The organism is Synergistaceae bacterium, assembly GCA_021372895.1.
Lineage (GTDB): Bacteria > Synergistota > Synergistia > Synergistales > Synergistaceae > JAJFTP01.
Genome location: JAJFTP010000081.1, coordinates 1 through 82826, shown reverse-complemented (window position 1 = coordinate 82826; position 82826 = coordinate 1). Strand labels below are relative to the sequence as shown.

The window sequence follows — 82826 nt, the reverse complement described above, 5'->3', positions numbered from 1 at the left end:
GCGACACGTTTAAACGGGGCGACCTGCTTTATTACAACGGAAATTACTATGTCTGCACGGTGGATGGAAACAGCGGAGTTTTTACTGTACAAAAGGGTCCGTGGTACAGCAGCACACCGGAAAATCGAGCGGATGCATGGTATAAATTAGTTTCGTAACATAAACTAAAAATACCTGGTAATATGATCTTTCAAGGCTTATAACGATTCTTTTGTCGGAAAAGCTGCGTTATAAACAATAAACCTTACTGGCAGCAGATAATTCCAAGCAGAGAAAAGGGAGGTTAAAATGGGAAAAGATAAGACGATCAACGTAGGAATTGGATTTGCAACAGGGCGCAAAAGTTTCCAAAAGGTTTTAAAAACTAATGTTTATACTTGGAAAGAAAGTGGTTTAACAGAAAAAGAGAATGTCCATTTAAATTTATTTGTTGCATATGATTTAGCATATTCGAACACTAAATCAACTGATTATTCAAACGTGAGCAAAGATGTACTGGACCTGATTGACGACACCTATTTTATCGGCAGCGCTGCAATCCGAAAAGAAGCTGACTATCTGATGGGGAATAATGTCATCAACGAGGCTGAATCTAAGTTGTTTTTCGGAAGCGGATACGCAGCACAACGCAATGCCGCGCTTTATACAGCCATGAAAAATAATATGGATTATCTTGTTTTTCTCGACGATGATGAATATCCTATGGCAGTTACCAAGACACACCCTACCGCTATATGGAGCGGACAGCATGTGCTGGCGACTCATCTGCAATATATCAAACAGGCTGATATCACTAATGGACATCACTGCGGGTACATTTCGCCGATTCCGTATATCAAGTTTAACGACACCATGCCAGAGCATGTTTTTCGTTTGTTTATTGAGGCGATAAGCAATGACATCAACAACTGGGACACGATACAGTCCGTTATGGAAAATGGCGGTATTACCTATGCAGACACAAAAATTTTAGTGAGCAACGACGCCGAAGAAGTGCATCAAATCAATCATACCAAATTTATATCAGGCTCTAACTTATGTATAAATCTAACTGATCCCCATAGAGTCAGCCCATTTTATAACCCACCCGGCGCGCGGGGCGAAGATACTTTTTTAAGTACCTGTCTGGGTGAGCGCAAAGTGCTGCGTGTGCCCTGCTATACATTCCATGACGGCTTTTCCACCTATCATCATCTGATGGATGGCGTGCTTCCCATCAAACTGAAATATATTCAGGCAGATTCCGAATTTATTGTAACACGCTTCTACCGCGCCTGCATCGGGTGGATACGATATAAACCGCTGCTGCTGTATATCACACAGCAAGAGTGTTATGAAGAAAAAATTAAAGAGATGCGGGAAGGGATTGCCGCCGCACTCCCCAATATTTGCGCTTATTTTGGGCGCAGTGATTTTATGAATATAGCAAAAGAACTGGAACACTACGATAAAAATGTCAAAAAACATTATCGGCAATTCATTGAAACACAGCGAATCTGGACTAAAATTTCAGGATTTCTCGCAGACCGACATCCAGGCAAGTTATGAACAGCAACCTTCTTCTGGCATCTGACCACATCAGCTGATTTTATTGTGTAACTATTATATTGCTGAATTCGGCAGTAGATTGATTCCACGTACGAAGACCCGCGCTGCCGGAAAGATATGTTGGATCAGAGAAATCCATGACAGGTGCACCATCGACCGTGATGATCTGATGGTCACTTTCAACGCTGATACTTATTGCGTGCAAGGCATTGACATCGAAACCAGCGGGGAAAGAGACTCTTTGTATGGGATTGGATTCTTTCCCGTTTGTGACGACTCTGACAACAAATGCGTTGTAACCTGTATCAAATTGAAAACAATAGCCTGATATCCCAGGCGTAAATCCTGATACCTGGTCGGCTCTGTAATACACGCCATAGCCGCTGTTGCCGGAAATATTACCGCTGAGAAAACGTCCGGTGAGTGAAAGTGTATAGTCCGTCCATGATGGATCGCCAAAAGCAAGCCGCCTTTCTCCGGTTGAAGAAGGAGACACCAGATGACCGTCCGATATCAGCCAATTTGCGCCATATAGAGTCTTAAACTGGCCGAGACTGCTTAGGTCGGCTGCAAAAAGCACGTTGCCGGCACCTCGCAAAACAGGATAGACAACATCCGCCTGTCCGGAATAGTAAGATGTGAGCGATATGTCCGAATAAAGATTATGAGAAGATGCCATCTTTTCCAGTTTTGCCTTTACCCCATCTGACAGATCCGCAAGATTGGCAGAAAAACCAATGAATTTGTCTGAGCTGTCAAGGGCTAGGCTATATTCTGCATGAGCTGCAGACGCTTCCTTAAGATTTATATAATCTCTGAGATCAATAATATCAGAAGGCCAGTCACCGGTAGAGGCTTTGCATATAAGAGCTGCGGACTTAAGACTGCGCAGTTCGGCAACAATACGGGCAGCCTCAGCCCTGTCGGCTCCGGATACCATGGAAATAAGTATCATGCCGGACAAAACACTGATAATAATAATTGCGATAAGGACCTCGATCATTGTAAAACCGCAGTTTTCTGATTTTTCCCTCATCAGTCCGCACCTCCTCAGAAATAAAATTCCATTCGCATATTTTACATCATTAAAAGATTAATAAAAACACAGTCAATTTCTCAATTACAAACCATGCTGTAGCGATAAATTGTGCAAAATACGATGGGGCGCCTCTACTCGTGCAAGCAGCTATGATTCTTTATGTCCTTCCGGGCCGGTGCCGATTATTATGTGTGCTGCTTTTTTTAATTGCCGCTCCATTATTATCCGATATATCACAAAATTGATTTTCGAATACATCTGTTCACGGAAACCATGGTGTTCTGGAGTATAATCTTACAAGATTTTTAAGCAAAGGACAAATAAAAATGGACACGATAAATATCGTCAACGCTTTTGAAAACAACCTGAAAAACGTATCCCTCAAAATACCAAAAAAGCAGATAACGGTCTTTACAGGAGTTTCCGGTTCAGGAAAATCATCGATCTGCCTCGACACTATAGCCGCCGAGTCGAGGCGCGAGCTCAACGAGACGTTCCCGTCGTTTGTGCAGCAATTCCTGCCGAAGTACGGAAGACCGAATGTCGAGCGCATCGAAAACCTTCCCGTTACCATTGTCATCGACCAGAAGAAACCGACGCCAAATACGCGCTCGACCGTCGGGACATACACAGACATCTACTCTCTGCTGAGGTTGCTTTTCTCCAGAGTCGGACATCCGTTCATCGGCTATTCGGATTCGTTCTCGTTTAACCATCCTTCGGGCAAATGTCCGCGCTGCGACGGGTTGGGCGAGGTACACGACCTCGACATACACAAGCTGGTGGACTTCAGCAAGAGCCTCAACGACGAGGATACGATCCGCTTCCCGACGTTCGGCAAGGGACTTTGGCGCTGGAAACGCTATGCTTGGAGCGGCCTCTTCGACCTGGACAAGAAGATAGAGGACTACTCAAAGGAGGAACTTGACCTCTTCCTCTACTCGCCTCAGATAAGACTCAAAAATCCCCCTTCGTACTGGCCAAAGTCAGCGAAGTACGAGGGGATGTTTCCACGCATGTATCGAAGCATAATCACTACAAAAGAAGGCAAGCGCTTCCAGCACATCCTCGACAAAATGGTCAGTACGTTCGAATGTCCTGAGTGCCACGGTTCACGCTTGAACGAGAAGGTGCGCAGTTGCCGCATAAACGGCAAAAATATAGCCGATGTCACTATGATGCCGATACCGTACGCAATAGAGTTCATAAAATCCATAACGGACCCGCTTGCGGTCGACATGAAGCGTGAGATCACAAAACGCCTCGGAGCGCTCGAGGAGATGGGCCTCGGTTACCTCTCGCTGAACCGCGGCACAAGCACTTTGTCCGGCGGAGAGGCTCAGAGGATAAAGATAGCCAAGTATATAAACTCGGCTCTTACTGACATGTCCTACGTTTTGGATGAGCCCAGCGTCGGCCTTCATCCGAAGGACATAAGCCTGCTCAAAAACTCGCTCATGCGGCTGCGCGACCACGGTAATACCGTGCTCATCGTCGAGCATCACAGAGAGGTCATAAAGCTCGCGGACCACATCGTAGATATGGGGCCCGGCGCTGGACGCAGGGGCGGCGAGATAGTCTTTGAGGGAACATATCCCGAGCTGCTTGCGGCTGACGGCAACCTCACGGGGCGGCTGCTCAAGGCAAAATCTCCGTTCAAGACAAACATCAGAAAACCGAAGGGATTTTTCCATATAAAGGGCACAAACCTCCACAACCTCAAGAACGTCTCGGCTGACCTGCCTCTCGGTGTCATGTGCGTCATAGCCGGCGTCGCCGGCTCCGGCAAATCATCGCTCATGGAGTCTTTCGCAAAGGTCTGTCCAAACGAGATAATAATGATAGGGCAGAAGAATATCGGTATAAACCTGCGCTCAACGCCCGCCACTTACCTCGACATAGCAGATGAGATACGCACCATATTCGCTGCTGATAACAAGGTCTCGAAGGCATACTTCAGCTTCAACTCGAAGGGCGCCTGCTCAGTCTGCGGAGGAAGCGGCGTCATAGTCTCAGGCATGGCCTTCATGGACGCAATAGAGACACTCTGCGACATGTGCCACGGCAAGAGGTTCAGCAATGAAGTGCTGGAATACAGGCACATGGGCAAGAACATAGCGGACGTCATGGACATGACTGTAGACGAGGCTGCGAAGTTTTTTGAGGGCGAAAAACTTGTCAAAAAGCTCATCTCTCTGCAGCGCGTCGGCCTTGGCTACCTGCATCTGAACCAGTCCATGACAACTTTGTCCGAAGGAGAACTTCAGCGCGTGAAGCTCGCATCTAACCTGGACCGCAGCGGCACTATATTCGTCCTCGACGAACCCACTGACGGCCTCCACCTCTACGACATAAGGACTCTCATGAAGCTCTGGCAGGAGATGACGGACGCCGGAAACACACTCTTCCTCGTCGAGCACAGCGTGGACGTGATGAAAGAAGCTGACTGGATAATCGAACTCGGCCCGGGTGGAGGAAGATCCGGCGGCGAAATACTCTACACGGGAGAACCGCGGGGGATACTCTTCTGCGAACGCTCCGTGACGAGGCCTTATCTAATGGACAGTCTGCCGAAATGAAGTATAAAACGGGGAGCACGTTCCCCGCCCCCTGTCTGGACAGCTGACGCGCCGCCTGATTCTGTAAAAAGAAAAAGATTTCTAAAACATGTATTTGTTTTGCAGCATTGCCATCATTACTATTCTGTTATAATCCGATATAACATTTAAATTTCATAATATCAAGTCTTTAACATAATAACTGGGGTATGTTTAAAAAACTGGAAAAGAAGGGACAAAATGTTTGAAATATACCCTATACGGCAGACAAAAGAAAGAGACCCCGGCAAAGTATCGGGGACTATTGATAATTTTTGGTGCCGGGAGGGGGGGTCGAACCCCCACGGGTGTTACCCCGGAGGATTTTGAGTCCTCTGCGTCTGCCATTCCGCCATCCCGGCAATTTCTGTTTACTCCGTAAGGCAGAGAACACTATAACATTATTGTGTTTTATCCGCAACATTTTATGGTATAAAATTTATCCCGCAATTGTCCGCTTTGGAATCAACGCGTGTAAGATATGTTTCCTCTGTGCTTTGAATGAGGTAATATATAGCGTGTGATAAAGAACTTTACAGGGGGAATTCGCGATGAAGGATATTATTCTTTCTCACTATACGGTAAAGGACATCGATCCTGCTCCATGGAAGGAAACCTGGGAGAATCTCGCCGGATTCGGGGATAGATTCGCATCGAAGCTGGCGCCGATGGGCATTAAGCTGAAACTCCGTAAGGTCATACTGGATGACATAACACAGGAAAACCTTATGATGGGCAACATGGTTACAATCGAGTCTCCGGAATTGAACGTCGAAGAGACTCCCATTGAGAACCTGCTGATGCTGGAGCTTGATTTTTCGGATTGTGACGACTGCATCACGCCTGGCGGTGCGAAATTCCCGTGCAGAACTTTTAAGGATTTCGACGGCAAGAAATGTCAGGCTCTGCCTGAGGAATTTTTCATAGAGGCTACGCTGCGAGTGACGTTCAAGTCACAGCACACTGTCGGCTGCAGCTGTTCAGATTGCTCTTCCTGCGCAAGCGGATGCGGTGACGAGGAACAGGGCATCAGCCATAACTATCACAAGGAGTGAGCAACATGGCAAATTTCAATGTAACCACTAAGGGCGGAGACAAGGGCATAACTTCTCTGGGCAACGGCATAAGGGTACCCAAGGACGACCGGCGCGTCGAGCTGTACGGAACGTTGGACGAATGCCAGGCAGCACTCGGCATGGCACGGGCGGCATGTAAATTCCCCTCTATCGCTGAGGATATTTTCTTCATAGAGGATTACCTCTTAAGCACAATGGCATACTTCGCCAAGTGCGACTTCCCCACTCCCGATCCCCGTATAATGGAGAATATCGCGGTTCGCGTCACAGAGAGCATAGTGGAGGCAAATATGTTTGTGCGCCCCGGAGATTCTGCATGCGGCGCCGCGCTGCACCTTGCAAGGACAATCGCAAGGCGCGCCGAGCGGGTCGCTACGCCGCTTTACAGAGAAGGCTCGATAGAAGAAAAAAGCTATATGTTCTTAAACAGATTATCAGATGTAATATACGTTATATCTTTGAAGGTGGACGAAGAAGAGCGCAACCTTGTAAATGAAAGTAAGGCATAACATGAAACCTTGATGAGCAGAAAAGAAATAGGTCATCCTTTATACGGCTGATCCCGTTTATAATGGACAGCATATGGGCGAACGGTCTCGCCCATTTTTTATTGTTCGTCATCTGCGTCTTCAGCGAATCTCTTCCAGAAATTTTTTAATCTCTCTTTGATACGGGCCTCGGCGCCAAGTTTCCCCGGATGGTAGAACCGCCTGACTTCCGGAAGATAGGCCTGAGGTACCCAGTGTGCGGGTTTATCATGCGGGTAGATATAGCCTTCCCCGTCGTTGCGGAGATGATACGGCACTTCCATCAGGTCTCCTGATTCAATGGCCTTTGTGGCCGCGTTTATGGCAAGGTATGAGCTGTTGCTTTTAGGCGCACAGGCAAGATATATCACAGCCTCGCTGAGTATCAGGTTCGCTTCAGGAAGGCCTACCCTATCAACTGCGGCAGCAGCGTTCTGCGCGATGACAAGCGCCATCGGATCTGCGAGGCCTATGTCCTCGGACGCAAATATGCACAGCCTGCGGCAGATGAAGCGCAGGTCATCCCCGCCGGAAAGCATTCTGGCAAGCCAGTAGACCGAGGCATCAGGATCGGAGCCCCTCATGCTCTTTATAAGAGCGGAGATGACCGCGTAGTGGTCATCCGATGCCCTGTCATATCGCTGGGTTGCCATACCGGTGCTCTCAGCGACGATTTTCTCCGTAAGCACCTTACCGCCGCCAAGCGCAACAGAGGACACTGACGCCTCAAGACGTGTCAGTGCCTGTCGCGCGTCGCCTCCGGCAAGTGCCGCTATCTTTTCCAGTATGCTCTTCTCCGCACTGACTTCAAGCATCCCGAGCCCCCGCTCTTTGTCTGTGAGCGCGCGTTCAAGCAGTTCAAAGAGGTCTTCGTCCGTAAGCGGCTTAAGCGTATATGTTATCATGCGCGAGAGCAGTGTCTTGTTTATCTCAAACCAGGGATTTTCCGTCGTAGTCCCGACAAGGATGATGTCTCCGGTCTCCACGGAGGGAAGCAGTACATTCTGCTGTTTGCTGTTAAAGTGGTATAACTCGTCAACGAACGCTATCGCAGATCTGCCTGAAAAACGCTTCTCATCCTTAGCTTTGTCAACAAGTGAGCGCAGAGTCTCCACCTTAGCACTGACGGCATTTATCTCAAGCAACTCACGTCCGGTCATTTTTGCCATAAGCCTGACCAGCGTTGTCTTGCCAACCCCGGGCGGACCATAGAGTATACAGCTGGGGACCTTTCCGCCTTCAAGCATCTGCCGAAGCGGTTTGCCCGGACCCAGGATATGCGACTGCCCGATATATTCGTCAATTGTGCACGGACGCATCCGCTCGGCAAGCGGTACTTCATAGCTTCTCGCTGCCGACTTTTCACCCAGATCGAATATGTTTTGTTCTTCCATTTGGATCAGAAAATTTTGCGTTCGATAAAACGCATGAGGTCCAGCGAATTCTTTGGAGCTTTAAGTCCTTCTTCCTCAGTGGTAATACGCACCATCGGGAAACGCGGAGCAAGGAAATCGCGCGCGACATCCGCAAGTCTGCGGCCCATGGATGAAGGGTCAAATGATGGGTTGTTCTTCCAGTCTGCCGGCGTGAATACTGCGTCAGAAGGTATAGCTATTGCTTGGATACCGAACGCTGCCGCTCGTGCCAGCCAACAGTCAAGAGTCGGAGATGTCGAATCAGGCATTGCAAGTACCAGGTTATGCGCACCATTGAGCCATTTTTCACCGCGTTTAGCAAAAATCTCTCGATACTCCCACGGCACCAGCGGCTGAGGATCATCCAGTGCAGAGAGAAGGTCGGACAGAGCAGGATAAGAAGCATCAGCCCACTCTTCCCACTCAGGCTCCGTCCTCTGAACAAGGACAGCACGGATCCCCGCCCTGCGCGCGGCCTGAAGGTCATAAAGGAAGTCTCCTATGAAAATACAGCCATGGATTTCTACCCCCATAAAGGCAGCAGCCGAGACAAGCGCACGCGGATCAGGCTTCAGCCATCTTGAATTGTCCCTGTTCCACGTCTGCGCGGGAAGCTTGACGCCGATGGCCTCGGCTGCAAGGCTTATAGAGTCCGCACAGTTGCGCGATACAATGCAATATGGGATATTTTTGGAATCAAGACGATCGAGAAGTTCCAGCGCACCGGGAACAGGCACTGCATTTTTGGCACATTCAATCTCAAGGTCACAAAGGTCTTTCATAAGAGAAGTTTTGTCCTCTTCCGACAGTGTCTCGGCATCTTCGATCAGCATGGCAGGCCTGCCGCCGTAATAACGTTCCCTTATGCCGGAAAAGTTCAGTTTTGTGTCTGCTATTACTCCGTCCCAGTCAAGAAGCACTCCTGACGCGACTGACGGATGCCAGAATGGTGGTTTTATTTCCATTTATGCGCTCCTGGTGAATCAGATTTGTGTGAAAATCAAAAAACCCCGCTGGAGCCGTGTACGGAAGGTCTTGACCCGCTCCTGAAACAGGATGGAACCCCATCCGCCCAACTTGGTCAACCAAAAGGTCTCCGCCGCCGACGGTAAAAGGTTCTGCCGGGATGATTTGTTGGCTCAAGACACAACCCGTATTCCACGAACTCCGCAGGGGTAATTATCAAGGTTCCTGCTAATTATTATACCCTTGAGCAGAAAAAACACAAGGGCAAATGGACCGTGGCGTTATTTTTAAATGCCGCCCCAACCTATTTCGTCCAGCTCTTCTTTTATATGGCTGCGAAGCCATAGCCCTACATCTGCAGAACGCAGCAATTCCCTATCCCCGCCAAGAGCCTCTATTATCTCGTCAGAGTCCAGCACATATTCACCTTTGTCCGTCCTATGCCTGTATGTCCAGTGTATTTCAGGATGACCCATTATAAGTGTCATCACGGTTGCGGGCATATCTCCGAGCGGCGGCCTGTCAATACTGCTGTACCGGAACGTAGCTGTTATCTTCGTGCCCTCCCCCGGTTTCGTTCGAATGGAAAGACCCCCTCCGCTAAGTTCAGCAGACTGCTTAAGGAAAGGAAGTCCCATGCCTACCCTGCGTGTGGTCCTTGTCGTAATGAACGGGTCTGTGACCTTAGAGACAAACTCTTCAGTCATGCCTCTTCCGTTATCCTCAACTGAGAAGATAAGGCGGTCTTCTGCGGGGTTCTCAGTTATTTCGATCGTCACATCTGTTCCGCCTGCCATTACACTGTTTTCTGCAATATCAAGCACATGTGCGGACAAATCCTCAAGCATCAGTGTCACTTCCCGATGTAATTTATGTTTCTTCTAGTATAATCAGATTGCTGTGGCAGTCCAGCCACAATTTACGGAGGTGAAGTCCCTTTGTTCAATATCGTCATCCATGGACACTTCTACCAGCCGCCCAGGGAAGATCCCTGGCTTGGCACAGTCCCAAAAGATCCTACCGCCGCGCCTGATCACGACTGGAACGAGCGGGTATACAGCGAGTGTTACAGACCAAACAGTGCGGCTCGCATACTCAGCTCCGACGGGCTTATCCTCTCCACTATGAACAACTATTCTCATCTGAGTTTCGACTTCGGCCCTACTCTGCACAGATGGATCGAACACGAGGACGCCAAGCTCAACAACTCCATCATACGATCAGGCGGAAAGGCGATCGCCCAATGCTATAACCACATGATAATGCCTCTTGCCTCCTCACGCGACAAGGTTACACAGGTCGTATGGGGGATCAGAGATTTCGAATACCGCTTCGGCAGGAAACCACACGGGATGTGGCTGCCTGAGACAGCAGTGGACCTTGAAACACTGGATATCCTGGCAAAAAAAGACATAAAATTTACGATCCTTGCCCCGCGGCAATGCCTCGCAGTTCAGAGACAGGGCACATGGCATGAGACACCCGGAGGAAATGGGCTCGACGTCACGCTCCCGTACATATGCAGACTCCCATCGGGACGCTCAATATTTATCATCTTCTATCACGGGAAGATATCACATGATATTGCATTCGGAGGACTTCTGGATAACGGTGACAGATTCAGCGAAGCGCTCGTCAGTTCGATAGAAGTACGGACAGAGGACAGGCTGCTCGTAGTCGCTACCGACGGCGAAACCTACGGACATCATCATAAGTTCGGAGAGATGGCGCTGGCACGCGCGTTTAAAAATCTTCTCTCAAATCCCGAAGTATCTCTGCCGGGCATAGAAGAGTTTCTTGAGAAACATCCTCCGACAGACGAGTGCAGAATAGTTGAAAATACCTCATGGTCGTGCATACACGGCATTGAACGCTGGCGCAGCAACTGCGGCTGCCACTCAGGCGGTGAAGCAGGATGGAACCAGGCATGGAGAGGGCCTCTGCGCGCGGCATTTGACAGACTCCGCGACAGGGTGGACGAGATATATGAGTCGTATATATCACGCTTTGGCGACGCATTTGCTCTGCGCGACCTGTCAATAGATCTTTTTAAATCGGGCATATATATTCCAAGGATGGAGAAAAGCGAGAGGGACAGAAAATTTCTAGGAGAATATCTAGGTGGGCTTGATGAAAAAACAGAGGATGAAATCCTTTCGCTGCTGGACGCCCAGAGGATGCGTATGTTCATGTACACATCATGCGGCTGGTTCTTTAACGATATTACAGGCGTAGAGACAAAACTGGTAATTTCGTACGCTATGCGTGCGGCGGAACTTACGCAGAACATATCCGGCAAAAACCTCATGGCAGATCTTATAGCCGACCTTGAAAATGTAAAGGGGAATGTTCCGGAGACCCCGAACGCAATGGTCATTGCGGAACGTGATATCATACCTCATATACCCACAACACAGCATACGGGATCAGACCCAGCCGAAAATGTATATGTAGCATCGGATGGCACAATGGTAAATAAGGAAGACATACCCTCTGGGGGAGGAACCGGAATGACAGAAATGAACTACGGAAGTAATCTCGCTCAGTCCCTGCTTTCGACACTCGAACGGGACCCGGCTTTCCGCAACATAGCATATTTTTCAATGGAAATAGGCATAACGCAGGAGATACCTACATATTCCGGCGGACTTGGGATCCTTGCCGGAGATATACTAAAAAGTGCTGCTGACCTTGGCGTTCCAATGGTAGGAATAACACTGCTCTATAAAAAGGGGTACTTTGTACAGAAGATAAACAAAGACGGGAGACAGACAGAACTCCCGGCAGAATGGGATCCTGCAGACAAGCTGACACTGCTTCCCAACCACGTTACAGTTGCCATGGAAGGCAGACAGGTAACAGTGGGAGTCTGGAGCTATGTTCTGTCCGGCCACTCGGGTCATCCGCTTCCTGTGCTCTTTCTGGACACGGACTTCCCCGAAAACACCCCGGAAGACAGGCTGATCACAGCGGAACTGTACGGCGGGGACAACAAGTACAGGCTATGCCAGGAACTGATACTCGGCATAGGCGGACTTCGCATGCTCCGCGATATGGGATTCAGAAATATAAACACTTTCCACCTTAACGAGGGGCATGCCGGGTTTATCTCACTGGAGCTCTTACGGGAACAGGGCTATAGTGACATCGAAAAGATCCGCAGCCAGGTCATATTCACGACCCACACGCCTGTTGCCGCAGGTCATGACTTTTTCTCCTACGATTTGATAAAACAGGTCATAGACGGAGGTTTCACAGAAATACTCCAGCACAGCATAGGAGGCAGCGGCCTTTCTATGACCGATCTGGCGCTTAAGTTCAGCCGTTATGTCAACGGCGTCTCGCGCAAACACGCAGAAGTCAGCCGAGAGATGTTTAAAGACCCTGCGATCGACTGGATAACAAACGGAGTTCACTCTACGACATGGACAGCACCTGAATTTGCAAAACTTTACGATAAACACATCCCAGGCTGGCGCAACTCCCCTGACAGGCTTATGCAGGCACTGCACATACCCGATCAGGAGATATGGAGGGCACATCAGGCTGCGAAGATGAAGCTTCTTGCGCTCATACTCGAAGAGACGGGGCAGGAACTTGACGCAGATATACTGACTATAGGATTTGCACGCCGCGCCGCTACTTATAAGCGTGCGGACCTCGTCTTTACCGATATAAAAAGGCTGCTTGAGATAGGTTCGGGGAAGCTGCAGTTCATATTCTCAGGCAAGGCCCATCCCCATGATGAACCCGGCAAGGACATGCTGCAGAAGATATATAACATCTCAAAGGAACTTGGGAAAGCAATGCCTGTCTTATTCATTGAAAATTACAACATCGGCTCTGCAAAGCTCATAACTTCAGGCGTCGATCTGTGGCTGAACACTCCTGAGCGCCCTCGCGAGGCGTCAGGCACAAGCGGGATGAAGTGTGTCCATAACGGGATAATGAACTTTTCGGTTCTTGACGGCTGGTGGATAGAGGGCTGCATTGAAGGACATACGGGCTGGGCGATAGGTCCGGAGCCGAGTGAAAACGACATGAACGGCTACGACGAATCAGAGGATGCCATGGACCTCTACAGCAAACTCGAAGGGAAGATAATCCCAACATACTATGGCAACCGGGAAAGGTGGATATTGATGATGAAGCTTGCGATATCAGTAAATGCAAGTTACTTCAACACGCACAGGGTCGTTGCGGAATACTGCGAAAAGGCTTACGGGACAATATTCCGCGGGCATTGATATGATGATGCCGAAGGAATTCTCACTGAAAATCCTGCATGTTGCGCCGGAATGCGCCCCACTCGCAAAAAAAGGAGGGCTGGGTGACGTTGTGGGCGCACTGCCGAAAGCGCTGCAGGAACTTGATATTGACGCACGCGTGCTGATCCCGGCGTGGCCGGGGGTCTTTGACAATGCAAAAAAATTCTGCACACAGGACAAAAAATTCATCGGCGATATCAGCATAGCCCTTAACTGGCGTGCGTGGACCGCGCACGTCTGGGAGGTAAAGCTCGACAGGCTGCACATCTATATGCTTGAACAGGATGAACTATTCTCAAATCCTGACATTTATCCGGAAAAGATGACAGTAGAAAGTTCTTTCCCCTTTCTGTTCTTATCTTTCGCTTCATTTGAACTTCCTTCTGTAACATGCTGGAAGCCGCAGTTCCTGCATGCCCACGACTGGACTGCGGCCCCTGTTCCGGCAGCGCTTCGCTGGCATAGGTACTACTCTTCGTTCAACGGCGATTATGACACCGTCTTCACTATTCACAACCTTGCTCATCAGGGGCTCTTCGACCCGTCGGCGCTCAGCGCATGGGGTTTTGACCCAAAAGCCTTCTCCCCGCTTGATCTAAACAGTATGGAGTTTTACGGACAGGTCAACCTCATGAAAGGGGCCATTATCACCTCTGAAGCAGTAACGACAGTCAGCCCGAGGTACTCGTGGGACATACAGACTCCGGGCGGAGGATTCGGACTTGATGGCGTCATAGTAGCCCACAAAAACAAACTTTGCGGCATAATCAACGGGATCGACTACGATGTGTGGAATCCGCTGACGGACAAGATGCTGCCCTGCAATTACAGCAGGTCAGACCTATCAGGTAAAACTAAATGCAGAGAAGCGCTTCTGGAAAAATGCGGCTTTAAGGATGACGGACGTCCCGTAGTGATATTCATCGGACGTCTCACAGAACAGAAGGGCATAGACATCATGCTGGATGCACTCGAAAAATTTCTGCCGGAAAATATTTACGCAGTAATCGTAGGGTCAGGTAACGAACTCTATAACCGAAAACTTTCAGAGTTTGCAGAAGATTATTCCGAATCTGTCCATCCTGTTGTCCGCTTTAGCGAAGAGATGGCCCATCTGGCTTACTCAGGCGGGGACATCCTCCTTATGCCATCGCTCTTTGAACCGTGCGGACTGTCTCAGCTTATTGCTTTCGCCTACGGGACCATACCGGTGGCACGTGCGACCGGCGGACTTGCAGATACAATCATAGATGCTGACGATTCAGCCGATGGCACTGGTTTCCTGTTCACAGAATACAGCATCGAAGAGCTCGTAAAAGCTTTGGATCGTGCCCTGGATGCAAAGCGCGACACAAAAAGGTGGAATAGGATAATCAACAATTCGATGCTGAGAGATTTTTCATGGGCCGCTTCGGCCAAAGCATATGCGGAACTTTACCGTAATATATTGACATCAGACTAATAGACACCTATATCGCAAAGAGCTATAATCGTACTATACCTATAATAAGTGATTTAATTCATTTATGCTCCATCTATTCATTACATAATCATCAAAAAACAATACAATGGAGAAACAGCAATGAGATCTGTCTATAATTTATCAACATTTTCTTAAGGGAGGCGGTTTCAATGATACACGGTAAATACGGCAGAGTTTTAGGTATCGTTCTTGCCGGCGGGAAGGGAGAACGCCTTATGCCTCTGACAAGGTACAGGGCTAAACCTGCAGTCCCCTTTGCTGCAAAATATCGCATCATCGACTTTGCACTCTCCAATATGGTCAACAGCGGTCTTTTTTCTATTTATTGCCTTATTCAGTTCAAGAGCCAGTCACTTCATGAGCACATCGGCAAAGGCTGGCAGTTCGGCAGCGCACTGCGAGGGCGCGACTTCTTTGTGAATGTAGTCCCTGCTCAGATGTGGGACGGCGAGCGCTGGTACGAAGGTACGGCAGATGCTGTATTTCAGAACATGCACCTGGTTACGCTATTCGATGCGGATAGGATATGCATATTCGCAGCGGATCATGTTTATAAAATGGACATAGAGCAGATGCTGCAGTTCCACATGGATACCAAGGCAGACATCACCGTTGCCGCATACGTAGTCCCGTCATGCGAGGCGCACCAGTTCGGGTGCATAGCAACAGACAAAACCGGCCGCATCATCGATTTCGTCGAAAAACCTGCAATCCCGCCCGAAATACCGGGCAGGCCCGGATTCAGTTTCGTATCCATGGGGAACTACATCTTCGAACGTGAGACGCTTGAAGAGTCGGTCCTTTCCGACAACGAGAGGAAGGACAGCACTCATGACTTCGGGCGCGATATACTGCCTATGCTCTATAAGAGCCACAGGTTAATGGCTTACGACTTCTCGACCAATGTCCTTCCGGGTGATGACAGGCCTTACTGGAAGGACGTAGGAAACATCAAAGCTTACTGGGAGGCCCACATGGACCTGCTGCACCATCCTTCAGCACTGAGCCTCTATAACTCACTCTGGCCGATTCGTACTGTATCATACTCAGACCCTCCGGGATTCACATATCCGGCGCATGACCACGAATGTTCAGTTGACGGATGCCTGCGCGCCGAGGCCAGCCGCGTGCTTGGCGCAGACATCCGCAGGAGTGTGCTCTCACGCAACTGTGTCATTAACTCAGGCGCCGTAATAGAAGAGTGCATAATAGGACAAGGCGTGGATATCGGTGAGAACTGCCGCCTGCGCAAGGTCATAGTTGATGCTCACAACAAAATTGCAGCCGGAACATCAATCGGATTTGATGCTGCGGCCGACGCTGAAAAATATTTCCGTGATCCGGACTCCGGCGTAACAGTAATTGGGATGCCGAAAATTCAGCTTCGAAAAAACCTTCAGATTCCCGGGGCTTACGAGAATATTTTCAGGTCTCCGGACGAGATGGGATTCTAGCTCAAATTTCACGGATAACAAATGTCGGCGTGGGAAGATCCTTTCCCACGCCGACATTTGTTATCAGAAACGTGCAGCCATTATTTCCCTTATACTTCGATTACGTATATTATGCATTGACAAATATTTCACCAAAGAGTAATCTACACTAGTTTGATAGGGATGGTGAAGATAATGGCAATAACACAAAAATGTCAATATGCGCTTAGAGCAATATACGAGCTCGCGTACCATCATAATGAAGGCCCCTGCAAGATAGGAACTATAGCAGAAGCTCAGGGGATCCCTGTCCGCTTTCTTGAAAACATACTCAACAGTCTTAAAAGCGCCGGATTAGTTGACTCGGCACGAGGTAAGGATGGTGGTTATTACCTGCTTCGCAACGCTGATTCGATCACGGTAGGAGAGGTGATACGTTTCGTTCAGGGATCGTTAGGACCTGTTGAATGCACTACCCGTATCGACGATGACTGCAGTTTCTATGAAGACTGCGTCTTTCGCCCACTCTGGGACAAGGCGCGTGAGGCGCTTGAAGCCGTCTACGATGGCACGACATTCCAGGATCTTGTGAACCAGTCAGAAAGCAACTGCCGCTCGGCGCTTTGCAACTGCGGCAGGAAGAAATAACACAATACATCAGAGGGGTGATTTGTAATGACACCGCGCAAAGTTTATCTGGACAACTCAGCAACAACTCAGGTCGATAAAAAAGTACTTGAGGCAATGATACCCTATTTTTCGGAAATATACGGCAATCCGAACAGCCTTCACGAATGGGGGCAAGAGGCAAGAAAAGGCGTTGACAAGGCACGCTCTCAAGTTTCAGAGCTGATAGGTGCACAGCCTAAAGACATAATCTTCACGGGCGGCGGAAGTGAAGCTGATAATCTGGCAATAAAGGGCACCGCATGGGCGATGAAGGACAAGGGCAAGCATATAATAACAAGCGCGATAGAGCACCACGCCCTTCTTGATACAGTTAAATGGCTAGGCAAAATGGGCTATGAATATACGATCCTACCTGTGGACAAATACGGACTAGTGGACCCGAAGGAACTTGAGGCTGCCATCAGACCAGATACTATACTTGCATCTGTTATGTTTGCAAACAATGAGATAGGCACGATCGAGCCGGTGGCAGAACTCGGTGAAGTATGCCACAAACACGGAGTCCTTTTTCATACAGACGGCGTTCAGGCAACAGGACACATCAAGATAGATGTCAAGGAACTGCCGATAGACATGATGACCATGGCAGCGCATAAAATGTACGGCCCTAAGGGTGTGGGAGCCCTTTACGCACGAAAGGGGCTAAAACTGACACCTGTAATACACGGAGGCGGCCAGGAGTTTGGATTGCGCTCAGGGACCGAAAACACTCCGGGGCTCATTGGTTTCGGAATGGCTGCGGAGCTCGCTGCGGAACGCCTTGCAAGCGGTGAGATCGAAAACGAAAGACGCCTTCGCGATAAACTTATCGACGGATTGCTTGAGAGGATACCGGAGACATTACTTACAGGACACAGAACACAGCGTCTTCCATACCACGTCAGTATCTGCGTCAAGTATATAGAAGGAGAAGGGATGCTTCTTCTTATGGATTCGGTCGGCATAGGAGTATCGAGCGGTTCTGCCTGTACTTCCGGCAGCCTTGAGCCAAGCTACGTTCTTCTCGCTCTGGGACTTGACCACTCCACGGCACACGGCTCGGTGCGCATGACACTAGGAAAGGACCTGGGCGACGAGGATATCGATTACGTTCTTGAACAGTTCCCGCCTATAGTCGAGAAACTTCGCGCCATGTCACCGTTCTACAACAAAAAGTAAATATAATCGATCTAAAAAGAGGAGAGGTTGCATTATGTACACTGAAAAAGTAGTTGATTATTTTATGCACCCACGCAACGCGGGAAAGATCGACGACGCCAATGCTATCGGAGAAGTAGGAAATCCGGTATGCGGCGACGTAATGAAGATATATCTCAAGATCAACGATAAAGAGATCATAGAAGATATAAAGTTCGAGACTTTCGGATGTGCGGCGGCTATCGCGACAAGCTCCATGGTCACGGAGATGGCAAAGGGCAAGACGATCAGCGAAGCCCTGAAAATAAACAATAAGGACGTAGCCGAAGCCCTGGGCGGGCTGCCGCCTGCAAAGCTCCATTGCTCAATGCTCGCCCAGGAGGGGATCGAGGCCGCCATTGCGGATTACTTCAGACGTAAGACAGGAAAGGTCCCTGAGGGCTTCAAAGCCCCGACGACATGCATAGAATGCGGCGGCTCATGCGGCGATGACACTTGCAGCGGATCGACTTCGCCTGCTGAAGAGGAAGAGCTTTTTGTAAGTGAGGATCACCGTGCCACAGAGTGAAGATATTAAGGGCAAAATAGTCGCGGTCTGCTCTGCCCCGCAAAAGGGCATGATAAAACACGACATTAAAGAGGGCGTGCTGATCAAGGAGATAGGGCTGGAGGGTGATGCTCATGCCGGTTTCATGCACAGGCAGGTCAGCCTCATCTCCATGGAAGATATACGCACTATGATGGCAAAGCTGCCCGACCTTATACCGGGCAGTTTTGCGGAGAACCTCACAACTGAAGGATTTGACCTCAGCCGGCTCAAAATCGGCGACAGACTCAGGGTAGGAGAGACGTTGCTCGAAGTTTCACAGATAGGCAAGGAATGTCATTCACACTGTGAGGTCTTCAAGAAAACAGGAGAATGTATAATGCCTAAAAAAGGCATCTTCACCCGTGTTATCGAGGGTGGTAAGGTTAAAGTCGGAGACACTATCCAGTTCGCAGAATAAAAATATCGGCAGAAATATACAGACAGCTATATTTTGCTTATCAGGCTGTCTGTATTTTTGTCTGCGAGCAAGGAACTTGGGGGATATCGTATGAAGGATACAAAAGATTCAGGGCATCATAACGTGAATGGACATGATGAAGGCTGTTCCTGCTGTTCCTGTTCAGCCGTTGACAATGTTTTTGAGGAATGCGAAGAGGAAGAAAAGACTGAGCGGGATGAATTCCGCAGAGAAATATTATTTCTTTCAATTATGGGGACCCTCTTTGCCTTATGTCTCATAGCAGAAGAATTCTTTGCCGAACATATCAATGGCTACGTGTTGAACACGGCGTTTCTTGCCCTTTATCTGTTCTGCGGGTTTCCTGTGCTGAAAGTCGCATTTCGGGCCCTGTTAAAGGGAGATGTTTTCAACGAATTCACTCTGATGGGCGGAGCGACACTTGCGGCGGTTGCCATAGGCGAGATGTCGGAAGCCGTTGGCGTAATGATATTCTACAGACTTGGAGAAGCGTTTCAGGAGAAAGCCTCTTCGCAATCACGCCGTTCAATAAAAGCGCTGTTAGCGCAAAAACCGCTATTTGCACGCCTTATAAGGGACGGAATACCCATAAATATTGATCCAAAGGAAATAGTTAAAGGGGACATAGTCCAGGTACTCCCCGGAGAAGTTATACCTATAGACGGGATAGTCAAAAACGGGACCTCTCTGGTCGATTGCTCTGCAATAACCGGAGAATCTATGCCTGTTGCCGTTGGATCCGGAGGGACAGTACACGGTGGAACGCTTGCGCTTGACGGTCTTCTTACTATAGAAGCCGCAGGTCCGTTCGAAGATTCAACAATATCACGCATGCTGGAGATGATCCAGAATGCGGTGACCCGTAAATCACCCACGGAGCGATTTATCACACGCTTCTCAAAGTGGTACACTCCGGCTGTCTTTACCCTTGCTGCAATGGTGGCCTTTATTCCGCCGCTCACCGGAAACGGGGACTTTCATGAATGGTTCTACCGGGGACTCATTTTGCTGGTCATATCCTGCCCGTGCGCACTTGTAATATCCATACCGCTCGGATACTTCGGCGGCATCGGAAGTGCTTCGAAAAAAGGCATCCTCGTCAAAGGCGCAAATGTCTTTGACGCAGTAAACAAAGTTACAATCGCTGTATTTGACAAGACAGGGACCCTTACATACGGACAGTTCAAGGTCGCAGAAATAGTCCCGTCAAATGGGATCAGCATTGATGAACTGCTTAAGATCGCAGCTTCGGCCGAGGCAGGGTCAAACCATCCGGTTGCAAAATCGATCTTGGCAGCGGCAGGGGATATTCCTCTCCGCCAGGACTTACAGGTGACTCAGATCGCTGGCAAGGGGATGCTGCTTGCTGACAAAGGAGATACTGTAGTCGTAGGAAACTCCGCTCTTATTGCAGACTATGGGATCAGAACGCCGGAAGTTTCTGAAACCGGCACAGTCGTCCACGTTATGAAAAACGGGATATACATAGGTTATATTATCGTCACAGACAGCATAAGGAAAGAATCCTACCAAGCGGTTAAGGAGCTTCGAGAGCTTGGTGTTAAGGGGATCTACATGCTCACCGGTGACAGAGAAGAAGTTGCAAAATATGTTGCGAATGAACTTGGACTTGACGGTTATCGTTCAGAGCTTCTGCCCGGCGATAAAGTAGAGGCACTTAGGGATATATGCGGCGGGGACACTGCAAAAACACTTTATGTCGGGGACGGCGTGAACGACGGCCCGGTATTGGTAACATCCGAGACCGGGATAGCAATGGGCGGGTTCGGATCGCAGGTCGCAGTGGAAATAGCCGATGCTGTTATCCTTGACGATTCTCCTCTGAAGGTTGCGGAACTTCTCCGCGTTGCGAAAAAAACACATGTAATAGTATGGGAAAATGTTATTATGGCTCTTGGAGTTAAGGGGATATTCCTCGTCTTCGGCGCAGTCGGGCTTGCAGGGCTTTGGGAAGCGGTTTTTGCCGATGTCGGGGTAGCACTGCTTGCCATATTGAATGCAACGAGAGCATCAAGGGGTTAGCCGGAATATAAGGCAAATATGCACAGTTGTATCTGCTTTAATCTGATACAATGATCACAAGAAACAAATAAACCTCACGGAGGTGTCATATATGTTAACAAGTTCAAGAAATCAGTTCAAAGGGATAGTTACATCAGTCAAAAAAGGCGCCGTAAACGATGAGATTGTCATTAAGCTGCCAAGCGGGACCGAGCTTACGGCAATCATCACAGAGACAAGCACAGAGGCTCTTGGACTTGCTGTTGACAAAGAGGCCGTTGCGCTGATAAAGGCGACATGGGTAATAATTGCCACAGACCTTCAGGGCATCAGATTATCCGCGCGCAATCAACTGAAAGGAACTGTCAGGGAAATCAAGGCAGGCGCAGTCAATAGTGAGATAGTCGTCAAGCTTGACGGAGGCGAGGATCTTGTCGCAGTCATAACCTGCGAAAGCACACAGAAACTTGGGCTATTGCCCGGCAAACCTGTTACCGCACTGATAAAGGCATCCCACATAATAGTCGGAGTCGCAGAATAAGTTTCCATAATACGTCCGTAACTCTCCCCGTACTCTGTGACGCCACCGACATTGAGAAATGCCGCGCCGCATAGTTTGATGCCGCTGCAGATAAACTCGAGACGATGTTGCCTTAGCCGAACACTAAGATGGCAGCCAAAACAGATTTAGCTTGACTAAACCCGCAAGGCGGAGGAAAATTATTCATCTTAAAGAATACATGGGAAATTGTATCCAGCGGGGGGGTATAAAAACATGGACAGCAAAAAAAGGGAACATATACTTGAGTTGCTTGAAAAAAACGGCCGGTATGAGCCAAAAGAGATAGCCGCCATGCTTGGGTTAGAAATTGAGGAAGTAAAAAAAGAAATAGAGTCCATGGAAAAAGAGCATATTATCTGCGGCTATCATGCTCTGGTCAACTGGGACAAGACTGACGACGATAAAATCTCGGCACTTATCGAGCTTAAGGTGATTCCTCAGAGAGGCAACGGCTTTGATAAAATAGCTGAAAAAATATACCAATATCCGGAGGTAGAATCGCTATACCTTATGTCCGGCGGATATGACTTTACAGTAATCCTAAAAAAAGCAACCATGAAAGAGATCGCCTTTTTCGTCTCTTCCAAACTCGCGGTCATAGAAGAGGTTCAGAGCACGGCGACACATATAGTGCTCGTGCGCTATAAAGATCATGGCATACCGCTTGTCAATATCAGGAAAGATATGCGGATGGTGGTAACTCCATGAGAGATATGATTTGCGACAAAATTAAAAACATAAAACCGTCAGGTATACGCAGGCTGTTCGACATCGCAAACGAGATCCCTGACGTCATATCGCTCGGTGTCGGAGAACCTGACTTCGACACGCCTTGGCATATACGCGAGGAAGGCATCTACGCACTCCAGAAGGGCCGCACATTTTACACTTCCAATTCTGGGCTGATTGAACTGCGCGACGAGATATGCGGCTATATAAAGCGCAAATACGGTCTTGAATATGACAGTTCTTCGGAAGTAATGCTGACCATCGGAGGCAGCGAAGCCATTGATGTCGCTTTAAGGACGATACTCAACTCCGGAGACGAGGTCGTCTATCCGGAGCCATGCTTTGTCTCTTATCAGCCATGCATCCTTCTCTCGGACGGAGTGCCGGTTCCTATAGAACTGAGCGCAGATACCGACTTCCGCCTCACACGCGGGCAGCTTGAGGCAGTTATAACCGACAAGACAAAGGCGCTGCTTATTTCATATCCCAACAACCCCACCGGCGCAATAATGGAGCGAAAGGATCTTGAAGACCTTGTTGATGTCATAATCAAGCATGACCTTATAGTAATCAGCGATGAGATATACAGCGAACTCTCATATAGGAACAGCCACGTCAGTATCGCCTCCCTGCCAGGCATGCAGGCGCGTACCATACTTATCAACGGTTTCTCCAAGGCCTATGCAATGACGGGATGGCGCCTCGGCTACGCACTTGCTCCGGCACATATCATGGAATACATGATAAAGATACATCAGTTCGGGATCATGTCGGCACCTACGATCAGCCAGTATGCAGCAATCGACGCACTCAGGAACGGAGACAAGGACGTTGAAATGATGAAAACGGCCTATGACCAGAGAAGGCGCTACCTTATGGAGGCGTTCCGCGAGATGGAGCTGCCCTGCTTTGAGCCTTTTGGGGCGTTCTACGTATTTCCGGACATCTCCGAGTTTGGGATGACCTCAGAGGAGTTCTGCACTGCACTGCTTAAAGCAGAGAACGTGGCTGTCGTACCTGGCTCGGCCTTTGGAGAATGTGGAGACAAATATGTGAGAATATCCTATGCTTACTCGGTAGAGGAACTCAAAGAGGCTATGAAACGTATCTCCAGATTCATAGATAAGCTGCGGGGCTGAGAAACACATAACCGCTGCAGGAAAGCTCAAACTATACAAGCGATCCATCTTAATGCTATGCAATATGTACAGTTTGAAATACCTGCAGCAGGCTATATAAAACTGTTTTGAGCCCTGTTCAGACTATAGGAACGGCGACCTTCCCTTCAAGCCAGAAGACGGTCGCCAGTTTTATTCCCTGCCTGCTCTTATTACACCTCTGCTGCTTATGGGAGAGTGAATTCTATCTCCTTCGATCCCATTATGTTGCAGGCAAGCTGGATCCGCAATCTAGCCCCTGATTTCAGCCCCTTGAGTATGACGCTGTCGCTGAATCCCTCGGACGAGCCCTGCTTTGTATATTGTTTCAGCACAAGCTGCTTGTTTCCTTCAATGATGCTCATTACCAGGATATAATGCTTGTTAGGGTCGTTAACGTTATGCTGTGCAGTAACATTGAGCGTTTCTCCCGATGCGTCCCAAGTCGCGGATATATTCTTGGGCGGATGTGCGAATGCAGAGCCGGACGCTAAAACCATCACCGTCAACGCCATTAGGATCGTTATAATTTTCCTCAATACTATCACTTCCCCGTCTGATTTATTTTACCATGACTGTTAAGGAAACGCTGAATGATCAAATACACAAAGAATTACGGTAAAACTATCGCTTGCCTGCACCACGCGCGCCTGACTAAGGACGACGCATCGATCAGCAGCGATCCCTCAAATAACTTCCGCATCGTAACCGGCATCCCCAATGAGCGCGACCAGTTCTGCCGCTGATAGCGGGGTGCTTACGATAACCTTTTTTGTCTCCAGGTCCAGCGATTTGACTGTGCCCACTGAACTTTCTATAGCGTCACGTATCCGCTTTGCGCAGTGTTCACACATCATATCGGGAATTATTAGGATATATTCTGTCATAGGATATCCCTCCAATCTATTTTTCCGCCGCCCCTGCTATGCGCAGGGAATTGAGAATGACCGTTATGGAGCTTGCCGCCATCGCCAGCTCTGCAATCAAAGGGTGGAGAAGTCCGGACATAGCAAGCGGAATTGCAATTATGTTGTATATGAACGCGCCAAAGAGGTTCTGTCGTATGATCTTCCACGTTTTGGATGATATTTTTACAGCCGAGACTATTTTCGAGAGCCCCCCCCTTAAGATGACGATATCCGCACTGTCAACCGCAAGGTCCATACCACCGCCCATTGCAATTCCTACATGAGCCCCTTTAAGCGCCGCCGCGTCATTTATTCCGTCGCCGGCCATAAGGACTTTTCTGCCCTGACTCTGCGCTTTATTGACTAAGGATAATTTATCTTCAGGGCGAACCTCCCAGTTCACATTTTCAATCCCGACCTCGGCTGCCACTTCAAGGGCGACCTCCATGCCGTCGCCTGTCGCCATTATCGGAGTTATACCCAGCGAAATAAGTTCTGCAACGGCATTGCGCGAGTCCTCCCTGATCGAGTCGGATACGGAGAAAAAACCTACAGGCTCCCCGTCTCTGCGAACTTCTACAATACTTCTCGAAAGTGCGGACCTTCCTGTCCATTTTGATCTGGATGAAGGGGTCGGGCGTCCGACAAACCATTCCACCCCTTTCCAAGTACCGTATACTCCATCTCCGGGGATCTCTTTTATATTATCAGGTTTGTCGGAGATATCATGTTTTCCTATTGCTTTAACGACTGCCGTCGCTATCGGATGCCCCGAGCCTGATTCAAGAGCATAAACGTAAGAAATTGCATATTCCGGAAGATCCCACTCAACAACGGCGGGCTCGCCTTTTGTAATGGTGCCGGTCTTGTCCAGTATTGCGTAATCTACCTCGTGCAGCGTTTGTATCGCCTCGGCATTGCGTATAAGAAGCCCGTATCGGGAGGCCTCTCCGGTACTCACAACGAGCGCAAGCGGCGTTGCCAGGCCCAAGGCACATGGGCATGCTATGACAAGGGTAGCCACAAAAGCATAGGCGGCAGCGCCTGCAGGTGAAGTAAAAGCCGTCGGCCACGGAAGATAAGCGCCTATTGGCGCGATTATGGACGATAGCTTATCAAAGGCGAAGAACCAGGCCAGTGCACTCAGAACAGCAAGTGTCATTACGGCAGGGACAAACTTAAGTGTTATCCTGTCGGCAAGTGCCTGAAGCGGGACCTTGCTTCCCTGAGCTTCCCTGACCAGATCAAGCATTTTAGAAAGGAATGTGTCCTCTCCGGCCTTAGTAGTGCTTATCGTCAGGACTCCTGAGAGGTTCATTGCCCCACCTGTTACACCGGAACCGACGTCCTTAGTGACCGGCACTGACTCTCCTGTAAGCAGAGATTCATCTACTCCCGAAAGCCCCTCTATTACCACACCGTCAAGCGGTATCCTTTCACCTGGGTTGACTCGGATCACAGTTTCCGGCTTGACAGCCTCCACCGGCACCATAAGCGTTTCACTGCCATTGACGACGCGTGCCTCACGCGGTTGAAGAGTGAGCAGTTTTTTGACCTGTTTTGCAGCCCTGTCGCGCAGATGTGATTCTATATAACGCCCGGTCAGGTGCAGCATCAGAATCATGACTCCGATCGTGCCAAACGACGGGATCATGACGCCAAGCATATTCATAACAGAGGTAAGCCATGAGGCCGACGCGCTTATGGATATCAGAGTGTCCATATTCGTATGCCCATGAGTAACGGCTATCCTGGCACCGCGCAGCGTTTTACGTCCCCCCCAGAAGATCGCTATACCTCCGACGATGACCTCTGTTATCCCATACCATCTGAAATGGATCCCCATAGTCATATGCATGAACATCAGAATAGACATAGGTATGCCAAGCAGCATTATGAAGATAAGATCCCTGCGTGCCTCCCTGTAACGTATATCATCAAGGTCAGCAGGCGCCTCTTTCAATATGGAATAGCCGCTTTTTTTAACTGCCGATTCAAGCATTTCAAACGTTACCGTTCCATCAGCAATAACGAAGACACTCTCGGTAGCAAGGTTGACAGAGGCATAAGAAACGCCCGGAACCTTTAACAATGCTCTCTCAACTATGCGTGAGCATGTTGTGCATGTCATGCCTGTTACACGAAAGGACATCTTGTTCTCTATGCTGTCCATCATATGAGCTCCTTCAATAATAAAAATTTTCTCTCCTGTATCTTGCCTGAAATGAAAAGCCCGTTATAATATGTACGTTGGCCGGAGAGCTGTCCGAGTGGTCTATGGTGACTGACTTGAAATCAGTTGGGTGTCACAGCCCCAGGGGTTCGAATCCTCTGCTCTCCGCCATTAACCGACTAATATGCGGCCCGTACAGCACGGAGCCGCTTTTTTATTTCCATGACAATAATATACTGCGCGCCATTCCAGCAACAGGCATGTTTTGCTGATTAAACGGGTATGTAAAGACACTCAAAAACATACATTACAAAAATATGATAGAATTTTCAGCAGGGAGACAAAAATTTGATTTGGAGGTTACGTCTGATGAAAAAAATCACTCTGGCGCTCATTCTGGTTTTTATGTTAACAGCTCCTGCACTTGCCGTATTCAGTTCCAAAGGACAGATCCCGAATGGAGAACCACTAGAGTACAGGGGGCTCAAAGTGACATCCGATGGAGTAAATATAATTATTGTGAACAGGGGAGACAAGACGGTGACATTCTCAGCAGCCCTTGCGTTCGTTGACAAAAATCGCAAAGAGGTAGGGGATGTTTTTATAGAAGAGACAGTACTTGAACCACAGGAGCACAAACAGTTTACAAAGCTTTACCTCAAGGGGGATGAAAAACTGGCAAGAAAGGCAGAATCATTACGCTGGACAATCTACACCCTTGAGGAAAAATAATACGGCAAAATCCTCCTCGATCTGCTGCCATTGACTGGCATATGCATATATCCGGCCAGCATCCGCCCTGTCTGACCGGATCAAGCAACAAGAATATCTTTTATTTTCGTTCGAGCGTCATGGATCTATAACGGAAACGGGGCTAAATCTGTGCCTCGCATTTTCTTAAGAGCCTGTCCCAATTCTCTTCGATGTCCGACTGTGCCTTTTCAACAAGATCCATGCGTTCACTGCCTTTTTTGAAAAGATGAGAATATCTGCCTTGTGTGCGAAGGAATTCTTCCAGGGGCACGAACTCCTTCGGTTTATAAGAAATGATATGTTTTCCGTCTGCTACTTCATAGATGGGCCAGAAACGGCTGTCGGCCGCAAGTTTACATACTTTCATCTGGTCGCCGGGCTTTATCTTCCAAAAGAGCGGACATGGCACAAGAACGTTTATAAAAGCCGGCCCAGGTGTTTCCACCGCACGTTTGACCTTTGTGATCAGATCTATCGGGTCGTACAGCGTCGTCTGAGCAGCATAAGGGATATTATGGGCCGCGACTATCTCAGTCAGATCCTTCGCAAGCTGCAGCTTCCCAGGGATCACGCTTCCGGCCGGAGATGTTGTGGCGTTTGCGTTTACCGGTGTCGCGCTGCTCCTTTGAGCACCGGTGTTCATATAACCCTGGTTGTTATAGCATATATAAGTAAAGTTGTGTCCGCGCTCCAGAGCGCCGGAAAGTGACTGGAGGCCGATATCGTAAGTCCCTCCGTCACCGCCGAATGCCACAAATTTAATGTTTTCCTTTGCCCTGCCCTTTCTGACGAGGACTTTATGCGCTGCTTCCACGCCGGAAATACCGGCTCCTGCATTCTCGAATGCGACGTGCATGAACGGCACCCGCCATGCACTGTAAGGATAGACCGTAGTGGAGACCTCCATACATCCGGTTGCGCCCACAACAACAATAGGATCGTCTATGGCCATGAGGGCCTGCCTCACAGCGGTAGGCGCACCGCACCCAGGACACATGCGGTGCCCTTCCGTCAGCGGATTCTGTTTTTTTGTAAGTTCTTTAAGGTTAATCGCAGCCATCTTTGTCATCCTTCTCAAGAAGTCCTATATATCTTACGCTGCCGTAGTCATTATTTATAAGCCGGCAGAATACATCCTCCGCGTCTTTCGGATAGAAGTCGCGCCCGCCAAGGCCAAATATGTATTCCTGCAGAGGAACGCGCTGTTCCAATCCGTAGAGCGCTGATTTTATCTCAGCAGCAAGGGGTGACGTGCCTCCTATGCTGGCACTCCTGTCGAGAACGGCAACCCCAAGTTTTCCATTAACAATCCTCATTATTTCATCCCTAGGGAACGGCCGGAAGAAACGCACCCTCAAACAGCCGGCCTTTATTCCATCCTCCCGCATCTCGTCCACAACATCCTTCACTACTCCGGCTGCAGATGACATAACTATAATAAGGTAATCAGCATCATCAGCCATATATCCTTCAGCCGCAGGATAATTGCGGCCGGTATGCTCTTCAAGCTCCTTAGAGAGTTCCTTGTAGACACGCGGGACATTGTTCATTCCCTCCATCTGATTCCTCTTGATTTCGAAGTAATACTCCGACATAGTGAACGAACCATAGGAGACAGGATTATCCACATCAAGCAGCGGAAGTGTCGGACATCTCTCTCCGACAAAAGATTTCACCGTCTCATCAGAAAGGATCTCAACAGGCTCGTAGCAGTGGCTTGTGATGAACCCGTCCTGACAGACAAAGACCGGCGTCAGCACATCCTTGTGCTCAGCGAGGCGGACAGCCAAAAGCACCGTATCGTAGACCTCCTGCGCATCCTCGCAATATATCTGTATCCAGCCAGAATCACGCTCCGGCATGCTGTCAGAGTGGTCGCAGTGGATGTTGACCGGAGCTCCGAGACATCTGTTGACAAGCCCGAATACGATTGGGGCACGGAAAGCAGCGGCTATCGGAAATATCTCGTGCATCAGGGCTACTCCGTTTGCACTGGATGCCGTCATGACCCTGGCGCCGGCCACTGAAGCCCCGACACATGCCGTTATCGCAGAGTGCTCACTTTCAACCGCGACATATTCAGAATCAACTCTTCCGTTTGCAACGAACTCGGCAAATTTAACAGGAATCTCAGTAGACGGAGTAATCGGGTACGCGGCTACCACATCAGGGTTTATCTGCCTCATGGCTTCGGCAAATGCAAGGTTGCCCGACGTCATTTCCTTATGCTTATCCGACATGATCGGCCACCGCTCCCGGGTCTTCCCCGTGACGCACAGCTTCACCGGTAAAATCAGACTCCGGATGCATCGAAATGGCCTTGACCGGACAGATTTCTGCACAAATACCGCAGCCCTTGCAGAAAAAGAGGTCGATCCCGCAGATCTTACCCTCGCCATCCGTCTGAACGGACATATCAGGACACTGTGCCCAGCATTTAAGACAAGAGACGCATTTTTTCAGGTCAAGAAGCGGACGCACGCTCCGCCACAGACCGGTCTCGACATTCAGCGCAGAAGCCCCCCATGCGACCGTTCCCGGCGGCACATCCTGCCAGCATTGAGGCTTATTCATGCCAGCACTGCCTCCTCACGTCCACGAAGTATTGCTCGGCGGTTAGCCTCAAGGACCTTTGCAGGGAGATGCTCCATCTTCTTCGTGAAGTGGTCGGCAAAGACTTCAACCGGGACATCGGGAAAAACATATGACAGCGCTCCGAGAAGCGGTGCGTTTGGCCTGTTCTGTCCAAGTTCCTCAAGAGTTATCTTGGTCGCATCGACAACGAGAACTCTGGCGTCCTTGGATATATGCAGACGTCCGCGGACAGTCTGTGCATCCTCTGCAGTATTTACAAGGTACATGGCGTTCCTGGCACACCCTTCGTTAGGGTGCGCGCTCTCAAGCATAGTCGGGTCCACTACAACGACTATATTAGGATTCTGTACGCCGCAGCGGCGGCGAATCGGACTGTCAGATACCCTGTTATAAGCTTTCATCGGTGCTCCCTGGCGCTCGGCGCCATATTCCGGGAAAGCCTGTACATGCTTACCACCCTCAAAAAGAACTTCGGCAAGGATAGCAGAAGCGCTCTTTGCTCCCTGTCCTCCGCGTCCGTGCCAGCGTACTTCGATCGTCCTGTTTTTCTTATCCTGCATTGTTACTCCCCCTTCTAGTATAGAAAAAGGGAGCCCTTCATAAAAACGAAGGGCTCCCTCAACTCGCTTGAACAAACAGCGCTAAGCGCCGATCCTGCGAGGAGGAGCCGCGTTAATAATTATTATAATGATGTTCTGATTCATCTTAAACAACATTCCGCTTCCTCCCTCTCTCCCAGATTGCTAGGTATGATATCACCCCTGCGCGCCTGTGTCAAACATTAATTTTCAATACGCCCAATGACGCTTATTGCTTAATAACCGACAGCAAGACTATTATGCACTTGACAATTTTTAAATTTCATACATAATACATCAGTTGTAGTGATCTACAATGGACAATTATGTCCAATCACACGGCTCAAAGAAGCCATTCGCTGTTGCAGAAAGACCCTTCCGCCTATCGCGGCTTGCTGTAGTATATCACTGGGGAGTTTTACGATTGCCTTACTCTGGTTGCGCCATACGTAGGGATTTCGTGCAACGGCGTAAACAGGGGAAGCTCTAAAAAATATGTTTCTGCTGCAATTGCAGCAGGAGTTTTTTGGAGTGTGCCCAGGGAGGTAATTTTATAATGACACAGGAAACAACAGTAAAATTCTCTGATTTCAACCTGAGGCCTGAGTTGCTCAGCGCACTTGAACGCAAGGGGTTTGAATCACCCATGCCGGTCCAGGTAAGAGTCCTTGAGGACGAATCGCTCATCGAAAGCGACATGATAGTCCAGGCCAGGACGGGATCAGGCAAGACACTCGCATTTGCGCTGCCGCTCATCAATCATATGGATCCCAAACTCAGGGAACCACAGATAATCGTACTCTCTCCGACGCGTGAACTCGCCCAGCAGACAGCACGTGAATTTGCGTGGGTCGGCACAGGCTGCGGCGTGCGTGTCGCCACACTTGTCGGTGGTATGGATATGGAACGCCAGGTCCGCGCGCTCCGCGAAGGAGCAAATGTCGTTGTCGGAACGCCGGGAAGGATCCTCGACCATATCCGCAGGGGCACGTTTAAAGGAGAGGCGATCCACAGTATCGTTCTGGATGAAGGCGATCACATGCTGGACATGGGTTTCCGCGAGGAAATGGAGGCTATTCTTGAAACAATGCCGCATGCAGAGAGAACATGGTTATTCTCCGCTACCATGCCGGCTGAGATCATGTCGTTAGCAAGACAATATCTCGACGCACCCAAGAAAATATCTCTGGTCTCCGATATTACAATGCATGAGGACATCACACAGAAAGCATACATAATCCCCTCACGCAAACGATTTGAAGGACTTACAAACGTTCTTATATGGGAAGCTCCCAGCAGGGCACTGCTCTTCTGCGGCACAAGGGCCGAGACGCAGGACATAGCGGATAAACTCTGTGACATAGGCTTCCGTGCAGCAGCTATACACGGGGACATGAGCCAGCGAGAGAGAAACAACGCACTTGGCTCTCTCCGAGGCGGACGTGTGGCAATTCTTGTTGCAACCGACGTTGCAGCACGCGGTCTTGATATCGATGCTGTAAGCCATGTCATCCAGTTCGGTCTTCCGCAGAATCTTGAAGCGTTTGTCCACCGCAGCGGGCGCACAGGGCGTGCCGGACCTGAGGGCAGCAACATGCTGCTCCTTACGGCACGTGAGGCCAAACAGTTTAAATTTATGGCATCCAACGCGGGCTCAAAGATGAAGATGGAGTGGATACCGGCTCCGGACGCGGCGGCAATAGAAGGACAGTCGCGCATACGTTTTGAGAAAACTATCCTTGACCATGCCCTGGAATCGGATGAATTTCAGACATGGGCCTCAGATATCCTCACGCGCGAAGAGGCTCCTATGCTTGTTTCCGGTCTGCTTGCCAAGGCATATGGGGATCAGCCCGCAGGCTATAGCATCCGCGATGACGTAGAGCTTGAGATGAGCCGTGAAAAGGGGCGCAGCAATGACAGACCGCAGAATACATCCCGCCCGACAGGCGGCAGGGGAGATATCGGCAATAAAGAACGATTCAAGCGCCCTGATATGGCCGGCGGCATAGCAATACAATTTACCGTAGGCCGCGCTGATGGCTGGGAAGTCGGTCCCCTTCTCGGCATGATATGCCGCTGTATAGGCATAGCCCGCGAAGATGTCGGCAACATCAAGCTGAGGGACACCAGCGCAACCGTTGAGCTCTCAGCCAGGGGCGCATCGCTTTATGATGCGCGCAAAGAACGTCTGACTCATGAAGGACTCAACACATCATCTGTCCGCACAATAGAATCACGCGGCGGCGAACGCCGCGAATCAGGCAGCGGGTCCCGTCAGGACAGCAGGCCGCAGCGCAGGGAACGTGACCACAGATCCGACAGCTCACGTGAAAAAGATTCTGACCGCCAGAAAAGGCGCCGCTTCACCAAGTAACCTTTAACTGCTGCAGAATAACCAACGTGCGGAATTCTTTACATAAGAGTCCCGCACGTTTTTTATGTCCATAGATTTGTGATATACTCTTCAGTCATCACTAACTGAATAAATCATACAGAGGAGCTGATGTGATGAATAGAATCGCACTTGTCGGCTGCGGCAATGTCGGAACGGCGCTGCTTGAGATACTACATGAGAAACGTTGTGAACTTGATAAGAGGTATGGCTTCAAGTATAGGGTTACCTTGATAACCGACCTTATGAAGGGCACAATACTTGACCCGGAAGGCCTTGATCTGGAAAATATCCTTCATGTGATACATAAGGACAGGACTTTTGCCGGACTTTCCCAGGCAAAAGGGACTTTTGCGGAGCTACTTGAGAAGTCCGGTGCGAATATGCTTGCCGAGGCAACCCCGACAGACCTGAAGACAGGGGAACCGGGGCTTACTCACATCAGGGAGGCTCTGTCACGCGGCATAGACGTCGCGACTTCCAACAAGGGACCTATAGCCATTGCTTACGATGAACTCAATAAACTTGCAGCTGACTGCGGGGCTGAACTTTGTTACGAAGGCGTAGTAATGAGCGGCACACCGCTCATTCAGATGGTGCGCCAGGGGATGGCAGGATGCTCGGTAACAAAAATAGAAGGGATCCTTAACGGAACTACAAATTTTATACTCTCAAAAATGGACGCAGGCGCAACATACGCAGAAGCACTCGAGGAAGCAACTTCTCTCGGCTATGCCGAGGCTGATCCATCCAGAGATATTGAGGGCTGGGACGCTGCCGTTAAAGTCTCCATCCTTGCTAAGCTGCTTTTTGGCCAAAATATCCCCGTCTCAGAAGTAGACAGAACAGGCATAACCGTAATTACTCCGGAGAAAATCTGCGAAGCGAGACAAGCCGGCTATGCTGTCAAACTTATCGCCGGCATCGAAAAAGGAGCTTTTGGCATCCACGCTTACGTAAAACCTAAAGAAATCCCCTTGGCACACCCGCTGGCCTCTATAGACGGAGCAACAAACGCAGTTACGATAACTACCGACAACTTGGGTGAAGTCACTCTCATCGGACCCGGGGCAGGGCGCCGCGAGACGGGACAGGCACTGTTATCTGATTTGATATCGATGTCGCTGTAGTGACAGCGACATCTGCATCTTAAACATCAGACCGGCATTGGATACAAAAACGGGACCTGAAGTAAACCAGGCCCCGTTTTTCATTGATTTGCTGTAGCTCTGTAATATTTACAATAGCCCAGCTATCGCTCAGCAACCGCTTATTCGCATCAAAATTATCTCTTAAGCTCTCCGGATTTGATTTTGCCGTCAAAATCAACGACGAGACGCTTTAGTTCCCTAGAGAGCAGCAGAAGTCCTACAAGGTTGGGTATCGCCATAAGGCCGTTGAGTGTATCGGCCAGATCCCAGAGATTCACCAGTATTTCAGCTCCGCCCCATCCACCGAGCACAACCAATGCGATCCAAACCACCTTAAACGGCTTTATCATCGATGACCCTTTGCAGAGATAAACGAGAGCAGTCTCTCCGTACCAGTACCAGCCAAGTATTGTAGAAAATGCAAACAGGGAAAGTGCCAGAGAAAGAATCATCGAACCTGCACCGCCAAGAGTCGAGGAGAATGCCGTAAGTGAGAGCTGGGCTCCGGTGAGGCTCGGCTCACTTGTAAGAACCCCGGTCGTAAGGATCGCTGTTGCAGTCAGCGTGCATATTACGATAGTATCCATGAAAACTTCAAACAGACCATAGAGTCCCTGACGTACCGGATGGTCCACCCTTGCCGTGCAGTGTACCATAGGGGCAGAGCCAAGACCGGCTTCGTTAGAGAACACGCCGCGCGCGATCCCGCGTGTGATAGCTGTCTTGACGGCCCAGCCAGCGAGAGCACCGGGAATCGCCATAGGATCTCCGAACGCCCCCTGGAACGCCGTACTTATAGCTCCCGGAAGCGCGTCCAAGTGATTGAAAATAACGGCCAATGCGCCAATAATGTAGAAAATAGCCATGAAGGGAACAAGATAAACCGTAACTGTTGCGATACGTGTAATACCGCCCCATATAACCAGTCCGGTAAGGATGGCCAGCACGACCGCCGTATAAATATGCGGGATCCCGAACGCCAGCGCGATACCTTCCGTAGTGGAGTTGGACTGTACCATGTTGCCTATGCCGAAGGAGGCGAGAAATGCAAATAATGCGAACAGCACTGCCAGCCATTTCATTCCAAGCCCGTTTTCAAGGATATACATAGTTCCGCCGCGGTACTCACCCATCTCATCCTTCTCACGATAACGGACCGCGAGCGTTACTTCACAGAACTTTGTAGTCATTCCGAAGATTGCTGATATGAGCATCCAAACAAGTGCACCGGGACCACCGAGGTGGAGTGCTGTCGCAACGCCTGCGATATTACCTGTCCCTACTGTGGCGGCAAGAGCGGTAGCCATAGCCGCAAACGACGAGATACGTCCCTCTTCTTCGCTTTTCTGTCTGATTTTTCCTATAACTTCGTGAAACATAAGCCCAAAATAACGTAATTGTGGAAAGCCGAGATAAAAAGTGAGCCAAACGCCTGTTCCTACAAGCAGAGTCAGCATCCATGGGCCCCAGACTATACTGTTGACGATCCCGTTAATCTTCCAAATCATTTCCATAAAACCATTCCCCCTCTTTTGGATTATAAATGATCAAGCGAAAACGTTACAATAAACAGACAATAACCCAACATCTGTGTGCAAGATAGTATCACTCTGAAAAGAATTTGTCCACTATTTTTACAATTGCAACTAATTGCAAATGCTAAGCGATATTAATTAATACACTGTTATTACAAGACAATTTATAAAAACACCACTTATTATACGGCATTCATGTAAATACACCCCCGTATCCTGTTATAGGATAGCACTGATGTTTTTCTTAGGTAAAATAGATCATCTCCTTTCGGGAATGATCTCCAGCCAATAGCCATCAGGGTCTTCGATAAAATATATGCCCATTGCCTCATTCTCAAAACAGATGCATCCCATATCCTTATGAAGTCTATGCGCTGTTTCGTAATCATCAACTACAAACGCAAGATGAAATTCGCTCTCCCCAAGGTCATACGGCTCCGTCCTGTCATGCAGCCAAGTCAGCTCAAGCTCAAAACATGTCGTGCCATCACCAAGATAGACAAGCGTAAATCCTTCTCCCTCCTTGCGACGCACTTCTTCGAGTCCAAGTGCCTTCTTATAAAAATCCATACTCTCCGTTAAGTTGAGCACATTGAAGTTAAAATGCGCAAATTTCAGATCCATCACGAACCCCTCCTTATCTGGTCAATGCTGAAGAATACTGCATATGTATAGCTGAAAGCCATCCAAGAATGTAGATTTGGATATTCTGCTGAAATTATACACTTACGGTTTGTCCTCTGATCTGCCGGCACTGTTGTGAAGCCCTCGCTCCAACTCATCACAGAACCGCCTTACTGTGCGAAAGGCCGCTTTGCATTCCGCTTCGTCTATTGTCGATAGGGCTTCAAGCTCCCATTTATGCAGTTCATCAACAAGATTTCCGGCCAGCACCTCACCTTCCGGCGTAAACCTTATTACTTTTCTGCGCCGGTCCGTCACATGAGGAAAGCGGCCAAGCAAGCCGCGTTTTTCGAGCCAGTCAAGCGTCGTAGTCATTGTCTGGCGTGGTATGCCAAGATAGTCAGCAATCTCAGCCGGCTCCACGCCATCAGGCCTTATATGCATCTCTTCGATCAAAGTCATGACGTTCGTAGAGACCCCGTGTTTCTGAGCCCATTCAGAATATACCTGATCATATCGTCTCCAAAGGTCAGAAAGTCTGAGCAATTTCTGTATCTGCGCGTCCGTTATTTTCTCCATATCCATTAATACCCCCACCACGTATTAACTGCTGACAGCGGCAGTCTTCTTTGCAATTCCCTCTTCCACAATAGCATAAATACAAGACATAATGCAATATTTGAAAATGTCATAGCGACCCAGACACCGTCAAGTCCGAAAAATATCGGCAGTATCCATAGAAAAAGAGGCAGCAGCACAAAAGGATCCCCATAAGTAAGGAAAGAAGCATTGTGCAGTTTTCCTACAGCCTGAAAATATGACGCCCCTACTTTTGCTATGCCAAGGAAAGGGAACATAAGAACGGACAAGCGAAGTCCGCGTGCAGCGATAGCCGCAGCTTCCCCCCTCATGGAGAAAAACTCTGGAACCAATAAATTGGAGAGATAGACAAAAAGCGAACATGCCAGCCCTAAAACTACAGCGGCGGCAAAGCCCATCCGAGCCATTATCCGTCTGCGTGCATATAGCCCAGCCCCATGATAGAAACTGATAAGCGGCTGAATTCCCTCCGCAACCCCTTCTTCCAACATTATTCCTACCGGCACGATATATCCGATGACCGCGTAAGCAGCGACACCCGCATCTCCGCCGTAAACAAGCGCCTGCCAATTGTGCATGATCATTGTAACTGCCGATGAAACCTGGACCCCAAACGGCGACATGCCCATAGATAGTACCCTGGCGCTAATAGAAGGACATATTCTTATGATATATTTTTTTCTGAACCTGACTTGCGAACCCGCATGCATAAAGTGCAGTGAAAGCAGCACGGCGGTAAAGACCTGAGAGGCAACCGTAGCCCATGCCGCGCCGGCTATACCGAACGGGAAGGTTACGACCCACAGCCAGTCCAAAATAATGTTCACAAGAAAACCGGAGATCATTATACGCATTGCCTTCCTAGGGAAACCAGAGTTGCGCACAGCCCCAAGCATTCCCATTGTGATAACCTGTGCCGGAGAACCGAAGAAAAGGATCCTGGCATACAAAAACGACATATCGGCCACTTCCGGCGAGACGCCGTAAAGTGAAAGCAGAGGCCTGCTCATTGCGGTAAAACATACGGCGGTAATAAACGATGCGCATATCATAAGAAAGATCATTGAGCCAAATATGCGTTCAGCTAGTTTTCCGCGTTTGCGACCCAGGCTCATAGAAATAAGCGCACCTCCGCCTACACCTATCCCAGATCCGACTGCGGTCACGAAAACTGTAAATGGAAACGCCAGACCGACAGATGCGAGCCCGGATTCCCCAACACACATCCCTATGAAGAATCCATCTACAAGCGTATATATACCGCTCAAAAGCTGAGAAGCTATCGATGGGATAACAAACATGGAAAACAGCTTGATTAATTGCCTATGATCTGCTGCGTGAAACACTTTTACCTCCCCCTATATCTAATTATAGATAATCTTATTACGTATTATAACATAACAGATTAATTTTCTGTCAATGCGACATGCCTATCTACGGACTTCAGTGGATTATCTACCTGAAGACCGGCTGATGGAAAAAACTTAAAATATCTTGAGTTGGTTGTATAATTCGCATAAAGCAAAAGGAGATGATTTAATGAATGATTTTCATGAACTCGTGCTGAAACGTCAAAGCTGCCGGAATTACGACGGCAAACCGGTGGACAAAAAGGCTCTGTTAAAATGTCTTGAGGCAGCACGTCTCGCTCCATCCGCATGCAACAGTCAGCCATGGCGCTTCGTTACAGTTACCGAACCGAAAACGCTGAAAACGCTTGCAAAACTCGTCCAGATAATCGGCGGGAACATGTTTGCAGAAAAAGCACCGGTGCTTATTGCGGTATGCGAGGAAGCATGCCCTGAACTAATGCCGCGCGTCCTTGAGAGATGGGACTGCAAACATTTCGCACATGGCGACATAGGCATTGCCGTAGCCCACCTGATCCTTCAGGCAGCCGATCTCGGCCTCGCCACATGCGTTATGGGAACGTTTGAGGAAAAGGACGTCAAAGAACTGCTTGGCATACCAGAAGAACAGACGGTACGCGTTATAATCGCGCTTGGGCATCCCGCAGACAGTACGATCCGCGAGAAAAACCGCAAACCGATTGAAGAAATAGTCCGGTTTGTAGAATAGCAAGTACAGTAAATTCATTATTGCGATCAAGCAGCGACGGGCTCCCGAAAGGAAGCCCGCCGCTTTGCTTCAGACTATGCAGAAATTTTCATGTACTGTTTGCGATATTGAAAATTATCCGAGTATTGCCTTAAGGTCATCCTCCGCCGTTCCTATCGGTTTGATCCCGAACTTCTCGATGAGGACGCCAAGCACCGCAGGACCGATGAACGCAGGGAGACTTGGCCCAAGCCTTATGTCCTTGATGCCGAGGTACAGCAGAGTCAGAAGTATACATACGGCTTTTTGTTCATACCAAGAAAGGATAAACGAGAGCGGCAGCCCGTTGACGTCTGTTTTAAAAACTTCAGCAAGCGCGACTGCTATCCTTATCGCCGAGTAGGCGTCATTGCACTGTCCACAGTCAAGCAGACGGGGTATTCCTTCGATATCCCCAAACTCCATTTTGTTGAAGCGGTATTTCCCGCAGGCAAGAGTCAGGATAACCGTGTCCTTAGGCGCCTTCTCCGCAAATTCAGTATAATAATTGCGACCTGGCTTTGCTCCGTCGCAGCCGCCAATGAGGAAGAAGTGGCGGATCTTTCCGCTGTTGACAAGTTCTGCGACCTTACCTGCCGCCCCAAGGACAGCATTGCGAGCAAAACCTATCATTATTTTCTTTTCCGGCCCGTCTTCGCTGAACCCTGGGGCTTCAAGCGCCGCCTTTATCACGGGGGCAAAGTTTCTGTCCTTGATGTGTACCGCACCGGGCCACTGAACAAGGCCGCTGGTAAAGATACGTGCCATATAACTATCCTTTGGTTTCTGGATACAGTTGGTGGTCATCAGGATAGCACCGGGGAACTGTTCAAACTCCTTCTGCTGATCCTGCCACGCTCCGCCATAGTTGCCAACGAGATGGGGATATTTTTTAAGTCCGGGATATGCATTGCAGGGCAGCATCTCACCATGTGTATATACATTGATGCCCTTGCCCTCTGTCTGCTTCAGCAGTTCCTCAAGGTCTGCAAGATCATGTCCAGAGACAAGTATTGCCTTGCCTTTTACCGGTGTGACACGGACCATAGTTGGTTCCGGGTGTCCATATGTACCGGTGTTGCCGGCATCAAGAAGCTCCATAACGTGGAGATTGACTTCCCCTATTCTGAGATTGAGCGCAAGCATGGAATCAATCGTGATATCTTTGTTCAGCAGTTCAGACAACGCCTCAAGGAAAAACCTGTCAACGCTCCTGTCTGTCTGCCCCAAAATCCTCGCATGGTCCGCATAAGCCGCCATACCTTTCAACCCGTAAATTGCAAGCCATCTCAGCCCGCCAAGGTCTGCGCCGTACTTGTCTATATCTGCCTGCGGAGAAAAGTCCTTAGCTGATGCAACAAGTTCGGCAAAAGATTCTTCTTTTGCATCACATCCGCAGGAGCAAGTACCAGAGACAGACGCCCTCTCTTTCCTCGTGGCCCTTACCATTTCGGCGATGGTCTCAGGATCAAAGTTAACGTTTGTGACAGTTGTAAATAGGTTCTCTATGACCCTTTTCGCTACAGGCGCGGTATCTTTTCCCGCATCAAGCGCAGCCTTCGCCAACAGCATAGTCTCATGCAAGAGAAGATCCTGCATTGCAGCCGTCTCTGGATTTTTGCCGCAAACTCCCGTTACGGTACAGCCTGTTCCTTTTGCAGTCTGTTCACACTGATAACAAAACATCACTGTCACTCTCCTTCTTTTTTAGCCGATAATCCGGCGTGTTTTCCTCTGGGGAACTCTGTCTTATAAACCGCGATAGTTTATCTAAAACAGCCTATCAACTTGGGAATATCTGCCTTACCTCAAGAAATTTCCCGTTAAGCGCAAGCTTGACAAGCTTAAGTGTCACTGACGTTCCTGATTTTGCAACAGCTTCTTCCACGAGCCTGACCAAGCCGCCGCAACATGGTACCTCCATATAGGCGACATCTATTTCTTCGATGCCATGGAGTTTTATGATCTGCACCAGTTTGTCTATATATGGCTCAACTTCGTCCAGCTTAGGGCATCCTACAAGGCATACTTTATCAGCGAGCAGATCTCTATGGAAGTTGGGGCATGCAAATGCAGTACAATCAGCAGCGATAAGAAGATGCGCACCTGCAAGATACGGGGCCTGTACCGGGACCAGTTTTAACTGCACCGGCCAGTTGGTGAGCTCTGATTCCTGCATTGCTGCTTCTTTCTGCCGCTGGGGATCCGATTTCGCCGACTTGAGCTCCTTTGCCATAGAACCGGGACATCCGCAAGGCAGCTTATCTTCGGAGGAGGATGCTTTTTCAGCGGACGTACGGGCTTTTACCGCTGCTTCATCGTAAGCTGCAGCCTCCCGCATTTCAAACGATATCGCTCCTTGCGGGCATTCGCCTATACAGTCCCCAAGACCGTCACAATATGTTTCGCTCACAAGTTTAGCCTTTCCGTCTTCTACTATAATTGCGCCTTCGTGGCAGGCTTCCGCACATATCCCGCAGCCGTCGCACCTGCTCTCGTCGATCTTAATTATCTTTCTCATTGGTTTTCACTCCCGTACCCGTATTTATGAAATCAGCCAAGTTACGTTTTGCCAGCCATTCTCTGGCTTCTTCTGTCAGTCTTTTGAGAAATCCTTCGAATATGCATGATTGATAAACGCATGTCCTCCTGCCGAAAACGCATTCTGATCTTTCCAACGGTCCATCTATCGACTCTAATATCTGAAGAAAGCTTATCTCCTCAGGCAGCCTGGCTAGTACCGCCCCTCCCTTTGGCCCCCTTACCGTATCTATAAGCCCTGAATGTGAAAGACGCATAATCACTTTCGCAAGATGAGCTTCCGAAACATGCAGCCTGGCAGCCATATCCTTTATGGATATCCTCTCTCCCCCATTCTCAGCGATAAGGACCATACTGTGCAGTGCAATGTAAGTCGCTTCACTGAAACCTGCTACTCTGGCCATGATCCCATCTCCGTTACTATTAATGCATTAAGATACCTTAATTCCTTTTTATTTATTCTACTTAAATATACCCCCGCACAAATCGGTAAATTTACTGAAAGATTTGAATGAGAAGGTTTTACCAAGTGTATTATTATGCCGTGAAGCACATCAGTGTGCGTATTTTAGCAGCCTATCTCTTTTATGCAGGCATCTGCAAGGGCGTTCAGACTGGAAATGTTTCTCTCAAGCGGCAGTGATGAAGCGTCATAGGCAAGCGGCAGCTCTGTGCACGCTGTAATTATGGATATTTCCTTAATTCTCCAAAGGGCATCCACTGATGCTTCCATTTTTTGCGCTGCATTTTTTATGTCCCCTGATTTTACAAATGTTATGACCTCCTGCATCTGTCTTTGTATATCTTCGGGCGGGATGAAGAGCCTGTATCCCATTTTCTCCGCAGCTGTCTGGTATATACCCGCACGGACAGTTCCCAGAGAAGAAACCATCCACGCTCCATCCGGAGCGTTTTTCACTGCTTCTTCAAGCGTTGCTTCAACAATATGGACAAGCGGGACAGAGAGTTCACTCCTGAACCTGTCAATGAAATAATGCGCCGTATTACACGGGACCGCTAAAACTTCCGCACCCCACTCTATAAGTTTTTCAAGATCGCCTCTTATCTGTGATTCCGGACTTTTTCCATCCCCTACTATTGCACGGCTGCGGTCAGGTATTTTTGGATCCGAAAGCATATATACGACGGGGTGGTCCTGATCCATTCCTGCCGGGACCTTCTCTGCGAGTATCTTCATGAATTCAGCCGATGCCGCGGGGCCCATCCCACCGAGAACTCCCAAAATCTTTTCATTCATAATCCATGCACTCCAATCGGAGATCCAAAATTATTTCTTTTAAATTATATCCTGCCCCTTTTTCGTTTGCAATTTGCTCTACAGAGTGATAATGTTCCTATGTTCGCGGTAATGTGATATTTTGGGCTCGAATGAGCCCCCATTAAGGAAAGGAATGACATATAAATGTCTCTTTGTTATTACAGAGGAAAGTTTATGCCCCCAGAGGAATGCAGCTTGCCGGTCACAGATCTCCTGATCCAGAGGGGAATAGGAGTCTTCGATTCGATAAGGACATATGGCAAAAAAATATTTGCTATGCCGCAGCACCTTGAAAGACTAGCGGCAAGCGCGAAGCAGTGCGGGATCGAAGCAGGCGGAATAATGGAAGAACTTCCCGGAATAATTCATCAGGGAGTAAAACATGGATCGGCCCCACATGGTGACATCGTCATAAAACCATATATCACCGGTGGAAAGATAAACAACCGTGGACACTTCCCTGAACCTGACTTTTTTGTTCTCTTCGAAGAGGTCCACATGCTGACAGCGGATGAAATTAAGAAAGGCGTATCACTGAAGCCCGTCCGAATGGAAAGGCCTTATCCGGAGACAAAGAGCACAAACTACCTGTTTGGATATATACCCATGTCTAACGCAAGAGACAGTGACTTCGAGACCCTTTACATCGTCAATAACGAGATAACTGAATCGGCAACGAGCAGCTTCTTCCTCTGTAAGGACGGCAAGGTTATCACCGCCCCTGTCGGCAGGGTTCTCAGAGGGATAACAAGAGAGATACTTCTCACGCTCTTGCGCGAAAACGGTTTCAAAATAGAAGAGAGATGCCCTCTCGAGAGCGAACTGGCTGAGGCAGATGAGACGTTCATATCAGGCTCGGTAAAAGAAGTCCTCCCTGTTGTACGTGTGGGGGAACAGGTCATCGGCAACGGGGTCCCAGGCCCGGCAACAGCGCATATACATCATTTATTTTTGACCAATATGGAGCGCTGGCTGGAAGATTAGAGATATTCTCCCCCACAGCAGGTATGACTCAACTGTGCCTTTTAAGGCAGACTATAGATTTACACCACTATTGCCAAAATATACAAGTAAAAACACACAAAACACCCCGTCATATGACGGGGTGTTTTGTGTGTTTGCTGATAATACAGTCTTTAAACCTATAATTTCAGCGCTGCGCCGGTCTCCATATACTCATGATGCATCTTTAAAGCATCTGCAACGGCAGGAAGGGTCAGTTTGCCTTTATATATTGAAAGGCCCTTGAAAATAGCGGCGTTTTCTTCGCAGGCTTTAACTACCCCTTTATTTGCAAGTTGCACACCGTAACCGACAGTAGCATTGGACAGCGCTATAGTCGCGGTTCTTGCATACGCTCCGGGCATATTTGCGACACAATAGTGCACTACACCTTCTTCGATAAATATCGGATCATCATGTGTCGTCGGACGTGAGGTCTCTCCTACTCCGCCCTGATCGATAGCTACATCTACAAAAACCGATCCCGGCCTCATAGATTTGAGATGTTTCCTTGTGACAAGCTTCGGGGCTTTTGCTCCGCCAGGCAGGAGCACAGCGCCGATGACCATATCCGCATCTTTTATTACATTCGCTATAGTCACTTCATCGCTATATATGGCAACGCAGTTTGCAGGCATTACCTCCGCAAGATATGCAAGTCTGCGGTGATTGACGTCTGTTATCGTAACCCTTGCTCCAAGTCCGGCCGCAACCTTCGCTGCATTTATCCCGACATTGCCGCCTCCAATTACCAGTATGTTTGCCGGAGCGACACCAGGGACACCCATTGGCAGCAACCCGCTTCCGCCAAATGTCCTGCCCAGATAGAACGCTCCCATTATAACGGACATACGCCCCGCGACTTCACTCATAGGCTGAAGCAGGGGAAGTCCCCATGGTTCTGCCACCATTTCATACGCAACACATGTCGCACCCGACTTAATGCACGCTTCAGTCAATTCAAGATCAGCTGCAAAATGGAAATAAGTGAATATAAGCTGTGATTTTTTCATCAGCCCATATTCTGCGGCTAAAGGTTCTTTCACCTTCACGATCATCTCCGCTGTATCCCATACCATCTTAGCTGATTCCAATATACGCGCACCGGCGGCGACATATTCTTCGTCTGTAAATCCCGCCTGCGATCCTGCACCTTTTTCGATGAACACTTCATGCCCTGACTGTACATAAGCTGCCGCCGACGCAGGCGTCAAACCTACGCGGTACTCCCGGTTTTTGATTTCCTTTGGACATCCTATCTTCACTTTACAAGTCCCCTTTCTTGTTTTTTAGGTTCTATGTAAACAACGATTGGATTATACAGCTAATATTCTGAAAATTCCACTATACTTCAAACCGAATCAGTAAAAAAAATTTATTTGATACTTCTTTATCCCAGGATCACCCTTTCATTTAAAAGGTAATCGTGCAGCTCCTTGCGCAGATATTCCTGAACGATCTCGTCCGCTTTTTTCTGGAAGTTATCCTTGTGCTCCTCCAGGAACTTAGCACAGGCTTCAGTATCTAACTCTTCCTGCTGCACATCGGAAATCTCTTCAAAGAGACATTCGATACATTGTGTGTCGAAATCCGGAAGTTCCACCCAGTGCTGAGCCGCTTCAGTTATCTTTTTCCTGCTGTTGAAAGCTGATTTAATCACTTTATATGAACCATTGTGCTGAATCGCCATCTCCTGTGCAAAATTCTCAGCATCCGCTTCGTTATCGAAAACTTCCGCATCAGTAACATCCGGCCCCTGCGAAATAGTAACCACCCAAACATTTTCCTGCATCTGAAAAACTCCTCCCCTTGGTTATATTCTTTTTGAGAATATCTATAATACAAGTAATACTATAATCTTAAATTATCCGATTGTATATATATAAGGACTGGTATATGGTATATTATAGGGCTGACCGGTTTCGGTTGACAATATCATTTGTTGCAGCTAAAATGTCCGCTGATGAAATAGACGCGTTGAAAACGTCGTATTCAACAGGCCGGACCTGATTTTTAGGTTCGGCTTTTTTATTTCAAGGAAGGGGAAGTTAATAATGGACAATAAAAATTACGGAATGATGACAAAAGCATTGCACAGTGGATGGAAGTATGATCCTGCAACAGGCGCGTCGGGGCTTCCGATATACATGTCGTCCGCATTTCAGTTCCGCAGCACAGAACATGCGGCTGATCTATTTAATTTAGCAGAGGATGGCTTTATTTACTCAAGGATCTCAAACCCCACAGTATGTGCGTTTGAGGAGGGACTGAATTCACTCGAAAACGGAGCCGGATGCCTCGCCACGTCATCCGGTCAGGCGGCATTTGCACATCTGATCACAGCCATCTGTTCTTATGGCGACAATCTGGTCGTATCGAAAAAAATCTATGGCGGGACGCTTACGCTGTTACAGAACGTTTTCAAGCGGTTCGGCATTCAGACTATACTTGTTGACAGTGACCATCCGTGTCAGGTTGAACAGGCAATAAACGACGAGACGCGCGCGATCATAACAGAAATTATCGGCAACCCGATGATGAATGTCGCGCCGCTTGAAGCCCTCGCCAGTATCGCCAAACGTCAGGGCGTGCCGCTGATAATTGACAACACATTTGCAACGCCGGCATTATGCCGCCCGATAGAGTGGGGGGCAAATGTTGTCATCCACTCTACCACGAAATACATCTCAGGCAACGGCAACCTTATAGGCGGAGCAGTGGTCGACGGGGGAAACTTTGACTGGGGCGCATATCCGGATAAATTCCCGACCCTTGCGAAACCGGATACGGCATATCACGACATAACTTTCACGGAAAAATTCGGTAAGGCCGCTCTTTATGCTAAGCTCCACGCCTCTATAGTGCGCGATCTCGGAGGATGCCAGTCGCCCTTTGACGCTTATCTGCTTCACCTCTCGCTTGGGACGCTCGCGCTTCGCATGGAGCGCCATAGCAAGAATGCACTTAAGGTCGCAGAGTTTCTTGAAGCACATCCAGCGGTCGAATGGGTCAGTTATCCCGGACTTGCGAGTCACCCTCAGAACGACATGGCACAGATCTACCTCAAAGAAGGATGCGGCGGCATGATGGCGTTTTCAGTAAAAGGAGGGATTGAGGCGGGACGCAGGCTTCTTGACAATCTCGACCTCATCGGTCATATGGCGAACCTTGGTGACTCGCGCACACTCATAATACACCCTGCCAGCACTACGCACAGCCAGCTTACAACCGAGCAGCGCCATGCGGCCGGTCTCAGTGATGGCCTTATCAGGCTCAGCGTGGGACTGGAAGACATTTCCGATATCATTCAGGACCTTACCGCAGGATTGGATTCTGCCGCAGGAAGATAATGACGGCCAAAAGGATCGGCGCCGTAACAATACCCTAACTTTTACTGTCAGGAGGCCGTAGCCTTATAAATCCGGCACAGGCATAAGTCCTGCACGCTAAGTCCAAATAAGAAGCATTTGTGCTAATATTCTCAATTAAGCATGTAAATCTTTATCTTGTGCTTATTTTAGGTTTGTCGCAGAGAGTGCGTAGTTTGTTTTCGCGGAAGTTTTGGTTGGCAATCGACATTGTGCCTTTTTTCTCTAAGTTATATGGCATAATTTATTCTATTTCTTAACTTTTGCCGTCAATTTTACGGTCCAGCATTTTGACCCTCTTTACTCACTTAAAAAACAGGGATACAATTGATAGTGTGCATTAGGATCATCCCATCAGCGGGATGATCTGTATAAAGTGAATTGCCCGCTAGGGCGAAAAAACCAAGGAGGTTTTTTGTATGGCCGTACAGAAACGTACTTCCAAAAATGTTCTTCTTGACACTGCGCTTAAGAATTTTTACGCAGCAGCAGAAGAGATGGGGCTCGATGAGGGCCTTATCGAAGTAATGAGCCGTCCGGAGCGCTCGATAAGCGTCTCCATCCCTGTAACGATGGATGATGGCTCGGTCAGGGTATTTGAAGGTTATCGCGTACAGCACTCTACAGTCTGTGGCCCCGCAAAGGGCGGTCTTCGCTTTCACCCCGACGTCAACCTTGAAGAGTGTGAAGCGCTGGCAAGCCTTATGACATGGAAATGTTCACTCGCCGGCATTCCTTACGGCGGAGGCAAGGGCGGCATTTCAGTAAATCCGTTTGACCTTTCACCGCGCGAGCGTGAGATGATGACACGTACCTTCGCAGCCCGCATTGCACCGTTTATCGGTGACTGGACTGACGTTCCCGCTCCAGACGTCAACACCGGCGGCCCTGAAATGGTATGGATCATGGACACAGTTTCCAAGCTTCGCGGCCACCTTGAGCCGGGCGTTGTCACAGGCAAACCTATTGCATACTGGGGTTCAAAAGGCCGCACAGCAGCCACAGGACTCGGTGTCTCTATCTGCATCCGCGAACTCCTCAAAGAGAAGGGCGAAAAAATCGAAGGCGCGAAGATTATCGTTCAGGGTTTCGGCAACGTCGGAACATACAACGCGCTCTTCCTCCATGAGGCAGGCGCCAAGATAGTAGGCATCAGCGATATTACCGGAGGTTACTACTGCAAGGATGGAATTGATGTTGTTGCTGCAAAGGCATTTGTTGAAGCGCATCCAAAACGTATCCTTGATGGCTACACACAGCCCGGACTTGTGAAGATGAGCGGGGAAGAGATTCTCGAGCAGGAAGCGCTTGTTCTCTCTCCATGCGCACTCGAAGGGGCCATCAACGAGAAGAACGCGGAAAAGATCAAGGCATCCTACATTGTTGAAGGAGCAAACGGACCTATAACTCCGGAAGGCGATGTAATTCTTGACAGACGCGGGATTATCATCGTTCCAGACTTCCTGGCGAACAGCGGCGGCGTCATCGGCTCATATTTTGAATGGGTACAGGATCTTGCCGGATTCTTCTGGACAGAGAAGGAATACAATGATCGTCTCGTTCCGATCATGACAGACAACTTCCACAGGGTTTGGGACTATGCACAGCAGCATAATGTGAAGATGCGCCGTGCGGCGTTCCTTGTGGCGATCAAACGCGTTGCTGACGGCCTTAAACTGAAGGGGATCTTCCTTTAAGTTCCAGATATATACTGCATATTAAGGAGACGGGCTCCCGCCCGTCTCCTATTTTTTAAGGATCTGTGCTTATATAACCGTTTCAGATCTTAGTTATATAAGTATAGATCCGCTTTATTTATCCTTAGCTGGGGGCTATAATTATAAAAGTATCAGATTATAAATATTTCCGCAGGAGGAGATTCCACATGGATGTGAACAGCAAGTCATATCAGGAGCTGCTTAAGAAGCGCCCGCTCAATGTGCAGGCTCGTTTTGGCAGCGAGGCTATGGGACTTGTCAGTGGCCGGGATATCGTCGAGGCGGCAAAAGAAGTTGATTTTATCGTTCTTGCTGCTAACGCACGCCATCCGCTCGTTATCAAGGCAGTGCTTCAGGCAGCTAAGAAAAAGAACGCAGCCGTGCTTATTGAGCTTGCAAAATCCGAGGCAGGTTACTGCGGCTCGAATTATGACAACATGCCCGACTTGGCGTTGAAATATTCAGCAGAGATAGGACATGGTGCAGTTTTCGGACTCCACGTTGACCACTATGCCATCAAAAGCCAGGAAGACGTCCTGAAGGGTGTCGGGCATCTATGCAAAATACTGGTCAACGGATTCACATCGGTCGCTATTGATGCATCGCACCTGGATGACTATCAAAACTTTGTTGCTACCCGTTCGATAGCTGGATGGCTGCCAACGGAGCTGGGGCTTGAAGTCGAGGTCGGTGAAATAAAGGGGCCGGGCGAACTCTCAACAGTAGAGGAAGCCCTCTATTACGTGGGCGGGCTCAACGCATGGGGAATATTTCCTGACTATCTTGCAATATCTAACGGAAGCCTACACGGGACATATGACCCGACAGTGGGACAAATGGAAGGTATTGACCTCAAAAGAACAAAGGAAATAGCGGATGTGATCGCGCCGTACGGAGTAACGATAGCGCAGCACGGCATCTCCGGGACGCCTCTCGACAAAGTATCGACATTCAGAAAATATGGCATACGCAAGGGAAATGTCGCGACGTTATTCCAGAATGTATACTTTGGGATCAAGATGGATCCGGACACCGGCAACGCGATCACCGAGGGCGGAGCATACACCAAGGAAGCAGATCGCGGAATATCGACGGAGCTTTGGAATGAAATAGTTGCGGCTGCTGATGAAAAGGGGATGAGCCGCAAAAGCGGCGACTATAAAAAACTGAACCTGCCGTTCTGCGACAGGATCCTTGCAGAACCAAAGCCTGTTATCGACCGCATCATAGACGAGATGGAATGGTGGGCGTCGCGCTTCATTGCTGCCTTCGGAGCAGAGGGCAGTGCGGATGCGGTTGCAGAAGTAATGTCACGCCGTCCGGACCATAACGCCACGCCGGACCGCAAGGTCATGGGACAGCGCAGCAGCTACACCGCTGAGAACGCCCCGGGTAAAGGCGGCAGGGAAGGCAAGAACTACGACGACTAGTTGTAATTTTTCATGAATACAGGTTAAAATCTTTTTGCCGGCAAATAGTTATGTTAAAATATCACCTATCTTGTCGGCAATTTTTTTGTTTTAGCCATGTTTTGGGGGAAGTTAATTGGATAATGCAGAAGAAAGAGCATATAGATTTATTATCAATGAGATCCTTTCAGGGGTATATCATCCTGGAGATTTCCTGCTTGAGCTGGACCTCGCTCCAAAACTCAACATGAGCCGGACTCCTGTCAGCCGCGCACTTGGCCGCCTCGTGCTGGAAGGTTTTTTGAACAAGATACCGAAGAAGGGCTGTTATATCCCGATACCTACCCCAGAAGACGCGGAATTAGTATTCAACGCGCGTCAGGTGGCGGAAGGCGAGGCCGCTGCGATGGCGGCACAGAATGCTACCGAAGAAGAAGTGTCGTGGCTTGAAAAGATGCTTTGTAAAGATACCACAGCCTTTGAGAACAAGGACAGGGAACTCTGGGCGAGCATAAATGAGGATTTTCACCTATCCATAGCTAAGTTCAGCCGTAACCACTATATCGAAAAATGGGTGCAGAATATGTTTGGGCGTTCCAGCATATATATTTTTTACTTTGATGGTTTCTACAAACCATCAAATATAGTCATTGAACATCAGACGCCAAAGCAGCACGCAGCAATAGTCAGGGCGATCAGGGAAAAGAACCCTGAAGAGGCTCGAAGACTTATGAAGCAGCACATCTACACAACATTTTCAAAACTTCTTATGATACAGGACGGGCACAGTATTTTTAACAATTGACAAAGAATTGTTGGTTTGTCAAATATTTATTGTTCGCTGTAAAAATTAACAAAATATATAAACAACAGGCCGTATCTTCCCAAATTTGGAAAGTACGGCCTTGCTTTTATTTGGATGCTGCATAATATTTGTGTAAACATTCACTTATAAAATTACAGTTGACATTATTAATGGTTCATGATATTTTCCGAATAGATTATACAACAATGCATAGATGTATGCATTAAAAATAAGGAGGCATTCTTTCTATGGGCCAGCACACTGTTTTACAGCTTGGTTACGGGATGCAGGGAAAGGCTTCACTGGTCGATCTTCTGAAGAACAAATCCGTCGGTAGAGTGATAGTTGCCGATTTTGCGGACGATATTATGTCTCTTCCACAACGCATAAATGATTCGCGTGTCATAGCTGCCAAGCTGGATATCAGGGATGAAAAAGCTGTACTTGACCTGATGAAACAATCTGACGTCGTGATAGAACTTCTTCCCGGTGAATTTGCGCTTCCTGTTGCAAAGCTTGCCGTAAGGGCCGGAGTCAATCTTGTCACGGCGATGTATCTCTTTAATCCAGGGGAACAGGACAAAACGAAAAGAGACGCGCAAATAAAAGAAATTGCCTCATTGGATGAAGAGGCAAAATCAAAAAACATGACTATTCTCGAAGAGTTCGGAATGGATCCGGGTATGGACCTTATACTCGGATGGAAGGCACTGCACGAACTCGACGATGTTAAGGTCTTCTACTCATATGGCGCGGGGTTTCCAGAACTTAAAGCCAGCTACAACCCTATCCGTTATAAATTTACGTGGTCCATTATCGGGGTCATGCGTTCATATCTGCGTCCCGCACGAATAATATACGGCGGTAAGGTTGTTGATATAGCAGCAGATGCCATGTTTGACGCCCAAAATATGCACTTTCTGAAACTGCCGGAGTTCGATTCACAGCTAGAGTGCTTTGCAAACGGTGACAGTGAAGCTTTTGCCAAGATATTAGGCATTGAGAATACGATAAGTTCGATGGGCCGTTATATCTGCCGCTGGCCAGGTACCGGAGCATTCTGGAGCGTTATGGCAAAATGCGGCTTTATCTCTCCGATCCCAATAAAGGCCGGCAATGTCGAAATAGCTCCTGACGCTTTCTGCGCCGCGCTTCTTGGCGGGCAGAAGCAGTTTTACTATGAAAACGACGAGCGCGATGTGGCGCTTATCCGCTCCGACGTCAGGGGATACAAGGATGGCAAGCCCATTCGCGTAATCCTTCAGATAATGGATTACAAAGATCTTAATTCAGGCCTGACCGCAATGCAGCGTACTGTCGGATTTCCTGTTTCTATCGGTGCGCAGATGATACTTAACGGGACTATTCAAAATAAGGGGATAGTCAATCCGATCAATGCCCCATTTCAACCGTATATGGAAGAGCTTGCAAAGAGAGGTATTACCTTCAGCAGAAATCTCGAAGAATGGGATGGAAATGAAAAACCCTAATTTATCACGGCAACAGAACTATTGATGAATAATTAAGAAAAATAATCTTAATATATATAAAGAAGGAATCATGATATCCGATAAAAAAAATTCAAGATGCCTCATGCCTTTGTTATTCTATTTAAAAGGAGGGGGTTATTCCGCAGGTGCAATAGTAATTTGTTAAGAGATTTATAGTTGTCCAAGAAGTAAAGAACGAAAGGAGCGAATTAAGATGGGAGACATAGCACCGAAAGGGATCATATCTTTATTACCTGTTATTCTGACACTATTCTTGGCATTCAAGACAAAAGACGCAGTCTTTTCACTCATCATCGGCTGTATTATAGGCGTGATAATTGCCGGATTTGACCCGGCAACGGGACTTTCAAAGCTGTTCCAGGCTTCGCTGGGCAATGGTGACTTCATCTGGGTGCTTATGATCGAAGTTGCAGTCGGTATCATGATCGCATTCTATATGAGGGCCAACGTCATCACGGGATTTGCAGAATGGGGCAGCACAAAAATCCGCAGCAGACGAGCGGCCTCAGGATTTGGCTGGCTTCTGGGAATCTTTATTTTCTTCAGTGATTACTTCAGTCCTCTCTTCAGCGGTCCTATCGCGCGTCCCATAACAGATAAGTACAAAGTTTCAAGAGAAATGCTCTCCTATACTCTTGATTCGGGCAGCGGGCCCGTATGTACTTTGGTCCCGATATCAGGCTGGGCAGTCTATATTGCCGGTCTTCTGAAAGGCCAGGGGGCAATAGCCACAGCAGAAGAGGGTATGAATGTGTTCATCCGTTCGATACCCTACAACTTCTACGGATGGCTTGCTGTCATCGTCTGTGGACTCTTTGCCTACCAGATTATCCCTAATTTCGGCCCGATGAAGAGGGCGGAGGATCGTGCAAAGAATGAAGGCAAGGTCATTCGTGACGGTGCAACGCCGCTTGCGGGACCAGAACTGGACGAAATCAAACCGATTCCAGGCAAAGCGACCCACATGGTCCTACACCTCGTTATTCCGGTGGCAATGCTGATTGTCATTGCAGTCGGAACATTTGTTACCTTACATAGTGTAAAGATTCTTGAGGCATTCTTTGCAGTTGTCATGTACCAGTCGATAGTTATGTCAGTAGGAGGATATTTCAAAAATGTAAAGGATTTTACCGATACCGCAACTGCCGGAATCAAGGGTGTTCTGCCTGCGATATTCATTCTCGCGCTGGCATACTGTATCAACACCATTTCGAAGAGCCTGGGTGCGCAACAGTACGTTATTGACATTACCAAGGCATGGATGACTCCTGCGCTGCTCCCGGCGATTACTTTTGCAGCGGGTGCATGTATCTCATTCTTTACAGGAACATCATGGGGGACATATGCGTTGCTTGTTCCCTTCTCGCTCCCCATCGCGTTTGGCCTTTCCGGTGGCGTGGTTGCACCGATAGTTCTATTGACAGTTGGTGCGATTGTCGGCGGAGGAGTTTTCGGGGATCACTGTTCCCCTGTTTCTGATACGACATGTCTATCATCATTTGGTGCTGGAAGTGACCACATGGACCACGTTTCGACTCAACTCCCATACGCTATTATGTGCGCTGTAATATCACTAGGTCTTTACTTGGTCGTTGGAATGGTCCTGTAAGCACTGTCTGACTGATGTATTTTTTGAATCATATTGGAGGGGGCTATATATGGTCCCCTCTACATCAGAAACGGAGGATGAAAACGTGAATCAAGAACCATGTAAAATTGCTATCCTCTGCTGGGAAGCTGGGCATGTACCGCGAGGTCTTGTACAGCTTGAATCACTGACAGGAAACAGCACGAACCCCAATTCTTATCCTTTCCCTGTCCGTTTTTGCAGAATCAAGGGTGCAAATATAGAGACCGTCCTTGAGAATCCAAGCAGGGATGTCTTAAAAAATATGATAGAAGAATCTAAAAAACTTATATCTGAAGGTATAGCCGCTATTACCACAAGTTGTGGTTTCAACGCTATTTTTCATAAAGAACTTACGGAGGCCCTTGATGTTCCCGTATTCACATCAAGCCTGTTACAGGTTCCTTTTGTACACGGTATTATCTCCCCAAGCAAGACAGTCGCCATTATAACCGCAAAAAAGGCCGCACTGAGGGAGGAACATCTTCATGCGGTCGGTATTACGCCGGATATTAAAGTTGAGATCCTGGGCATGGAAAATTCATACGAATGGAATAAAATTTTTACGGCTCCTGATGAAGACATAAATCTTGAGGTCATAGCAAAAGAAGTCGTTGACACGGCAGTAAGAGCGTTAGGGGAACACATCGGGATAGGTGCTTTCGTACTCGAATGCACGGATCTTCCGCCGTTTGCTCAGGCAATAAGGGATGCCGTACGGTTGCCTGTATATGACTTCGTGACGCTCATGGGGATAGTTGCCCGTTCGATCGGCGTTGCGCGGCCTTATTGAGGCAGCCGCAGACACATATAAATTTCGGAGGTGCATTTTGAAATGAAAACAGTTCTGCTTTTTGGCGCAGGCCATATTTCGGGGCCATTCATCGATTACCTTGCCCGCAAAGGCAACTGCAAGATTGTTGTAGCTGACATGTCGGCGGACAACCTTGCATTGGCGGCGCGTCTTTCAGGCTGCGTGGAGACGGTACAGACAAATGCTGCAGTTAAAGCCGGTGAACTTATCGACCGCTATTCTCCCGGTGTAGTAGTCAGCTTTCTCCCGCCGGAGTTCATGCCGCCGGTGTCGAAGATATGCCTTGACAAAAAGGTCAGCATGGTCCACCCGGCATATCTCGACGAATCTACGAAGTCAATGGCAGCCGAGATCAAAAAAGCAGGGATAGTCTTTGCTGTAGAGCTCGGACTTGATCCGGGTATTGATCATATGTCCGCGGCTAAGACGATAAACGAGATACACGAGCAGGGCGGCAAAATAGAGTCTTTTCGTTCTCTCTGCGGTGCTCTCCCGGCAGCTGATGCCAACACGAACCCTTGGGGATACAAGCTCTCATGGTCGCCGGCAAGCCTTATCGGCGCGAGCAAGAGAACCGCAAAGGTTCTTATAGACGGAAAAGAAATACTCTGGCCGGATGGAGAAACCTACGAAAATGTCTTTCTCTATGAAGTCCCTAAACTGGGAACGTTTGAAGCATATGCTAACGCGGATTCTACCGTCTACAGAGAGGGATATAATATTCCAGAGGCGAAAACGATTTACAGAGGGACACTGCGCTATCATGGCTGGTGCGAAACTATCTGTTACATGAATGAGATAGGATTTTTTGACACTGAGGTTCAGGACACCAAGGGCATAACATTTGCTCAGTTTACTGCGCGTCAGGCAGGAAGCAACGGATCTCCGAAAGAAGCCCTCTGCAAGCGCTTTGGACTCAAGCCCTGGTCGGCCTTCATTCTACGCATGGGCTGGCTCGGATTCTTTGATGATAACCTGCTTCCTTTTGATAAGGGTTCGGCACGCGATGTTGTTTCTCTTCTTTTTGCCGAAAAATTGGCATTCGCCCCTGAAGAAAGAGATCTGGTCATACTATGCGACGAAGTTACAGCAATATTCCCAGATGGCACTAAGAAAATGCACAGTTCCGTACTGATAGACTTCGGCGTTCCCGGGAGATGGACTTCTATAGCGAGAACAACCGGAATTCCGCCGGCAATCGCCACGAGGTTCATCCTCGAAGGAAAGATAAATACACCGGGACTTCACCTACCTATGTCAAAAGCAATATATAAACCTGTCCTTGATGAACTCAAAAATGAGGGAATAGTACTCAAAGAGAACCTTATATCCCTTTAAACAATAAATGCCGGTCTCTTCTCCGTAAGGGACCGGCATAACGGAACTGTATATATGGAGGGCCTTCTGCTTGATTGTTATATGATTTTACCCTGTAGTTTCCGCGGGCAGAGTGGAGGAGTACATTTGAAAAATCCGATTCTGAAGATATTCCGTGATCCGATATATGAAAATACTATGATCCTTTCACGCGTGGCGAAAGAGCGGGGAGTGGAACTCTGGGGAGTTACAAAAGGGTTGTGCGGTGCGCCCGAACTAGGGCGGATATTTATAGAAGGCGGCTGTACAGGTTTAGCGGACAGCAGGCTGGACAATATAAGAAAACAGAAAAATTCCGGACTTAGCTGTAAATTTTTACTGATACGCATACCGATGCCCGGAGAGATCGAGGAAATTCTCGAACTGACGGATTCGACACTTATATCGAGCGGAAGATCGCTTTCTCTGCTGGAAGAGGAATGCCGTCTCAAAAAGAAAAATTACAAAGTTATCATTATGGTCGAAGCAGGGGACCTGCGCGAAGGGATAATGGCCGACGAGCTTATGAAAATGAAAGAACAGCTGAAAGGACTGGATCGTGTCAGAATAGCGGGAGCAGGAACTAACCTCGGATGTTTTGGCGGGATACTTCCTTCCGTGGAGAACCTGTCACACGTTGTAAGGTGTAGCGAGATCATTGAGGAAATGGTAGGTTATCCGCTGGAAACGATTTCAATAGGCGGAACGACAAGCGTTCCTATGCTTCATGAAGGAACTTTACCTGAAGGGATCAATCAAATACGGGCTGGCAGTGCAATGCTGAGAGGTGCGATAGCATGGGAGCCTTTCAACTGGCTCAAACAGGAAACGATGGAGTTCTCTGCCGAATGGGTCGAGATCGCGCTCAAGCCTAGCAAACCATGGGGCATCCCGGGCTTTGACGCCTTTGGACGGACACCTTATTTTGATGATAACGGAACACGCCTTCGCGGGATACTTGCCGCAGGAAGGCAGGATATCTATCCTGAGGGGTTGCTCCCTTTTGACCCCGGAATAAAAATCCTCGGAGCTTCAAGCGACCATCTCGTGTGTGATCTCCAAAACATACATAAGCCTCCCGAAGTTGGCGAAACTGCGACGTTCCGCGTCAATTATGCTGCCATGATGACCGCAGCTACATCACCTTATGTTGAGAAATTTTTTTGCTGATTTGGTTTGAAGTATAGTGGAATTTTCAAAACAGCTTTGAACTGAATCATGCCCATCCTATCTTCCGTGGCATCTCTTATATTTAAGACCGCTTCCGCAGGGACAGGGATCATTTCCATTTCTGCCCGCTTTCATGACCTTATCAATGTTAAAGGTTCTTGCGGCTATCATCTTAAAAGAAAGTCCTTCGCTCAATAATGATACGGACTGAAAGATTCAGATGCTTAAATTTTGCTTCTGCAATTGTCGATCATATAAGATCTGCGGAGCCGGCGGATCGGCCGGCTCCTTTTTCCCTACAGTTTGCGTTATAATCATTACCGCAATATAATCATCACTTGGTAACTGTAGATCCGACATACTACTACAATGGCCTAACGACGGACAAACAATAGCAAGGTCAAAATCAGGAAAGCGCCATACGATTTCCTTTTCATTGTTCGATTCTTTCGCAGCCATGGCAAAGCGGGGTATTTTTTTGGAATTTCTGGTAGGCATCCCTCTCTTCGGCAGCATAGCAAATGCAATATTTATAATATGCGGAGCTCTTCTTGGTCTTGCCGTCAGAAAAAAACTGCCGCAAAAGATAATGCAGCTTCCGGTGCAGGGAATGGCGCTCTTTGTGATCTCTCTTGGCCTGTCTATGGCAATAAAGACAAGACAGCCGCTTATAGTTATTGCAAGCATTGCCCTAGGCTCAGTCATAGGTGAACTGCTGGATCTTGAGGGAAGGCTTGAACGCGGCAGCGAGGCTCTTGAGTCACGCTTTGGTAAATCAGCTGAAGGTTTCTCAACAGGCTTTATAACGACCAGCCTGATATACTGCACCGGTTCTATGGCTGTGCTAGGATCGTTTGAAGAGGGCCTCGGAGGCTACCCATCGCTTCTTTTGGCAAAGGGACTTATCGACGGACTGACATCCGTAGCAATGGCGGCATCTCTTGGTTTTGGCGTAATCTTCTCCTTCATACCGGTATTCCTCTATCAGGGGGCGCTCACTCTAGCAGCAGGATGGGCACAGCCGTTTATGTCCGATGCCGCGATAACTGAAATGAGCGCCACCGGCGGTCTTATGCTCATGGCGATCGGCATAAATCTGCTGGGATCCATGAGGATAAGGGTTATGAATATGCTGCCTGGGCTGATTCTTTCTGTAGTGTTGGTCCAATTGTTCATTTAGTCTGAAGCAGAAAGCCGTAATGCGAACTCATGTCAACCAGTTTAGTTTTTATAGTTGACATAATAAAAACTCCGGCATAATATGTTCGGCATGAAAACTAAAGAGATGGCTCAGATTTCTATATTCGCGGTATTGACGGCGGTAAGTGCGCGCGTAATGATCCCCATCCCGATTGTCCCCTTCACGCTTCAGACGCTTGTATGCATGCTTGCGGGACTCGTTCTGGGCTCAAGACGCGGAGCTGCATCACAGGCTCTTTACATGCTTATGGGACTTATAGGCATTCCTGTGTTTACAGGTGGAGGCGGGCTTGGGTCTATACTGACCCCGTCTTTCGGTTATATCATAGGTTTTATTGCATGTGCATGGATATCAGGAAGATTTATGGAATCACTCTGTCAAAAAGGTCTCCCCATCACAAAAAAAGAATATTTTCTTTCAGGCCTGTCTGGAATAGCCGCAGTCTATACAATAGGTCTTGTCCATCTCTACGTTATAATGAACTTCTGGATGCCGGGAAACGGAATGCCGCTGTTTAAGGTGTTTGCGGTAGGCCTTTTCAGCACAATAGGAGGCGACATCCTCAAGGCTTTTCTGGCCGCAGTAATAGCAGAGCGGCTTAACAAAACCGGGTTGTTCTTAAAATAATAAAAGCGGCAGACAGAAGACGGCCGGCTGAAAAAATCTTTTTTTGTTGTCCGGCTGTTTTAGTCTAAAATTACCGTCAGTCTAAAATTTGTCCGTAACGTATTTTTTTATCTTCTCGAAGCTCTCTTCGCTTATGACATGCTCAATTCTGCAGGCATCACGATCGGCGACGTCCTTTTCAACACCAAGGAGTTCCACGAAGAATTTCGATATAAGTTTATGGCGTTCATAGATTGCGCTCGCCTTTTCAAAACCGCTCTGCGTAAGCAAAAGCTCGCCGTTCTGCTCCATCGTGATGAAGCCGCGTTCCCTGAGCAATCCCACTGCCCTGCTGACACTCGGCTTCGCGTAGCCAAGTTTGTTCGCTATGTCAATAGAACGGACAGTGCCGTTCTCCTCTCCTAACATCAGTATAGTTTCGAGATAATTTTCTCCGGATTCCTGCATACCCATCGACCTCCGTCACTCATATTGCAGTTCAAGCCCCACTCCGACTTCTTCTACGCTGATCTTAGACGCAAGCGCCATCTTAGCTTTAAGGTCGGTGCAGTGGCACGGATGAATGACCTCCGGAGGATCCTTCGCAAGATACTCAACGGTTGCCGCCATTGCTTCCCGTGTCATGTCCAGCATATGGAAACCGCCCAGCACATCAAGTATTTTATCCGTTCCAGTGAGCCTGCGTGCATATTCTATGATATTGCATATTCCCGAGTGAGAACAGCCTGTTAGTATCACCAGACCCCCATTAGCTTCATAGACGAGCGCGGAATCATCATGACAGAAATCGTCAAACTCTTTTCCGTCTATGATGCGCTTCCCTATAGCTTTATTTTTCTCTATCCTCCTGGGGATCTCACCGAGCCACAGAAGTCGTTCAGTTATACGCATAGGCCCGGAGGAAAGCTTCATCAGGAAATACTTGTCGATGACTTCCTTTGCCATGACCATTCCTATCTCAAGCCCGTCGCTGCGTTTTCTTTCCAGCGCCTGATGATGTGCTGTAAGCTCCGGCCTTTTTTTTATTTGCCGCCTGTCGTAGTACTGAATAAGGTGATTGAGCCCCCAGGTATGGTCATTGTGCCCGTGCGAGAGGAATATGGCGTCAAGCTCCGCCGGATCCAGCCCCATGAGCTGTGCATTGCGGATGAACACATCAGAGTAGCCGGTATCAAAAAGGATCTTTTTGGCTCCAGCCTCGACCCAGAGACAAAAGCCGGGCTCCCCTGTAAAATAACGGTCAATAAGTGTATTATTATCTACCAGAACTGTAACTTTAAGCATAGACATCGCCACCTGTCTATAATTGTACATGAAAAAGGGGACATTATACTTTGGAGTTCGCAAATTTTTTGCCGCTGATTTTTGTAACGCTCACGGGGACAGCCGCGGGCTTCCTCAACGTCATTGCAGGCGGAGGCTCGCTCCTCACCCTGCCTATACTTAACTTCGTCGGGCTGGATCTAGGCATCGCAAACGCTACGAACCGCGTCTCCATACTGCTGCAGAACTTCTCGGCCATGGGGCTGTATCACAAACGCGGCAGAATAAAATGGCGCGAAGTATGGCCGTATATCATTCCTGCTGTTGCGGGTGCGATAATAGGGACACTGACGGCTGTCTACATGCCTCCAAAAGCGTTTCGCGTCATTGCGGCTGTTTCGATATGCACTATGGGTTTACTGCTCATTGTTAAACCAACGATGTGGGAAAACCCTTCAGGGGAACCATTCTCACCTGTCGTTCGCACAGTTGTACTCTTTGCCGTCGGGATATACGGCGGATTTCTTCAGGCCGGCGTCGGTTTTTTACTTATATGGGCTATTGTAGGCGGCTGTAAGGAAGATCTGAAAGAAGCAAATATCATAAAGATAGTAGTCACTGCGCTATACACCGTGGCAAGCCTGATTCTCTTTGCATCGTTCGGCATGGTGAACTGGTATGCTGCGCCAGCACTCGCTCTCGGAAGCATGGCCGGCGGCAACATGGGAGCCCGTTTCAACCTCAGTGGCGACAAAAAGTGGATACGATGGTTGCTCACAATCGCTGTTTTTATCAGCGCGGGCAAAATTTTATTCGACACATTCCGTTAAAAATCCAAATTGTTTTATTCCTTTTTCGCAAAGAAAAATATATCTGTACCGGAGTTCACCGAGTGGGTTTCAAAACTTGACGGGGAAATAACCTATATTGAAAGGTTCCAGGCACGCAACGCTTTGTTCGGCGGTTTCGGCGGGCTTGACCCGCGTCTCGTATCCACACTGAAAGCACGCGGGATAGGATCTCTTTACTCCCACCAGAGCAAAGCGGTATCGCTTACGCTCTCGGGGCATGACGTCGTCATAGTAACACCGACCGCGTCGGGCAAGACACTCTGTTACAACCTTCCGGTAATTGACACTATACTGAAGGACCCTGCATCCCGTGCCCTGTATCTCTTCCCGACAAAGGCACTTGCTCAGGATCAGATGATGGAGCTTGACGAATTTTCTGCCGTGCTCGGAGAAAAAATCAACTGCTCCACATACGACGGAGACACTCCGGCCGCACAGCGGTCAACAGCACGGGATAACAGTAATGTGATGATTACCAACCCCGATATGCTGAACGCCGGCATTCTTCCCCACCACACCAGATGGGCGCCGTTTTTCCAAAATCTTAGATTTATCGTCGTCGACGAACTGCACACCTATCGGGGTATATTCGGCTCGCACCTGGCAAACCTTTTTTCCAGGCTCCTGCGCATCTGTAAATTCTACGGCTCACACCCTGTATTTATCTGCTGCTCCGCTACCATAGCAAATCCTGCCGAACACGCCGAGGCTCTCATCGGCAGACATGCGGAACTGATTTCGGAAAATGGGGCCCCCTCTTCAGCAAAGGAGTTCATCATCTACGATCCGCCAGTAATCGATAAACAGACGGGCATAAGACGCTCTGCTCTTTTCGAGACAGCACGCATAGCATCAAAAGCTCTTTGCGGCGGAATAAGCACCATAGTCTTCACCCGTTCGCGCCTTAACGTTGAACTGCTGCTGAAATTGCTGAGCAAAAGACTCGCAGAACAGGGTAAGGATCCGGATATCGTTACGGGTTACAGAGGAGGCTACCTGCCAAAGGAGCGCCGGACCATCGAACAGGACCTGCGCAGCGGCAAGCTGCGCGGAGTCGTCTGCACCAACGCTCTGGAACTCGGCATCGACATTGGCTCCCTCGAACTCGCAGTCCTGCACGGCTACCCAGGCAGTATCGCCTCGACGTGGCAGCAGATAGGAAGGGCCGGAAGACGCGGCGGGGGGCTGTCTGCCGCCGTCATGGTCGCGACTGCGTTGCCTCTCGACCAGTTTCTAGCGGCAAGACCGGAGTGGCTCCTCGGCGCCTCGCCTGAGCTGGCACGCATAGATGCTTCAAACCCATACATTGAGGTCGGACACGTCAGATGTTCCGCATTCGAACTCCCGTTCCATGAGGGAGAAAATTTCGGAGGACAGGACATAAGCACCATACTCAACTATCTGGCGCAGCACGGGGTGCTCCGTCTCGCAGACGATTTCGGAAGCAAGACATATTACTGGCAGGGGGACTCGTATCCCGCCGCATCAATGTCTTTGCGGAATGCAATAGGCGAAAACTACACTATAACGGACATATCGGACGGGAAAAAGCCCGGGATCATAGGCACCATGGACAGGCACTCTGCGCCTACACATATATTCCCCGGCGCTATATACTTCCATGGAGGACGCCCCTACATTGTCGAAGATCTAAACACGGAGACGCGGCAATGCTTCGTAAAAACTACCGCGGCTGATTATTATACCGAAGGAGAATCTTCGGTGCGTATAAACGTAATTGAAGAATTCGAACATAAGGGGCTTTTCGGATGGGGTGAAGTCATTGTAGCCTCAACACCGTCAATATATAAAAAAATCAGGCTCACAACACACGAGAACATCGGACATGGAGAGATAAATCTGCCTGAGGAACAAATGGAGACGACTGCGTGCTGGATATCCATGCCGAAAGGCACCCATGACTCACCTAAGCTCGGGGCCGCAATGAGCGGATTCTCCAACCTTATACGCAACATCGCGCCTCTTTTCCTCATGTGCGACAGCGGCGACATACAGATATACAGCCGGCTGGAAGACCCGCACCTCAGGCAGCCGGCTGTCTTCGTCGTCGACAACATCCCGGGCGGAGTCGGGCTCGCCGAAGGAACTTACGAACTCAAAGAAAAACTTGTAAAGGCATCTCTTGACGCGCTGAACGCATGCGGATGCGCTAACGGCTGCCCGGCCTGTATCGGAGCTACGCCGGACGGGATCGGCGTAAAGGATGCTGTGAAATGTTTGTCCGAACAAATACTAAATGAAAGATAACGCTTATTCCATTCTAAATGAAGCTCCCTCGCGTCAAAGAGTGCTCATTTTTCAATTGAGCCGGAAAATTGCTATGATCCAAGCAGCCTCACGGCATTGCCGCCGAGTATCATAGACTTCTCTTCCTCCGAAATGTCCAAAGCACGTATCATGTTTATCTCCTGAGAAGGCAGATGCCATGGGTAATCGCTGCCAAAAAGTATGCGTTCAGCTCCGTGTTTTCTTATGATCTCTTTGAGAAGCCCCTTGTCAAGCCAGGGATCCGCGCAATATGCGGTATCCATATAAATATCAGCCTTGCCGGCTACGCTGTCAAAAACGTCCCGTGCCATTTTCAGCCCGCCCATGTGCGCTGCAACGATCTTCAATCCGGGAAAGTTTTTTACGATGTTCACCACAGACACGGGCGGCGCCAGCAGTTCATCCGGATATGACGGATCGAAACCCACATGGAACGTCACGATGAGATTCAGTGCACGGGCAAGGTCATATATCGGAAAGAATTTTATGTCGTCGGGGCGGATACGCTGGAGAGCCGGATGCAGCTTCATTCCCTTAAGTCCTTCATCAGAGATCTTCCATACATACTCAAGGGCGTATACCGAGCTTGGCAGAACGGAGCCAAATGAGATTATTCGCTCCGAATCTATCGCCTTCGCAAAACGCAATATGTTCTCATGCTGGTTTTCCTTCGTTACAACGTGCAGTGCGACAGAGCGATCGACCCCACACTCGTCCATGACGCGTGTAAGCCCGCTTACCGTAGCCGGGGCGGAATAAGCAACATTCGCGTTCTCCGCAAGGGTTTTCATCGCGTGATCAGCAAAATTATCGGGAAAGACATGAGTGTGAAAGTCGATAATCATGGCATAAAATATACCACTTTTCTCGGACATGTGCACAGCCTATTGTGACAAATATTCCAACATCGGCATATATTTGCCCCATAATTGACGGCCCCGGGAGTGCAGTCCCGGAGCCGTCATCGCAAAGGAGTGCGTTTCTGTACTACAGCTTAGAATTCATACTCCCAGGAGACAATGAATCTGCGTTCAGGATTTATATAGCCCTGGTTATCGAAAACATACTCTCGATCGAAGATATTGGTGCATGCGAAGATTATTCTATGCGCATCCTGCTTCCAGGAGACCGATGCGTTTACAAGGAAAATATCATCCGGTTTGTAGATCGTGCTGTCGATATTTCTGTCGGCGTAGTAATGTGCGTTCAACTCGCCGGTCCAAGGACCCTTGGCGTAGTTTATGCGTCCCGATACATCCCACCTCGGCATGTCGGAGCGCACCCACGTATCCGATCCTCCGGCCTTCTCATCGGCATCCGTCCATGAAATACCCTGAGTGTAGCTCCAGTCATCATTTAAGTTAAATCTGACCTCTCCTTCCAGACCCCAGGCACGGTACTCGTCGAGGTTGACGTACTGACCGACCCACGTGACAGGATCAGACTCATATTTGATTTTATCTTCCATATTCATATAAAAGAGACCGAAATTCCATGGATGTTTTGCATTGTCATCCTTCACACCCAGGTCATAAGTCCAGCCTTTTTCTGGTTTGAGGTCAGGGTTTGGTATACCGTAGTTTCGGTCAGGCATGAATATCTGGTAAAAACTGGGCATGGAGAAGAAGCGGCCCGCTGTCAAATACCATAGTTGTCCCGAAGGACTTTGCCAATTAAGGGACAGGCGTGGGATAAATTCGTTGACCGTCTCTCCCTCGTCCACTTCCCAGTGTTCATAACGCAGGCCTATATCAAGCCCCATATCTCCTAATGGGACAGTCATTTCAAGGTATGGGGCAAATCCGTCCCTTGTGAGATCGTAAGGCTTGTCTGCTGTAATCCATCCGCCATAGTCGGAAGATCCATTATACTTTGAGCTCTCCTGGCGCCAGTCAAATCCCCAGACTCCGATAAGCCCGAAAATTTCCTGTTTGCGGTTGAACATAAAACCGGCAGAACTGTCTTCGTAATTATAGTTGCTTATAAAAGCAGGATCAGTAAAGAAGGAATATTCCTTTTCATTCTTGTTGTAGTAGATATGCCCGGAATTGACATCATCAGCATAGTTAAGTGCAAACCGCCTATATTTGTTCTCCTGACTGTTATGGTAAACCGGACTGAGAGAAGGTTCATAGGTATTTTCCCACTGAGAGTCAAAGTCGCCCCAGTTTCCGGCAAATGACCATTTTCCCTTTTCAATGCTGAAGACATAGTCGTTGCCGCTGTAATCCGTTGCTTTGTCATAATTGCCGTCTGAGCGCTTCCTGATTTTGACGTCACTGTTTTCCTGTGTTTTTATGTACGCAAGGGTGACCCTCAGATCATCGCTCATCACCGCAGTGCCTCGGATCGACCCCCTGAACCAGCCCTGATCCCCGCCTTCCATCATAATAGAAGCTGTGGATTTTTCCGCACCTTTTTTCGTTATTACATTAATGACACCGCCTGCCGCGTTGGAACCATAGACAGCAGAGCTGGCGCCCTTGACCACTTCAATCCTTTCTATCGATTCAAGCGGGATTGTGCGGAGATCAAAAGGAGAACCCATTGACACGCCTGTGCCGTAGCTGGATGTCATAAATGGGATCCCGTCAACAAGCAGGAGCACTTCGGAGGTAAGCCCGCGAACTGTAACACTCTTATCCAATGCCATTGAAGAACTGTTGCGCAGTCCGTTGACCCCCGGCACTCTGTCGAGAACTTCCTGCGTGCTGCGCGCGCCGCTGTTTTTAATATCTTCACTCGTAATGACATAAGCCGAAGCCGGTACGTCCTGGATATCCTCGGCAAGGCGCGAGCCTGTGACCTCTACCCGCGCTATTTCCCGGACATCTTCATTCACATCCGCACTTTCAGCGGCAAAAGCCGGTACTGAAAAGAGAAATACAACTATCATAAAAAAAATTATCTCCCGTGCTTTCTTCCCTTGATACACACCGCAACACTCCCTCTTATAAAAATGTTTTTTGATCGGAAAACTATCAAAACCCTTCAGTTTGCATATCTCACATCCTCAAGGAGAAAACGGCATAAATAAAGGCAGGACCCCTCACATATCCGAGAGTTCCTGCCCGACAAACCTTATAATGCATAATATAAGACAGATATACTGTCCCATCAGCATAAAGCCTGTCACATCTCGCCCTCGCGATACTCAACGACTGGAATTTCAGCAGGTCTCCTGGCTCCCGTTCATCCTACTCCCGCACCTTCCCATCTTTCGACAGTGGCATCCTGCGGTTTCGTCGCGGCTACAGTAGCGGGGCTGCTCCGGCGTTCAACCGGATTCCCTTGACTGAATTTCCGTTATTCATATTCAAATGCCCTCTAGTTTTACATTATGATTATTCAATTGTCAAGCTATAGCTATTCAAATATGTGCCATATATCGCAGGGAAATATGAGGTACCAGGCAAAGCAACGGCACGTATGGGATGACCATATTCGTATGGTTATCTTTTTATCTTTGCATATTTTCAAGGACGGCAAGAGAGCGTTCGTAATCCCGCCCGAAAACTTCCATAGTCAACACTTTTTCATCTCCGTGGGACATATGTTTGATCATCTCGGCAAACAGGTCTTTGTCGAAGTATGACAGATCAACATGATCGGTCCCGTCCGGTTTGACGCCGTGAACGTGAACGACCCTCGTGCGCGGCATGTAGCGTTTTATCTGTTCGCGGACCGGATATCCGAACTTGATGATATGCCCTATGTCAAGGCATACAGACAATCCCAGTGTATCAACGATGTCCAAGGCCTGTGTTAAATCATAATCCAGCGTTTCGACACAGACTTTTCTTTTGTCGTCGACCGCAGCCGCAATTCGCGCAGCAGATTTTCTGCTTGCATCGCACCATTTCTTCATATCATCGCTCGGTATTTTACCGCGCTGTTCACCGACAAGATGCGATATCCACGCAAACGGCTCCAGCGGTGCAAACAGTTCTATCGTCCGCAGGCATACATCCTCACAACTTACACGCTCACCGGCATCGGGGGAAGTGCAGATATCCACCGGGAAATGGACCGTGCAGGTCATGCCCCGCTCACAGCAGATATCATAAAGTTCCCGCACTTCGTCATGCGACGGCATGTTTGACTGTTCCTGCGTGTCGAAAAGTACTATCTCCATATCGCTTACGTCAGATGAAAGATATCTCAGGTTGTCGGCAAGAGAGCCCTCAATGACCCATGATGTTCCGCCGACACGAAGATTCGGAAACTCTATCCTTCTGTTTTTCATTCCTCTTGTTCCACCTCCGAGGTACATTGACAAGCTGCATAAAAAACCCCATGCAACGCAAAGACACATGCTCCCGTTATATGCGCAAAGCGCTGTCAGGCGTCCGGCAGCACGGATAAAACTCACTATTTTGTCAGCTTGAAGGTGAACTGGACCCTAGCCCTTATCGGGCCCGGACCCCCGGTGTCAAAGCGCCACTGCATGACGGCCCGGACAGCGCTTGAATCAAGGCGTTCGTAGCCGCTGGAATCTTCGATGTCGGCCTTGATCACTCTGCCGTTGTCGATCGTGATAATGATCCTGACCGTGCCTTCCTCTTTGCGTTTACGCGAAAACGCGGGATAGTCGGGAATGATCTTTTTGATAACCCGAAGATCGTCGACATCCGCAATCGCATCTGGCCGTCCGGTGCCGCCGCCCGATCCTGCCACAGCCGCCGATGGGCCTGAGGCCGGCTCGCTGCCGGCGGGGCCTGCCTTTATATCTGCCGCCACTGCCGGACCCGTATCTGAAAGAGTTGCTGGTACCTGCGCCTGCACAGGCCTTACTGTTTTTACATCGGATCTTTGCATAGTTTTGGGTTGGCGCTGAGGCTGTATCTTTGGTTTCGGCTGAGTGACCGGCTTCTGTATCGGCTGTGATTTTCCGGCGTCAGGAGTTATGTCTTTATGTGCCGGCATGGTCCTGAGACTCACCGTCATTATCGGTTCAGGTCCGACATGAAGAACCGTGGGGGGCATAAACAGCACAATAATAAGCCAGTGTATAGCCAGACTAGCAGCTATCGCAAACACCCAGATGCGCCTTTCGCCGGAAAAAATCATCAGTCCTTGTTTCCGCCCCGCATAAGTAACCCGGCGGAGGTAATGCCTTCCCTCCGGAGTATCGAAAGGACTTCGGCGATCGTTCCATATGACGCGCCGCTGTCACCGGCCACAAGTATTTCACGCCCCTTTGCACCCTTAGCCAGCAGCGCGATCTCCTGTTTAGCCACACTTCTTCCATCCCAGAATACGGCGCCGCTCTTTTCAACTGTCACGGTTATGGCTCCCTCCATCGGAGAGACCAGACCGTAACCTGCCGGGAGTTCAACATTAAGTTTCCCATTTACAAAGGACGCCGTCAGGACAAAAAATATTATGAGCATGAACATAACGTCGATAAGCGGCGTTATATCGAGGTCAGCCGTACGACGTGATTTACGCCTTCTCATTTTCTCCTCCGCGACTCGCGAAGTGCTCCCTTATGAGATAGTCAGCACCTCGATTGAGAGTTTCTTCTTCTCCGTCGATACGCGAAATAAGCAGGCCGTGGACGAATATCGTCGGTATAGCGACAGTCAGTCCGGCAACAGTGGTAAAGAGCGCCTTCCATATCCCGCCCGTAACAAGCGTCCCGCTTATTTGTCCGCCCACATGGAGTGAATGGAACATCTCTACCATGCCTAGTACCGTGCCCAGAAGCCCGAGGAGCGGCGCGAGCTTGCCGATGATCTCAAGTATATAAAGGTGTTTTTCCCAGCGGAATATCTCGCGGCGCACCTGCTGTTCGACGAGAAGTTTCATATCCTCCCGGTTCACGCCCCAGTGTGCGAACGCCGCGAAGAAGAGCCTGTGCATCGAGCTGTTTGATAAGTGAACGATGCGGCGCGCTTCATCTATGTCGTGGGCTGAAACCGCCCTGCCGAACGATTCTTCGAGCTTTTCCGCATCCGTCGACGCGCTGCAGAAAAATATCACTCTCTCTATGACGACCGCAAGCGCTACTACGGAGAGCGCTGCTATCACCCACATTATGGTTCCGCCCAATTGCATGTATTCCATCATGTTGCATCTCTCCTGTCACATTTACCATATTATCCGCAAATTCATGTTTTCTGCTTTACTTCGTCTCATCGGTGTGTCTTTTAGCCGCGGGCGGCGCTTCCCGTTCCCCACTCTCACGGTTCCTCACTTGTTGTGCTCGCCAAATGCTTGGACATACCTATTTCTTCGCCCTTAGCAACAGCCACAGGAAGAAGACAGAACCTATGCAGGAGGTGAGTATGCCAACCGGCATTTCCGCCGGAGCCCATAGAATACGCGCCGCAGTGTCACAGAACACAAGGAACGCACCTCCGAACAGAAGCGACGCAACTGCCAGGCGCCTATGGTCGGTGCCTGCAAGCTTCCTGCATATATGAGGGACAAGCAGACCGACGAACCCTATGGGACCGCAAACCGCGACATTTATACCCACAACGAACGAAACTGAGAAAAAGAGCAGCCTTCTCAGCTTTGCCACAGAGACCCCGCGGCTTGCAGCTATCTCCTCGCCGCAGACAAAGAGGTTCAGCTCCGGACCCGCCACAAAAGCAATTACAAATATGATGACAAGCACAGGCAACGTAGCCATTACCGGCGCAAATCCGACCGTCTGTATCCCTCCCATAGACCAGCGCATCATTCTGAATGTGTCAATATAGCCGCTGCTGTACTGTATTATCATGTTGAGGCTGCCAAACAGAAAGCTCATCGCAACTCCGGCAAGCAGCAGAGTAGCCTCTGACATCCCGCCTCGTCTAAGATTTCCAGCCCCATATATGGCGAATGTCGCAGCAAGAGCTCCGATAAACGCTGCGCAGGACAGCCCTGATACAATGCCGAACAGTGTGAAGACATACCCGAGCCGGATATAGACGACAGCACCCAACGCCGCACCGGTAGAAACCCCCAGCATATCGGGCGAGGCGAGATGGTTCCTGAAGAGGGCCTGGAATATCAGCCCGCACAGCGCAAGAGTCGCGCCCGTTATCCATCCAAGCAGCACACGCGGTATCCGGAGGTCCCAGAGTATGCGCATCGTTCCCTCGTCCGCGCTTTTTAAGATATCGCCAAATGGTATATGCTGCACTCCGATAAACGGGGCAGCGATAAGTACAGCTATAGAAAACACGAACAGAGCCGGGATCGAGAAACGTCTCATCTGACAAGCCCCTTCGGCACTACGTAGGGCACATCCTGCCCTTTAGACAGAAAGCTCTCAAACTCAGTCTCGAATATGCCGGAGAGCAGTTCTTTTTCGATAAGTTCGTCCCTGCGGCCCTTCCAGTACAGCCTGCCGTGTTTTATTGCGAGCAGTTCGTCTGCGCCGTGAAGGGCAAGATTTATATCGTGAGTAACAAGCAGGATAGTGATCCCCTGCTCTCTGTTTATACGTTCTATAAGCTCAAGAGTCTCGACCTGATGCCGATAGTCGAGAAAACTCGTTGGCTCGTCAAGGAAGAGGATATCTGTGCCCTGAGCAAGCGCCGCCGCTATTAGCGCCTTTTGCCGCTCTCCCCCGCTGAGGCTGTTTAGTTGTCTGTCAGCGATATCCTCTACCCCTGCGGTAAGAATAGCCCTTCCGACTATTTCCCTGTCTTCCCGCGTCTCGCCGCTAAGTGCCGTCTGCCACGGATAGCGCGACATCATTGAAAACTCACGCACAGTGAACGGCAGTGATTCCGAACCGGTCTGATGCACCCAGGCTATACGCCTGGCAACAGCACGCTCCGGCATCAGGCCAAGGGACGCTCCCTCAAGATAAACGGATCCGGTAAAGTTCCGGTGGAGGCGCCCTATGCACTTCAGCAGAGAGCTCTTGCCGGCACCGTTAGGCCCTATAATGCCAAGGAACTGTCCCCTTTCGACAGAAAAAGATATGCCATCCAGTATACTTATACCGCCGATAGAAAGGGACATATCCCTCACCTCTAAAAACTTGGGCCGGCTCACCATTTGACCTCCGGGTGGATAGCCTTCGCGAAGGCTTTCAGTATCACTGCGACACGCGGCCCAGGACGAAGGTAGACAGTACCGTCCATGATATATACGCGCCCGTTTCTGACAGCACCGACCTCAGCGGCACTGCGCATCCATTGACCCTTGAGATATTTCTCGTTGAATATTGTGTCAAGGTCTATGTTATCCTTGGAATGATAAAATTCACGCTCGCCGACAAGGTCAATGATCACATCCGGATCTATCATCATCAGACCCTCGAGTGAGACCTGGGGATAGGATACCTTCTTCTCTTTGGACGCGTTCTCACCGCCTGCAATGGATATGAGCTCGTTATAAAAATTATTGCTTCCTGCAACATAAAAACTGTTTATCTGAGGTTCGGACAATTCGCGCGAAATGCAGAGCAGCACCCTCTTCTTCGGATGCCCTTTCACTTTCGCGGCAACGGCTGCGACATCGGCGCGTATATTATTGACAAGCTCAGAGGCTTTTTTTTCAGAAGCGCAGATTTTACCGAGCCTAACTATAGAGTCACATATTTCATTGATGTTATTCTGTTTCAGGATAATGTAAGGTATCTTCAGCTTATCCAGCTGCGGGGCAAACTGCTTGTGCATGTCCTGAAGGACAAGCAGGTCTGTCTTCATGGATATGAGGGTTTCAAAGTTGAGCGCAGCAAAATCGCCCATATCAGTTTTTTTTAGGGCCTCAGGCGGATAGTCGCAAAATCGAGTGACTCCGATTATGTTAGGACCCTGTCCAAGCGCGAAAAGCATCTCTGTGCCGACAGGCGTGAGCGAGATTATTCTCTTTGGAGCAGCTTCCGCGGAAATGGAAACCGAGAACAGCAGTATTATCAGGAAAAAAGCAAACAGCCTCATTTTATGCAAAATCAACAGCTCCTTCAGGCGGGCATCAAAAAAGGGAGCACGCCGGCTCCCTCCCATTTCACAGTGAGGATGAACAACGCCCGCGCATAACATCCATCATCTGCCTCAGGTCGCCTGACTTCCCTCTTTGGGTCACAGTGGCGGGGCCGCTCCGGACTTTCACCGGATTCCCCCCTGGCAGATGCGATTATTCAATTTGCTTAACGCTGCTCCGGCTGCAGGATGTTACAACGTACGATCGGAGCTGTGGACATATAAAAACAGCATATGTATTTTATCACACTTTCTCGTACAAACCACAGGCTGAGTTCCAGAATGTTCCTCTGTTGTTGGTTTATTCGCTGCAGATATTGCGAAGCTTGCCTATGCCATCGATTTCAACTTCGACAAGATCTCCGGCTTTCATCGGACCGACTCCCTCCGGCGTGCCCGTCGCTATCACATCGCCCGGTTCAAGCGTCGCAAATCTGCTGATGTGCGATATAAGCCGCCTTACCGGGAATATCATCTGCGAAAATGAGGCCTGCTGGACGATCCTGCCATTGAGAGTGGTGCGTATGCAGGCATCCTCAGGCATATCGCTCGTCATCAGTACGGTCGGCCCAAACGGAGCAAACGTATCAAAGCTTTTTGCGCGCGTCCATTGTCCATCGTCTTTCTGCATCTCACGCGCTGTCACATCGTTCATTATTGAATAGCCAATGATATGGCCGATAGCCTCTTCTTCCGTTATGTTGCGGCCGCCCTTGCCTATGACCACTGCGAGTTCACCCTCATAGTCAATGCGCCCGGCCCAGTTTGGGATCCTGATGAAATCGTTTGAGCCTATTATCGCCGTAACGGACTTCATGAATATCAGCGGTTCCTTTGGCACTTCATTATTGAGTTCTTTCACATGTCCAAGGTAGTTGCGCCCCACGCACCAGATCTTCTTTGGTATCAGCGGCGGCAGGAATTTGACCCTGTCGACAGGATAGCTCAGACGTATAGGAGACAGCCCCGTAAAAGGATCTCCCTCGACAATATCTATAGAGTTACCGCGTATCTGTCCTGAGTAAGAGCGCCCATCGACCCAGAAGCGGCAGTAGCGTATTGGCTGTTCTTTCTTTACCATAAAAAATTCCTCCTTGATATAAAACCGCAGCTCCTGTCTGAAGTTATAAATGTTGTAATCAATAATGGTTCCGTACTGACGGGGCAACAATAGCCGACGCCGGGATGTCAGCGATCCCCTATATTCGTCTCAAGTGCGTTTGCTATCCTCTCAAGCCCCTCGGCAAGCTTGGCGCGCGGCGTTCCCACGTTGATGCGGGCAAAACCGTCGCCCTCGATCCCAAAGCTCAGTCCGTTGTTAAGCGCGACATTAGCCCTGTTGACCAGGAAATTCTCCAGCGTCTGAGAATTAAATCCATAGCCTCTGAAATCTATCCAGAATATATACGTTCCTTCGGGATGGTCCATCTTCGCCTTCGGCATGCGTTCACGCACAAATTTCTCAGTGAAGTCCCTGTTGCCTTCGAGGTACACCATAAGCTGGTCCAGCCATTCGGCACATTTACCGTACGCCGTTTCCATCGCTATAAACCCAAACATATTGAGTGAGTTCATGTGAAAGCGTTCAAGCACGGAGATGTAGCGCCCCCTCAGGGTCTCGTCGGGAATGACGGCAACCGAGGCTTTCAGTCCCGCTATGTTGAACGTCTTGCTCGGAGCTATGAAGGTCAGCGTCCGAGATCCCGCATCCTTTGAAATTGACGCGAAGCATGTATGTTTTGCATCACTGAAGACCAGATCCTGATGGATCTCATCTGCAATTATCAGCATATCCTTGCGCTCGGCAAGCTCAGCCAGCGCCGTGAGCTCATCCTTAGTCCAGACGCGAGCGACCGGATTGTGCGGGCTGCATAGGATAAGGGTGCGGCATGTGGGGGTGATAAGTTTCTCTAGTCCGTCAATATCCATCACAAAACGCCCGTTTTCTCGTCTCAGCGGATTTTTGACTATGTGTCTGCCTGCGTCGTTTATGATCCTGTAGAACGGCGGATATACCGGCGTCTGTATGATGACGCTGTCTCCGGGCTTGGTGAACGCCATCAAAGAAAAGGCGAGACCCGCGACTACGCCTGGGGCCCATGTTATTGCGCTCTTATCAAAGCTCCACCCATGGCGGGTCTTCTCCCAGTTCATTATAGATCTGAAGACATTTTCCGGGACAATAGGATAACCAAGCACGCCATGGTCGATTTTATTACGAAGGGCATCAAGCACCTCCGGAGGAGCGGCGAAATCCATATCTGCGACCCACATAGCCAGCAGGTCGTCTCTTCCGAATGTCTCCTTAAGCCAATCCCATTTTTCGCAATTGGTATTGTGCCTGTCTATATAGCTGTCAAAATCGTATTTCATTGGCGACGCCTCCCATTCATCTGTAATAGTATAATGTTAACATATATTCATCCGCCTGACGCAGAGCCGCAGATGTCAAACGTCAGTTTTATCCGTTGCAGAGAACCTGCGGATGCCGGCTTCGGTCAAGAAGATATGGGACAAAAAATTAAGGGAACACTGATTGGAACACCAACTGACCGCTTTTTTTATTATGATATACGCAAGCAAAAAAACACTTGCGCATTATTGCATGTCGCGACACAATATCCTATGCTCCTATTACAAGGGCTCGCTGCCGGACTTTTTTGCTGCTGGCAAAACATCTGATATTCAGGAGGAACATCATTATGGCAGATAAATCTGCAACTGAGACAGAATTATCCCTCGGCGGAGGCGCTGTTTTACCTAAACGCGAAGATATCCCTGATACATACAAATGGAAGCTGAGCGATATCTATGAAAGTGAAGCTAAGTGGGAGGACGAATTTAAGCTTATAAAAATACGTCTGCCTGAGATCGCGGCATTTAGGGGCAGACTTGGAGAATCAGCCGCGACTCTGCTGGATTGCTTCAAACTGCGGGACGAACTTTCCATAACACTTGGCAAGCTAGTAGTATACGCTAACATGAAAAGTCACGAGAATACGGCGGAGTCAAAGTACCAGGGGCTATCCAACAGGGTCTCCACTCTTTCCGTTGAATTCTCGTCCGTCACAAGTTTCATCACACCTGAGATCCTTTCAATACCGGATGAAAAATTAAAAGAATACGTCGAAGATCCGGCACTGAAAGATTACGCGTTCGGACTGAAAGAGCTTCTGCGCCAACGCGGACACGTTCTGTCACAGGCGGAAGAATCAATACTTGCCCGTACCGGCGACATGGCCGGCATTGCGGACAATGTTTTCTCAATGCTGACGAACGCCGACATGCACTTCCCCTCAATAAAAGATGAGAATGGGAAAAGCATAGATATGTCGGAAGAGCGCGCCGTCTCATACCTCCGTTCGAGGAAGCGCGATGTGCGCAAAGCGGCGTTCAATTCGTTGTACAAGCCCTATCTGGAAATGAAAAATACTCTGGGGGCAACTTTCGACGGTATGCTCAGGACTTCAAAGTTCTACGCCGAGGTACGCAAATATGATTCCCCCCTATCTGCCGCACTGGACGGAGACAACATCCCCGAGTCCGTCTACAGCAGCCTTGTCGACACGCTTGAATCAAACCTTGCGCCAATGCACCGCTACATGACCATGCGCAAAAAGGTCCTGCGAGTCAAAGAACTCCACATGTATGACTTGTACACGCCCCTGGTCCGGGAGCCGTTCAATGACATATCATGGAGCGAAGCAAAGCAGATGATGTATGATTCACTTGCCCCTCTTGGCAATGAATATCTTGCTCAGGTAAAAGAAGGCCTTGACAGCGGCTGGGTAGATGTTTTCCCAAACAAGGGGAAACGCAGCGGCGCATACTCCTGGGGAAGCTACGGCACACACCCGTATATCTTCATGAACTACACGAACAGCCTCAATGATGTATCAACGCTGGTACATGAGATGGGACATTCAATACACAGCTATTACTCGCGCAGGAGCCAGCCTTACGCTACTGCGGACTATTGCATTTTCACCGCTGAGGTCGCTTCAACGACCAACGAAGTCCTCTTCCTGAGCCACCTTATTTCCGCTACCGAAGATAAGAGGAAAAAACTGTATCTCCTGAACCGCAGGCTCGAAAACATCCGAACTACCGTCTACCGGCAAACTATGTTCGCATCATTCGAGCATGAGGTCCACAAGCGAGCGGCAACAGGCGATGACACGACACCGGACGGCCTTCGATCCCTCTGGTACGACCTTAACAGAAAATACTACGGGCCGGATATAGTAATAGACGAGGCGCTTAAGATGGAGTGGGCACGGATCCCGCACTTCTACAACCCGTTCTACGTCTATCAGTACGCCACCGGCTACTCTGCCGCAACCGCGCTTGCAAAGGATATCCTTGAAAAGGGGAAACCGGCCCGTGATAAATACCTTAGCTTTCTTTCCATGGGCGGATCAGACTATCCGATCAACCTGCTAAAACACGCAGGAGTGGACATGAGCACACCGGCGCCTGTCAAAGCTGTCGTTAAAATATTTGTGGAGACACTGGACGATATGCAGAAACTGCTAGAAAAATAACCTCAATATGCAGTGGGGACCGTTCCTTTCGTTTGTCTTGATCGCCTGCTATACGCCGGGACCGAACATTATCTTTGCGATGAACACAGCGCGGCTCTTCGGCTTTAGAAGAGCGCTGCCGCTGATTTTCGGAATGGCCGTGGGGTTGTTTGCCGTGATGACGCTCAACGCGCTCGCAAATATATTCATCGCCGAGATAATGCCGCAGATATTGCCTTGGCTGCGCATAGCAGGTGCATTATATCTTCTCTGGCTTGCATGGAAGGTTGCTTTCCCGCAAAAAACGGCTGGAAACAAAAATCTCCTTCAGGAAAAAGTTCCCGGGATCATTGACGGGTTCACTCTGCAGTTTCTGAACCCAAAAGTCATTCTGTTCGGTTTCACTGCCATGTCAGCCTTTATAGCACCATGGACAAATTCAAAAGCTATCTTCTTCCTCTGCGGCATATTCCTGCTCGTAAATTGTGTGGCAGCGCTTATAATTTGGGCTCTTTTCGGCGATGCGCAGCGCCGCTTCTTAACGAAATATTCAAGGATGACAGACATAATAATGGGATGCCTGCTCGCATGGTGCGCTTTTACTGTCTCGGGGATCTCACGTTTTTTCTAAATATCTCAAATTAAATATTGAACTCAACCACTCTTTTAGTTTATAATATTCAAACCAAAAATTGAAATTAAGGAGCGTGCTCTGTTATGCCTTCAAAATTTACAAAGGTCGTTATCGCGCTTGGCGGCAACGCACTCCAGGAAGCCGGGACTCCTCCTACTGCGGAAGCGCAGCTTGAAGTTGTCCGCAAAACATGTGAATTCCTGGCGGATATAAGCTGCAGGGGATATGAGATGGCCATAGTCCACGGCAACGGTCCGCAGGTCGGGCGCATTGCGCTTTCACAGGAGATAGCCGCCAAACAAGATCCAACTCTTCCCGCAATGCCCTTCGACGTATGCGGTGCAATGAGCCAGGGCTATATCGGTTACCAGATACAGCAGTGTCTCCGCGACGCGCTCAGAAACCGGAACCGTAACGTCCCTGTGGTTACACTGATAACACAGGTGATCGTCGATGAGAACGACAAGGCATTTGAGAATCCGACAAAACCCATCGGTCCCTTCTACTCGGAGGAAGAGGCTAAAAGGCTTCAGAAAGAAAAGGGCTACACCGTAAAGGAAGACGCAGGACGCGGCTGGCGCAGAGTAGTAGCTTCACCGACACCGAAGCGTATCGCTGAACTTGATTCCGTCAAGCGCCTCTGGGATTCAACAATAGTCATAACAGCCGGCGGCGGCGGGATCCCTGTAATAGAAAACCTCGACGGATCGCTTACAGGCGTCGCTGCCGTCATAGACAAAGATCTGGCGGCTGAACGCCTTGCGGAAGACATGGAGACAGATATCCTCCTCATTCTAACCGAGGTGGATAAGGTCTGCCTGAACTTCAATAAGCCGAATCAGCAGGAATTGAGCCATATAACGGTCCCGGAAGCCATCAAATACATCGACGAGGGCCATTTCGCAGCCGGCAGCATGCTCCCCAAGGTGATGGCTGCAATCAAGTTCGCACGCCGATTCCCCGGCAAGAAGGCCATCATCACATCGCTTTACAAAGCCACAGAAGCTCTTGAGGGAACAGAGGGCACCGTAATAACAATGGCATAAAAGGCAAATGCCATCATTTTACGCTATGACCCCAGCAAAAATTGGAACTCGATACTAGATTTAACAATAACACCCATGGTTGATACTTTCAATGTTGCATTATTTCTGGCAAGTCCTATCCGCTGACCGGCCCTCTGAGCATTCGACCGGATAGGCAGTTACCGGTCATATATGGATCCGCATTCGGAAAGATTCCAACCGCCCTTGTCCGTCTGCGGATCTCTAAACAAAAAACTTACTTCATCCCCAAATTGGCAGTATAAATACAGGAATGAAGGTTAAATCAGACTATGCCAAGTACCGCGGCCCAGAAAGGTATGGATATTATGCCTAGCACAGTCGTTGATGCAACAAGGTCAGCCGCATAGTCGCCGTCCATGCCCATTTCCTTCGCAAGTATGAAACAGTTCACTGCCGACGGCATTGAACTGAGCATGACTGTTGCCTGAAGCAGGGGGCGCGGTATCGGAAGAAGGATGAGAAGCCCCCACATAAGCGCAGGGTGTATAAAAAGTTTGATAATCATGTCCGCCCATGTGGAACGAAGCATCTGAACGACTCTGCTTATCCGTGACAGCTCAAGCGTACCTCCGAGCGCAAGGAGTGCAACAGATGTTGCCGCGTTACCCATCAGTTTCATCGTCTCATCAAGCACAGTCGGAAGTTTTTCAAGGCCGGTCAGTGCCAGAGCAATACCTCCGAAACATGAGATGATAAGCGGATTGAGGGCGATCCTTTTAAGAATGCTGAGAAAACCTGGAAGGCTTGGCTTTCCGGAAAGTGCGATCTCGCCGGTCATTATCGAAAAAAGCTGGAACGATATAGTGCTCACCGCAAGGTAAATTGAGGCATTGTGGAGCCCGGACTCCCCCATCGCAAGATACATAACGGGAAAACCGAGGTAGATGTTGTTCGCACGTATTGAAGAAAAAGCTGAGACAGCTATGCGTCCGGTATTACCCTTGTGGAATATATATTTCGCCCCGCACCAGGCTATGATTATAGTTAAGATATAACAGACATTGAGCGCAAGCAGCAGGTTCGGCTGGGAGAGGATCTCCCTTCCGGAGATAAACGTTGTGCGGAAGAGAAGCGGGGGAAGTATGACCCAGTAGAGTGTCTTGGTGAGCGTTTTTACATCCCTCTCGCTATAAAAACCACGCACCCTCAGGAGATTACCAGTTATAATGATTATCATCAGAGGAAGTACAAGAAATAGACCAAACATGCGCATATGCCCCTTCATCAATATATCATCGACTGATTATAACCCCGAAGGACCGCTTCGGGTGGAGGAATAACCCATGAAAATATCGGGATCGGTATCCTCGGCGTTTAAAAAATCTTTGAGTTTGTCTCTTTCTGCCATATTTATTGCCTTGATATTGCTTTCAGCGACGGTCACTTCGGCAGCGGCTGACAGCGTCGGCAGCGGAAAACCGGACAAAATGCCGGAGATGCATTTTTATGTACTAAACGTAGGACAGGGAGATTGCTCCCTTTTCATATTCCCGAACGGACAGACGATGCTGATAGATGCAGGAACGGAGGATTCCGGCAAGGGCATAGTCAGATATCTTAAGAGCTGCGGCGTTAAAAAAATAGACTGTCTGGTCGCGACTCATCCGCACTCCGACCACATAGGCGGCATGAAGACCGTCATAGAAAAGTTTAAGATAGGTAAAATTTGGGATTCGGGCTTTATCCTCGGCTCAAAACCGCAGAAAGATTTTTATATAACGATAAAGAACAAAAATATACGTTTCGGACGTCCGAAACGCGGTTACTCGGAAAAGTTCGGCGAAGTGCTCGTTGAAGTGCTCGCTCCGGCGGCAGAGTTGAGGAACACAGACAGCGACGCGAACAACAACTGTCTGGTGCTGCTCATAACCTATGGCAAAGTCAGTTTTCTCATGGCGGGAGACATGGAGGAAGAGGAGCGCAGGACAATAGAACCATTGCCTCTGTGTGCCGTGCTGAAGGCAGCTCACCATGGCAGCAAGAACGGAACGGACATGCGCATGCTGCGCGAGACATCTCCAATCGCAGTCATACTCAGCTACGGGAAGGACAACTCCTATGGATTCCCTCACAAAGAAGTAGTCCTGGCTCTTTCTAAGATGCGTATCAAGCGTTTTGACACAGTCAACGGAGCTCTGAAATTCCGGACTGACGGCATCAGCCTTACTTATCCGAAAAACAGGGAGGTATTCGCAGTTGAAAAATAAAACCGAGACTGTATTCGTTGATTCGATCAACGGAAATGTGTGCAGGCTTCTCATAGGAGAAGCTGCGGTACCTGTCGAAATGCCGCTCGCTCTCCTGCCTGAAGGAACAGCCGAGGGCGACTGCTTCTCTATGATTTTCGAACCAAACGCCGAACTTCGCGCACAGACTTTAAAAGAGTCGAAAATGTTACTTCAAAAACTCGGCGACAACCCCTGAATTTTAATGGATCAGCCGCTGTAAAATATTTGCAGCATACAGACATATCTGACATTACAGTTTATTTTATCATCAAAGTTTAATTTGACTTTTTCATTTGCGAAGCCTGAGACCATAAGAGGCTATTATAAGTATAATATATAAGAATTTGTAATAGCGCTTTAGGGAGGGGGTCCTACAGGATGTCACTGTTACGCATCGGTATCATACAGACAGACGTCAGGCTCGGTGACAGGGATGGCAACTATGCCCGCCTAGAAGATCTGCTCAACAGCAAATGGGTTTGTTCCACAACAGAGACGGCGGTGATACTTCCAGAGATATGGGATGTCGCTTACGTTATTGATGCTCCGGGTTTATATGGAGACCCGGATGCACATCAGGCTGCCGCTTTTCTCGGCGGGCTTGCAAAAAAACACAACTGCTGGTTCGCCGGAGGCTCGGTTCTTGCCGTGACGGATGAAGGTGCGTTCAATCGCGCGATGGCTGTGACACCGGAGGGTGAATATCTCGCGTACTACGATAAGGCCCACCTCATACCACTGATGGAAGAAGATAAATACCTGCAAGCGGGGGACAGCAGGACACACTTCATGCTCGGCCCCGTACATGCCGCAATGGCGATATGCTATGACCTGCGCTTCTGCGAATGGCTCAGGCTGTATGCGATTGAGGGTGCGGAGATACTTTTCATCTCAGCCGAATGGCCGGCATCCCGCATTGATCATTGGATCACGCTGCTTAAGGCACGCGCGATAGAAAATATGATGTATGTGGTCGGCTGCAACAGGGTCGGAACGTCCGACGGGACCCTCTTCGGCGGTCACTCAATGGCAATAGATCCTTGGGGAGAGGTGCTGTACGAGGGCGGGGACAGAGAAGAATTCACATTTGTGGAATTTGATACCGATAAAGTAAAAAAAGCACGTGACTTCCTGAAAGTCTTTAATGTCAGACGTCCTGAACTGTACAGGGAGAATGCAGATGCATGTGATTGACCTGCGGAAGAAGTACTTTATAGATCCGCGGCTGATGGCTTACTTTGCCGCTTTGACTGTAATTACCGGCTTGGCCTTTGTCTTCTTCAGCAGCTTCAGCAGCAGCGTTAACCAGGACAGACTCATCGAGGAAAACAAGCAGCTTTCCGAGATAGCGAGCATGACTGCCGGGTACGTAAGGGAACGCGTCAACCTGCAGATGCTGTTCACCAGGACGGCGGCAAATCAGATAAAAGTCCTCGGCGGGCCAAATGAGCCGGCGGCAGCTGTAATTCTGCGTGAGGCAGTAAAAGAGGGCGGCTTCGAATCCATGTCCATAATCTTTCCTGA

The 82826-nt window shown here is 49.0% G+C and carries 76 protein-coding genes, 2 tRNA genes, 1 pseudogene and 2 riboswitches; of the genes and pseudogenes, 42 read left to right on the top strand and 37 right to left on the bottom strand.

Annotated features, from left to right (window positions below):
- Positions 1-288: 288 nt before the first annotated feature.
- Positions 289-1548, top strand: a complete 1260-nt coding sequence (locus LLF78_07790) for a hypothetical protein (protein ID MCE5202395.1) — start codon at positions 289-291, stop codon at positions 1546-1548.
- 40 nt (positions 1549-1588) lie between these two features.
- Here LLF78_07790 and LLF78_07785 read toward each other — a convergent pair whose 3' ends face one another.
- A complete protein-coding gene (locus tag LLF78_07785) occupies positions 1589-2584 on the bottom strand; it encodes a DUF1080 domain-containing protein (GenBank protein MCE5202394.1) in 996 nt (331 codons plus the stop codon).
- Between the two features lie 329 nt (positions 2585-2913).
- On the opposite strand from LLF78_07785, the gene LLF78_07780 reads away from it, so the two are divergent.
- On the top strand, positions 2914-5166 hold the full coding sequence (locus LLF78_07780) for an excinuclease ABC subunit UvrA (protein ID MCE5202393.1): 2253 nt from the start codon (positions 2914-2916) through the stop codon (positions 5164-5166).
- 294 nt (positions 5167-5460) lie between these two features.
- On the opposite strand, the gene LLF78_07775 is transcribed toward LLF78_07780, so the two are convergent.
- Positions 5461-5546: transfer RNA gene (locus LLF78_07775), tRNA-Leu, on the bottom strand.
- Positions 5547-5735: 189 nt separating this feature from the next.
- Between LLF78_07775 and LLF78_07770 the strand changes: the two genes are divergently transcribed.
- Positions 5736-6239 carry a DUF2703 domain-containing protein gene (locus LLF78_07770; GenBank protein ID MCE5202392.1) on the top strand — a complete coding sequence of 168 codons (504 nt, stop codon included), beginning with the start codon at positions 5736-5738 and terminating at the stop codon, positions 6237-6239.
- A 5-nt stretch (positions 6240-6244) separates the two neighbouring features.
- The gene (locus LLF78_07765) at positions 6245-6769 is read left to right on the top strand and encodes a cob(I)yrinic acid a,c-diamide adenosyltransferase (GenBank protein ID MCE5202391.1); all 525 of its coding nucleotides are present in this window, start codon (positions 6245-6247) and stop codon (positions 6767-6769) included.
- Positions 6770-6867: 98 nt separating this feature from the next.
- Here the strand turns inward: LLF78_07765 and LLF78_07760 are convergent, their stop codons facing one another.
- The 3 genes from LLF78_07760 to LLF78_07750 all read right to left on the bottom strand — a co-directional run bounded on the left by LLF78_07760 (position 6868) and on the right by LLF78_07750 (position 10016).
- On the bottom strand, positions 6868-8181 hold the full coding sequence (locus LLF78_07760; protein ID MCE5202390.1) for a replication-associated recombination protein A: 1314 nt from the start codon (positions 8179-8181) through the stop codon (positions 6868-6870).
- A gap of 5 nt (positions 8182-8186) precedes the next feature.
- The gene (locus LLF78_07755) at positions 8187-9167 is read right to left on the bottom strand and encodes an HAD-IA family hydrolase (GenBank protein MCE5202389.1); all 981 of its coding nucleotides are present in this window, start codon (positions 9165-9167) and stop codon (positions 8187-8189) included.
- 288 nt (positions 9168-9455) lie between these two features.
- Positions 9456-10016 carry an ATP-binding protein gene (locus LLF78_07750; GenBank protein ID MCE5202388.1) on the bottom strand — a complete coding sequence of 187 codons (561 nt, stop codon included), beginning with the start codon at positions 10014-10016 and terminating at the stop codon, positions 9456-9458.
- Positions 10017-10106: 90 nt separating this feature from the next.
- Here LLF78_07750 and LLF78_07745 point away from each other — a divergent pair.
- The 12 genes and pseudogenes from LLF78_07745 to LLF78_07690 all read left to right on the top strand — a co-directional run bounded on the left by LLF78_07745 (position 10107) and on the right by LLF78_07690 (position 23659).
- Positions 10107-11591: pseudogene (locus LLF78_07745) on the top strand (DUF3536 domain-containing protein).
- A gap of 87 nt (positions 11592-11678) precedes the next feature.
- Positions 11679-13415: an alpha-glucan family phosphorylase gene (gene glgP, locus LLF78_07740; GenBank protein ID MCE5202387.1), complete on the top strand. Its 1737-nt coding sequence runs from the start codon at positions 11679-11681 to the stop codon at positions 13413-13415.
- A gap of 1 nt (position 13416) precedes the next feature.
- A complete protein-coding gene (locus LLF78_07735) occupies positions 13417-14898 on the top strand; it encodes a glycogen synthase (protein MCE5202386.1) in 1482 nt (493 codons plus the stop codon).
- Between the two features lie 170 nt (positions 14899-15068).
- A complete protein-coding gene (gene glgC, locus LLF78_07730; protein ID MCE5202385.1) occupies positions 15069-16373 on the top strand; it encodes a glucose-1-phosphate adenylyltransferase in 1305 nt (434 codons plus the stop codon).
- A 174-nt stretch (positions 16374-16547) separates the two neighbouring features.
- On the top strand, positions 16548-17000 hold the full coding sequence (locus tag LLF78_07725; protein MCE5202384.1) for an Rrf2 family transcriptional regulator: 453 nt from the start codon (positions 16548-16550) through the stop codon (positions 16998-17000).
- A gap of 27 nt (positions 17001-17027) precedes the next feature.
- A complete protein-coding gene (gene nifS, locus LLF78_07720; GenBank protein MCE5202383.1) occupies positions 17028-18200 on the top strand; it encodes a cysteine desulfurase NifS in 1173 nt (390 codons plus the stop codon).
- Between the two features lie 34 nt (positions 18201-18234).
- Entirely contained in the window at positions 18235-18747 is a 513-nt protein-coding gene (nifU, locus tag LLF78_07715) for a Fe-S cluster assembly scaffold protein NifU (GenBank protein MCE5202382.1), read from the top strand.
- Positions 18734-19186, top strand: coding sequence for an MOSC domain-containing protein (locus tag LLF78_07710; GenBank protein ID MCE5202381.1), 453 nt, complete (start codon positions 18734-18736; stop codon positions 19184-19186). Before nifU ends, LLF78_07710 begins: the two co-directional genes overlap by 14 nt.
- A 90-nt stretch (positions 19187-19276) precedes the next feature.
- Entirely contained in the window at positions 19277-21250 is a 1974-nt protein-coding gene (gene cadA, locus LLF78_07705) for a cadmium-translocating P-type ATPase (GenBank protein ID MCE5202380.1), read from the top strand.
- Between the two features lie 91 nt (positions 21251-21341).
- The gene (locus LLF78_07700) at positions 21342-21770 is read left to right on the top strand and encodes a TOBE domain-containing protein (GenBank protein MCE5202379.1); all 429 of its coding nucleotides are present in this window, start codon (positions 21342-21344) and stop codon (positions 21768-21770) included.
- 234 nt (positions 21771-22004) lie between these two features.
- Positions 22005-22499 carry an Lrp/AsnC family transcriptional regulator gene (locus LLF78_07695; protein MCE5202378.1) on the top strand — a complete coding sequence of 165 codons (495 nt, stop codon included), beginning with the start codon at positions 22005-22007 and terminating at the stop codon, positions 22497-22499.
- Positions 22496-23659, top strand: coding sequence for an aminotransferase class I/II-fold pyridoxal phosphate-dependent enzyme (locus LLF78_07690; GenBank protein ID MCE5202377.1), 1164 nt, complete (start codon positions 22496-22498; stop codon positions 23657-23659). Before LLF78_07695 ends, LLF78_07690 begins: the two co-directional genes overlap by 4 nt.
- A gap of 206 nt (positions 23660-23865) precedes the next feature.
- Here LLF78_07690 and LLF78_07685 read toward each other — a convergent pair whose 3' ends face one another.
- The 3 genes from LLF78_07685 to LLF78_07675 form a co-directional block, all read right to left on the bottom strand.
- Positions 23866-24216, bottom strand: a complete 351-nt coding sequence (locus LLF78_07685; GenBank protein ID MCE5202376.1) for a hypothetical protein — start codon at positions 24214-24216, stop codon at positions 23866-23868.
- 147 nt (positions 24217-24363) lie between these two features.
- Complete coding sequence (locus tag LLF78_07680) at positions 24364-24564, bottom strand: heavy-metal-associated domain-containing protein (GenBank protein MCE5202375.1); 201 nt, start codon at positions 24562-24564, stop codon at positions 24364-24366.
- Between the two features lie 16 nt (positions 24565-24580).
- Positions 24581-26761: a heavy metal translocating P-type ATPase gene (locus LLF78_07675; protein MCE5202374.1), complete on the bottom strand. Its 2181-nt coding sequence runs from the start codon at positions 26759-26761 to the stop codon at positions 24581-24583.
- 80 nt (positions 26762-26841) lie between these two features.
- Here LLF78_07675 and LLF78_07670 point away from each other — a divergent pair.
- Both LLF78_07670 and LLF78_07665 read left to right on the top strand, forming a co-directional pair.
- Positions 26842-26929 (top strand) — tRNA-Ser (locus LLF78_07670).
- A gap of 198 nt (positions 26930-27127) precedes the next feature.
- Positions 27128-27490 (top strand): hypothetical protein, encoded by a 363-nt coding sequence (locus tag LLF78_07665; protein MCE5202373.1) that lies wholly within the window; start codon positions 27128-27130, stop codon positions 27488-27490.
- Between the two features lie 142 nt (positions 27491-27632).
- On the opposite strand, the gene LLF78_07660 is transcribed toward LLF78_07665, so the two are convergent.
- Genes LLF78_07660 through LLF78_07645 form a run of 4 tightly spaced genes read right to left on the bottom strand, consistent with a single transcriptional unit; the run spans position 27633 to position 30666 of the window.
- Complete coding sequence (locus LLF78_07660; protein ID MCE5202372.1) at positions 27633-28571, bottom strand: thiamine pyrophosphate-dependent enzyme; 939 nt, start codon at positions 28569-28571, stop codon at positions 27633-27635.
- Positions 28558-29751 (bottom strand): pyruvate ferredoxin oxidoreductase, encoded by a 1194-nt coding sequence (gene porA, locus LLF78_07655; protein MCE5202371.1) that lies wholly within the window; start codon positions 29749-29751, stop codon positions 28558-28560. The genes LLF78_07660 and porA overlap by 14 nt, the downstream gene beginning before the upstream one ends.
- A complete protein-coding gene (locus LLF78_07650; GenBank protein MCE5202370.1) occupies positions 29741-30085 on the bottom strand; it encodes a 4Fe-4S binding protein in 345 nt (114 codons plus the stop codon). The genes porA and LLF78_07650 overlap by 11 nt, the downstream gene beginning before the upstream one ends.
- Positions 30082-30666 (bottom strand): 2-oxoacid:acceptor oxidoreductase family protein, encoded by a 585-nt coding sequence (locus LLF78_07645; protein MCE5202369.1) that lies wholly within the window; start codon positions 30664-30666, stop codon positions 30082-30084. Before LLF78_07645 ends, LLF78_07650 begins: the two co-directional genes overlap by 4 nt.
- A 574-nt stretch (positions 30667-31240) precedes the next feature.
- Here LLF78_07645 and LLF78_07640 point away from each other — a divergent pair.
- Complete coding sequence (locus tag LLF78_07640) at positions 31241-33061, top strand: DEAD/DEAH box helicase (protein MCE5202368.1); 1821 nt, start codon at positions 31241-31243, stop codon at positions 33059-33061.
- A 131-nt stretch (positions 33062-33192) separates the two neighbouring features.
- Positions 33193-34209 carry a homoserine dehydrogenase gene (locus LLF78_07635; GenBank protein ID MCE5202367.1) on the top strand — a complete coding sequence of 339 codons (1017 nt, stop codon included), beginning with the start codon at positions 33193-33195 and terminating at the stop codon, positions 34207-34209.
- A 155-nt stretch (positions 34210-34364) separates the two neighbouring features.
- Here LLF78_07635 and LLF78_07630 read toward each other — a convergent pair whose 3' ends face one another.
- From LLF78_07630 to LLF78_07615, 4 genes are all read right to left on the bottom strand, one after another.
- Entirely contained in the window at positions 34365-35744 is a 1380-nt protein-coding gene (locus LLF78_07630) for a sodium:alanine symporter family protein (protein ID MCE5202366.1), read from the bottom strand.
- A 279-nt stretch (positions 35745-36023) separates the two neighbouring features.
- Complete coding sequence (locus LLF78_07625; protein ID MCE5202365.1) at positions 36024-36389, bottom strand: VOC family protein; 366 nt, start codon at positions 36387-36389, stop codon at positions 36024-36026.
- Positions 36390-36491: 102 nt separating this feature from the next.
- Complete coding sequence (locus LLF78_07620) at positions 36492-36974, bottom strand: MarR family transcriptional regulator (GenBank protein MCE5202364.1); 483 nt, start codon at positions 36972-36974, stop codon at positions 36492-36494.
- Positions 36974-38335, bottom strand: a complete 1362-nt coding sequence (locus LLF78_07615) for an MATE family efflux transporter (GenBank protein ID MCE5202363.1) — start codon at positions 38333-38335, stop codon at positions 36974-36976. Before LLF78_07615 ends, LLF78_07620 begins: the two co-directional genes overlap by 1 nt.
- Positions 38336-38528: 193 nt before the next feature.
- Between LLF78_07615 and LLF78_07610 the strand changes: the two genes are divergently transcribed.
- Positions 38529-39068: a nitroreductase family protein gene (locus LLF78_07610; GenBank protein ID MCE5202362.1), complete on the top strand. Its 540-nt coding sequence runs from the start codon at positions 38529-38531 to the stop codon at positions 39066-39068.
- A gap of 114 nt (positions 39069-39182) precedes the next feature.
- Here LLF78_07610 and hcp read toward each other — a convergent pair whose 3' ends face one another.
- From hcp to LLF78_07590, 4 genes are all read right to left on the bottom strand, one after another.
- On the bottom strand, positions 39183-40772 hold the full coding sequence (hcp, locus tag LLF78_07605) for a hydroxylamine reductase (GenBank protein ID MCE5202361.1): 1590 nt from the start codon (positions 40770-40772) through the stop codon (positions 39183-39185).
- A 97-nt stretch (positions 40773-40869) separates the two neighbouring features.
- Positions 40870-41607 (bottom strand): 4Fe-4S binding protein, encoded by a 738-nt coding sequence (locus LLF78_07600; GenBank protein ID MCE5202360.1) that lies wholly within the window; start codon positions 41605-41607, stop codon positions 40870-40872.
- On the bottom strand, positions 41591-42031 hold the full coding sequence (locus LLF78_07595) for an Rrf2 family transcriptional regulator (protein MCE5202359.1): 441 nt from the start codon (positions 42029-42031) through the stop codon (positions 41591-41593). Before LLF78_07595 ends, LLF78_07600 begins: the two co-directional genes overlap by 17 nt.
- A 164-nt stretch (positions 42032-42195) precedes the next feature.
- Positions 42196-42885, bottom strand: coding sequence for an amino acid racemase (locus LLF78_07590; GenBank protein ID MCE5202358.1), 690 nt, complete (start codon positions 42883-42885; stop codon positions 42196-42198).
- Positions 42886-43080: 195 nt separating this feature from the next.
- Between LLF78_07590 and LLF78_07585 the strand changes: the two genes are divergently transcribed.
- The gene (locus LLF78_07585; GenBank protein MCE5202357.1) at positions 43081-43890 is read left to right on the top strand and encodes an aminotransferase class IV; all 810 of its coding nucleotides are present in this window, start codon (positions 43081-43083) and stop codon (positions 43888-43890) included.
- Positions 43891-44048: 158 nt separating this feature from the next.
- Here LLF78_07585 and ald read toward each other — a convergent pair whose 3' ends face one another.
- Positions 44049-45173 (bottom strand): alanine dehydrogenase, encoded by a 1125-nt coding sequence (gene ald / locus LLF78_07580; protein MCE5202356.1) that lies wholly within the window; start codon positions 45171-45173, stop codon positions 44049-44051.
- 125 nt (positions 45174-45298) lie between these two features.
- Positions 45299-45700: a hypothetical protein gene (locus tag LLF78_07575; GenBank protein ID MCE5202355.1), complete on the bottom strand. Its 402-nt coding sequence runs from the start codon at positions 45698-45700 to the stop codon at positions 45299-45301.
- A 262-nt stretch (positions 45701-45962) separates the two neighbouring features.
- Between LLF78_07575 and LLF78_07570 the strand changes: the two genes are divergently transcribed.
- From LLF78_07570 to LLF78_07530, 9 genes are all read left to right on the top strand, one after another.
- Positions 45963-47258 (top strand): O-acetylhomoserine aminocarboxypropyltransferase/cysteine synthase, encoded by a 1296-nt coding sequence (locus LLF78_07570; GenBank protein MCE5202354.1) that lies wholly within the window; start codon positions 45963-45965, stop codon positions 47256-47258.
- Between the two features lie 437 nt (positions 47259-47695).
- Entirely contained in the window at positions 47696-48973 is a 1278-nt protein-coding gene (locus tag LLF78_07565; GenBank protein MCE5202353.1) for a Glu/Leu/Phe/Val dehydrogenase, read from the top strand.
- A gap of 188 nt (positions 48974-49161) precedes the next feature.
- Positions 49162-50424, top strand: coding sequence for a class II fructose-bisphosphate aldolase (locus tag LLF78_07560; GenBank protein MCE5202352.1), 1263 nt, complete (start codon positions 49162-49164; stop codon positions 50422-50424).
- Positions 50425-50539: 115 nt separating this feature from the next.
- Complete coding sequence (locus tag LLF78_07555) at positions 50540-51208, top strand: GntR family transcriptional regulator (protein MCE5202351.1); 669 nt, start codon at positions 50540-50542, stop codon at positions 51206-51208.
- Positions 51209-51456: 248 nt separating this feature from the next.
- Positions 51457-52698: a saccharopine dehydrogenase NADP-binding domain-containing protein gene (locus LLF78_07550; protein MCE5202350.1), complete on the top strand. Its 1242-nt coding sequence runs from the start codon at positions 51457-51459 to the stop codon at positions 52696-52698.
- Positions 52699-52912: 214 nt separating this feature from the next.
- Positions 52913-54328 (top strand): hypothetical protein, encoded by a 1416-nt coding sequence (locus LLF78_07545; protein MCE5202349.1) that lies wholly within the window; start codon positions 52913-52915, stop codon positions 54326-54328.
- Positions 54329-54377: 49 nt separating this feature from the next.
- Entirely contained in the window at positions 54378-55139 is a 762-nt protein-coding gene (locus LLF78_07540; GenBank protein ID MCE5202348.1) for an aspartate/glutamate racemase family protein, read from the top strand.
- A gap of 42 nt (positions 55140-55181) precedes the next feature.
- Complete coding sequence (locus tag LLF78_07535; GenBank protein MCE5202347.1) at positions 55182-56498, top strand: saccharopine dehydrogenase NADP-binding domain-containing protein; 1317 nt, start codon at positions 55182-55184, stop codon at positions 56496-56498.
- 126 nt (positions 56499-56624) lie between these two features.
- Positions 56625-57686 (top strand): alanine racemase, encoded by a 1062-nt coding sequence (locus tag LLF78_07530; GenBank protein ID MCE5202346.1) that lies wholly within the window; start codon positions 56625-56627, stop codon positions 57684-57686.
- A gap of 57 nt (positions 57687-57743) precedes the next feature.
- Here the strand turns inward: LLF78_07530 and LLF78_07525 are convergent, their stop codons facing one another.
- Positions 57744-57821: an SEC-C domain-containing protein gene (locus LLF78_07525; protein ID MCE5202345.1), complete on the bottom strand. Its 78-nt coding sequence runs from the start codon at positions 57819-57821 to the stop codon at positions 57744-57746.
- A gap of 343 nt (positions 57822-58164) precedes the next feature.
- On the opposite strand from LLF78_07525, the gene LLF78_07520 reads away from it, so the two are divergent.
- Complete coding sequence (locus tag LLF78_07520) at positions 58165-58866, top strand: DUF554 domain-containing protein (GenBank protein ID MCE5202344.1); 702 nt, start codon at positions 58165-58167, stop codon at positions 58864-58866.
- Between the two features lie 90 nt (positions 58867-58956).
- A complete protein-coding gene (locus tag LLF78_07515; protein MCE5202343.1) occupies positions 58957-59514 on the top strand; it encodes a biotin transporter BioY in 558 nt (185 codons plus the stop codon).
- 81 nt (positions 59515-59595) lie between these two features.
- Here the strand turns inward: LLF78_07515 and LLF78_07510 are convergent, their stop codons facing one another.
- Both LLF78_07510 and LLF78_07505 read right to left on the bottom strand, forming a co-directional pair.
- Complete coding sequence (locus tag LLF78_07510) at positions 59596-59961, bottom strand: metal-dependent transcriptional regulator (GenBank protein ID MCE5202342.1); 366 nt, start codon at positions 59959-59961, stop codon at positions 59596-59598.
- 15 nt (positions 59962-59976) lie between these two features.
- A complete protein-coding gene (locus LLF78_07505; GenBank protein MCE5202341.1) occupies positions 59977-60798 on the bottom strand; it encodes an MBL fold metallo-hydrolase in 822 nt (273 codons plus the stop codon).
- A gap of 50 nt (positions 60799-60848) precedes the next feature.
- Here LLF78_07505 and LLF78_07500 point away from each other — a divergent pair, with 50 nt between their 5' ends.
- Positions 60849-61607: a sulfite exporter TauE/SafE family protein gene (locus LLF78_07500; GenBank protein MCE5202340.1), complete on the top strand. Its 759-nt coding sequence runs from the start codon at positions 60849-60851 to the stop codon at positions 61605-61607.
- Between the two features lie 9 nt (positions 61608-61616).
- Complete coding sequence (locus LLF78_07495) at positions 61617-63896, top strand: DEAD/DEAH box helicase (GenBank protein ID MCE5202339.1); 2280 nt, start codon at positions 61617-61619, stop codon at positions 63894-63896.
- A 71-nt stretch (positions 63897-63967) separates the two neighbouring features.
- Here the strand turns inward: LLF78_07495 and LLF78_07490 are convergent, their stop codons facing one another.
- From LLF78_07490 to LLF78_07440, 11 genes are all read right to left on the bottom strand, one after another.
- A complete protein-coding gene (locus LLF78_07490) occupies positions 63968-64792 on the bottom strand; it encodes an amidohydrolase family protein (protein ID MCE5202338.1) in 825 nt (274 codons plus the stop codon).
- 119 nt (positions 64793-64911) lie between these two features.
- A complete protein-coding gene (locus tag LLF78_07485; GenBank protein MCE5202337.1) occupies positions 64912-66813 on the bottom strand; it encodes a TonB-dependent receptor in 1902 nt (633 codons plus the stop codon).
- A 257-nt stretch (positions 66814-67070) separates the two neighbouring features.
- Positions 67071-67232: riboswitch (cobalamin riboswitch) on the bottom strand.
- Between the two features lie 145 nt (positions 67233-67377).
- Complete coding sequence (locus LLF78_07480; GenBank protein MCE5202336.1) at positions 67378-68163, bottom strand: TIM barrel protein; 786 nt, start codon at positions 68161-68163, stop codon at positions 67378-67380.
- A 125-nt stretch (positions 68164-68288) separates the two neighbouring features.
- A complete protein-coding gene (locus tag LLF78_07475) occupies positions 68289-68987 on the bottom strand; it encodes an energy transducer TonB (protein MCE5202335.1) in 699 nt (232 codons plus the stop codon).
- A complete protein-coding gene (locus LLF78_07470; GenBank protein ID MCE5202334.1) occupies positions 68987-69376 on the bottom strand; it encodes a biopolymer transporter ExbD in 390 nt (129 codons plus the stop codon). The genes LLF78_07475 and LLF78_07470 overlap by 1 nt, the downstream gene beginning before the upstream one ends.
- Positions 69363-69989, bottom strand: coding sequence for a MotA/TolQ/ExbB proton channel family protein (locus LLF78_07465; GenBank protein ID MCE5202333.1), 627 nt, complete (start codon positions 69987-69989; stop codon positions 69363-69365). Before LLF78_07465 ends, LLF78_07470 begins: the two co-directional genes overlap by 14 nt.
- Before the next feature lie 157 nt (positions 69990-70146).
- Complete coding sequence (locus LLF78_07460; GenBank protein MCE5202332.1) at positions 70147-71127, bottom strand: iron ABC transporter permease; 981 nt, start codon at positions 71125-71127, stop codon at positions 70147-70149.
- Complete coding sequence (locus LLF78_07455; protein MCE5202331.1) at positions 71124-71885, bottom strand: ABC transporter ATP-binding protein; 762 nt, start codon at positions 71883-71885, stop codon at positions 71124-71126. The genes LLF78_07460 and LLF78_07455 overlap by 4 nt, the downstream gene beginning before the upstream one ends.
- A gap of 29 nt (positions 71886-71914) precedes the next feature.
- The gene (locus tag LLF78_07450; protein MCE5202330.1) at positions 71915-72808 is read right to left on the bottom strand and encodes a helical backbone metal receptor; all 894 of its coding nucleotides are present in this window, start codon (positions 72806-72808) and stop codon (positions 71915-71917) included.
- Positions 72809-72925: 117 nt separating this feature from the next.
- Positions 72926-72989, bottom strand: a riboswitch (cobalamin riboswitch).
- A 162-nt stretch (positions 72990-73151) separates the two neighbouring features.
- Positions 73152-73931, bottom strand: a complete 780-nt coding sequence (locus tag LLF78_07445) for a fumarylacetoacetate hydrolase family protein (GenBank protein MCE5202329.1) — start codon at positions 73929-73931, stop codon at positions 73152-73154.
- Positions 73932-74038: 107 nt separating this feature from the next.
- Positions 74039-75223 (bottom strand): pyridoxal phosphate-dependent aminotransferase, encoded by a 1185-nt coding sequence (locus tag LLF78_07440; GenBank protein MCE5202328.1) that lies wholly within the window; start codon positions 75221-75223, stop codon positions 74039-74041.
- Positions 75224-75552: 329 nt separating this feature from the next.
- On the opposite strand from LLF78_07440, the gene pepF reads away from it, so the two are divergent.
- The 3 genes from pepF to arcC all read left to right on the top strand — a co-directional run bounded on the left by pepF (position 75553) and on the right by arcC (position 79053).
- Entirely contained in the window at positions 75553-77394 is a 1842-nt protein-coding gene (gene pepF / locus LLF78_07435) for an oligoendopeptidase F (GenBank protein MCE5202327.1), read from the top strand.
- A 7-nt stretch (positions 77395-77401) separates the two neighbouring features.
- Positions 77402-78004, top strand: a complete 603-nt coding sequence (locus tag LLF78_07430; protein ID MCE5202326.1) for a LysE family transporter — start codon at positions 77402-77404, stop codon at positions 78002-78004.
- Between the two features lie 86 nt (positions 78005-78090).
- The gene (arcC, locus tag LLF78_07425; GenBank protein MCE5202325.1) at positions 78091-79053 is read left to right on the top strand and encodes a carbamate kinase; all 963 of its coding nucleotides are present in this window, start codon (positions 78091-78093) and stop codon (positions 79051-79053) included.
- Positions 79054-79336: 283 nt separating this feature from the next.
- Here arcC and LLF78_07420 read toward each other — a convergent pair whose 3' ends face one another.
- The gene (locus tag LLF78_07420; protein ID MCE5202324.1) at positions 79337-80281 is read right to left on the bottom strand and encodes an AEC family transporter; all 945 of its coding nucleotides are present in this window, start codon (positions 80279-80281) and stop codon (positions 79337-79339) included.
- A 76-nt stretch (positions 80282-80357) separates the two neighbouring features.
- Between LLF78_07420 and LLF78_07415 the strand changes: the two genes are divergently transcribed.
- The 4 genes from LLF78_07415 to LLF78_07400 all read left to right on the top strand — a co-directional run.
- On the top strand, positions 80358-81281 hold the full coding sequence (locus LLF78_07415) for an MBL fold metallo-hydrolase (protein ID MCE5202323.1): 924 nt from the start codon (positions 80358-80360) through the stop codon (positions 81279-81281).
- Positions 81271-81498, top strand: coding sequence for a hypothetical protein (locus tag LLF78_07410; GenBank protein MCE5202322.1), 228 nt, complete (start codon positions 81271-81273; stop codon positions 81496-81498). Before LLF78_07415 ends, LLF78_07410 begins: the two co-directional genes overlap by 11 nt.
- A gap of 182 nt (positions 81499-81680) precedes the next feature.
- Positions 81681-82496: a carbon-nitrogen family hydrolase gene (locus tag LLF78_07405; protein MCE5202321.1), complete on the top strand. Its 816-nt coding sequence runs from the start codon at positions 81681-81683 to the stop codon at positions 82494-82496.
- Positions 82483-82826 (top strand): hypothetical protein (locus LLF78_07400; GenBank protein MCE5202320.1); only part of this gene is annotated, 344 nt, incomplete at its 3' end. The genes LLF78_07405 and LLF78_07400, both read left to right, overlap by 14 nt.

Bases quoted from the DNA above. Each gene is read 5' to 3' on its own strand.
- LLF78_07790 (MCE5202395.1), top strand. From the start codon at position 289: ATGGGAAAAGATAAGACGATCAACGTAGGAATTGGATTTGCAACAGGG.
- LLF78_07785 (MCE5202394.1), bottom strand. From the start codon at position 2,584: ATGAGGGAAAAATCAGAAAACTGCGGTTTTACAATGATCGAGGTCCTT.
- LLF78_07780 (MCE5202393.1), top strand. From the start codon at position 2,914: ATGGACACGATAAATATCGTCAACGCTTTTGAAAACAACCTGAAAAAC.
- LLF78_07770 (MCE5202392.1), top strand. From the start codon at position 5,736: ATGAAGGATATTATTCTTTCTCACTATACGGTAAAGGACATCGATCCT.
- LLF78_07765 (MCE5202391.1), top strand. From the start codon at position 6,245: ATGGCAAATTTCAATGTAACCACTAAGGGCGGAGACAAGGGCATAACT.
- LLF78_07760 (MCE5202390.1), bottom strand. From the start codon at position 8,181: ATGGAAGAACAAAACATATTCGATCTGGGTGAAAAGTCGGCAGCGAGA.
- LLF78_07755 (MCE5202389.1), bottom strand. From the start codon at position 9,167: ATGGAAATAAAACCACCATTCTGGCATCCGTCAGTCGCGTCAGGAGTG.
- LLF78_07750 (MCE5202388.1), bottom strand. From the start codon at position 10,016: ATGCTTGAGGATTTGTCCGCACATGTGCTTGATATTGCAGAAAACAGT.
- glgP (MCE5202387.1), top strand. From the start codon at position 11,679: ATGACAGAAATGAACTACGGAAGTAATCTCGCTCAGTCCCTGCTTTCG.
- LLF78_07735 (MCE5202386.1), top strand. From the start codon at position 13,417: ATGATGATGCCGAAGGAATTCTCACTGAAAATCCTGCATGTTGCGCCG.
- glgC (MCE5202385.1), top strand. From the start codon at position 15,069: ATGATACACGGTAAATACGGCAGAGTTTTAGGTATCGTTCTTGCCGGC.
- LLF78_07725 (MCE5202384.1), top strand. From the start codon at position 16,548: ATGGCAATAACACAAAAATGTCAATATGCGCTTAGAGCAATATACGAG.
- nifS (MCE5202383.1), top strand. From the start codon at position 17,028: ATGACACCGCGCAAAGTTTATCTGGACAACTCAGCAACAACTCAGGTC.
- nifU (MCE5202382.1), top strand. From the start codon at position 18,235: ATGTACACTGAAAAAGTAGTTGATTATTTTATGCACCCACGCAACGCG.
- cadA (MCE5202380.1), top strand. From the start codon at position 19,277: ATGAAGGATACAAAAGATTCAGGGCATCATAACGTGAATGGACATGAT.
- LLF78_07700 (MCE5202379.1), top strand. From the start codon at position 21,342: ATGTTAACAAGTTCAAGAAATCAGTTCAAAGGGATAGTTACATCAGTC.
- LLF78_07695 (MCE5202378.1), top strand. From the start codon at position 22,005: ATGGACAGCAAAAAAAGGGAACATATACTTGAGTTGCTTGAAAAAAAC.
- LLF78_07690 (MCE5202377.1), top strand. From the start codon at position 22,496: ATGAGAGATATGATTTGCGACAAAATTAAAAACATAAAACCGTCAGGT.
- LLF78_07680 (MCE5202375.1), bottom strand. From the start codon at position 24,564: ATGACAGAATATATCCTAATAATTCCCGATATGATGTGTGAACACTGC.
- LLF78_07675 (MCE5202374.1), bottom strand. From the start codon at position 26,761: ATGATGGACAGCATAGAGAACAAGATGTCCTTTCGTGTAACAGGCATG.
- LLF78_07665 (MCE5202373.1), top strand. From the start codon at position 27,128: ATGAAAAAAATCACTCTGGCGCTCATTCTGGTTTTTATGTTAACAGCT.
- LLF78_07660 (MCE5202372.1), bottom strand. From the start codon at position 28,571: ATGGCTGCGATTAACCTTAAAGAACTTACAAAAAAACAGAATCCGCTG.
- porA (MCE5202371.1), bottom strand. From the start codon at position 29,751: ATGTCGGATAAGCATAAGGAAATGACGTCGGGCAACCTTGCATTTGCC.
- LLF78_07650 (MCE5202370.1), bottom strand. From the start codon at position 30,085: ATGAATAAGCCTCAATGCTGGCAGGATGTGCCGCCGGGAACGGTCGCA.
- LLF78_07645 (MCE5202369.1), bottom strand. From the start codon at position 30,666: ATGCAGGATAAGAAAAACAGGACGATCGAAGTACGCTGGCACGGACGC.
- LLF78_07640 (MCE5202368.1), top strand. From the start codon at position 31,241: ATGACACAGGAAACAACAGTAAAATTCTCTGATTTCAACCTGAGGCCT.
- LLF78_07630 (MCE5202366.1), bottom strand. From the start codon at position 35,744: ATGGAAATGATTTGGAAGATTAACGGGATCGTCAACAGTATAGTCTGG.
- LLF78_07625 (MCE5202365.1), bottom strand. From the start codon at position 36,389: ATGGATCTGAAATTTGCGCATTTTAACTTCAATGTGCTCAACTTAACG.
- LLF78_07620 (MCE5202364.1), bottom strand. From the start codon at position 36,974: ATGGATATGGAGAAAATAACGGACGCGCAGATACAGAAATTGCTCAGA.
- LLF78_07610 (MCE5202362.1), top strand. From the start codon at position 38,529: ATGAATGATTTTCATGAACTCGTGCTGAAACGTCAAAGCTGCCGGAAT.
- hcp (MCE5202361.1), bottom strand. From the start codon at position 40,772: ATGTTTTGTTATCAGTGTGAACAGACTGCAAAAGGAACAGGCTGTACC.
- LLF78_07600 (MCE5202360.1), bottom strand. From the start codon at position 41,607: ATGAGAAAGATAATTAAGATCGACGAGAGCAGGTGCGACGGCTGCGGG.
- LLF78_07595 (MCE5202359.1), bottom strand. From the start codon at position 42,031: ATGGCCAGAGTAGCAGGTTTCAGTGAAGCGACTTACATTGCACTGCAC.
- LLF78_07590 (MCE5202358.1), bottom strand. From the start codon at position 42,885: ATGAATGAAAAGATTTTGGGAGTTCTCGGTGGGATGGGCCCCGCGGCA.
- LLF78_07585 (MCE5202357.1), top strand. From the start codon at position 43,081: ATGCCCCCAGAGGAATGCAGCTTGCCGGTCACAGATCTCCTGATCCAG.
- LLF78_07575 (MCE5202355.1), bottom strand. From the start codon at position 45,700: ATGCAGGAAAATGTTTGGGTGGTTACTATTTCGCAGGGGCCGGATGTT.
- LLF78_07570 (MCE5202354.1), top strand. From the start codon at position 45,963: ATGGACAATAAAAATTACGGAATGATGACAAAAGCATTGCACAGTGGA.
- LLF78_07565 (MCE5202353.1), top strand. From the start codon at position 47,696: ATGGCCGTACAGAAACGTACTTCCAAAAATGTTCTTCTTGACACTGCG.
- LLF78_07560 (MCE5202352.1), top strand. From the start codon at position 49,162: ATGGATGTGAACAGCAAGTCATATCAGGAGCTGCTTAAGAAGCGCCCG.
- LLF78_07550 (MCE5202350.1), top strand. From the start codon at position 51,457: ATGGGCCAGCACACTGTTTTACAGCTTGGTTACGGGATGCAGGGAAAG.
- LLF78_07545 (MCE5202349.1), top strand. From the start codon at position 52,913: ATGGGAGACATAGCACCGAAAGGGATCATATCTTTATTACCTGTTATT.
- LLF78_07540 (MCE5202348.1), top strand. From the start codon at position 54,378: ATGGTCCCCTCTACATCAGAAACGGAGGATGAAAACGTGAATCAAGAA.
- LLF78_07535 (MCE5202347.1), top strand. From the start codon at position 55,182: ATGAAAACAGTTCTGCTTTTTGGCGCAGGCCATATTTCGGGGCCATTC.
- LLF78_07525 (MCE5202345.1), bottom strand. From the start codon at position 57,821: ATGAAAGCGGGCAGAAATGGAAATGATCCCTGTCCCTGCGGAAGCGGT.
- LLF78_07515 (MCE5202343.1), top strand. From the start codon at position 58,957: ATGAAAACTAAAGAGATGGCTCAGATTTCTATATTCGCGGTATTGACG.
- LLF78_07510 (MCE5202342.1), bottom strand. From the start codon at position 59,961: ATGCAGGAATCCGGAGAAAATTATCTCGAAACTATACTGATGTTAGGA.
- LLF78_07505 (MCE5202341.1), bottom strand. From the start codon at position 60,798: ATGCTTAAAGTTACAGTTCTGGTAGATAATAATACACTTATTGACCGT.
- LLF78_07490 (MCE5202338.1), bottom strand. From the start codon at position 64,792: ATGTCCGAGAAAAGTGGTATATTTTATGCCATGATTATCGACTTTCAC.
- LLF78_07485 (MCE5202337.1), bottom strand. From the start codon at position 66,813: ATGATAGTTGTATTTCTCTTTTCAGTACCGGCTTTTGCCGCTGAAAGT.
- LLF78_07480 (MCE5202336.1), bottom strand. From the start codon at position 68,163: ATGAAAAACAGAAGGATAGAGTTTCCGAATCTTCGTGTCGGCGGAACA.
- LLF78_07475 (MCE5202335.1), bottom strand. From the start codon at position 68,987: ATGATTTTTTCCGGCGAAAGGCGCATCTGGGTGTTTGCGATAGCTGCT.
- LLF78_07470 (MCE5202334.1), bottom strand. From the start codon at position 69,376: ATGAGAAGGCGTAAATCACGTCGTACGGCTGACCTCGATATAACGCCG.
- LLF78_07465 (MCE5202333.1), bottom strand. From the start codon at position 69,989: ATGATGGAATACATGCAATTGGGCGGAACCATAATGTGGGTGATAGCA.
- LLF78_07460 (MCE5202332.1), bottom strand. From the start codon at position 71,127: ATGAGACGTTTCTCGATCCCGGCTCTGTTCGTGTTTTCTATAGCTGTA.
- LLF78_07455 (MCE5202331.1), bottom strand. From the start codon at position 71,885: ATGTCCCTTTCTATCGGCGGTATAAGTATACTGGATGGCATATCTTTT.
- LLF78_07450 (MCE5202330.1), bottom strand. From the start codon at position 72,808: ATGAGGCTGTTTGCTTTTTTCCTGATAATACTGCTGTTCTCGGTTTCC.
- LLF78_07445 (MCE5202329.1), bottom strand. From the start codon at position 73,931: ATGGTAAAGAAAGAACAGCCAATACGCTACTGCCGCTTCTGGGTCGAT.
- LLF78_07440 (MCE5202328.1), bottom strand. From the start codon at position 75,223: ATGAAATACGATTTTGACAGCTATATAGACAGGCACAATACCAATTGC.
- pepF (MCE5202327.1), top strand. From the start codon at position 75,553: ATGGCAGATAAATCTGCAACTGAGACAGAATTATCCCTCGGCGGAGGC.
- LLF78_07430 (MCE5202326.1), top strand. From the start codon at position 77,402: ATGCAGTGGGGACCGTTCCTTTCGTTTGTCTTGATCGCCTGCTATACG.
- arcC (MCE5202325.1), top strand. From the start codon at position 78,091: ATGCCTTCAAAATTTACAAAGGTCGTTATCGCGCTTGGCGGCAACGCA.
- LLF78_07420 (MCE5202324.1), bottom strand. From the start codon at position 80,281: ATGTTTGGTCTATTTCTTGTACTTCCTCTGATGATAATCATTATAACT.
- LLF78_07415 (MCE5202323.1), top strand. From the start codon at position 80,358: ATGAAAATATCGGGATCGGTATCCTCGGCGTTTAAAAAATCTTTGAGT.
- LLF78_07405 (MCE5202321.1), top strand. From the start codon at position 81,681: ATGTCACTGTTACGCATCGGTATCATACAGACAGACGTCAGGCTCGGT.